Source organism: Actinomadura rudentiformis (assembly GCF_008923185.1).
GTDB lineage: Bacteria > Actinomycetota > Actinomycetes > Streptosporangiales > Streptosporangiaceae > Spirillospora > Spirillospora rudentiformis.
In genome coordinates this window covers 1-113948 of sequence record NZ_WBMT01000005.1, presented here as the reverse complement: position 1 = coordinate 113948, position 113948 = coordinate 1, and the positions used below count along the sequence as shown (strand labels likewise).

Here is a 113948-nt window from a genome sequence, read left to right as displayed (position 1 = left end):
CCCGACGCGCCTTCCAGAATCACCGGGCCTGCCGGCGACTTCTGCCGCGTCGGCGCACGGCGCCTGGCTCCGGCCGCCTCCAGGCTGGAGGCGACCGGGCCCCACGGCGCGCAGGCACTTGCCGTCCTGCGCAACTACGCCGTCTAACGGCCGACCTGCGGGAAGCGGATCACCCGGTCGTCGGCAGAGGTGGGGTTGCCTCGGCCGTCGCGGTTGCTGGTGGCGATCCAGAGATGGCCGTCGGGTCCCACGGCCACCTCGCGTAGGCGACCGTAGGTGCCGGTGAGTGCTGCGGTGGGTGTGCCGGACGTTCCGCCGGTGCCGTTCAGCGGGACTTGCCACAGGCGGGTGCCGCGCAGGGCGGCGGCGTAGAACGTGTCGCCTGCGACGGTGCCCCCACTGGGTGAGGCTTGGGCGGTGGTCCAGGTGACGATGGGATCGCGGTAAGTGGGCTCGCCGCCTTTCCCTTCCACATTGGGCCAGCCGTAGTTGGCTCCGGCTGTGATGTGGTTGACCTCGTCCCAGGTGTTCTGACCGAATTCCGTGGCGTACATATGGCCGCCGCCCCAGCCGAAGCCTTGGACGTTGCGATGCCCGAGCGTGTAGACGACGGAGGACGCGTTGGGGTTGTCCGGCGGCGCGGAGCCGTCGGGGCGCATCCGGAGAATCTTCCCGCCGAGGCTAGAAGGGTTCTGGGCGTTGGCGGTCTGCGCCGCGTCGCCCGTTCCGGCGTAGAGCATCCCGTCAGGGCCGAAGTGAATGCGCCCGCCATTGTGGATGGACGCCTTGGGGATGCCAGAGCGGACGACCTCTTGGCTGGGTGTGGCTGCGAGCTTGAAGCGGACGATCCGGTTGTCGTTCGCGGCCGTGTAGTACGCGTAGACGTAACCGTCCTGGGCGTAGGTCGGGCTGACCGCCAGGCCTAGGAGGCCCCCTTCGCCCGCCGGCTGGACGCCGGTGAGCCGGGCGACCTCTGTGGGTGGGGAGCCGGGGGCCAGGCGGAGGATGCGGGCACTCGTGCGTTCGGACACCAGGGCACTGCCGTCCGGCAGGAACGCCAAGCCCCAGGGCACGACGAGGCCGGTGGCGACCACGTCGGGTTTGGTGAAGTCGAATTCGGGCTCGGCCGCCGAGGCGGCGTCGACGGCCGAGGCTGCGGACAGGGGTGTGACGGTCAGGGCAACTCCGAGGATGAGCGCGCGGAGCCTCATATCGGTCCTCGAATCTTCAGCGGGGGGCGGAGTCCCGGGTCACGGGCCGGATCACAACGGAGTAGGCGTGGTCGCGGTCCTGCCGGACCTGGTATTCGGGGCGTACGGGGTTGGGAGTGTCCCCGACGCCGGTGACGGCGTGGTTGACGTGGAAGGTGTTCCACCCGGGATTGCGTACGCGGGCGAACGGATAGAGGGCGCGGTCCAGGTCGTCGTACGGGGTGACGCTGACCTCCAGGTCACCGCCTACGAGGAGACCGTTGCCGCGGGCGTTCGTGAGCGTGGCCCAGCGAACGTCGTCGTGGTTGCCGTAATCCTGAGGCTGGTAGTACGAGACGTACTGGTCGTCCACGGACGACGACCAGACGCCCATGGGAGTGCCGTCCTTGCGGTCGTTGTAGTTCTCCACAGGTCCGCGCCCGTACCACGAGAAGCGTTTGAACGTGTCGGGCATCTTCAGCGTGAAGCCCACCCGCGCCAGGTACGGAACGGCACGGACACGTCCCTGCGGGCTGACCCGGTGGCTCAGCTCGATCTGCCCTGAGCCGTCCACCACGTACGTCGTGGTCTGGTCGAGCCACGCGTCGGCGTAACCGGGCGCCGATGCCCTGCTGGTGATCCCGATCGTGGCCTTGTCGCCCGGGGTGACCGTGATCGACGTGGGTGTGGTGACGAGCCGGTCCAGCCCCACCAGGCGCCAGTCCTCGCCCTCGGCGCGGCCCCAGGTGTAGGTCTCGTTGCTGATCGGCGGGCGCCACACGTCCAGCTCCGGACCCGTGCGCAGCAGCTCGACGCCCTTGTGGCGCATCGAGCTGAGCGTGCCCTTGGCCCGGTCGAACACGTACCGGAAGTCGGGGCCGGACACGACGATCTCCTTGCCGTTCTGCGTCGTCTCCACCTTCCCCTTCGACGGCACCTGAATCCCCGGCACCGCCGTCCCGCCGGCCGGGAACTGCCCGAAGCCGACCACGTGCCCGGCCGGGCCGTACCAGGTCCGCTTCGCCAGCACCGCCTCGACCGTGAGCCACCGCTCGTTGCCGGACGGATTCGCGGGAGGCGGCGGCACCGGCGCCGGCGCCGAGCCGCCCGGTTCCAGCTTGAGCGGCAGGCTGCCCGACCGCAGCGTGCGGCGGCCTTCGGTGTAGCGCCAGCGCAGCTTGAGGTCGCCGGTTCCGTCGAACGCACGCTCGCTGGCGACGGAGACCTGCTCGCCCGTACGGGTGACGCGGATCGGTGACTGCACCCAGGACAGCTGCGCCAGCTCAGGCTGGAGGTAGCGGTCCGAGCCGACCAGGCCGTCCACGCCGGACAGGCTCTGGCCGTTGGACAGGAAGGACCCCTTCCGCTCGAAGTCGTCGAAGTCGAGCGCCAGCACCGCGTCCTTGGTGGGATCGGCGCCGGCGCCGAGCTCGGCGGCGGTCAGCGCGCGGCTGTAGATCCGGACGTCGTCGATCGAGCCGTGGGCCATGCGGCCGCTGTAGTTGTCCTGCATGATCTCGGAGTTGCGGGCCACGTTGACGTCCGCGGACGACCAGGCGATGGTGCCGCTGTAGGGGACGTTCGCGGCCTCCTTGCCGTCCACGTACAGCCGCACCGCGCGGCCGTCGTAGACCCCGGTCACCCGGTGCCACGTGTCGTGCCAGTTGGCGGGCACCGGCGCCCGAACGGTCCGCCAGGTGCCGCCGCTGTAGATGAAGAACTCCAGCGTGGTCTCGTTCGACATCTTGAGGCCGTACTGCTTGTCGCCCTTGGTGACGATCGTGAAGTCGCCCGTCCAGGGCTTCGCGGGCTTCACCCACGAGTCCAGCGTGACCTGGTCGCCGGTGATGTCGAGCCGCCGGTCCCGGTAGACCTCCACGAAGTCGTCCAGCCCGGAGAAGTACAGGGCCTTACCGCGATGGCCGTCCACCGTCTTCGGCAACCCCTGCAGCCAACTCTTGATCTTGCTGGGTGAGGAGTCGGGGGTGGTGATGATCGGATGCCGCATGTTGGCCTCGGCCCAGTCCCAGATGAAGCCGCCCTGGACCTGCGGGTACTTGCGGACGACCTCCCAGAACTCACGGAAGTTGCCGAGGCTGTTGCCCATCGCATGGGCGTACTCCCCCATGATGATCGGCTTGGAGGTGGTGAGGGCCTGCGCCGCCAGGCGCGCCGGGGTCGGGTAGCGCGGCCCCCAGACGTGGGCGAACGGGGCGTCGCCGTCCGGCGAGTTCGACTGGTGGTAGAGCGGCCGGGTCGGGTCGGCGGCCCGTGCCCATTCGGCCATCTTGGTGTGCGCGATGCCGAGGCCCGCCTCGTTGCCGGTGTCCCACAGGAAGACGCTGGGGTGGTTCTTGTCGCGCGCGACCATCGCCTGGAACCGTTCGAGGAACGCCTTCTGCCACTCGGGCCGGTCGGCGAGGCAGTCCCGGGGATGGCCCGCGGGCAGGCCGCAGTTCTCCAGGTTGTGGGTCTCGATGTCGACCTCGTCGTCGACCCACAGCCCGCGGCGGTCGGCCAGCTCGTAGAGGTAGGGGTCGGACGGGTAGTGCGAGGTGCGGACCGCGTTGACGTTGAGCCGCTTCATCAGCGCGACGTCGGACTCCTGCCGCTCCCTGGTCTGGTGCCGCCCGGTGTCGGGGTCGGTCTCGGCGCGGTTGACCCCCTTGATCAGGATGCGCTTCCCGTTGGCGAGCAGCTGCCGGTCCCGGATCTCGATCTCGCGGAAGCCGACGGTCTCGCTCGTGGTCTGGGTGACGCGGCCGCCGGGAGCGACCAGTTCGAGGGCCAGCCGATAGAGGTTCGGGGTCTCGTCCGACCACTTGGCCGGGTTCGCGACCGGCGTGGACAGCCGCAGGCTCGCCGTGTCGCCGGTGACGTCGACCTTGCCCGCGAAGCGCCGCACCGGCTTGCCACGCGGGTCGAGCAGGGTGGCACGGACGGTGTGCTCGCCACCCTGTTCGACCCGCGCGGCGCCCTGCGCGCTGGCGAGGGTCAGATCGGCGTTGAGGGTGGCGTCGCGGTACGAGGCGTCCAGATCGGTCGTGATGTACGCGTCGCGCACGAACGTCTTGGGAGTGGAGTACGCCCACACCGAACGGAAGATGCCGCTGTAGCGCCACTGGTCGACGTCTTCGAGGTACGAGCCGGCGCTCCACCGGTGGACCTGCACCGCGACCGTGTTGGCACCCTCGCGCACGTGAGCGCTGACGTCGAATTCGGCGGGCGTGTAGCCGCCCTGGTCGTAGCCGACGTACTCCCCGTTCACCCAGACGAAGTAGGCGCTGGTCACGCCTTCGAAGCGGAGGACCGTGCGCCGGTCGCCCCAGCCGTCCGGCACGTCCAGGCGCTTGACGTAGGCGCCGGTCGGGTTGATGTCGCGCGGGGTCTTCGGCGGATTGTCCGGCCAGACCTCGGTCGGGATGTTGCGGAAGACCGGATGGTCAATGCGGTCGCTCTGCCAGGTGTGCGGGACCTTCACCTTGGGCCACCGGGACGTGTCGTAACCCTTGCGGTAGAACCCGGCGGGCACCTCACCGGGTCGTTCGGCCATCTGGAGCCGCCATTCCCCGTCCAGCGTCCGCGACCATCGCCGCTCGCTCGGCCGGAGCATGGCGTGCGCGGGTTCCTGCCCCTCGGCCACCATCTGCGGGTCGTCGAGGTAGGTGTAGACGTCGGACGGCGGAGCAGATGCCGCACCAGACCACGGCGCCGCCGAGACGGAACGCGGCCAGGCCAGCGAGGCCACGGCGACGAGGACAGCCAGGCAAACGGTCAGGGAGTGGAAGGGGGGACGTAGCGCCATTACTGCGCGCCTCCTCAGTGGGTGGGCGCGCCCCCTGACTGCACCCGGCACAGGTTCCGACTGTTGTGGTGAAGAAGTACTCCTGGGACGCTAGATCGACAAGGCGTCGCCGTCAACGATGTGGGGCCCCTGATCCTATTGGGCTGACGCGATCCCTGGGGCGTGCCGGGACACGCCCTAGGAGGCCGTCTCGATGCTGAAGAGCCGTTCGTCGATCTGGTCCAGGGCGAGGCGCACGGCGCCGAGCCCGACCGCCTCGTCGCCCAGCGTCGAGGCCTCGATCCGGGTGGGGCCGAGGCACAGCGGGCGGACGTGCCGCCGCAGTTCCTCCACGAGCCGGTCCCCGGTGTGGGTGAGCTCGCCACCGACGACGATCATCTCCGGGTCCAGCGCGAGCGCCATGGCGGCGATGCCGCGCGCCATGCGGGCGGCGAGCCGCTCCACCAGCGCGACCGCCTCGGGGTCTCCGCGCATGGCCGCGTCCAGCACCCGTTCGGCGCCGGCGTCCCGGCCTCCGCCGGAGCCCCCGCCGGAGCTCTCCCCGCCGCCCTCGCCGGCGCCCGCGTCCAGCGGCGACATCGCGCCGGACAGCGCGGCCGTGGTGTCGCGCAGGCCCAGCTCGGGCAGCATGCCGACCTCACCGGCCGCACCCCAGCGCCCCCGGTGCAGGCGCCCGTTGATGATCGCGCCCATGCCGGTGTGCAGCTGGGCCAGCACGTAGATCACGTCATCGACGTCCTTGGCCACGCCGCGCCAGCGTTCGGCGACGGTGGCCAGGTTGGCATCGTTCTCCACGTACACCGGGCAGGAGAACGACCGGCCGAGCTCGCGCGCGAGGTGCAGCCCCTGCCAGCCGGGCACGACCGTGCAGATCGCCACGGTGCCGTCCGGAGCGATCACGCCCGGGGTCCCGGCGGCCACCGCCCACAGCGCCGAGCGTTCGATGCCGGCCCGGGCCAGGCAGGTCTTCACCGCGGCGCGGACCGCCGCGAGCCGTTCGGGCGGTTCCCAGTCCACGTCCAGCTCCACGCTGTGGCCGCCGACGACCTCGCCGTCCAGATCGGCGACGAAGATCCGGGCCCGGTGCGACTCGATCTCCATGCCGAGCGCGTAGCCGGCTTCGGCGCGGAACCGGTAGCGCCGCGCGGGACGGCCCAGGCCGGCGCCCGAACGCGGCGGCACCTCCTCGACCAGCCCGCGTTCCACCAGCTCGCCGAGCACACCCTCGGTGGTGGGCCGCGACAGCCCGACCTGCTTGGCCAGCTCGGACAGCGTGGGCTCACCGCCACCGCGCAGCGCGCGCAGCGTGGCCACGGAGTTGAGCCGCCGGAGCACCGACGGGTCTCCCCCATGCAGTGGAACTTCGGACACGGGACCTCTTGACATGGATAGGGGGTACGGGAACATTATTGCGCAACCTACTTACGAAATGAACTTTCGTAAATACTCGCGCAGGTCAGGAGGCACGACGCGATGGATGCATCGGGGGTCACGCTCGCCGTGGCGGGGGCCGGGATCCGGGGCGCCACGTACGCGCGCCGCGCCCTGGCCACCTCCGCTCGCGGCGGAGCCACGCCGGGGGGCGTGGGGGCTCCTCCCCCCTCTGGCGGGCACAGCGCGACCGTGGTCGCGGTGGCCGAACCGGACCCGGTGCGGCGCGAGCGGTTCGCCGCCGAACACCGCATCCCGCCGGAGCGGGTGTTCGCCGACTGGCGCGACCTCGCCGCCGCCGGACGGCTGGCGGACGGAATGATCATCGCGACGCAGGACGCCGAGCACGCCGAGCCGGCGGTCCGGTTCGCCGATCTCGGCTACCACATCCTGCTGGAGAAGCCGATGGCCACCAACGAGGCCGACGCGGCCGCGATCCTGGAGGCCGTCGAGCGGAACGGCTCCACGCTCGCGGTCTGTCACGTGCTCCGTTATACGCCCTACACGGCCGTGATCAGGGAATTGATCGCGGCGGGGCGGATCGGGACCCCGATCAGCATCCAGCATCTGGAGCCCGTCGGGTGGTGGCACCAGGCCCACTCGTACGTGCGCGGCAACTGGCGGCGCGAGGACGAGTCCGGCCCGATGCTGATGACCAAGTCGTGCCACGACATCGACTGGATCATCCATGTGATGGGCGAGGTCCCGGCCCGGGTCTCCTCGTTCGGCCGGCTCTCACACTTCCGGCCGGAGAACCGGCCGGCCGGCGCCGCCGACCGCTGCCTGGACTGCAAGGTCGAGCCGACCTGCCCGTACTCGGCCACGCGGCTCTACCTGTCCTGCCTGGACGACCCCGACCTGCGGGCGTGGCCGCTGAGCGTGGTCACCACCGACCACACCGAGGCCGGGGTGCGCACCGCGCTGCGCGAGGGACCCTACGGGCGGTGCGTGTACGCCGGTGACAACGACGTGGTCGACCACCAGGTCGTCAACATGGAGTTCCCGTCCGGGGCGACGGGGGCGTTCACCATGACGGCGTTCTCCCCGTACGTCCAGCGCCAGACCCGGATCTTCGGCACGGCGGGCTTCATCGAGGGCGACGGCGCGCGGCTGACCCTGCGCGACTTCGTCACCGGCGAGGAGGAGATCTTCGAGACGGCCGACCACCACCGCTCGCCGGACGGCCGCCACGACGACGCCGACGACGCCCTCGCCGACGCGTTCATCGCGGCGATCGCCACCGGAGACCCCTCCCTCCTGCCCTCCGACGCGCGCGAGAGCCTGGCCGCCCACCGGGTGGTCTGGGCGGCCGAACGCGCACGCCATTCCGGCACCGTAGTCGACGTGACCTCCTCCCCCCCGACCTCCTCCTCCCCTTCCTCCACATCCCCCGCGAAAGGCACGGCCCAATGAACACCATGACCCTCACGGGCACCGCGGCTACCGCGATCGCCCTGACGCTGGCCCTCAGCGCATGTGGATCCGGGAGCGACGACAAGGGCTCCTCGTCCACGGCGACGAACGACGCGCGCGGCCCGATCACGTTCGCCACCGGCAAGGACCTGACCGGCACCATCCAGATGCTCGTCGGCAAGTGGAACACGGCGCACCCTAACGAGAAGGTCCGGATCATCGAGCTGCCGGAGGACGGTGACCAGACCCGGCAGCAGCTGGTCCAGAACGCGCAGATCAAGTCCAACGCGTACGACGTGATCCGGCTGGACGCGGTGTGGACGGCCGAGTTCGCGGCGCGCCGCTGGGTCCTGCCGCTGGACGAGTCCAAGCTCGACCCGTCCACGTTCGTGCCGGCCGCGCTGGAGACGGGCAAGTACCGCGGCAAGCTGTACGCGGCGCCCTGGCTGACCGGCACCGGCATCCTCTACTACCGGACCGACCTGCTGAAGGCCGCCGGGGTGAAGAGCCCGCCCACGACCTGGACGGAGCTCACCGACGCCTGCGCCAAGGTGAAGAAGACCCCCGAGGGCAAGGGCGTCGACTGCTTCGCGGGCCAGTACGACAAGTACGAGGGCCTGACCGTCAACTTCTCCGAGGCGGTCCAGTCCGCGGGCGGCCAGGTCTTCGACGCCTCCGGGAAGCCGCAGGTGACGACGCCGCAAGCCAAGGCGGGGCTGCAGTTCCTGGTGGACGGCTTCAAGCAGGGCACCATCCCGTCCAAGGGCGTGACGCTCAAGGAAGAGGAGGGCCGCCGCGCGTTCCAGGACGGCAAGCTCGTCTTCCACCGCAACTGGGCGTACGTGTACGCGATGGCCTCGGCCAAGGACGGCTCGTCCAAGGTGAACGGCAAGTTCGACGTCGTCCCGCTGCCGGGCAAGGACGGCCCGGGGTCGGGGACGCTCGGCGGCAACAACCTGTCGGTGTCGGCGTTCTCCAAGCACCAGGCCACCGCGCGTGACTTCATCACCTACATCGTGAGCCTGGAGACGCAGCGGGAGTACGGCAAGGAGCAGTCGTTCCCGCTGTCGCGCACGGCGCTGTACGACGACCCCGCGATGGTCAAGCTCTACCCGTACCTCCCCGTGCTGAAGAAGAGCCTCCAAGCCGCCAAGCCGCGCCCGGTCGCGGTGAAGTACAGCGAGGTCAGCGCGGCGATCCAGGACAACGTCACCGCCGCCATCACCGGCAAGAAGACCGTCGACCAGGCCTCGACCGACCTGCAGACGGCGCTGTCCGGCCTGACCGACTGACCCGGCGCGGACCAGTCACCGGACGCGGATCACAGGAGTCACGTTGAGCCACACGAGCACCGGACACGCACCCGCCGGGTCGCCGCCGGCGGCGTCCCCTGGCGGGCCGACTCCCACCGGCCGCGGGCGGTCCGGCAAGGGACGGTCCGGCAGGGGACGATCTCGCCGGGCGGACGGCCAGGGGCGGCTGGCCGCCGCCCTGCTGTCGCCCACCCTCGCCGTGCTCGGCGTCGTGATCGCGTTCCCGATCGCGGTGGCCGTCTGGGACTCGCTGCACACCACCAGCGAGGAACTCGACGCGGACGGCCTGGTGGTCGAGGGCACGCGGTTCAGCGGGGTGAGGAACTACGCCGATCTCTTCCGGGGCGAGACCGGCGACCGGTTCCTGAACGCGCTCTGGAACACCTCGTTCTTCACCGTCACGACCGTCGTGCTCGAGACCATCCTCGGGCTCGGCATGGCGCTGCTGATGCACCGGGCGTTCCGGGGCAGGGCGCTGTTCCGGGCGAGCGTGCTGGTGCCGTGGGCGATCCCCACCGCCATCTCCGCGCTGCTGTGGCGGTGGATCTTCTCGGCGGACGGCGTGGCCAACGCGGTGCTCGGCCGTGAGGTGCTCTGGACGGCCGACGGCGCGGCGGCCAAGTACGCGGTGATCCTGGCCGACACGTGGAAGACCGCGCCGTTCGTCGCCCTGCTCGTCCTGGCGGGACTGCAGATCATCCCGCAGGAGGTGTACGAGGCGGCGCGGGTGGACGGGGCGAACGCGTGGCAGCGGTTCTGGAGCATCACGCTGCCGATGGTCAAGCCGGCGCTGCTGGTCGCGGTGATGTTCCGGATGCTGGACTCGCTCCGCATGTTCGACGTGCCGCAGGTCCTCATCGGCACCCGCAAGCCGTCGGTGGAGACGCTGTCCCAGCTGGCCTGGGACGAGGCGATGAACCTGCGGTTCGGCCCGGCGGCGGCCTCCGCGATCGCCCTGTTCCTCTACATCATCCTCGCCGCGTACGTCTTCGTCCGGCTGCTGGGCGCCGACTTTGTCCCCCGAGGGGGGACAACCCCCCACACCCCCCGACGTACAGCCCGATTCGGAAGGGGCACCGCAAAATGACCACCCGCGAGATGAGCGGCCGCGGTGGCCCGCGCGGGCTGAAGCGGCTCACCGACCCGCTGACCATGATCGCCGTGGTGGTGTTCTGCCTGGCGCCCTTCTACTGGATGATCGTCTCCAGCCTCCGCCGCACCAACGACATCCTCGACATGTCCCCGCTGCCGCGACCGTGGTCGCTGGAGAACTACCGGGCGGTGTTCGACGCGGACAACGGCTTCGTCCGGGCACTCGGCAACAGCCTCATCGTGGCCGGGCTGACCACCGTGCTCACGCTGATCGTCGGGGTGTCGGCCGCGTACGCGCTGGCCCGGCTGGAGTTCCGCTTCAAGCGGCTGGTGCTGGCGCTGATCGTGTCCACCTCGATGTTCCCGGTCAGCCTGCTCATCGTCCCGCTGCTGCGGCTGTTCACCGACATCGGCTGGATCAACACCTACCAGGCGATGATCGTGCCCAACCTGTCGTTCGCGCTGCCGCTCGCCGTCTGGAACCTGACCGTCTTCTTCCGGCAGCTCCCGTTCGAGCTGGAGCAGGCGGCGATGGTGGACGGCTGCACGGCGGGCCAGGCGTTCCGGCGCGTCATCCTGCCGCTGGCCGCACCGGGCGTCTTCACCACGGCGATCATCACGTTCGTGGTGGCGTGGAACGAGTACATGATCGCGGTGAGCATGGTCAACGAGCAGTCCACCAAGACCGCCAACGTGATCGTGGCCCAGTTCACCGGCCAGCACGGCTTCGACCAGCCGTTCGGCACCCAGATGGCGGCCGGGGTCATCGTGACCGTGCCGCTGGTGGCCGTCGTCCTCATCTTCCAGCGCCGCATCGTCGCCGGGCTCACCTCCGGCGGCCTCAAGTGATCATCTTCTGCTAGGTCCGGCTTCACCTCCCGTTTCATCGTTCCCTCCAGTCTGCTCACCATCGGGCCCAATCCCCTCTGGAGTACCGCGCATGAGATCACCCCTGCCCGCCCCCGGGCGCCGCTCCTTCCTGGCGATGACCGGCGTCAGCACCGCCGCGTTCGCACTCGGCACCGGCCATGCCGCCGCCGAGGAGAACGCCGGCGGCAAGATTCCGGGCGATCCGTTCGGTCTCGGCGTCGCCTCCGGCGACCCGTGGCCCGACGGCTTCGTCCTGTGGACCCGCCTCGCACCCAAGCCGATCGAGGCCGACGGCCACGGCGGCATGCCGCTCCGCCCTTACACCGTGCGGTACGAGGTCGCCGAGGACGAGGCGTTCACCAAGGTGGTCAAGCGGGGCCAGGCCCTCGCCACCCCGGAGCTGGCGCACTCTGTGCACGCCGAGGTGCACGGGCTGCGGCCGGGCCGCGAGTACTTCTACCGCTTCCGCGTCGGCAACGAGATCAGCCCGGTCGGCCGCACCCGCACCGCGCCTCACCCCCGCTCCATGCCCACCGAGCTGCGCTTCGGCTCGGCGTCGTGCGCCGCGTGGTACCACGGGCACTTCACCGCGTACGAGGACATGGCCAAGCAGGACCTCGACCTGGTCTTCTTCCTGGGCGACTACATCTACGAGTACGGCATCACCAAGAACAACTGGTGGCGCCAGGAGCCGCTGCCGCTGGGCCCCGAACACGGCACGGAGATCGTGACGCTGGAGCAGTACCGCCTGCGCTACTCCCTCTTCAAGACCGACGCCCACCTGCAGGCCGCCCACGCCTCCGCGCCGTGGGTGTTCACCACCGACGACCACGAGGTCCAGAACAACTACGCCGACGAGTGGTCGGAGACGGGCATCCCGCCCGCCGACTTCCTGCGCCGCCGCGCCGTCGCGTACCGCGCGTTCTACGAGAACCTCCCGCTGCGCAGCACCGTCAAGCCGCACGGCCCCGACCTCGCGCTCTACCAGCGCTTCACGTGGGGCCGCCTCGCCCAGATCGACATGCTCGACAACCGGCAGTACCGCGACATCTACCCGGCGGGCGCCGTGATCGACAACTCACCCGAGCGGCACGACCCCAAGCGCACGATGCTGGGCGCGAAACAAGAAAAGTGGCTGTACGACGGCCTCGGCAAGTCGAACGCCACCTGGAACATCCTCGCCACCGGCGTCGTCATGGCCGAGATCGACCGCGACACCGGTCCGGGACAGCTCTACAGCAACGACATGTGGGACGGCTTCCCGGCCAACCGCGACCGCCTGTGGAACGCCTTCCGCAAACACAAGATCGCCAACCCGGTGGTCCTGTCGGGCGACATCCACCGCGCCGTCGCCGCCGAACTCAAGGCCGACTGGAAGAACCCCGACTCCCCCGCCATCGGCACCGAGCTGGTCTGCAGCTCGGTCGGCTCCGACGGCGACGGCGCCGAGACCGACAGCTTCGCCAAGCTGTGGCTGGCCAACCCGCACGTCAAGTACTACAACGCCCGCCGCGGCTACGTCACCGCCCGCATGACGCCGACGACACTCACCTCGGACTTCCGCCGCGTCGAATTCGTCAGCCGTCCCGGTGGCCCGGTCACGACCGCGGCCCGCTTCGTCACCGAGGCCGGCAAGCCCGGCCTGATGCGAGAGGTATGAGATGACTGAGCAGAACCGGCCACTGGCACGCCGCACCGCCCTCGGCCTCGCCGCCACCGCCGTCACCGCGGCGCCTCTCGCCGTCCTCCCCGCCGAGGCCTCCGCCGCGGCCGGTCCGCGTCCCGTCCGACGGCTCCGCGCCAAGGGCGAGGTCGGCCGGATCCGGCTGAGCTGGGAGGGCGACCCGTACAAGCCGTTCGTCGACCACTACGCCGTCTACGGCGCCCGCACTCCGGGCTTCAAGATCGGCCCGGACACGCTCATCGCCAAGACCATCTACGCCTCGTTCGCGCACGACCGCATGGGCGGCAACCGCCAGGACTGGCACTACCGGATCGTGGTGGTGGACGCCGCAGGCAACCGCAGCCGCCCCTCGGCCGAGGTCTCCGGCCACAGCACCGAATCGGTCGTCGTCTCCGGCAAGCCGATCGCCACCGTGGGGTCGTTCGACCACAAGAGCCTGGAAATGGCGCTCGCCCCCAACCTGTCGGCGCAGTACCGCACCAAGTTCCCGAACGGTGTGGACTACACGTTCGGCACGAGCAAGCCCGAGAGCGACTGGTCCTACATCCAGCCCGGCCCGTCCGACGCCTGGGCCGGCAACAAGCCCAGCCGAGCCACCTTCCGCTTCGCCCTGGACGCCGTTCCGACCGCCGAAACCTGGCTGGCGATCTGGCTGCTGGACACGCACGCCTCCCTCGCCGGAGCGGTCACGCTCGCCGTCAACGGCACGCAGATCAGCGAGGTGCAGCTGGAACGCGGCGCCAGCCGGGGCTCTCTGGAGGGCGACGCCACCGTTCCCGGCACCCCCCTCAAGCCGTCCTATGTGGAGCTCCCCGTCCCGGCCTCCGCCCTGAAGGCCGGTGAGAACGTGCTGACCATCGACAAGAAGATCGGCTCCTGGCACGTCTACGACGCCCTCGGCATCTTCACCCGCTGACCACTCGTCCGTAGTGATGGCCGCGGCCCACAACCGCGGCCATCAGCAACCACTTCGCAACCGCTTCTTTCTAGCGTTCTCCTCGCCCCTTCCAGGTGAGGAGAAAATCACGTGAAACCAACTACTCTCGCTGTTGCGGCCATCAGCCCGCTGCTGGTGCTCGGAACCGCGGGAATGGCTGAGGCCTCCCCCTCGACGCCGGCCAAATCGGCGGCGCCCATCGCAAGCCCGGCACCGGCCGCGAAAGACGATGCCACCACGCTGGGCGCTGACCGCAGAGTCCTGCAGATGAACCTCTGCAACGGCGGTGGAGCCGGGTGCTATAGCGGCGGATTGGCGGTGAACTCCGCCATCGCCCAGATCAAGAAGCGCAAGCCCTGGGTCGTCACACTTAATGAGGTCTGCCGCAACGACCCCGCAAGGATCGCTAAGGCGACCAAGTTCCGCTACTCCTTCTTCCCCACACAGAGAGAAAACAAGAAGGGATACGTCAGATGCAAGAACAAACAGGTCTTCGGCAACGCGGTTCTCACCAAGGAAAGCGCCAAGCGTCTCTTCTACAGGGTATTGACCGCTCAGTCTTCCAAGGGTGAACGCCGTACCATCGGCTGCCGCCACACCGCCAGCATGGTCGCCTGCACGACCCACCTCACCAACAAGTCGAAGAAGACAGCACTCAGGCAATGCAAGGAGGCGATGCGCCGGGGACGGGACTTCGCTGGAAGCCACAAGATGTTCCTGATCGGCGACCTCAACCTGCGCTACAACAAGGACAAGGTCCAGCAATGCGTTCCGTCGGCGTTCGTCCGCAAGAGTGACAACGACGTCCAGCACGCGATCGTTTACAAGGGCCTTCCCATCAAGGGACACAACCACGCCCACATGCCTTACACCGACCACGACGCGTTCTGGGTGGACCTCGGTACCTGAACCGCCTTCAGCGCTCCAGATAGAGGCGCCGTTCCTCAGGAGTGAAGGCCCGGATTGCGCGTCGGCGGGCCAAGCCGAGCACCTGGTCACCAGGCCCGCACACCTCGCACTCCCACATCCGGACGCGCGCGGGCGGCTGCCAGAGAACGGCGCCGCTCGGACCGACGTCACCTGTGAGCGCGGCGACGACCTTCTTCCCGTCGAACGCCAGCAGCCCGACGGTGGTGCCGATCCCGCTGAACACCAAGGGGTCGGCACCACCGTCGACCGGCCACAGGCGCAGCCCGCCTGCGGGTTCGGTGGTGGCGAGCCAGTTCCCGTCCGGGCTGAACGCCAGCTGGCGCCCCAGGACGAGGTCCGTTCCGTCGCCCTTCAGAACCCTGCGGACCGCGCCTCGCTCGGCCAGGTCCCAGATCCAGACGTCGCCGTCGTCCGCCGCGCCCGCGAGAAGGCGGCCATCGGGGCTGAACGCCAGTTCATCCACTTTCCTGCGGGAGCCACGCAGAATCTGCGGCTCCTTCCCTGGCGTCAGATCCCAGACCCAGACGGAGTTGTCCTCGCGGCCTCCGGCCAGCCGACTGCCATCGGGGCTGAACGCGAGCCCGCCCACATGGCTGCTGGCCTCTTTCGCACGCCGCCAACCGGTGACCTCGGCCGGCGGGCCTTGGTCGGGAAGCCGCCACACCTTGGGGCCGGCGGTCGCCGCGACGGCCAGCGACCGGCCGTCCCGGCTGAACACGAGTTCGCTCCCGCCCCTGCTCGGCAGGACCATGGGCTCGCCGCCCGAGGGCAGATCCCACATGCGGGTCGGGCCCCTCCCCGCGGCGATGACCTTGCGGCCGTCGGGACTGAGCGCCACCGCCTGCGCTTCCCCCCGGGCCAGCCGCCGGTCCAGGATCGGCGCACCGCCGCGGACGGTGTCCCACACCACGACCGTGTCATCACCATCTGCGGCGAGGCCTGCCACGTAGCGGCCATCCGCGCTGATCGACCGGCCGTACCGGCCGGAATGCGCGCCGAGCGTGCTCGTCACGGGCGACGCACCGGCATCGAGGTTCCAGACGTTCAGTGTGCCGTCACCGGACACACCCGCCAGCGACCGGCCGTCGGGCGCGAACGCCACGCCTCTGGCACTCTCCGTCGGCATCCTCAAGACGAAGGGGTCGAGCGTGCTTCCGGTCGACCACACCCGCACCGTCCGGTCGTTGGCGAACGTCGCCAGCCGTCCGCTGTCCTTACTGAACACCACATCGCCCACCGTGTCGCCATGGCCGCGCAACTGCCCTTGGGGCTTCCATTCCTCTCGCGCCGGCCAGCCTCGCGCGGTGCGCAGGTACGCGGTTTGCAGTTCGGCCGATGCGGCCCAGATGCCGTCAGGGCTGAGGGCCACCTTCTCCGGCGACCCGCTGACGGCGGTCTGGAGGCCCTTGAGACGTGGGCCGGTCACGTCCCACAGGCGCGCCGGCAGCCCGAGGCCCCCGGTCACCATACGGTCACCGTCAGAGCTGAAGGCCACCGACTGGAACGGCCCCAAGGCCCGGAGGTCAGCTGTCTTCCTCGTTCCGTCAAGGTCCCAGATCTTCAGGACACGCCCCTGGAATCCGGCAAGGCGGCCATCTGGTGAGAACGCGGCGCCGAGCGTGCCGGATCCGCCCACGCTCAATACCTTCGTGCGTCTCCGTTCTCCGGCAAGTTCCCACACGGTGACCGCGTGGGCCCCGCCGACGATCTTTCCTGCGATGGCGAGGCGCCGCCCGTCCGCGCTGACCGCCACACCGGTCACGGTCTGCCGCGGGGCCAGGTCCGGGCCGTCCTTGGCCAGGGCACCGCCGTTCCAGCGCCAGAGCTGCACCGTCGTCCCGGGCTCGCGCCCGTCACCCCACACCGCGATCGTGGTCCCGTCGGCGCTGGCCGCCATGCCCCGCGCGATCTGCAGCCCGGTCGCGCTGCTCCAGCGCAGTCGCGAGTCGAGGACGGCCTGGCGGAGCACGCTGTCGGCCTCGGCCGTGGGCGCGGTCTCGTAAGCCTTGGTCGCCAGCAGGAGCGCCAGCGACGGGTCGATGGTGAGCTGCCGCCGCGCCTCGGTGGCAAGCTTGCGGGAGAACGCGCGGTCACGGTCATCGGCGCCGCGGTCCGCCTGGACCAGAGCGATCACCACCAGCACGGCGACCACCATCGCGACGAGCCCCAGGCCGCCCGTCCTCTGGCGTCGCCGACGGCGGGCGGCGACGACGCGCTCCGTCTCTGCCAGCCTGCCCGCGGCGAGGAACGCCTGCTCCACCTCGTTGAGCCCAGCGAAATCGCCGTCGTCCCACTCGGCCAGCCGGGAGCCCCGGAACAGGAGCTCCGGATCCCGCGCGTTGCGGTCCCAGTCGGCGGCGGCATGGGTCAGCCACTGACGGCGTCGCAGTGCCTCGCGGTCCTTGTCGAGCCACTCCCGCAACCGCGGCCAGGCGTCGATCAGGGCTTCGTGCGAAACGTCCAGGATGCCCTCGTCCATGACGACGAGTCGCGCGCCTGCCAGTGCCTCCAGCACTGTGTCGATCTCGCCGGGGTCGGCAAGGCCGGTCAGCTCGTCGCGGTCGATCCTGCGGCGGGTGTCCTCGGTATCCTCGCCCAGGACCGTCAACCTCAGGAACACGTTGCGGGCGATCTCGCGCCGTGGCTCGTCGAGCTCCTCGTAGACCGACTCGGCGGTCTTGGCGATCGCTCCACCGACGCCCCCGGCGGCTTCGTAGTCGGCCAGCCGCAACGTGTCGCCGCGCTGCCGTCGCCAGGTCTCCCGAAGCGCGTGCGCGACGAGCGGCAGCGCCCCAGGCCGGCCGACAGCCTCAGCGATGACGGTGGCGACCAGGTCCGGCTCGACGCTCAACCCGACCCGGGCGGCCGGCTCGACGACGATGGCGCGCAGATCCTCCTGCGACATCGGCCCGACCGGCAGCTGTACGCCGTCCGGGAGGGCCGCGGCCAGCGCCGGCTCGGCGGCGCAGTGCCCGTAGAAGTCCGAGCGGACGCCGAGGACCACCGTGACCTGTTCCTCGCCGGTGGTCGCGGCGACCAGCGCGGCGAGGAACTCGGACCGTTCCTCCTGGCCGACGCAGGGCGCGAAGATCTCCTCGAACTGGTCGACGACCAGAACGGCGGCCGCCTTCTCGCGCGACGAACCGCCCTCCGCGCCCAGCGACTCCAGGTGACGGGCGAGCTCGGTGGCGGGATGGCCGCCCGGGGTCATGACCGCCGTGGGAGTCCCTTCCGCGGCCAGCGCCGGAACCAGACCGGCCAGCAGAAGCGACGACTTGCCGCTGCCGGACGCCCCGAAGACGGCGATGAGCCGGGCCCGTTCGACGGCCTTGCGCAGATCCTCCACGAGGGCGGTACGGCCGAAGAACAGATCGGCGTCGTCACCGCCGAACGGCGTGAGGCCCGGGTAGGGGCACCGCCGCCGGGTGTGGGCCAGCTCGGCCTCGGTCTCGCGCCAGCGTCTCTCCCACTCCGCGGGGTCCGCACCGCAGGCGGTCGCGTACGCGAGCGTGGCCTCCAGCGTCGGGAGCCGCAGACCGGTGGCGGCCTCGGCGAGGCTGCTGCGCGCGAAGTGTGCGCGCTGGGCCAGCTCCCGATAGCTCGGGCGCCCCGCCTCCTCGCGGAGCCGTCGCAGCTCCCAGGCGAGCCGTTCGACGGGACCGGCGTGCGGATCCAGCGGTCGCTCCGGTCTTCCCACGTCACCCCCGTTGTCCGGCGCTCGCGCCCACCCATGACGGACAAATCCCGAAACGATCTAAACCTTAGAGGGCCGATCACCGCCGGGGCATGTCCACGGGAAAACGGTTGCCAACCCGCGCGGAACCGGCGATCCGTTCATGACGACACGGGGGTTCGACCGATGAGATTCCACGTACTGGGGCCGCTTGAGGTTCGTGAGGGCGCGGCGTTGGTGAAGCTGCCGCCGAAGCAACGGGACCTCCTGGCCGCACTGCTCTGCACGGACGGCGCGACGGTCTCCGCCGAACGCCTGATCGAGTGCCTGTGGGGAACCGCCGCTCCGCGATCGGCTATGAAGTCCTTGCAGATCCACATTCACCGGTTGCGCAGGACGCTGCACGGAGCCGGTCTGCTCCACAGGCCCCCGGGATACGCCCTGCTCCTCGATCGAGGAGACCTGGACTCCTGCCTCTTCCACGAACGGGTCCGGCAAGGCCGGGAGGCGATCACGGCCGGCCACCCGCAGAAGGGAGCAGACCTGCTGCGATCCGCGCTCGGCCTCTGGCGCGGCGAGCCGTACGAGGGCCAGGACCACATCGCCACGGTCCACGCCGAAGCGATCCGCCTGGCTGAGATGCGGCTCGAGGTACTGGAAGACCTCTTCGACACCGAGCTCGCCTTGGGGCGGCACGCGGCGCTCACCGGCGAACTACGCGGCCTTGTCGCGGCGCATCCGTTCCGGGAACGCCTACGGATCCAGCTCATGCTGGCGCTCTACCGCACCGGCCGCGTCGCCGACGCACTCGACGTCTGCCGTGCGGGCCGCACGCTGCTCGCCGACGAGCTCGGGCTCGATCCAGGCCCCGCACTGCGGCGGCTGGAGCTGGCGATGCTCACCTACGACCCGGCCCTCGATTCATCCACCGCCCGCGACGCCTGCCTCTGGTAGCCATGACCGCCCGCTCATGGTTCGGCGCCAGTGGCCGATGTCCACTGGCGCCGCGCTATGGAACCCGGTCAGATCGCTGGGCAGTGGAGGCCCTCCTTGGGGAGCTCGGTCTCGATGAGGTACCTGTGGACACGGTCGTTGATGCAGTTGGAGCCGGCCTTCAGATAGGCGCTGTGCCCTGAGCCGTCGTAGCTGATCAGCCTGGCGTTGTCCAGCTGCTTGACGAGCGCCTTGGACGCCTCGTACGGCGTCGCCGGGTCGTTCGCCGTGCCGACGACGAGGATCGGCGCGGACCCCTCGGCGCGCGGCACGGGAACCTTCTTGGTGGCGGGAGCCGCCCAGGACTCGCAGGTCATCCATGCCGTCTTCACCAGGGCGTCGGAGAAGTTCGGCGCTTCCCGCTTGGCGTTCTCCGCGGCCTGGAGCGCGGTCGCACGGTCGAAGCGCGGATGGTCGGCGCAGGTGACCGCCTCGTACTGCCCGATCCCGATCAGGCCCTCGGTGTCGATGAGGAACTGGTAGAGGGCGGTGCCGTCGCGGTTTGTTATCGCCGAGGTCAGCGCCTCGCTGAGCAATGGCCAATTCGCCTTGTCATAGAGGGCGGCGCCGATGGCGTTGGTGACAGCGAAGCCGTCCAGCGAAGTGCCGTCCGTGGTGGAGTTGGACAGGGGGTTCAGATCCGCGCTTTCGCGCAGCTCGGTGATCCGCTTGACCCCCGCTTCGACCGTTCCGGCGGACTTCAGCGGGCAGTCGGCGATCTTGAGGCAGTCCGCGACGAACGCTCGCAGCGTGGCCTCGCGCCCCTTGGCCTGGGCCATCTGTTGCTGCAGGTATCCCTGTGACAGGTCGGTCGCGCCGTCCAAGACCATGGTCCGGATCCGGTCCGGGAACATGTTGGCGTACGTGGCGCCGAGCTCACTGCCGTACGACCAGCCCACGTAGTTCAGGCGACGGTCTCCCAGGACGGCACGCAGCACATCCATGTCGCGCGCGGCGTTCACCGTGCCGACATGCGGCAGCAGCCGAGCCGAGGTCTTCTGGCACGCGGCGGCGGTCAGCCGCGCGGCTTGAAGCTCCAGGCGGGTCTCGGTGTCGAGCTGGACGTCGGTGTCGGTGGTGCCTGTGGTGTCGGTGGCGCCAGTGCCGCTCGTGGTCCCTGCGGTCGCCCCGTCGCCGGTGGAGCCCGAAGGGCAGCTGACGGGCGTCGACTTCCCGACGCCGCGCGGGTCGAAGCCGACGATGTCGAACCGTTCCCGGAGCTGCCTGTCCATGGCCGGACCGGAACCCCTCGCGGCCTCGAGGCCCGACGCGCCGGGGCCGCCGGGGTTGAGGAGCACCGAACCCTGCCGCTCATCCGAAGCGCGCAGGCGGTTGACCGCGATGTCGATCTTCTCCCCGCCGGGCTTGGAGTAGTCGAGGGGGACCTTCAGCGTCCCGCACTGGAAGCCCTGGCCGCAGTCCTTCCAGCTGATCTTCTGTGTGTAGAACTGTTCGAGCGCGGCGGCCGGGGGCCTCTTCGCATCGGCGCCGTCGTCGGAGCCGATCAACGAACAGCCGGCTGAGACCAACGCCGTGACCATGACGATGCCGACCGCCTGCCCGGCCTTCTTGCTTGTCTTGTTTGTCGGTTTCATACCAAAAAGCGTGATTTGATCGGCTGCCCGGCAGTAGTCATCAGAGTCATCGGCGCGGCGTGGATTCCACCCGGCCCGCGTATGACAGCTGTCACGAACGGTCAGTGACTGCGGCCACTACCCGCGATCCGCCGCCCGAGGGGACTCTCGAACCAGGCAATCGGAATCTCCTCGGGAGGGATCACAGTGATCGAGATAACCGAGCTGACCAAGCACTACGGGAAGACCCGGGCGGTGAACGGGCTGTCGTTCCAGGTGAGGCCCGGCGTCGTGACCGGCTTCCTGGGACCCAACGGCGCCGGGAAGACCACCACGATGCGCCTGATCATGGGCCTGGACCGGCCGACCCACGGCACGGCGACGGTGAACGGCCGGCCCTACCGGCAATTGCGGACCCCGCTGCGCGAGGTCGGATGCATGCTCGACGCCCGCGCGTTCCACGGCGGCCGTTCCGCACGCGCCCATCTGCTGGCGCTCGCACACAGCAACGGCTTCCCGCAGCGGCGCGTGGACGAGGTGCTGGAGCTGACCGGGCTGGCGAGCGTTGGCCGCAAGCGCGTCAAGGGCTTCTCGCTCGGTATGTCGCAGCGGCTGGGCATCGCCGCCGCGCTGCTGGGCGACCCGGGCGTGCTGATGTTCGACGAGCCCGTCAACGGGCTCGACCCGGAGGGGGTCCGCTGGATCCGCACCCTGCTGCGGGCCTGCGCCGACGAGGGACGGACGGTGCTGGTCTCCAGCCACCTGATGAGCGAGATGGAGTACACCGCCGACCACATGATCGTGATCGCGCGCGGCGAGCTCGTCGCCGACTGTGGCACCAAGGAACTGGTCGAGCGCAGCTCGCAGCGCTACATCCGGGTCCGCACCCCGGAGCACGCCCGGCTGTCGGCCCTGCTGACCGAAGCCGGGGCGAACGTCACGGGCGGCCCGGAGGAGCTCCGGGTGACGCGCATGGAGATCGCTCAGATCGCCACGCTCGCAGCCGAGCACCGGCTGCCGGTGCACGAGCTCTCCCCCCAGTCGTCGCTGGAGGAGGCGTTCATGGAACTCACCGCCGACCGTGTCGAGTACAAGGCACAGGTCCACCACCAGTCACAGACCGACCACAGGACACATGGCGACCACAGGGGACAGGCCGCGTACGAGGCTCAGGGAGGCACCCGATGACCGCGACCACGTTCGACCAGGGACGGCTCGGATACCTGCACACGAGCCTGAGCCGCGCGCTCCGGGGCGAGCTGACCAAGACCCGGTCCGTCCGCTCCACGTACTGGACGCTGTTCGTCGCGGTGCTCGCCGGAATCGGCGTGAGCGCGCTGACCGCCTGGGGCACGGTGGCGATCTGGAACGACCTCAAGCCCGAGGAGCGCGCGGACTTCGAGGCGGTGCCGGCCTCGACCGGCGGCCTGCTCATCACCCTGATCACGATGATGGTCTTCGGTGTCCTGGTCGTCACCTCGGAGTACGCCAGCGGGCAGATACGGATCTCGCTGTCGGCGGTGCCCGGCCGTTCGATGCTGTTGAGCGCCAAGGCCTGCGTCGTGGGCGCCGTGGCTCTGGGGGCAGGGGCGTTGATGGTCTTCCTGTCGTTCGCCATCGGGCAGGCCCTCTTCGCGACCAAGGACATCGGCGTGTCCATCACCGATCCCGGGGTGTTCTGGGGGCTGGCGCGCGTCGCGCTGGCCGTCGGGCTCGTGAGCCTGCTCGCGATGGCCGTCGGCGCCCTGGTGCGGCACACCGCCGGGGCCATCACGCTCGCGATCGGCGGGCTGTTGCTGCCGCAGATGGTGCTCGGCTTCGCCCCCGATTCCGTCGAGGAGAAGATCCTCCCGTTCCTGCCGGGCGGTGCGCTCGGGGCGATGCAGCCCCCGGCCGCGAAGGACCCCGCTACGTGGATGGACAGCCCCATGGGCGGGATGGCGATCCTCGTCGCATGGGTGGTGGCGCTGTTCGCGGCTGCGCTGTTCCTGGCGAACCGGCGCGATGCCTGAGCGGGCGCTAGAGCCAACCCATGCGCTGGGCGGTCAGGATCGCTTCGAGGCGATTCTGGCCGCCCAGCTTCGTCATGGCGCTGGACAGGTAGTTGCGCACGGTGCCCTCGGCGAGATGGAGTTCGGCGGCGATCCGGCCGAGGCTCGCGCCGTCGGCGGCCAGCCGGAGCACGTCGCGTTCCCGGTCGGTGAGGGGGTTGTCCCCCGCGGCCATCGCCTCGGCGGCGAGCTCGGCGTCCAGATGGCGGCCGCCCGCGTCGACCTTGCGGATCGCGGCGGCCAGCTCGTCCGAGGAGGAGGCCTTGCCGAGGAAGCCGCCGGCTCCCGCCTCCATCGCGCGGCGCAGATAGCCGGGGCGGCCGAGGCTGGTGAGGATCACGACCCGGCACTGCCCGGAGACGCGTTCGGCGGCGCTGAGCCCGTCCAGGCCGGGCATCTCGATGTCCAGCACGGCGACGTCAGGCCGGTGTTCGGCGACGGCGGCCACGACCAGGTCGCCGCTGCCGACCTGCGCGACCACCTCGATGTCGTCCTCCAGGTTCAGCAGGGCGGCCAGCGCCTCCCGCACCAGGTGCTCGTCCTCGGCGAGCAGCACGCGGATCATGCCGGCACCGCCGCTCGCAGCAGGAACTCCCCGGTCTCCGTGGGAACGGCGGTGAACGATCCCCCTGCGGAGGCCATCCGTTCCGACAGCCCGGACAGGCCGTTCCCGGGACGGCCGGCCACGCCGTCGATGCCCTCGCCGTCGATGCCGTCGTTGCGGATCTCAAGCACCCCTTTCTCGATGGTGATGTCGCAGTGCGTCGCCGAACTGTGCTTGAGGACGTTGGTGGCCCCCTCGCGCACCGCCCAGGCCAGCAGCGTGCACCGTTCCGGAGGAAGCCCGTCGAAGTGCGCGTTCAGCGTGCACCGGATGCCGGCCGCCTCCAGGACGGCACAGACGCTGGCCAGCTCCTCGCCGAGGTCGAGCCTGCGGTATCCGCGCACCGCCGCGCGCACCTCCGTGAGCGCGTCCTGGGCCAGCCGCCGTACCTCGCGCATCTCCGCGGCCGCCTGGCCGGGGTCCCGGTCGCCGACCTTCGCCGCCAGCTCGCTCTTCAGGCTGATCACGCCGAGGCCGTGACCGAGGAGGTCGTGCAGGTCGCGGGCGAAGCGGAGCCTTTCCTCCGAGACGGCGAGCTTCGCCTTGGCCTCCTGCCCCGCATGAAACTCCTGTGTCACGGCCCACAACCACCGCAATGACACCATCAGCCCGCACGTGACGGCCGTGTAGCCGCCCATGGAGAAGACGTTGTGCAGCACCATCCCCAGGGTCCGCGCCTCGTCGTACGCGAACGCGAGGTAGGACAGGCACGAGGCCACGACCAGCAGGACCAGGACCACGCCCGTGCGGAGAGAGACGAACAGGACGAATCCCATGGCCCAGATGACGGGGGCGAACTCGCCGCCGAGCGGCTGAACGCCGAACGCCGCGAAGGCGACGATCCCGGCGATGATCAGATCCCGGGTCGGCCGGGGATCCCTCCGGAACGCGGCACGGTGGAACCGCCAGAAGAAGCCATAGACGACGATCAGCAGGATTCCGGTGATCCAGGACCGCACCACGTAGGCCTGGTCGGCCCGGGCGGTCAAGACGAGCTTCTCGGCGGCCACCGCCAGGCCGAAGAAGACGGTCACCGCGTGGACCGTGAAGATCTGGACCCGCCGTGCAGTGTCGAGTTTGGACACTCGTGCCATGCCATCCCCCCGCAGATGTGCGCACCTGGTTAGACAGGCGCTGACCTGCGAAGGTTCATCTGACCGAACGCGGTGGGCGCACGGCCCGCCGCCGCCTCTGCCACTGGACGGCGACGCTGGGTGTCCAGAGGTCTGTATAGGCTTTTTGTGTCGACGAGGGGCGGTCCATGGGATCCGACACGAAGAACACGTCCGCGCGGGCGCGTCTGGTCACCGATCTTGCTCCGGCCCGATGGCTCGAACAGGGCGTCGGGGAGTGGGAGATGCCCGAGGTCTTCGAGGCCTACGCCCGCGTTCTGCATCCGGCGCTTGATCAGTCGGAGCGGTACGTCCAGTGGGCGGAGGTGGCCGAGTGGGCGGGGCGCGACCTGCACGCGCGTTCGGACTTCGAGGAGATCTCGGCGCCCGGCCCTGAAGGCGGAACGGGAGCCAGGCCGTGGGAAGAGCCCCCGAACGCCGGGTCCTTCCCGCTCGACGTGCTGCCACAGTTGGGCGAGGTGCTCGCCAGGCATACCAAGACACCTGAGCGGTGCTGGTTCTGCCTGTGGGACGGATTCGGCTGGCTGGACGACGAGGACGACCAGACCTCGTCGATCGTCGTCGCCGCGAGCGAGGGAGATGAGCCGGCACCCGGGCCGGACCAGGATCGGCTTCGACTGACGTTCGAGGGCCGGCTGCGGGACGCTCCCCTGATCCATCTGCCGACGCGCGACTATTACCTGCTGACCGGCCCGCTGGAGGCGGCGTACGGGCTGGGGGCGGCGACCGAGAGCTACTTCTTCTTCCCCCAGTCGCCGAATCTCTTCTGGCCTGACGACCGGGCCTGGTGCGTGGCGACCGACATCGACCTGGACTCAACGTACGTGGGCGGCAGCGCCGAGCTGATCCGTGAGCTGGTCGCCGGCGAGCGGCTGGAAGCGTTCACGATCGAGGCAGGCTGACCATTCGAAAGGCCCTTCCCGGATAGGGGAGGGCCTTTCTATGTGCTTTATGGATGCGCCTAGCTGCCCTGCTTCTTGCAGGCGCTGATGTAGACCGTCTTGCTCCAGGGCTTGGCCGAGCCCGCCGGGGGCTTGTAACCGGGCGGGAATACGACCTGTACGAATGCGACGCCCTTGTAGTACTGCTTCTTCACACACCGGCGGGCGGCGTTGTGGTTGATGGAAGACTTCCCGTAGTTGGTCTTCCAGGCGCTTTCCTTGTACTTGTACAGCCTGTTCTTGCTCTTGCCCTTGTAGAGAACGACCTTGATGCGGAGCTTGGCGACCTTCTTGTCGCACTTCACCGTTCCGACGATGTTCACCCGGTGCTTGTCCGCGGCGTGCGCATGGTGCGAGTAGTGCGGATTGTGCGCGACCGCCCGGCACTTGATGATCTTGGGAGCGGCGGCGGATTCCGACCGGACGGTGACCGTGTCGGCGCCCGTGCCCGCGCTCGCGGTTCCGGCGAACGACGTGAGCGCCACGATGCCCGTGCACGCACCGATGGCGAACCTCTGGATCGTTCTCATTTCCCCTCGTTTCTGTCGTCTGGGTTGCCCCCACAGGAACCGTAGAGAGCTCGTTCGATCATGGGTAGTGCATGGCCGGAAACGGTCGAAACTGAATACCTTGACAGCGAGTGGAAATGTCCAGGAGAACCGCACGATGACCGTTATCGCGTCAGCTCCCGCTGAATCTCCTCATCGCCCGGCGCCAGTTTGCCCGCTCGTTCCAGATCGGCCAGCGCCTCGTTCTCCCGGCCGGTGGCGCGCAATGCCATGGCGCGGTTGAACAACAACGCCGGGGTCTCGGCCGCCGCCTCGTCGGTGAGCTCCAGCGCCCGGCTCAGATCCTGCACGGCGCCGGAGAGATCGCCCGTCGTGAACGCGAGCTCGCCCCGGCACGCCCACGCGGTGGCCATCGACGCGTCCAGGGCGATGGCCCGGTCAAAGGCGTCGCGCGCCCGGTCGTGGTGGCCCGCCGCGGTCTCCACCTGGCCGAGCACGCAGCGGAGGTACGGGTCGTCCGGTGTGAGGGCCAGTCCCGCGTCACAGGCGGCCCGCGCCTCCTCGTAACGGTCGAGCGCGGCCAGGATCCCGGCGCGGTTGGGGTACGCGTCGGCGAACGCGGGGTCGAGCTCGAGCGCGTGGTCGAGGTCGGCGAGCGCCCCGGTGAGGTCGCCCGCGGCGAACCGGGCCTGCGAGCGGTTGAAGTAGGGCTCGGGGAACGGCAGGCCCGTCTCCATCGCCGTCTCGTAGTCGGCGACCGCGGCGCCCACGCGGCCGAGCTTGTAGAGCAGGTTTCCGCGGTCGATGTAGTAGTCGGGGTACGCGGGGTCGGCGGCGATGACCGCGTCCCACTCCCGCAGGGCGTCGGCGGTCTGCCCGAGCATCTCGTACAGCTGCGCCCGGTTGGCGCGCAGCACCATCTTGTGGACCGGCTGGACGTCGCCCGGCAGGTCACGGTCGGCCATGTCGATGGCCTCCTGAACCAGGCGGAGCGCGCGGTCGGGATGGCCGCGGCGTGCCTCGATCAGTGCCCTGCCGTTGAGGTCGAAGCCGAGCTTGACCGCGCGCTCGGCTCGATCGGGCAGGAGGCCGCACAGCGCGATGCCGGTGTTGACCCAGCCGAGCGCGGCGTCGAGGTCCCGGCGCGCCGGATCATGGTGCCGGGTGGTGTGCATCGCCAGCGTGTAGGCGATCGTCGAGTGCCAGAGCGGGGAGGTGGTCTGTACCCGGGCCTCCATCAGGACCTGTTCGGCCTCGTCTTCACGGCCCAGCGCACCGAGCGCGATGGCGGTGTCGTGCACCAGGCCCCACCAGGTCTCCGGCGCGGCATCCGGGTCCGCGAGAGTGAGTCCGCGCAACCCGAGTTCGGCCACGGCGTGATGGCAGCCTTGCTCCAGGCACCACTGAGTGGCGAAATGGTAAGCCTCGGCCGCGCGCCGTGGATCGGTCCCACATTCCCGGTGCCGCGGCACCGCGCCCAGCCGCGGGCCGATCAGCCCCTGCGCGACCAGCTCGTCCGCTCGCAGATCGTGCCCTGCCGGGGTCGGCTCCGGGCCGCCGCGCCGGGCGCCGGTGCGCCGCAGCGTGTCCATCGTGAGCAGCTCGCGCGGGACCCGGCGGCAGAGCACGGCGACGAGCTCGCGGTCGGCCGGATCCGCCTCGGCGTAGTCCAGCAGCTCGACGGTCAGCGGGCCGGTGCGGGAGAGGTGGTCCCGGACGAACTCGGCGATGCCGTTGGCGATGCGCAGCGTCCGGCGGGGCGCGGGCACCAGGATGCGTTCGGCCCGGGGCCGGTGTGCGGAGATCGGCTGCCGCCGGGCGTGCACACGGTCGCGCAGGTCAGGAGCGACCGCGCGGATCTCGATGTCGTGCTCGGCCACCGGCCCCGGCCAGGCCTCGAGCGCCTCGGGAACGAGCATGTGCAGCAGGGCGCTGCCGGCCGTGTAGGGGCCTCGCAACCGGCGGTCGGCGCTGATCCTGACAACACGATCGCGGTTCACGCAGGATCCTCCAGTAGCACGGAACGGCCTCCAGGGGCGGAAGGAAAGGCTCCCGCGGCGCGGCCCAACCACGCGCCGCGGGAGCCGGTCTCGAAGATCCCGGTCAGCCGAAGTGCTTGGCGCTGGCCGGCCCCCTCATCGTGACGGTGCCCGTGCGGTGCACGATGATCTTCTTCACGTCGGGGTCCCTCCCTGGTGGATAACTTCCGAACGCAGACCATCATGCGTGAACACCTGCCACATTGAGTAACCGGCCGGTGACCTCATCCGGACACCTGACAGAGCTTGACAAGTTCGTTGACGAACATCGGGTCCGTGAGTGTTAAGCGCAGGTTAGATATGGCCGCCTGCGCTTGTAAGCGCCTTCTGACCTCGGTGAAGCTGCGGTGACTTGTGGTGACGCAGGTCACTTCAGCCCACCCCGAGAACACCAGGAGGTGCCCGGTGACGACGACGCTCTCCGGTACCGCGAACGACCGTCCGAAACCGGCGCGGAGCCCATGGAAGGCGCTCATCGGGGGTTCGATCGGCAACCTCGTCGAGTGGTACGACTGGTTCGTCTACTCCAGCTTCGCCATCTACTTCGCCTCGGCCTTCTTCCCCAAGGGCAACTCCACCGCGCAGCTGCTCAACACGATGGGCATCTTCGCGGTCGGCTTCTTCATGCGGCCGGTGGGCGGCTGGCTGCTGGGCCGGCTGGGCGATCGCAAGGGCCGCAAGGCCGCCCTCACCGCGACGGTGACGCTGATGTCGGTCAGCGCGCTGCTCATCGCGATCGCGCCGACGTACGGGCAGGTCGGGTACTTCGGCGCCGCCGTCCTGCTGGTGGCGCGGCTGCTCCAGGGGCTCTCCGTCGGCGGCGAGTACGCGGCGAGCGCCACGTACCTCACCGAGGCGTCGGCTCCCGGCAAGCGCGGATTCTCGTCCAGCTTCCAGTACGTGTCGATGACGGCGGGCCAGCTGTGCGGCCTCGGCCTGCAGATCATCCTCCAGCGCACGATGTCGGAGGACACCCTGCAGTCGTGGGGATGGCGCATCCCGTTCATCGTGGGTGCGCTCGGCGCCGCGGTGGTCTTCTACCTGCGCCGTAACCTGCTGGAGACGGAGGTGTACGAAGAGGAGCAGAACGAGGGCACGGCGACCGCCACGGCGGCCGAGCGCGGCACCCTGCGCGGCCTGTTCGCGCACCGGCGGGAGTTCGCGCTGGTGATCGCCCTGACCATGGGCGGCACGGTGGCGTACTACACCTACACGACGTACCTCACCAAGTACCTGTCCAACACCGCGGGCATGAGCAAGAACGACGCCACGCTGGTGAGCTTCTGCGCGCTGACGATCTTCATGCTGCTGCAGCCGCTGGCCGGGGCGCTGTCGGACCGGATCGGCCGACGGCCGCTGCTGATCACGTTCGGCATCGGCTCCATGCTCGGCACCGTTCCGATCATGACGGCGCTGCAGGATGTGGACGGCTTCGTCCCGGCCCTGCTGCTGATGCTGTCCGGGCTCGTGATCATCACGGGCTACACCTCGATCAACGCCGTCGTGAAGGCGGAGTTGTTCCCCACCCACGTGCGGGCGCTCGGCGTGGCGCTGCCGTACGCGATCGCGAACGCGATGTTCGGCGGCACGGCGGAGTACGTCGCGCTGTGGTTCAAGAAGGCGGGTGCCGAGTCCGGCTACTACTGGTACGTGTCGGCCTGTGCGGCGGTCTCGCTCATCGTCTACTTCACAATGCGCGAGACGCGTGACGCCGCCCTGTCGCGCGCCGAGAAGGAGGCGGCCGAACCGTCCGGGGACAAGCGGCTCGCACGGGCATGACCTGCCAGGATCCACCTTGGGCCCCCGGGCCCTACCCTTACCCAGGGGGCCAGGGTGGATCCAGCCGAGGAAAGGTCGCCATGCGGGTGCTACTGGTCGAGGACGACGACCGGCTGGCCGACGCCCTCGGCACCGCCCTCACCGAACGCGGCCACCGCGTCGACCGGGTGACCCGGGCGGACGACGGGCTCCGGCTCAAGGACGGCGCCGACTTCGTGCTGCTGGACCTCGGGCTCCCCGACATGGACGGGCTGGACATGCTCCGGCGGCTGCGCCGCGTGTCGGCCGTCCCGGTGATCGTGCTGACCGCGCGGACCGAGGAGCGCACCGTCCTCCAGGGCCTGCGGGCCGGCGCCGACGACTACCTCACCAAGCCGTTCCGGATCATGGAACTGCTGGCCCGGATGGACGCCGTGGCCCGCCGCCTTCCGCGCGGCGGGTCCGGCGCCGGGCCCGGCCCGGGAGAGGCGTCCGCCGCGGCGGTCACGGTCGGCGACGTGCTGATCGATCTGCGCGCCCGGACGGTGGACGTGGCCGGCACGGCGGTCACGCTGACCCGGCGGGAGTTCGACGTCCTGGCGATGCTCGCCCGCGAGCCCGGTGTCGTCCGGAGCCGGGAGGAGATCCTGGACGCCGTCTGGGGCGACGCGTTCCTGGCCGCGTCCCGTTCGCTGGACGTGCACATTCGCGGGATCCGGGCCAAGACCGGCCGCCCGGAGCTGGTGCGCACGCTGCGCGGGGCCGGTTACCGGCTCGGCATCGAGGGCTGATGCGGCGCCGGCTTCTGATCACCTACCTGGCGCTCATCGGCGGGCTGCTGCTGGCTCTGGCCGTGCCGCTGGGCCTGGCGTACGCGCAGCAGCGCACCGGCGAGCTGCTGCTGGACCGGCGAGCCGACGCCACCCACATGGCGGAGCTGACCGACCAGGCCGTCCGCGAGGGCGACACCTCCGTGCTGTCCGAAGTCCGGCGTTACGCCTCGCTCTACGGAACGACCGTGGAGGTGCGCGACAACACCCGGGCGGTGCTCATCCGCGCGGGGGCGGCGGCGCCGGGCCCGGGCGCCGGGGCCGCGACCCGCCGCGCGCTGGCGGGCCGGACCACCGAGCGGCTCCCGCTGGTCACGCCGTTCGGCCCCGACCGGGTCGTGGTGGCCGAACCCGCGGGCCGCGACGCGCAGGTCACGGGCACGGTACTGCTCGCGGCCCCGACGGCTGCGGCCCGCCGGGACATCGCGGTGGTCTGGGGCGCGCTGGCGGCCGCCGCGGCCCTCGCGTTCACCGTCGCCGCCGTGGCCGCCCGGCGGCTGACCCGCTGGGCGCTGCGCCCCGTCGCCGAGCTCGACGCCGCCACCGAGGCGATCGCCGCGGGACGGATGACGGCCCGGACGACGGCCACCGGCCCCGGGCCGTCCGAGCTGCGGCGGCTGGAGGTCCGCTTCAACGCGATGGCCGACGCCGTCGCGGCCGCGCTGGAACGGCAACGGGCCTTCGTCGCCGACGCGTCCCACGAGCTGCGGACACCGCTGGCAGTGCTGTCGCTCCGGCTGGAGAACCTCCATCCGCACCTGGGCACGGCGGGCACCGAGGAGTACGAGCGCGCGATGGAGGAAATGGACCGGCTCGGCGTGCTGCTCGACGACCTGCTGGCGCTCGCCCGGATCGAGGCGGGGACGCCCGCGGTCGCAGAGCCTGTCGATCTGGTGGCCGAATTGCGCCCCCGGCTCGCCGCGTGGGAGGAGGTGGCGTCCGCCCGCGACGTGACGTTGGGTGCGGAACTGCCATCGCGGCTGGTGGCTGTCTGCCCGCCGGAGACCGCGGGCCGCATCGCCGACATCGCGATCGACAACGCGATCAAGTTCGCGCCCGGCGGGGGCGCCGTCGCCGTCGGCTTGTCGGCCGACGGGCAGTCCGCGGTGCTGCGCGTGACCGATGACGGTCCGGGGCTCGATCCCGAGGAGCTGGCGGCCGCCCGCAACCGCTTCTGGCGTTCGCCCCGGCACGGCAACGTGGAGGGCAGCGGGCTGGGCCTGGCCATCGCCGACGAGCTCGCCCGCTCTGCGGACGGAAGCCTGGCACTGCTCCCCGCCGACCCCCATGGGCTGATCGTGGAGCTCCGCCTGCCGCTGGCTGATCAGCAGTAGAGGGACCAGAGGCCGATCAGCCGTAAACGGAACGGTAGTAGCGCACGGCGCCCGGATGGAGGGGCACCGTGCCCGTGCCGATGGCGTACCGCTCGTCCAGGTAGGCGCCCGGGCTCTCCGGCCCCGGGAGGCTGTCCCTCGACTCGAACATCGCCCGCGTCACCTCGTACGCCACCGTGCTCGACAGGCCTGGCCGCGCCATCAGGTAGCTGGGAACGCCGACCGTGGGCACCTCGGCGCGCTGCCCGTACGTCCCGGCGGGCACCGAGACGCTGACGTAGGTCGGCCCGTGCGCCCGGCTGAGCTCCGCGGCGAGCCCGTCGAGCGGAACCAGCCGGATCGGCATGCGCCCGGTCAGCCCGGCGATGGCGCTCGTCGGGACGCCGCCGGACCAGAAGAACGCCTCGACCTCCCCGTTCGCGAGCGCCTCGACCGACTCATCCAGGCCGAGGCGGCTTGCCCGCACCGGCGTGGAGAGGCGCGCGGCGTTCAGGACACGCTCGCCGACGACGGCCGTCCCGGACCCGTCCGCGCCCAGCGACACTTTGCGCCCGGCCAGGTCCGCCGCCTTGCGCACGGGCGACCCGGCGGCCACGACGAGGTGGGTGTAGTTGAGGTAGACCCGCGCCAGCGCCGTCACCGGTTGCGGAGAGGAGAACGGGCCGAGCCCCACGACGGCGTCCGCCGCGCTGTCTCCAAGGCCCATGGCCAAGTCGGCCTGTCCTGAGCCGAGCAGGCGCAGATTCTCCACGCTCGCCGACGTGGAGCGGACGTGCAAGGTGATCCCGTCCCCGCGCCGCTCCAGCACGTCCGCCAGCCGTTTGCCGAAGATCGCGTACGGCCCGTTCACCGGCCCGCTGGCCAGCGTGAGCCTGTGCCGCTCCGAACCGCGCGAGCATCCGGGCACGACGGCCAAAGCAGGCAGGACGGGCAGGGCGGCGGCGAACCTGAGGACCGTACGGCGGCTGGGCGTGTTCATCCCAGGACTTCCTGAAGCGTGCTCACCGCGTGGGCGCGGTGGCGGTCGAGCCAGGCGACGGCAGCGTCGATATCGCCGTCGCGCAGGGCTGCGAGCACGGCCCGGTGCTCGTGGACGACGCGTTCCCGGTTGGGCGTGCCGCCGTAGTAGAGCGACCGGTAGGCGTCGGTCGAGTCCCAGAGGGTCGTGATCAGACGGACGAGGCGCGGCATGCCCGAACGTTCGAAGAGCATGAAGTGGAAGCGCCGGTTGGCCGCGGCCATGGCGGTGACGTCCCCGGCCTCCCCCGCCCGTTCGACCTCGTCCTGGGCGGCCTCCAGCGCGGCGAGGACCTCGGGCGTCAGATGGGGGGCGGCGACGCGGACGGCCTCCGCCTCCAGCAACGCGCGGATGCGATAGATCTCCCGCAGGTCGGCCATGGACAGCACGGCGACGAAGTAACCCCGGTGCGCCTGGTGCTCGACCAGGCCCTCACCTTCGAGGATCTTCAGCGCCTCGCGCAGCGGCACCCGGCTCACGTCGAGCCGTTCGGCCAGGGCGTCCTGGCGGATCGGCGCGCCGGGCTTCAGCTCGCCGGTGGTGATCGCGCGACGCAGCTCGGCCAGCACGAACTGCTGCGCGGTCGGCGGCCGCCGGGGCCGGCGATCCGTGCTCGTCCCAGCCGTGCTCGTCCCAGCCGCGTTCGTCCCATCGATGCTCACCGCAGCCGCCCTTCGAGTTCGGCGAGCACGTCGCCGGTATCCTCGCCCAGCCTCGGCGGTGCCGTCCGGTAGACCGGCGGCGTGGCGCTCATCGTGATCGGGTTGGCGACCTGGCCGACGGGCTCGTCCCTGCGGGGATCGGCGAGCGCGACCGCGGCGTCCAGGCCGAGCCGGCCCGCCAGGTCGAACGCGGCGGCCAGGTCGTTGATCGGCCCGCACGGCACGCCGGCCTCGGTCAGCTCGGCGAACCACTCGTCCGCCGTCCTGGCGGCGAGCGGCCCTGACAACGCGGCCACCAGCTCCTCCCGGTGGGCGACCCGCACCGAGTTGGTGGCGAAGCGCTCGTCATCGGCGAGCCCGGGAAGGCCGAGCCGATCGCACAGCACGCGGAACTGCCGATCGTTGCCGGCGGCCAGCACGAGGGGCCGGTCCTTGGCGGTGAACACCTCGTACGGCGCGACGCTCGGATGGCCGTTGCCCATGGCCCGCGGCACGACCCCGGCCGCCACGTACGCCGACGCCTGGTTGGTGAGCGCGGACAGCAGCGAGGTGAGCAGGGCGACCTCGATCCGCTGGCCCTCCCCCGTCCGGTCCCGGTGCCGGAGCGCGGCGAGGATGCCGAGCCCGGCGTGCAGGCCGGTGATCACGTCGACCAGCGCGACGCCCGCCTTGGTGCCGTCGCCGCCGGGCTCGCCGGTCACGCTCATCAGACCGCCCATGGCCTGCACGAGCAGGTCGTAACCGGCGAGATGGGACCCCTCGGCCGCGCCGAAGCCGGTCACCGAGCAGTAGACGAGCCCGGGATCGGCCTTCCGCAGCTCCTCGTAGCCGAAGCCGAGCCGGTCCATCGTGCCGGGCCGGAAGTTCTCGATCAGGACGTCGGCGCGGGCCACGATGGCGTGCGCGGTCGCCCGGTCGTGCCCGTCGCGCAGGTCGAGGGTGATCGACCGTTTGTTGCGGTTGACGGCCAGGAAGTAGGTCGCCTCGCCGGCGGCGTGGGGCGGGCCCCAGGCGCGGGTGTCGTCGCCGCTGCCGGGTCGTTCGATCTTGATCACGTCGGCGCCGAGGTCGGCGAGCAGCATGGTCGCGTACGGCCCCGCCAGCACGCGGCTGAAGTCGGCGATGACGATGCCGTCCAGCGATCCCATCCGGCCCCTCCCTACGGTCGACGTGCGGTCATCAGAGATCCTAATATCGGATACTGGATCCAAAAAGCCTGGGAGGCTCCGATGGCGTCGTCCGTCCACCCGTTCGAGCTCTTCGCGATCGACGGTCTGCTGTCCGACGAGGAGCTGGAGATCCAGCGCACCGTCCGCACCATGGGCGAGCGCGAGCTGCGCCCGCACGTCGCGGACTGGTTCGAGGAAGGCCAGATCCCCGCGCGGGACCTGGCCAAACGGCTCGGCGAGCTCGGCGTGCTGGGCATGCACCTGGAGGGTTACGGCTGCGCGGGCACCAACGCCGTGTCGTACGGGCTCGCCTGCCTCGAACTGGAGGCCGTCGACTCCGGCCTGCGCAGCCTGGTGTCGGTGCAGGGTTCCCTCGCCATGTACGCGATCTGGAAGTACGGGTCGGAGGAGCAGAAGCAGCAGTGGCTCCCCGGCATGGCCGCCGGCGACACGATCGGCTGCTTCGGGCTCACCGAGCCGGACGCGGGTTCCGATCCCGGCTCGATGCGGACGACCGCCAAGCGCCAGGGCACCGACTGGGTGCTCAGCGGCACCAAGATGTGGATCACCAACGGCTCGGTGGCCGACGTGGCGGTCGTCTGGGCGCGGACCGACGAGGGCGTGCGCGGCTTCCTGGTGCCCACGGACACGCCGGGCTTCTCCGCCCCGGAGATCAAGAAGAAGCTGTCGCTGCGCGCCAGCGTGACCAGCGAGCTCGTGCTCGACGGCGTCCGGCTGCCGGCCGACGCGATGTTGCCCGAGGCGCGCGGGCTGTCCGGCCCGCTCGGCTGCCTCAACGAGGCGCGCTTCGGCATCATCTTCGGCGCCCTCGGCGCGGCCCGCGACTGCCTGGAGACCGCGCTCTCGTACGCCGCCGGACGCGAGGTGTTCACCCGTTCGCTCGCCTCGTACCAGCTCACCCAGCAGAAGCTGGCCGACATGACGCTGGAGCTGGGCAAGGGCATGCTGCTCGCGCTCCACCTGGGACGGCTCAAGGACGCCGGCGAGCTCCCGCCCGAACGGGTCAGCCTGGGCAAGCTCAACAACGTGCGCGAGGCCCTCGACATCGCCCGCCAGTGCCGCACGATCCTGGGAGCCAACGGGATCACGCTCGAATATCCCGTGATCCGGCACGCCAACAACCTGGAGTCGGTGCTCACGTACGAAGGCACCAGCGAGGTGCACACGCTGGTCATCGGCCGTGCGCTGACGGGGGAGGCCGCCTTCCGCTGACGGGGAAGCCCCGCCGTGCCACCGCGTATGGCAAGGCGGGGTCCCTCTCCGCTATCGCCGGTAGGACGGGTATCGCCCGGAGGACAGGCTCATCGCCGGTAAGTAAGGCCGTAGCCGAACGGGAACAGCGGAGCCTTGCCGTCACCCCGGTTGATGGGCTGCTGGTCGGCGCTCCTCATCCACGTCACCGGGAGCTTGCCGGTCGGCCGCGTGAGACCGAAGAGCACGTCCGCGACTCCGCGTCCCTCGGTGCCCGGCAACCAGGCCTCCAGCAGCGCGTTCCACTTCGGCAGCTCGGCGGCGATGTCCAGCGGCCGCCCTGACACCAGGACCACGATGACCGGCACGCCGGACGCCCGCAGCTTGGCGATGGTCGCCAGATCCGCCTCGTCGAGCCCCATCGCGCCGGGCCGGTCGCCCATGAACTCCGCGTACGGGAGTTCGCCGACGACCGCGATCGCCGCCTTGTAGGAACGGTCGATGCCGTCGCCTTCCTTGTCGTACGTGACCGTCGTGTTCCGCCCGGCGTTCTGGCGGATGCCCTGCAGGATCGTGGTCCCCGGCGTGATGTCGCCGGACGAGCCCTGCCATGTGATGGTCCAGCCGCCGGTCTGGTTGCCGATGTCGTCGGCGCTCTTGCCCGCCACGAAGATCTTGTTGTTGTTCCGCTTGAGCGGCAGCACACCGCGCTCGTTCTTCAGCAGCACCTGCGACTTGGCCGCCGCGTGCCGCGCGAGCGCGCGGTGCTCGGCGCTGCCGACCGTGGCGAGGTAGCGCCGGTCGGCGAACGGCCGCTCGAACAGCCCGAGCTCGAACTTCTTGGTGAGGATGCGCCGGTTGGCGTCGTCGATGCGGGCCATCGGGACCCGTCCCGCCTGCACCTCGGCGCGCAGCGTGTCGATGAACCGCTTCCAGTCGTTCGGCACCATGATCATGTCGAGCCCGGCGTTGATGGCCGTGGTGACCTCGGCGGGGGTGAATCCGGGCTGCCCGTCGATCTGGTCGATGCCGTTCCAGTCGGAGATCACGAACCCGGAGAAGCCCAGCTCCCGCTTGAGCACGTCGGTGATGAGGTACCGGTGGCCGTGCAGCTTGACGCCGTTCCACGAGTTGAACGAGATCATCACCGACCCCACGCCCCGCCGCACGGCGGCCCGGAACGGCGGCAGGTGGATCCGCCGCAGCTCGGCCTCGGAGATCTGCGTGTCGCCCTGGTCGACGCCCCCCGTCGTCCCGCCGTCACCCACGTAGTGCTTGGCGGTCGCCAAGATGGAGGCAGGCCCGTCGAGCCGCCGCCCCTGGAACCCGTCCACGATCGTCGACATCGCCGACGGCAGCTCGGGCACCTCGCCGAACGACTCGTACGTGCGTCCCCACCGGTCGTTGCGCGCCACGCACACGCAGGGCGCGAACGTCCAGTCGGGGCCCGTCCCGGTGACCTCCTCCGCGGTGGCCCGCCCGATCTTCCGCACGAGCCCGGGATCGCGCGTCGCACCGAGCCCGATGTTGTGCGGGAAGATCGTCGCACCGACCACGTTGTTGTGCCCGTGCACCGCGTCCACGCCGTAGATGAGGGGCACCTTCAGCGGCGTCGCCAGGGCCTGCCGCTGGAACCCATCGGTCATGTCGGCCCACGCGACCGGAGTGTTGGGTGTCGGCGTGGACCCGCCGCCCGACAGGACCGAGCCGATCCTGTACCGGGTGATGTCGTCTCCTGTGACGGCCCCCCGTTCGGGCTGCGTCATCTGGCCGATCTTCTCGTCCAGGCTCATCCTCTTGAGCAGCGCCTCGACCCGTTCCCGCACCGGCTTCTTCGTGTCCATGTAGGTGGCCGCGTTCGCTGCGGGAACTCCCGCAACGGCACCACCGCCCAGCAAGAACGTCGTCGTCAGGCCTACCGCGAGGATCCGGGGTGGTCTGCGGTGCATCGTCGCCTCCGCTTGGAGCTCGGGAACCGTAATACGTTGCCCCACTCAACAAATGGACCGTAAGTCGAACCTCGCAACCGTGCAAGAACGCATCCCACCGGCCTCGCTGGCCGCATCCGGACACACCGGCCTGTCCAAACGCGTAACCTCTGGGTTACGCTTTAGCCCATGGAGGAGGTGGTGAACGCGATCGCGGATCCCGTACGCCGGGAGATCCTGGCGCTGCTCCACGGGCAGCCCCGGACGGTCAGCGACATCGCGTCGCGGTTCACGATCAGCCGCCCGGCGATCAGCCGCCACCTCCGGATCCTGCGCGAGAGCGGCCTCGTCCACGACGAACTCGTCGGCAGGCAGCGCCTCTACACACTCGACCCCGCGCCGCTCACGGACCTCGCCGAGTGGATCACCTTCCTGCGCTCCCCCGCCGGCTGGCAACACCGCCTGGACGCGCTGGAGACCGAAGTCCGGCGCACCACCCGGGAGCGCTCCACACCAAAGGAGAACACCGCATGAAACCCACCGCCCGGCTCAATGGCAACGACCTCGTGTTCACCCGCACGTTCAAGGCCCCTATCGACGACGTCTGGGCCAGCGTCACCGAGCCCCAGCGAACGGCCCGTTGGTTCGGCCATTGGGAAGGCGACGCCGGTCCCGGCCGCACCGTAAAAGTCCGCTTGCTCTTCGAAGAGGGCGAGCCATGGAGCGACATGCGCATCGACGTCTGCGAACCCCCCGAACGCCTACTGGTCACCGCCGACGACGAAGCAGGGCATTGGCGCCTGGAACTCCTCCTCACGCACCAGAACGGCGTCACTGAGCTGAAACTCATCCAGCATCTCACCACCACAGAGGGAATCGGCGAGACGGGCCCGGGCTGGGAGTACTACTTGGACATGCTCGTATCGTCTCGCGAAGGCACTCCCCAGCCCAATTTCGACGACTACTACCCCGCGCAAAAGGCGTACTTCGAGCAACTCACCTAGGGCGATCGCCCGGTATCGAACCGGAACCTCCAGGACCACAACCTGGCGTGCAGACCACCACACCACGAACGCCGTGTCTCCGGCAGGATTCGAACCTGCGCCCTTCGGGTCCGCAACCCGACGCGCTTTCCACTGCGCCACGGAGACGTACCGGGTGCAGGAATCGAACCTGCCTGATGTGGGATATGAAGCCACCGGAAGCACCAGCCTCCGTACCCGGCGCGGAGGGTGTGAGGATCGAACTCACGCAGGGGGTGACCCTGACGACGGCTTAGCAAGCCGCTGCCTTACCTCTCGGCCAACCCTCCGGGGAAAAGAAAAACCGCCCGTGTGGACACGGGCGGCAGGCGCGAACGTCACGTTCGGCGGCTGCTCCCGGGCCCAGAGAGACGACTATGCATTCGCATGATGTGCTCCTCTCCGGTCTGCTGCGTTCGACTTTCACTCTGCCAAAGCGGTTCCTTGAAGGCAACGCATTTATACGGGGGCCGCGCCGCGGGAAAATGCGGCGCGGCCCTTCCGACCTACTTCAGGGACCAGAGCTGGTACTTCGACCAGGGCGCGGAACTGCCCTTGCAGTCCCAGGCCTGCCAGCCCTCGTTCCGGACGCCGGCCTCGCCGGCCTCACGGCAGCTCTCGTACCAGTAGAACCGGGCGCCGGTGTCGCGCCACGTCGCGCGTTGCTCTGCCGCGGCAGCGGGCACCAGGCAGGCCGTGAACGCCAGCGCGGCACCGCTGACGCCGAGCACGGCCAGGCGGGTGGGGAACCTCATCGCATCGCCTCACTTCTGGGGGAAGGCTACGGTACGCGACAGATTCTTACGCTCGGTAGTCAAAACGGGCCCCAGCAGTCCCCCACGTTTGGGTAGATCTAACCGGCTGCCGGGCCGTCGCGGAGGACGCCGCGGACCGCGTCGAGGGTCAGCTCGTCCGGGTCGAACTCCGTCAGCCACCAGGTGGCACCGGCCTTGGCGTAAGGCGCCAGATCAGTGCCGGGTGGGAGGGCGATGGCGATGTCGTACGGCATGGCCGGATTCGGACGGAGGGGGTTGATGGTGGTGACGACTTCGGCAACGTGGTCCGGGTGGTCGAGGTTGATGGGGAAGAACCCGTCGTAGAGGGCGGCCCGGCGTAGCGGTTTGATGTTCCGGGGAAATCCCGCGGCCCAGACCGGCACGCCGGGACGTTGGACTGGTCGTGGGAGGAACCGGACGCCGTCGACGGTGGTGTGCCGGCCGTGGTGATGCACCGGTTCACCGGACCAGGCGGCGGTGAGGATCTCCAGCGACTCGTCAAGCATCTGGCCCCGCTCCCGGTCGTCGAGTTGCTCGCCGGTCTTGGACAGTTCGCCGGCGAAGCGGTCACTGCCCAGCCCGACGCCCAGGGTGAGGCGGCCGTTGCTGAGCACGTCCAGGGTGGCGGTCTCTTTGGCGACCTTCGCGGGCCGGCGGCGGGCAAGGGGCGTGACCATCGGGCCGAACCGCAGGTGTTCGGTGGTCGCGGCGACCGCCGCCAGCGTGATCCAGGGGTCGGCCACTTGCTGGACGGGCGCCCGCCAGAACAGGTGATCCCACAGGAAGACGCCATGCCAGCCTGCCGCCTCGGCCTCCGCGGCCAGGCGGACGACCGTCCGAGGATCGGCGAGTTCGTCGAAGGGCGGCAGCCAGAGCGCCGAACGCAGCGTGCTCATGCCCGTCGGCCTTCGTGGTCACGTCCAGCAAGAATCTGATGGTCTGCGCCCGGGCCGGGGAAGCGTGGCGCGACATATTTGGTCATGACGCTCACGCTAGAGCGGCACAGCCGACATGAAAAACGATTCTTTCTGCTTGTTTCGATCACAAATTGCGATTGCCTGCGAGCTAGCCGGGGTTGGTCACGGCCAGGGCCTGGGTGGCTATTTCCAGTTCTTCGTTGGTGGGGATCACCAGGACTGTCACGTCGGCGTCGGGGGGTGAGATGACTCGTTCGTCGCGGGACGGGGATTCGTTGCGGACGGGGTCGATCTCGATTCCCAGGCGGTCGAGGCCGGCGAGGGCTCGGGAGCGGATGCGGGAGTCGTTCTCGCCTACGCCGGCGGTGAAGACGATGGCGTCCACGCTGCCCAGGACGGCATAGTACGCGCCGACGTACTTGCGGATGCGGTGGCAGTAGACGTCCAGGGCGGCCGCGGCCTGGGCGTCGCCGGCGTCGGCTCGGCGCCACACTTCGCGAAGGTCGCCCGCGCCGGCCAGGCCGACCATGCCGCTGTGCTTGTTGAGGGCGGCGTCGATCTCCAGGAGGCTCAGGCCGGCGACGCGGGACAGGTAGGCCGGGAGGGCCGGGTCGACGTCGCCGGAACGTGAGCCCATCACGAGGCCTTCCAGGGGCGTGAGGCCCATGGACGTCTCGACGGAGCGGCCTCCGGAGACGGCGGTCGCGCTGGCGCCGTTGCCCAGGTGCAGAACGATCGTGTTGGGGTGCGGGTTCTCGAGAAGTGCGGCGGCGCGACGGGAGACGTAGGCGCAGGACGTTCCGTGGAAGCCGTAGCGGCGTACGCCCAGGTCGGCCCATGAGCGGGGGACGGCGTAGGTGTGGGCGTGGGGCGGCAGCGTCTGGTGGAAGGCGGTGTCGAAGACCGCGACGTGCGGCAGGCCGGGGAACGCGCCGCGGGCCACTCGGATGCCTTCGAGGTTGGCGGGGTTGTGGAGCGGCGCGAGGGGCGTGAGTTCTTCGATGGCCTTTTCGACCGAGTCGTCGATCAGGACGGGATCGCTGAAGCGGTCGCCGCCGTGGACGACGCGGTGGCCAACGGCGACGACGCCGCTCAGGGACGGGCCGTGGTCTTCGAAGGCCCTGAGGATGGCGCGCAGGCCCGTTTCGTGGTCGGGGTAGTGGTCTTCGGTCTTGGACGAGTCGTGGGTGAGGGTGCCGGCCTCTTCGCCGATGCGTTCCAGCAGGCCGGACGCGAGGGTGCGCGTGCCGTCGAGGAGCTGGTACTTGATCGAGGACGAGCCGCAGTTGAGGACCAGGACGTTCACGGCAGTTCCCCCTGGATGGCGGTGATGGCCACCGTGTTGACGATGTCCTGGACGGTGGCGCCGCGGGAGAGGTCGTTGACGGGCTTGCGCAGCCCCTGCAGGACCGGCCCGACGGCGACGGCCCCGGCGCTGCGCTGGACCGCCTTGTAGAGGTTGTTGCCCGTGTTGAGGTCGGGAACGATGAAGACGGTGGCGCGGCCCGCGACCGGATTGCCGGGGAGCTTGGTCTGGGCGACACCGGGATCGATCGCCGCGTCGTACTGGATCGGCCCCTCGATCAGCAGGTCGGGGCGGCGTTCGCGGACGAGGGCGGTGGCCGCGCGGACCTTGTCGACGTCGCCGCCGTGGCCGGAGTCGCCGGTGGAGTACGACAGCATCGCCACCCGGGGCTCCACGCCGAACCGGGCGGCGGTCGCGGCGGCGGAGATGGCGATGGCGGCGAGCTGTTCGGCGCCGGGCTCGGGGTTGATCGCGCAGTCGCCGTAGACGAGCACCCGGTCGGGCAGGCACATGAAGAAGACGCTGGACACGAGCTCGGTGCCGGGCTCGGTCTTGATGATCTCGAACGCGGGCCGGATCGTGTGAGCGGTGGTGTGCGCGGCGCCCGACACCATCCCGTCGGCCAGACCAAGCTGCACCATCAACGTGCCGAAGTACGACAGGTCGGTGACCGTGTCGCGGGCCAGGTCCAGGTTGACGCCCTTGTGGGCGCGGACGCGGGCGTACTCCTCGGCGAAACGTTCGCGCAGCGCCGGGTCGAACGGGCTCACCACATGGGCGCCGCTGACGTCCAGCCCGAGCATCGCGGCGCGGCGTTCGATCTCGGCGGCGTTCCCGAGCAGGGTCAGCTCCGCGACGCCACGGCGCAGCAGGAGATCGGCCGCTCGCAGAATGCGTTCGTCCTCACCTTCCGGCAGAACGATGTGACGGCGGGCGGCGCGGGCTCGTTCGAGCAGGTCGTACTCGAACATCAGCGGCGTGACCGCGGTCTTGCTCACCTGCAGCCGGTCGAGCAACGCGTCGCCGTCCACGTACTCGTCGAACAGCCCGAGCGCCGTCTCGACCTTCCCGTCCGCCTCCGGGGTGAACCTGCCCTCGACCTTCGACAGGTCGATGGCGGTCTCGAACGTGTCCTCCTCGGTGATGACCACCGGGAGCCGGGCCGACATGCCGTCCAGCAGCTGGGCGACCGGCTCGGGGAGCTCCATCCCGCCGCTCATCACGATCCCCGACAGCGCGGGGAACGTGGGCGCGGTGTGCGCGCCGAGCAGCCCGGGCAGCAGCCCGGCGGCACGGTCGGACGGAATGATGATCACGGCGCCCTCGGTCAGGCGGGTGAGGATGTTGGGCAGCGACATCGCGCCGACCAGGATGGCGCCGACCTCGCGGCCGAGCAGCCGTTCCTCGCCGAGCAGCAACTGCCCGTCGCACGCCTCCATCAGGTCGCGCACGGTAGGCGCCGACAGCCGCGGCACTTCGGGCAGCGCGAACAAGAGTTGCTCAGGCCGTGCCACCGCCGGAACGTCAGCGGCATCTACGCGAGTGACGACGGTGGCCAGCTCCGTGGCGTGCTCGGCCTTGATCTCGGTCAGCGCCAGCTCGACGGCGACGCCGTTCTCCGCCGGCGTGCGGCCACGCCCGTTCACCACCAGGAGCAGCGGAGCGCCGAGATGAGCGGCGAGCTTGGCGTTGAACCCGAACTCCGTCGGCGCCCCCACATCGGTGTAGTCAGTGCCGACAATGACCACGGCGTCGACCTGGTCGGCGAGGCCCCGGTAACGAGCGACGATGTCCGCCGTGGCCCTCCGCGCGTCGGCGTGCACGTCCTCGTACGTCACACCCGTGGCGGTGTGGGCGAGGCGGAAGCGGGACCGCAGCGTCTCCACCAGATGATCTGGGCGCCCGGCCCGTACGACAGGCCGGAAGACCCCGACCCGCCCGACCCGGCGCGAGAGCAGCTCGGTCATCCCCACCGCGATCGCGGCCTTCTTGGTGGCGGCGTCACTGGCCGCGATGTACACCGCGTGCGTCACTTGATCGATCGTACGGGACGGGTCTGGACCGTTCCCGGCCGCCACCTGGACTTCGGCGTGGGCGGCGTCCGAACCCGCACTAACCAACGGCGTCCCGCAAGGCGCGCAGGGCGTGGTAGACGCGGACCTTGACCTCGTCCACCGAAAGTCCCAGCAACGCCGCGGCCTCGTTCACCGAGCGCTCACGGAAGACCGTCTCCGTGAGGATCTCGCGGTGGACAGGGGCGAGTGACCGGTACGCCCGTGCGACGACCGCGGGGCGGAGACCAGCGGTCGCCACCCCGGGGACGTACGTCTGCGGGACGGTCTCGTCGACTGCGCTCTTGCCGTATCGGAGTGCCACGCGATGAATCTCGCACCGTAACCGCCCCACCGGTATCCCCTTAGGACCCGCTTAAGGAACCGCTCAGGAGGCCTTAGGTGCCGGCGATCATTCACTCCATATCCGCCGTTCGCCTCGGTCCGCGCGGTGGAGCTCTGGCCGGTGCTGCACGAGGCGGCCGAGAACGCGCTCTAGAGTTCGGCACGCGCCAGCTCGGCGGCGTTGAGGAACGCGGTGCGGAGCTCGTCGGCGCGTTCACGGGAGGGATGGTCGGAGACGCCGGCCAAGTTCACCTGGCTCAGCATCCCGGCCACCCTGTCCGCAAGCTGAACGTAGGGCGCGTAGTGCTCGGGCACATCCTGATTCGCCCCGGCCGGTGCTGCCAATGACATTGGTGCGGTGTATTCCGACAAGTCGGGGAGGTCCCGGCGTGGCTCGGCCAGGGTCAGCAACGTGTCGAACCGGGCGGCCGCCGCGTCCCTGGCTGTCAGCGGCTCTGCCGTAGGCGCGAAAAGCGCGCGCAGTGTCGCAGGCACACTCGCGTGGTCACGGGTCTCTGGTCCGATTGAGCCAGGTGAAACGAACGGGGAGACGACCACCGCGGGGACGCGGCCGCCGGTCATGGTGAAGTCGAACGCGGCGCTCTTGCGATGGAGGAGGAAACGGAGGAGCCCGGTCAGCGGGGTCGGGGCGCGACCTGGGTCGGCCATGCCCTGCGCGGCGGGTACGTGGTCGTAGAACCCGCCGGTCTCGTCGTACGTCACCAGCAGGACGGTCTTGTCGAAGACCTCCCGATGCGCGCGCAGCACCTCGTACACGTGGGCGAGGAGCGCCTCCGCCCGCGCGAAGTCGCCGGTCCCGTCGTTCGTGAAGGTGTCGTACTCGTCGTCGGCGACCAGGGCGTTGCCCGGGTGCTGGCTGTTGCTCGGGTGCCCGGCCGCCAGCCGCACGGGAGGCCGGTGGTTGGGTTCGAGGAAGGAGTACGCGGGCAACGTCCCGTTCTCGACATGCCGCGCGAACTCCTCCATCGCGTACCAGTTGGCCAGGCGCCGGGGCTCGGTCCACAGCTTCACGAACGCCATCACCTGCGGGATGTCGTCGAAGTAGACGTGCCAGTCCGCCCCGGCCCGCTCCAGCACCTCGAAGATCGTCGTATTGGTGTAGAAGCGCGGCTGGATCTCGGTGTCGCCGTCGGACGTCGCGGCGTGCAGGAAGTTGCGGTTGGGCCAGGTCTCGCCGGGGACCGAGCAGAACCACTTGCTGAACGTGCCGAACTGCGTGGCCAGCGTGCCCAGCACCGGCACGTTCTCAGGTGGCTGGCACCGCATGATGAGCGGCCCCCTGCCCTTGATCTTTTCCACGGTGCGTCCTTGCCGGAGGCGGCCGGCGAGGTTGACGACCGGCCCGAGCAACCCGCCCCAGGCGCCGGGCGGCTTCCCGCGTCCCCTCTTCTCGTACGACCGCACGAATCCGGCGTTGCCCTTGAGCTGCTCCAGCATCGCCTGGTGCGAATGGTCCGGATCGATCGGCAGCACCCTCTTCGCGTCAGCCGTCGCCGGGATCGTCTCCCCGCGCCTGGTGCCCGGGTTGACGTACGGCCCGCCCTCCAGCAGCCCGTCGAACAAGGGGTCCGGATGCGCGACGAATCCGAGCATGTGGTCGAACGAGCGGTTCTCCAGAGCGAGGACGACGACGTGCTCGATGTCCGCAGCCATGGTCACTCCCTGCGACTGGGGGTGCTCTCAACGTTATGCCGTCGTGCGCGCCGCTGAACGCCCTCCCCGTGGCCACATTGGGGCGACCGGCCCCTCAGGTGATGGCCTCGCTGAAGGCGCGGAGGAGCGCGGTCTCGTCGTCCTTGCGCCAGACGAGGCCGAGGGAGGAGTCCGGGATGCCGTTCACCGGGACGTAGGTGATGTCGGTACGGGCCTGGGTGCGCACGGTCGGCGCACAGAAGATCATGGCGCCCGCGCCGGCGGCGATCAGGGTCAGCGCCTCCTGCAGCGTCGAGACCTGGGGGCCTCGCGGGACGGGGAGCCCGTCCGGGGTCCTCGTCGGGGCGGTGAGCTCGCGCCAGTAGGCCGGGGCGGGAGGGCTGAGGTCGAGGAGCCGGCACTCGGCGAGTTCCTCGGCGTCCATCGAGGGTCGGCCCGCGAAGGGGTGGCGGGTCGAGACGACGAGGGTCTGGGGTTCTTTGGAGAACGGCGGGCCGCTGGTGAGATCGGGCTCGACGACGGGGAGCATGACGATGGCGACGTCGAGCTCACCGCGGCGGAGGGCGCCGAACGGGTCGGACAGCGGGATCTCGGCGAGCCGGATCTCGCAGTCCGGATGGTCCGCCTGGAAGGCACCGATCATGCCGGTCACGCGTTCGTGCGTGGTGCCGGAGAGGAAACCGACGCGGAGCGTTCCCTCGACGCCGCGGGCGGCGGCGCGGGCGCCCTCGACGGCGCCGTGCAGGGAGTCGTAGGCGGGGCGCAGGTCGCTCAGGAGCCGTTCGCCGAGCGGGGTCAGGCGAACGCGGCGGCTCGTGCGTTCGAACAGACGGGCCCCGATCCGCCGTTCCAGCGACCGGATGAGCTGGCTGGCCCGGCCCTGGCTGACGTAGAGGCGCTCGGCGGTGCGGCCGAAATGCAGTTCCTCGCTGAGGATCAGGAAACACTCCAGCTCTCGCAGGTCGAGCACGGTTCCCCCTGAGATTGATAAGCCTGGTTAATCCAAGGATGGGCACTTCGTCATTGTTCCCGGTCAGGTCTGATCAAAGGCTTGACTCATGTCTTTTCGTTCCTGGTCCGCCGTCGGCGCCGTCGCCCTCGGCACGTTCTCGATCGTCACCACCGAGATGCTCCCGGTCGGCCTGCTCACCCCGATGGGGGCGGAGATGGGGGTGTCCGGCGGCATCGCAGGCCTGACGATGTCCCTGCCCGGGCTCGTCGCGGCCGTTGCCGCCCCGGCGGTGACCCTCTGCACGGGCAGGCTCGACCGGCGGCTTGTGTTGTGCGCCTTGATGGCGCTGTTGGCCGCGGCGAATCTGCTGTCGGCGGCGGCGCCCGGATTTGAGGTGCTGCTGGCCTCCCGGATCCTGGTCGGGCTCAGCATCGGGGGGTTCTGGGCGATCGCGGCCGGGCTGGCCGTGCGCCTCGTACCGGAACGCTCGGTCGGCGCGGCCACCTCGACGATTTTCAGCGGGGTGGCGGTCGCCTCGGTGCTCGGCGTCCCCGCCGGGGCCTTCGCCGGCGAACTGGCGGGCTGGCGGAGCGCGTTCGCGGCGATGGGCGTCCTGGCGCTCGCGGTGCTGACCGGGCTCGCCCTGCTGCTGCCCCCGCTGCCGCCGAACGCGCCGTTCCGGGTGGGCGAGGTGCCCCGGCTGCTGCGCGACCGCCGGGCCCGGACCGGGCTGGTGGTGACGTTGCTGCTGGTCACCGGGCACTTCGCCGCCTACACCTATGTACGGCCCGCGCTGGAGCAGATCTCGGGCATCGGCGCCGGACTGATCGGCGGGCTCCTGCTGGTGTACGGGGCCGCCGGCGTCATCGGTAACTTCGCGGCGGGGGTGGCCGCCGCCCGGAGGCCCCGCCGGACGCTGTTCCTGATCGCCGCGCTGCTCGGGATGGTGGTCCTGCTGGTTCCGGTCGCCGGGACGGTGCCGCCTGGCGCGATCGTGCTGCTGGTGGTGTGGGGGCTCGCCTACGGCGGGGTCTCGGTCACCACGCAGACCTGGCTCCTCAAGTCGGGGGCGGCCTCGCCAGAGGCGGCGTCGGCGGTATTCGTGTCCGCGTTCAACGTGGCCATCGCGCTGGGCGCGCTGACCGGCGGCCGAATCGCCGACATCGCCCTGCCCGGCGTCATGTGGTTCGGCGGCGCACTCGCGCTCTTGGCCGCCGCCACCGTACGCCCCGCCATACGCCCCAGCGTGCGCGTCACTGGACGGTGTCGACCGCCACAGTGAAATGGGTGACGGTGTCGTCGAAACCGGTGAGCGCCGCGCGGGCCGCCGGTTCGACCACCGCCGTGTCCACGTCCGACCCGGCGAAGGCGCGGATCGCCGCCATCGACTCCCAGAGTGTGACGACCTCGATCTCGACCGACCCCTCGCTGTCCCGTTCCATCAGATAGGCGCCGCGATGGCCGGGGACGCTCCGCAGGCTCGGTACGACCGACCCCTCGAAGTGGCTCCGATAGGCCTCCGCGCCCTTCTCCGTGGCGATGGCGCTCCAGATTCTCGCGATCATCTACGGCTCCTCTCATCAGCCTCGACGATTCCACCACAGCGGCTTGCCCCGGAATCGCCGGACCGGAGATCGTGTTGTGCGCAGCGGGACGACGTGGGAGGGGCGGGACACGATGGCCGCATTCAAGATCAGGTACGTGGGCGGGCCGACCGCGGTCCTCGAGCTCGGCGGGCTGCGGTTCGTGGTCGACCCGACGTTCGACGGGCCCGGCGAGTATCCGATCGGCGACCGCGCGCTGGTCAAGACCGCCGGACCGGCGTTCGGCCCTGCCGAGATCGGGACCGTGGACGCGGTGCTGCTGTCGCACGACCAGCATCCCGACAACCTGGACACCCAGGGCCGCGCGTACCTGGCGTCCGCCCCGCTCGTGCTCTCCACCGCCTCGGCGCGCGAACGCGTCGGCGACCCCGTCCGCACGCTGCCCAACTGGGACGAGGTGGAGCTGCCCCGCCCGGACGGCAGGATGCTCCGCGTCATCGGCGTCCCGGCGCAGCACGGCCCCGACGGCACCGAGCAGTGGACCGGTGAGGTCACCGGGTTCGTCCTGGCCGGGGAGGGCGTGCCGACCGTCTACGTGAGCGGTGACAACGCCTCGCTGGACGTCGTCCAGCGCATCGCGGACCGGATCGGCGACATCGCCGTCGCCGTGCTCTTCGCGGGCGGCGCGCAGACACCACTGCTCGGCGACGCCTTCCTCACCCTGCCGAGCGAGGGTGCGGCCGAGGCCGCGAAGATCCTCGGCGCCCGCCACGTCGTCCCCCTGCACTTCGAGCAGTGGGAACACTTCAGCCAGGGCGCCGACACCCTGGTGGCGGCCTTCCAGAAAGCCGGGCTGGCCGGTCTCCTGCACCTGCCAAAGCCGGGTGAACAGATCGAACTATGAGCCGGGGAACGATGAGTTTCACCCGGGCGGCGGGTCTATCGGCGTATGAGCATCGACACACCTGAGATCAAGGAACGCGCGGAGCAGCCGTACGTGGCCGTCAAGCGGTGGATCGCCTGGACGGAGTTCCCGGTGATCGCCGACCGCCTGCCGGAGATCATCGGCTGGCTCGCCGCCCGCGGGATCCAGCCGGCCGGCGCCCCGTTCTTCCGGTACGTCACGATCGGCGGCGAGCAGGACGGCGAGGTGGAGGCGGGCGTGCCCGTCGCGGCGCCGGTGGAGGGCGAGGGCGACATCTACGCCGGCGTCCTGCCCCCGGGGCGGTACGCGTCCGTGACCCATGTCGGCCATCCCGACCAGCTCGCCGGCGTCACCACCGACCTGCTCGGCTGGGCGGCCGAGCAGGGTCTCACCTGGGACATGTCCGAGGACGACGAGGGCGAGCACTGGGCCTGCCGCCTGGAGCTCTACCACTCCGACCCGGCCGAGCAGCCCGACATGGGCAAGTGGGAGACCGAGCTGGCCTTCAAGCTCGCCGGCTGAAGCCGGCGGAGAAACTGAAGCCGGCGGAGAAATTGGCTCGCTTCCCCGGAAGGTCATGCGCGACGCTGAGCACAGTCACCCGGGGGAGACCAAGCCGTGGAACCACATGAATACGCAGGTCAGGACGCGGTAGGCCTGCGACAGCTGATCCGGTCGGGCGCCGTGGGCGCGGCCGAGGTCGAGGCGGCGGCGCGCCGCGCGATCGAGCTGGTGAACGCCGATCTCAACGCGCTGGCGCTGCCGCTCTTCGAGCCCGCGCTCGCCCACGATCCGGCCGGGCCGCTGGCGGGCGTGCCGTTCTTGATCAAGGACAGCCAGCCGTTCGCGCGGGGCGTCCCGTTCGCCATCGGCAGCCGCGCCATCCGCGGTGCCGTCGCCGGGGTCGACCACGAGCTCATGTCTCGCTTCCGCGCCGCAGGGCTCGTCACGCTGGGCCAGACGACGACTCCGGAGATGGCGCTCAGCTTTGCGACCGAATCCGTGCGGTACGGGTTGACCCGTAACCCATGGGACCTGGAGCGCGGCGTCGGCGGGTCGAGCGGCGGGGCGGCCGCGCTCGTCGCGGCCGGGGCGGTGCCGCTCGCGCACGCCAACGACGGTGCCGGGTCGATCCGCGTTCCGGCGGCCGCCTGCGGGCTCGTCGGCCTGAAGCCGAGCCGCGGGCGCATACCCTGCGGGCCCCTGATCGGCGAGGCCGCGTTCGGGCACTCCGCCGAGTTCGCCGTCACGCGTACCGTTCGCGACGCCGCGCACCTCCTCGACGCCATCGGCGCGCCGCCCGTGGGCGAGAAGTACGCGGCGCCACCCCCGTCCCGCCCGTACACCGACGAGCTCCGCGCCGATCCCGGCAGGCTGCGCGTCGCGCTCACCACGGCCGCATGGTCAGGCGTGGCCGTCGATCCGCAGGTCGCGGCCGTCGCGGTGAACGCGGGCAAGGTGCTGGACTGGATCGGGCACACGGTGACCGAGGCAAGCCCCGCCGTCGATCCCGATCTGCTGGTCGAGGCGATGATGCTCGGCTTCATCGCGGCCGGCGCCGCGCTGCTGAGGGCGCCCAGGAGACCCGACCCGGCCTTGCTGGAGGCCGTCACGCGCCAGGTGATCGCCGAGACCGAGTCGTTCACGGCGCTCGACATGATGGCCGCGGTCGACGCGCAACATCAGGTGACCCGGCCCGTCGGCCTGTTCTTCGAGGATCACGACCTGCTGGTGACGCCGACGCTGGGACGGCTCCCGGCGCGGCACGGCACGCTCGACTACAACGATCCGAAGTACTCGACGCGCTCCTGGTTGCGGCACATCTTCGAGTACGGGCCGTTCACCGCGCCGTTCAACGTCTCCGGCAACCCGGCGATCAGCCTGCCGCTCGGCCAGAGCCGCGAGGGCCTGCCGATCGGCGTGCAACTGGTCGCCGCCCAGGGTAGGGAGGACCTGCTTCTGCGGGTCGCCGCTCAACTGGAGCAGGCCGTGCCCTGGCACGACCGCAAGCCCGCCATCTACGCCGACACGGCCTCGCCGAGGTAGACGCGGGCCAGGGCGAGCGAGTCCTCGAAGATCTGGTACGCGCGTACGCGGCCGTCGTCGGTCACCGTGAAGCGCATGACGAACTCGTCGTCGAGGACCAGTCCCGAAGGCTGGAAGCGGTACGCGAAACGGCCCGGGATCAGCACCTGGTCGCCTATCTCGACCATGTTCTGAACCTCGAACGCGAGCGGCTCGGCCGCCTTGAACAGCTCGGTGAAGAAGACCCGGATCTCGTCGTGGCCGGTGCGGCGGCCGACCCACGGCACCAGCGCGGGATCACCGGGGATCGTCCAGGTCGCGTCCGGCGTGATGAGTGCGAGCAGCCGGTCGATGTCACGGGCGCCGAAGGCCTCGAAGAAGGCGTTCACGGTGTCAGTAGCGGTCATGGCGGTCATGGCGGTCCTCCCTGTCGGTGAGTCGGTTCGGTCGATCTCTGCTCGATGTGTCAAGTCTTGCCCATTCATGAAGCTGTCTTGCTCTACAGGCATGGGAAGCTATGACTGGTATGCCTTGGAGGTATAGATGGAGCTTCGCATGCTCGCGTACGTGGTCGCGATCGCTGAGGAGGGGACGATCAGCGGCGCCGCCCGGCGCCTGCACCTGACCCAGCCGACCCTGAGCCGCCAGCTACGAGACCTGGAGAGGCGCCTGAGCGTCGATCTGTTCGCTCGCAAGGGCCGTGGCCTCGTGCCGACCGTGGCGGGGCATGCCTTGGTGCGCCGCGCCACCACGGTGCTGGCCGAGGCAGAGGCGGCGCTCGACGATGTACGCCTCGCGGCGCAGGGGATGACCGGCCGCCTCACCATCACGTTCGCCGGGTCGGGCATCAACGGGCCTCTCTGCGAAACGCTCGGCCGGGTCCGCACCGAACTGCCCGGCGTGGACCTGCGGCTGGAGGAGAGCTTCAGCGACGCCGACATGTCCCAGGGGGTCCTGGACGGCCGCTACGACCTCGCCGTCCAGCGGCTTCCGGTGCGCGACGCCCGGCTGTCCACCCGCGTGTGGTGGCGCGAGCCGCTCACCCTCTTCCTGCCCGCCGGGCACGCGCTCGCCCGTACCGCCGAGCCCGCCCCGCTCACGGTGCTCGGCGAGATCCCGCTGGTGTTGTGGCCGCGCGAGGTGTCCACCCGCTCGTACGACGAGATCATCGCGCTCTGCCACCAGGCCGGGGTCGTGCCGCGCATCGGAGCGGAGGGCCGCAGCGCGCAGACGCTCCTCGCCCTCGTCGCCGCCGGTTTCGGCGGCACCGTGATCGCCGACTCACACCGTGCGCTGCGCCGCGCGGGGGTGGCCACCCGCGTCCTGGAGGGGACCTCCACGACGCAGCATCTGGTGTGGCGTGCCGAGGAGCCCAACCCGCTCGTAGAACGTTTCCGTGCCATCGCCGGGCTCGCCTGACCTCTCGCAGGCAACGGCCGTCCGATGAGCATTTCTCATTGAGCAATGAGAAATGCTCATCGGAAATGGCTCGGCACGAGCTGCACGAGCATGGCGCGCGATTTTATCCGGCGCTGCCGGTATTCATCTGTCACCTAGTTATGGATCCTTGCACCAGACTTTCATTTGGCCACGGATAGATTCCTGAGCTGCTGCGATGTCGCTCCACCCCCTTCCGACCACAAGAGGCCAGCACCAAAAGTTGATCTTCCGCGACGCCGGGACCCAGACTTTCTCGTGCATGAAATCGGGCTTTTGTTTGCCCCTATTTCGCAGGAGGTCTGGTGGCCAGTATTCGCAGGCCGCACAGAAAGTGGCGGGCCGTGTTCGGCGCCGCCGTGGCGATCACCCTTCCGCTGACCCTGGCGGCCGCTCCGCCGTCGGGCGCCGCGCCGGCCGGCGCCGCCGCCCCGAAGAGCCGTCCTGCCCCGTCCGGGAAGACGGTCTCGCTCATCACCGGTGACACGGTCCTGTACGGCAAGGAGCGGGACTCGGTCGTGCTGCTCAAGGGCAGGCCAGGGATCAGTTACAGCGTCACCCGGAACGGCGCCGACCGGTACGTCGTACCGAGCGACGCCCAGCCGCTGGTGACGGCCAAGCAGGTCGACAAGGAACTCTTCAACCTCACCAGGCTCGTGAACGAAGGGCTCGCCGGCGCCGGCAAACCCCTTCCGGTCATCGTGAGCTACGGGAAGAAGGGGACCCGCCTCTCGTCCGGAACCTTGCAGAGCCGGGCGGACGCACTCCCCGGCAGCACACCCGGCAGAGTCCTCGACACCGTTGACGCGGTCGCCCTGAAAGTCGACCGCACGAAGCCCGGCGCGCTCTGGTCCGCGCTCGCACCCGCCAGAACGAGTGCGAGACCCGGATTGAAGGCGAACGCGCAGCGGCTGTTCCTGGACGTTCGGGTCCGGGCGACGCTCGACCAGAGCGTGCCGCAGGTCGGCGCACCGCAGGCCTGGCAGGCCGGGTTCGACGGCAAGGACGTGAAGGTCGCCGTCCTCGACACCGGCATCCAGGCGCATCCGGACACCAACGGCACGTCGATCGCGTGGAAGAGCTTCGTCCCCGGCGAGCCGTCCATCCTGGACGAGCACGGCCACGGCACGCACGTCGCCTCGACCATCACGAGTCAGGGCAAGGGCAGCACTCCGGCGCGCAAAGGCGTGGCACCGGGCGCCAAGCTGATCATCGGAAAGGTGCTCGGCAAGGACGGCAGCGGCCAGCTGTCCGGGATCATCGACGCGATGCGCTGGGCCACCGAGGAGAACAAGGCCGACATCGTGAGCATGAGCCTCGGCGCCACACCGAGCGCTACCACGGAGATCCTGGACCAGGCCGTGAACGACCTGTCCCGGTCCACCGGTGCCCTCTTCGTGATCGCGGCCGGCAACAGCGGATCGAACGCCAGGACGCTGGACTCCCCCGGCACCGCTGACGAGGCGCTGACCGTCGCGGCGGTCGACAAGGGCGACAGGCTCGCGGCGTTCTCCTCGCGCGGCCCGCGCAAGACCGACGGTGCCCTCAAGCCCGACATCGCGGCACCCGGCGTGGACATCGTCGCCGCTCGCGCCTCCGGCACGTCGATGGGGGCACCCGTCGACGACCTCTACACCTCGGCCAGCGGCACGTCGATGGCCACGCCGCACGTGGCCGGGGCCGCCGCGATCCTCAAGCAGCGGCATCCCACCTGGAAAGGTCCCCAGCTCAAGGCCGCTCTCATTGCCTCGGCCAAGGACGTCGGCGCCGGCTCGTTCCAGGTCGGCTCCGGAAGGCTGCAAGCCGGCAAGGTCATCGAGCAAACGGTGACCGCCGACCCGCCCAGCCTGAGCTTCGGCAAACTGGCGCCCGACCAGGCCCAGGAGGTCAGCAAGACGATCACCTACGGCAACACCGGTACCACCCCTGTGACCCTCGACCTGGCCGCCGCCGTCAACGGCCCGGACGGCAAGCCGCTGCCCGCCGACTCGGCCCGGCTGTCCACGTCGAGCCTGACCATCGCCGCCGGTCAGACCGGCCAGGCCACCCTCACGCTCAAGATCGCGGCCGGCGCACGCGGCCTCTACACCGGCGCCGTCACCGCGACGGCCGGAGCGCAGGCGGTCCGAACGGCCGTGGGCCTGGAACAGACCGGCCCCCTGCGCAAGGTCACGTTCCAGACGTTCGACCGCGACGGCACTCCCCTCGACAGCGTGCCGCGCACCCTGACCGTCGGCTCCAACGACGACCCGACCCAGGACTGGACCGAATACCTGCTCACCGGCGGCGGGACGCTGGAGCTCCCCGCCGGTTCCTACACCTTCGTCCTCGAAGGCCCCGCGACCGACGCCCACGCCCGCAGCGGCATCAAGCCCGAGTCGATGCTGGCCGTCCAGCCCCAGGTGGAGGTCAGGGACGACACGACCGTCACCTTCGACGCCCGGCAGATGCGGCCGATCAACGTCACCACCCCGGCGACCGGCTACGACGCGGCCGCGACGGTCAACTGGGTCCGCGCACCCCGCGCCGTGCCGAAGCAGGACGGGGCCGTGATCTACTACAGGCCCACCAAGGTCCACGTGCTGCCCACCCCGCAGCCGGTGACCGACGGCACGTTCACGACAGGCTTCATGAGCCAGCGCATCGCGCCGCAGGTCGTCCTGGAAGTGGGGCAGACCCGGATAGAAGCCCGCTACCTCGCGCACGACCGGGAACGGACGTCCGCTCTGAACCCGAAGCTGGAGATGTTCCCTGCCGGCATCGGGGACGTCACGATGGTGTACGCAGGGGACGGCAGTGCCGCGGAGCTGGCCAAGGTGCCCGTACAGGGCAACCTGGTCTTGATCCAGCGTGACACCTACAACGTCGAGGAGGGCCAGGCCCTCGGGCAGCGGCTCGCCGACGCCGGCGCCAAAGGCGCCATCGTGTTCGACTCACGGGACGGCTACGAGACGGGCATCGAGGTGCTGTACGGCGGCGAGAAGGCCGTGGTCGCCGGAGTCACCAGGGCCGACGGCCTCCGTCTCCAGCAGGCGATCGGCTCCCGGCCCACCCAAGTCAGGTTGAGCAGCCAGCCCCGGCCCGGATGGGTGTACAACCCGGCCAAGTACTGGAGGGGCCAGGTCCCCGCCGACCCGAGCATCACCATGACACCCGGCACCATGACGGTGGTCGAAACGCACTACCCGACCGCCGAGGACAGGCTCTATCTCACGGCCAACTCGGCGTGGCCGCACGACCACGTCCAGGGACTCTTCACCGCCTCACTTTCGTCCTGGGCCCCGGTCAGGCGGCTGGAGGCCTTCCCGGTGGACAGCGACCTGCGATGGCAGCGCATGGTGATCCCCGACGGCGACAAGGCCTGGTTCTTCTCCCCCACCTGGTCACGCTGGGACGTCTTCACCGGCTCGACGGCCCGCAAAGAATCTCGGGCCCGTACCCCCATCCGGCTCGGCCAGCTGGCGCGGACCAACCAGCCCGCACCCGGGCTCGGCGGCCCGGGCCTGACGCCGCTGTTCGCCGCCCGGCGCGGCAACACTCTCTACCCAGCGCCGCACCTGGTCTCCGGAGAGGGCCACACCGAGTTCATGCACCCGCTCCTGCTCGAGGACCTGCTGCCCTGGCCGGACGGAAAGGTCGTCACCAGCACGCTCACCCGCGACGGCACCGAAGTCCCGGGGCGCAAAGAGGGACCGGTGACCGTCTACGACCTCCCCGAAACCTCTGCCCGCTATGACCTGCGCCTGGTCTACACATCCGAACTGCTCGGGTACGAGGGCTACAAGGTCGACACGACATGGGGCTTCACATCGGGCAAGCCGAGCGCGCCCAACGTGCCCGCAGGCTATGTCTGCGGAGACGGCAAGGCCGACTGCGCGCCCACCCCGGCCCTCCTTCTCGACTACGACATCCCGCTAGACCTGACGAACAAAGCCGCCCCCGGCGCGTTCACCATGACCATCAGCAGCCACCACCAGCCAGGCGCCCCGGATCCCAACCTGTCAGGCCTCCAGGCGTCCATCTCCTACGACGGAGGAACGACCTGGCAGCAGATCACCACGACCAGAAAGGACGCCAAGTCCTTCACGGCCAACACCACCCTGCCTGCCTCGAAGACCGTCTCTCTCCGCTTCCAAGCCCAGGACACCGACGGCAACACCGTGAACCAGACGTTCCACCAGGCCTTCACGACCCGTAGCTGACGTCATGGGCCGGGGGCCAGCGTCTCCTTGAGGGCCAGCAGCCCCCGGCCCATGAAGTCGTCGACGGCCCCCGCCACCCCATCCGGCAAACAATCAGTGATCCAAACGAACCGCGTCCCCTCCCCCTCGGCGAACACCTGCGCCGAAGCCATGTGGTGCGTGAACCCCGTCGGCGACTCGGTCACCGAATAGGCGAGCCGCCTGGCCCCCTCGTCCATCCCCACGAGCCGTTCCCGAGCCACCATCCCGTTGAAGAACGTGACGACCCGGTCATCCCCCTCCATGCGCGCGTCGGTCACGAACCCGACCACGAGCCTCTCGTGCAGCGCCCCATAGTCCTTCAGCGCGTCCCACACCACCTCGGGTGCCGCGTCGAGCAGGATCTCCTTGTAAATCGTCGCCATGCACCGAATCATGCGCGGCCAACTCCCGGCGGTATTGAACTTTCTTGCGCATCAAGGGCCATGGGAAGTGGTCGCGCCGACACCTCTTCGACATCGGTGGTAGCAGAAGAATCCACGCCCAGAGTCCCACCATGCGGCATCGAGTTCGCCTGACGCGACCTGCCGGTCTTCCTCCGCGACATACTTCCGCCAGTGGTCAGTGGGACGAACCGCCATGTCCAGGACGTTAGCGGCCGTACTGATCTACGATCCAGCCATTGATGCGGTTCGATCACGTCAGGGAGTGGTGGCCATGCTGGTCAGGGGCGTTCGCGGGTGAGGCGGCTTCTTACTCGCGTCCGGGATGCGAGCGTCTGTGTCTATGACCTCGACGTGGCGTCCGAGGGGGCGCTTGAGCCGGCGGCGCGGTTCGAGGTGCGGCCGGGCGACGAGGTGGCTGGGCATGCCGTTGCGCCGGATCTGAGCCGTGTCGTGTACGCCACGCAGCATGTGGTGGTGTGCCTCGGTCGTGACGGTGGCGAGGTGTGGCGGTACGACCTGCTTCCCCGGTCGAACGAGAAGTACGGGCACTGGCCTGGCTGCGAGTTCTCCCTCGACGGCAAGACCGTATGGGTCTACCGGCCCGATGGCATGGCCAACCGCGCCGACCAGGACCGATGGGTGGTTCTCAGCGCCGATTCGGGTGAGGTCATCGCGCAGGCCGAGCTGGGCACTGTCGGCCATGGCGGTGAGCACCATCGGCATCCCAACGGGGTCGACATCTTGTTGGACGTCGGGGAAGGCCAGGATGGTGTGCACATATTCCGCGGCGTTGGTGACGGCTTGGAATTGCTCAAATATCCGTGGGAGGACCGCTGCCTCATCGATCTCGCCCCGGACGGCCGCCAGTTCATGACGGTTTACCACGACCAGTCTGATGTCGCCTTCCACTCCTACCCGAGCGGCGACGTGATTCTGGAGTTGTCCATGGAGGTCTTCGGGCACGATCCCGAGGAGATCTTCTTTCAGTGGAGCGGCGGTTATCTGGACGCCGATACCGCGATCGTCACCGTCGGGGGCGAAACCGAGGACGAGGAGGAGTGGCACCGCCACTATCGGGTCGACCTACGAACGGGCGGAGTGCTGGGGGCCTTCGACGCTCACTCGGAAAGCGCCTATGACATCGAGCCTCTGGGCGACGGCACCTGGCTGACCTCGGGATCCGGTAGCCATCCTGTCCGTTGGACACGCTAGGTTTCCGCTCGTGGTCAGCTCCCCGGCGTCCTCACCGGCGTCGTTCGCTCGCCACCGGCCGCATGCTCAACCCCGCGGACGTGCGAACGTGGGCTGAGCGGGGCCGAACCAGCGAGTGAGGGTCGTACGGAGCGTTTCCGGATCCTCCCCGCTCCACGCGATGTAGCCGTCCGGGCGGATGAGGAGATTGGTCGCACCGATGCTCTCCGCGCTGGCGGCGGCGATCAGGTCCACCCGATCCGACCAGGGACCGGCCGCCTCGCGGAGGTCGTCGGTGAGGTCGAGGAGTACGGGGCGTCCGGCGTGCAGCAGCTCGACCAGCCGGAAGGCGCCCCGGTCGTTCTTCAACTCCATGTCGGGCGCGAGCCGCCCCGCGAGCGGGTCGTCCGGGCGACCGACGTCGTAGACGATGTCCAGGCCGCTGATCATGCCGCCGAGATACTCGTTGACCTGGTCGAGATGCATGAGCTCGGTGAAGAGCTCGCGCAGCGGGGTGACGGCCGGGTCGGGATTCATGAGGGCCACCTGGGCACGCGTGTTCCAGAGGACGCGCGCGCCCACCGGATGGCGTTCGGAGTGATAGGTGTCCAGCAGGTCGTGCGGGGCTTGACCCTGAACGGTCGCGGCGAGCTTCCAGCCCAGGTTGACCGCGTCCTGCATGCCGGTGTTGACGCCCTGGCCACCTGCTGGGAAGTGCACATGAGCGGCATCGCCCGCCAGTAGCACTCGCCCCTTGCGGTACGTCTCCGCCTGGAGGGCCGCGTCGCCGAACCGTGTCAGCCATTGCGGCTGGTCCATCCGGATGGGCATGCCCGCGATGTACTCGATCGTGTCGCGCAACTCGTCCAGCGTGACGGGCGCGCGGCGGTCTGGATGGGGCGCCCGGAAGTCGTACGTGAACACGCGGCTGAGGCCATGCGGATTCACCATCAGCATGACCCAGCCGCGCGGAGTGCGATGCCAGCCCGGCGGGACGTCGTACGGGTCGAGCAGCCGGACGTCGCCCATCAGCGCGGCCACTGTCGCACCGCTTCCCACGAAGGGGATGCCCGCGAGCCTGCGCACCGCACTCCGCGCGCCATCCGTTCCGACGGCGTACGAGACGTCCAGCTCGTACGGGCCGTCCGGCCCTTCGACCACGAGCGTGACGTGACCACCGTGATCCGCAAGGCCGACCACCTCGTGGCCGCGCCGTATCTCCGCTCCGCGGTACGCGGCGTGCTCGGCGAAGACATGCTCGGCCCAAGCCTGCGGAGCGCCCACAATGGCCGGGCCTTCCAGATTGAGCTTGGCGAGATCGAGGTCGAAGAGCCCGGCGAAGTGGAACGGCACCGGACCGCGCGGTGCGTGCCGTGCGAGGCGCGTGCCTTGGAAGCCGCCCACGTCATCGAGCAGGCCACGCCGATCGAGGGTCTGCGCCGTACGAGCGTGCAGGGTGCCGGCCTTGGATTGGAACGTGGGCTCAGGCAGCCGTTCCAGCACGACGGGCCGTACACCTTGCAGGACAAGCTCGTATGCGAGCAACATCCCCACCGGTCCGCCGCCCACAACGGCCACCTCAAAATCCACGTTCGTCCTCCCACCAGTCTTCGCTGTAGTTGTCGCTGTCACTCGGGGCCTGCCGGTCGGGGCTGTCAGTCCTCGACGAGGACGGGTTCGGGGGCTAGGGGCGCGCGGTCGGGCTCGGGAGCGCGTGCTTGCTTCTTCAGGCCGAGGGTGATGAGCGCGCCGAGGAGTATGCCTGCGGCCGCCACGTACGTCGCCGTCTGGATGCCTCCGGCGAGTTCGGCGCGCAGCGCCTCGCCGCTGAGCCCGTCCAGGCCCGAGTTGGTGAGCGCGACGAGGATCGCGAGGCCGACGGCGCCACCGACCTGCTGGGCGGTGGAGGCCATGCCGGAGGCGACGCCCTGCTCGCCCGCGTCGACGCCGGACGCGGCCGCGATCCACATGCCGGTCCACGTGACGCCCTGGCCGAGCCCGGAGATGAGGATCCCGGGCAGCAGCGCGGCGTACGACCCGTCCGCGGTGATGGCGTACGCGATCAGCGCGGTTCCGGGGGCGCCCACGAGCAACCCGCCGAGCAGGGTCGCGCGCAGTCCGATCCGGCCGACCAGGCGTTCTCCGATCTGCGTGCCCGCCGCGATCGCGAGCGACGGCACCAGGAACGCCAGGCCGGTGGCGAGCGGGCTGTAGGCGTGCACGCTCTGCAGGTAGATGGTCAGGAAGTAGGGCAGCGCGCCGAACGTGCCCATGAAGGTGAACGTGATCGCCATCCCCGCGCTCAGGCTCCGGTTGGTGAACAACCGCAGCGGCATCAGCGGGTCAGCGGCCCGCCCCTCGATCCATGCGAACACCGCGAGCAGCACGGCGGTTGCACCGAACGCGGCGAGGATCTCCGGCGCGGTCCAGCCGGTCTCGGGGCCCTGCACCAGCGCGAAGACGAAGAGCGTCACGCCCGCGGTCACGGTCAGCGCGCCGGGCAGGTCGAAGCCGCGACCCTGCTCGCGCCGCCCGTCACGGGCGAGGAGCACGAAGGCGAGCAGCGCGGCGGCGCCCGCCAGCGGCACGTTGACGTAGAAGACCGACTCCCAGCCGAACGCGTCGGTCAGCACTCCGCCGAGCAGCGAGCCCAGCGACAGCCCGCTGGCACCGGCCCCGCCCCAGATCGCCAGCGCGCGGTTGCGCTCGCGGCCCTCGGCGAACGTGGTGTTGATCAGTGACAGCGTGGCCGGGAAGAGCAGGGCGCCGCCGAGCCCCTGCACGGCGCGGGCCGCGATCAGCAACCCCGGGCCCTCGGCCAGCCCGCCGGCCAGCGAGGACCCGGCGTAGAGCGACAGGGCCAAGGCGAACATCCGGCGGCGGCCCAGCAGGTCGGAGGCACGCCCGCCCAGCAGCAGGAAGCCGCCGAAGACCACCGCGTAGGCGCTGACGACCCATTGCAGGCCCTGGTCGGAGAAGCTCAGCTCCCGGCCGATCTCCGGCAGCGCCACGTACACGATGTTGAAGTCCAGGGCGATGATGAGCTGGGCGAACGCCAGAAGCGCCAGAGCCCAGCCCGTGCGCGAACGCGCTGCGGGCATGAGTGTCCCCTCGTTTCGTTACGATTGTCCGGGAAGCTCGAACAGTTCGACCGTACGAGACTTACGTACAATCACGCAACCGAAAGTACGACCATCCCGTACAGTGGTACACATGGCCGCCCTCCTGCACCCTGCGCGCGACGAGATCCAGCTCGTGGACGTGATGCACGCCCTCGGCCACCCGCTCCGGCACAGGATCGTTCAGGAGATCGCCTCGGGCGAGGAGACATGGTGCGGCAACATCGACGTGGGCGCGCCCAAGTCGACGCTCACCGGCCACTGGCGAGTCCTACGCGAGAGCGGCGTCATCTTCCAGCGTCCCGAGGGACGCAACCTCTACATCACCCTGCGCCGCGACGACCTGGAGGCCCGTTTCCCCGGCCTGCTGGACCTGGTCCTCAGCGACAAATGACCGCGGCCCCGCCGCCGGTCGGGCTGGGAGCACCCTTCGTACGGCCGTCACTCTTCTTCGTGCAGGAGCAGGAGGGCGTAGGCGGCCACCGTCGAGTCGTCGGTGATGAGACCGTCTCGCACGTAGCGCTTGAACTCCGCCCGGGTGACGAAGCGCTGCCGCATGTCCTGCTCCTCGAGCTCCCGGTCGGTCTCGCCCTGGGTGAGGCCGGTGGCCAGGAAGACATGGAAGCCCTGGTTGCTGCTGCCATGCGAGCCGTGCAGGTAACCGAGCAGGGTCAGGGACGCGGCGCGCAGCCCGGTCTCCTCTGCCAGCTCATGCCGGGCGAGCTCTTCCGGATCCTCGGCCACCTTGCGGTCGGGATAGGAGCCCTGCGGGAAATTCCACGTCCGGCGCCCGATCGGATAGCGGTACTCTTCGACCAGATGGAAACCGTCACCTTCGGCGGGTATGACGAGCGCGAAGTCGGCCTTGTCGACGATCCCGTAGATGCCACGCGAGCCGTCGAGGCGTTCGACCTCGTCCTCGCGCACGGACATCCAGCGATTTTCGTACACGACACGCGAGGACAGCTGCCTGATCGTCTGCTCGTCGGCCATGCCGAAACCCTAGCGACACCTATCCATGGTTGAATCCACGCCTATGTGGCCGTCGTCACAAATCCCTCGTCCGTGGCTGCGCTGGTACGAGCCCGGTGTGCCAGCCGAGCTCGATATCCCGGACATCCCGGTCACCCGGCTGCTGGACGACGCGGCCCGGCGACGGCCGCGCAACACCGCGCTGGTCTTCTTCGGCCGCCGCATTCGGTACCGGCAGTTGCGCACGGCGGTCAACCGGTTCGCGGCGGGGCTGCACCGGCTCGGCGTCCAGCCCGGCGACCGGGTCGCGCTCATCCTGCCCAACTGCCCGCAGTTCGTGATCGCCTTCTTCGGCACGCTGCGGCGCGGCGCCATCCCGGTGCCCCACAACCCCCTCTACACCGAGGAGGAGATGCGGCACCAGCTCGCCGACTGCGAGGCGCGGGTGGCCGTCGTCCTGGATCGTTCCTACGCCACTCTCGACGCGATCGGCGACAAGGTCGCCGTGGAGCACGTCGTCGTCACCTCCCTCCTCGACTTCCTCCCGCCGCTGAAGCGGCTCGCGCTCCGGCTACCGCTCGTGCAGATGCGGGAGCGGCGGGCCAAGCTCACCACCGAGGTGCCGTCCGACGCCGGGCTCCTGCGGTTCGCCGAGATGCAGCGGCCCTCGCAGCGCCGCGTACGGCAGTACCGGCTCGACCCCGCCAAGCACCTCGCCGCCATCCAGTACACGGGCGGCACCGGCGGGGAGCACAAGGGCGCCATGCTGACCCACCGCAACCTCATCGCCAACGCCTACCAGCAGCAGGCCTGGGACACCGCAGGCCGGGACGGCGGGGAGGTGACCCTCGCGGTCCTGCCGCTCTTCCACTCGTTCGGCCTGGTCATCTGCATGATCGCGCCGGTGATGCGGGCAGGCACGGTGGTGTTGCTGCCGCGCTACAACAGCGACCATGTGGTCAAGGCACTGCGCCGGCACCGGCCGACGATCTTCCCCGGGGTGCCGAGGTTGTACGACAACGTCCTGGACAGCCCGCGGCTGGACCCCGGCGACCTCGACTCGGTACGGATCTTCATCTCCGGCGGCAGCGAGCTTCCCCCGGCCACGGCCGACCGGCTGGAGGTGCTGGGCGGCGACCGGCTCATCCAGGCCTACGGGCTGACCGAGGCGTCGCCCGCCGTACTGGCCAACCCGCTGGGCGGCGGTGCCCGCAACACCACCATGGGTGTCCCGCTGCCGATGACCGACGCGCTCATCGTCGACCCGGACGAGCCGACCAGGGTGCTGCCGTACGGCGAGCCGGGCGAGCTCGTGGTGCGAGGCCCGCAGGTCTTCGCCGGCTACTGGAACGCACCACTCGCGACGGCGCAGGCGCTCTCCAAGGGCTGGCTCCGCACCGGCGACATCGCGGTCATGGACGAGATCGGCTTCGTCACGGTCCTGGAGCGCCGCCGCGACGTGATCAAGGTGAGCGGCTTCAGCGTCTTCCCGTCCGAGGTCGAGGAGGTGCTGCGCCGCCATCCCGCGGTCTTCGACTGCGCCGTGGTGAGCGCCCGCGACGAGCGCCGGGGCGAACGGGCCGTCGCCTACGTCGTCGAGCATCCCGCCTACCCGTTCTCGGCCGACGAACTGCACCGCCACTGCGAACGTTTCCTCAGCCACTACAAGGTCCCGACCGCGTTCATCCCCTGCACCGACCTGCCCCGCAACCTGGCCGGCAAGGTGATCCGCCACGAACTCCGCGAAGGGGCGTCCCAGCCGTCGCCACGGTCCTGACCTGAGCGGATGGCCGCCGAGCTCGACGCGCTCGTCGACGCTGCCCGCGGCGACGACCCGGTGGCGGCTGGGACGGCGGGAAACGAGAGCCCGTCGCGTGATCACGCTTATCGGTTGACACGGTGACCGATTGTGGATGAACGCCTGGCCAGTACAGGTCCAGCAGTCCCTTCAGCCCCAGAGTTGATTCATCTTCTGTGAAGAGCGCCACATCGCTGGCCTCTGTACGGGGCACAGAAGGGGGCCGTCCGTGGGAGCACGCACTTCACCCGGATTCATTCGAAACCACCATCCCTTTCTCGCGGGACTGCTCGTCGCGGCGCTGGCCGCCACGCTGCTGGCAGTCGTCGCCTGGCGGCAGCCCGCCGGCGCGACCGCGCGGGCCGCGGCACTGCCGGCCAACTTCCAGGAGAAGGAACTCTTCAAGGGCAAGGTGACGACGCCCACCAACGTGGAGTTCTCGCCGGACGGCCGGGTCTTCGTGGCCGAGAAGAGCGGGATCATCAAGGTCTTCGACTCGCTCGCCGACACCGAGCCCGAGATCTTCGCCGACCTGCGGCAGCAGACGTTCAACGGGTGGGACCGCGGCATGCTCGGCATGGCGCTTCACCCGAAGTTCCCGGCCGACCCCCGGGTGTACGTGATGTACACCTACAACGGCGTCATGGGCGGGAACTTCCCCCGCTGGCCGTCCTCGGACGGCTCCAACGACAACTGCCCGGATCCGCCTGGCGCCAACAACGAGGGCTGTGTCGTGGCCGGGCGCATCTCGGTCCTGAGCCCGGCCGTCCAGGCGCGCGCCGCTCTGTCCAGCGCGGCGCAGGCCGGGCCGGTCAGCGAGCGGGTGCTGATCGAGGACTGGTGCCAGCAGTTCTCCAGCCACTCCATCGGCTCGCTGGCGTTCGGCAAGGACGGCATGCTCTACGCGGGCGGCGGCGACGGCGCCAGCTTCAACTACGCCGACTGGGGCCAGAAGAACAACGCCTGCGGCGATCCGCCCAGCCCCGCCGGCACCGCGCTCACCGCGCCCACCGGCCAGGGCGGCGCGCTGCGCTCGCAGGACCTGCGCACCACCGGCGACCCGGCCACGCTGGACGGCACGATCATCCGCGTCAACCCCGACACCGGTGAGGGCGTGGCGGGCAACCCGCTGCCCAACGGCGGCCCGAACATGCGGCGCATCATCGCGTACGGCCTGCGCAACCCCTTCCGCTTCACCCTCCGGCCCGGCACGAACGAGGTCTGGCTGGGCGACGTCGGCTACACGACGTGGGAAGAGATCAACCGCCTGACCGAGCCGTTCGGCACCATGCGGAACTTCGGGTGGCCCTGCTACGAGAGCACACCGCGTCAGTCCGCTTACGACGCCGCCAACCTCAACATCTGCGAGAACCTCTACAGCGCGGGTGCCGCGGCCGTCACCGCCCCGTACTACGCCTACCATCACGGCGCCAAAGTCGTGCCGAACGAGACGTGCGGCACCGGGAGCTCCTCGACGAGCGGGGTCGCGTTCTACGCGGGCACCACCTATCCGGCGCAGTACAGGGGCGCCCTGTTCTTCACCGACTACGCGCGCAAGTGCGTGTGGGCGATGAAGCCCGGCACGAACGGGCTGCCCGACAAGACCAAGATCGAGACGTTCGCCACCGGCGCGGGCGGCATCGTCGAACTCCAGGCGGGCCCGAACGGCGACATCTTCGGCGCCGACATCATGGGCGGCCGGATCGTCCGCTACGTCTACAACGGCGTCAACAACCTGCCGGTGGCGGCGATCAAGTCCACCGTCACCAGCGGCGCGCTGCCGCTGACCGTCACCTTCGACGGCACCACGTCCAGCGACGCCGACGGGGATCTGCCGCTCACGTACGCGTGGGATCTGGACGGCGACGGCGCCTACGACGACTCGACCGACCCCAGGCCCAGCCACACCTACACGGCCGAGGGGACGTACCCGGTCGGCCTGCGGGTCACCGACGCGCGCGGCGCGGCCGACACCTCGACCCAGCCGATCGTGGCCGGCTCCACCCCGCCGACAGCCACGATCACGGCGCCGAACGCCGACCTGACCTGGCAGGTCGGCGATCGGATCGACTTCTCCGGTGGGGGCACCGACGCCGAGGACGGCGCCCTCACCGGCGGGTCGCTCAGCTGGCAGATGATCATGCATCACTGCCCGAGCGACTGCCACCAGCACACCGTCACCGGGCAGAACGGCGAGAGCGGATCGTTCGTCGCGCCCGACCACGAGTACCCCTCCCGGATCGAGCTGCGGCTCACCGCGACCGACTCCAGAGGGCTGACCGACACCAAGAGCGTGATGTTGCAGCCCAGGACGACGCAGCTCACGCTCGCCGCCAACCCGGCGGGGATCCCGCTGACCCTGCTGCAGACGACCAGGGCCACCCCGTTCACCAGCACCGTGATCGCCGGCTCCACGCTGTCGGTCTCGGCGCCGACCGCGACACAGATCGTCGCCCGCAAGGGTTATGAATTCGCCGGCTGGTCCGACGGCGGCGCGTCGGCCCACAACATCGTGGCACCGGCGACCGCCACCACCCTCACGGCGAACTACCGGCTGAAGACCAACCTGGCGCTGAAACGCCCGACCAAGACCTCCAGCGTCGAGAAGGCCGGGTTCGAAGGGCCCAAGGCCGTCGACGGGAGCATGACGACCCGATGGTCCAGCAAGCGGACCGACACGCAGTGGATCGAGGTGGACCTGGGCACCGTCAAGACGGTCGGCTTCGCGAACCTGAAGTGGGAGGCCGCCTACGGCCGCGATTACCGGGTGCAGACCTCCACCGGCGGCGGCGTGTGGACGACCGTGCGCACCGTGACGGGAGGCAACGGCGGCGACGACTGGGTGTCGTTCAGCCCGGTGAACGCCCGCTGGGTCCGCATGTACGGCCTCAAACGGGCGACCACGTACGGCTACTCGCTCTGGGAGATGGAGGTCTACGACCGGTAGGGCGGAAGGCCGCCCGGCGGATGGTTAACTGATCGCGTGCCCTCCACCCTGCTCGCCTCGCTCGCCGACCTCGGCCGGACCACGGCCGGGCCGGCGGGCGTCCAGGCCGAGGCCGAGGTGGTGTACGACCGGCATTCGGTGCTGGTCGTCCGGGTCGGCGACGTGGTCGTCAAGGCGCACCAGCCGGACCGCGACGGCGGCCCTCTGCTCCAGCGGCGCATGGAGGTCGCCGCCGGCCTGCCGGATCTGCTGCTCCCGCCCCTGGGACCCCGCCGTGAGATCGAGGGCCGGGTGGTGACGGTCTGGCCGTACGGGACGCCGGTGGACCCTGCGGGCCCGCTGCCGTGGGAGGACGGCGGGCGGTTGCTCGCCACGCTCCATTCCGGTGCCGTGCCCGTGGGCGCACCGGGCTGGGGACGGCCGGCCCGGGTCGCGCGCCTTGTCTCCCGGCTGGAGGACGGTCCGTCTGCGGCCGAGATCCGTCGCGCTTTCGCCACACTTCCCTCCTGGATTCGCGGCGAGACCGCGGAGCCCGAAGACGGCGCCCGGTGCCTCATCCATGGCGACTGGCATCTGGGGCAGATGGTCCGGGACGCCTCCGGAGCCTGGCGGCTCATCGACGTGGAAGACCTCGGAGTGGGCGATCCGGCGTGGGATCTCGCCCGGCCCGCCGCGCTCTTCTCGGCGGGCGTGCTCCCGCCCGAGGACTGGGAACGCCTGCTGGGGGCCTACCGCGCGGAGGGAGGGCCCGCCGTGCCGGTCGCCGGGGACCCGTGGGCGGCCCTGGACATACCCGCCCGAACTCTCGTGATCCAAATCGCCGCCACGTGCGTCATATCCGCGTGGGAGGGCGACCGACCGCTCGAAGAGCCGGAAATCGCGCTCGTCGATGCCTGCCGCAGAATCTCCACCGCGGGAATCCCGGCATGACGTGACGTGAGGACTGCTCTAGATTTAGCCTCTACCTGGGGATTCCATACCGGAAGGACAAGAAGGCATGCACTGCCCTAAGTGTCGTGGCGTGATGCGGACGTACACCCGCAACGGCGTCCACATCGAGCAATGTGACAACTGCCGGGGCATCTTCCTCGACTACGGCGAGCTCGAGGCCCTCAGCAACATGGCCGCCAACTTCCAGGCGCCGCCCCCCGCTGCTCCTGCTGCCCCCGCCTGGGGAGCGCCTGCGGCGGCGGTCCACCACCATCACCACGGTGCCCCGCACCACCGCCCCCACCACGGGAGCGTCTTCCACATGCTCTTCACCACCTGACGGACGCGGGCGGTCGCTCCTCTGCCGTCACCGCAGAGAAGCGACCGCCACGACGCAACCACCAGGCCGTTCTTCATACGCCGATCTACAGGCGCGGGTCCACGGGCTCGGATTCGAGTGCGAGGACGGCGAAGACCGCCTGGTGGACGCGCCACAGCGGCTCGCCCGCCGTGAGACGGTCGAGCGCCGCCAGGCCGAGCGCGTACTCGCGCATCGCAAGCGAGCGCTTGCGGCCCAGCGACCGGTTGCGGAGCCGGTCGAGGTTCTCCGGCTCGGCGTAGTCCGGTCCGTAGATGATGCGCAGATACTCGCGGCCGCGGCACTTGATGCCGGGCTGCACCTTCCGGTCCTCGGGGAGCGGGCCCAGTGGTTTGACCACCATGCCCTCTCCCCCGGCCTCCGTCTGCTCCGTCCACCATCCGGTGGCGGCGGCCACCGACGCCTCCGAGCCCAGGTCGACCACCATGGAGCCGGTGCCGGTGAGCAGCCCGGACTGGTCGGCCTTGACGAGCCGCGCGGCGATGTCCATGTGCCAGTCGTGCTCGCGGAACGTGGCCCACGTGCGCCGTTCTCCCGCCAGCACCTGGAACGGCGCGAGCTTCAGCCCGGTCAGTCCGTCCACCTGCCAGCAGTACCGGGCGTACGCGTCGCGGAACAGCGTCGCGTTCGCGGCCCTCCGGTCGATGCGCTCCCGAAGGCCGCCGACGTCCAGGCCGCGGGCGGCGGCGCGGGCGAGCGCGCCGGACGCCATCGGCAGCGCGGCGCGGGCCGCCGCGCCCGTCGCCGCGTACTGGGTCCGGATCAGGTCCATGGCCTTGGCCGACCACGGCAGCAGCTCGCAGTCCAACACGAGCCAGCCCGTCTCCAGCTCGTCCCAGAGCCCGGCGCCGGTGATGGCCGTCCGGACACGGTCGAGGACCTCGGCGGTCCGGGCGGGGTCGCGGAAGAACGCACGGCCCGTACGGGTGAAGATCGCACCGGTGGTGCCGTCGGTCACCCCGAAGCGGGCGGCCGCGACCTCGGCGTCGCGCGTCACGACCACGACGGCCCGCGACCCCATGTGCTTCTCCTCGCAGATCACGCGGTCCAGGCCCTGCTCGCGGTACGCGGCGAACGCCTCGGCCGGGTGCTCCAGGTGGCCGGGCAGGGGCGAGGTCGCGGGCGGCGCCATGGTCGGCGGCAGGTAGACCAGCCAGCGCGGGTCCACCGCGAACCGGCTCATCACCTCCAGCGCCGCGAGCGCGTTCTCGTGGCGGACCGAGACCCGTCCCATCAGGGTCGTCTCGACACCCTCGTTCCCCAGCACATCCTCGATCTTCAGAACGTCGGACTCGCGGTGCCCGCCCGCCCTCATCGCCGGGGTGGGCACGAGCGGCCGCGTCGGCTCGTACCAGACCTGCTTGGCGGGCACGGCGGCCAGCTCGCGCTCCGGATAGCGGAGGGCGGTCAGCTTCCCGCCGAACACCACGCCGGTGTCCAGGCAGATCGTGTTGTTGATCCACTCCGGCTCGGGAACGGGCGTGTGCCCGTACACGACCATCGCCTTGCCGCGGTAGTCGTTGGCCCACGGATAACGCACCGGCAGCCCGTACTCGTCGGTCTCCCCGGTCGTGTCGCCGTAGAGGGCGAACGAGCGGACGCGTCCCGAGGCACGCCCGTGGTAGTCCTCCTTCAGCCCCGCGTGCGCGACCACCAGGCGTCCCTCGTCCAGGACGTAGTGGCTGATGAGGCCGTCCATGAACCGCAGGGCCCGGTCGCGGAAGTCGTCCGGCTCGGCGGCCAGCTGGTCGAGCGACTCGGCCAGGCCGTGCGCGACGCGCACCTTCCGGCCGCGCAGGGCCTTGACGAGCTTGTTCTCGTGGTTGCCGGAGACGCACAGCGCCTGGCCCGCCTCGACCATGCCCATGACCAGGCGCAGGACCCCCGGCGTGTCCGGCCCGCGGTCGACCAGGTCGCCGACGAAGACGGCGGTGCGGCCGCCGGGGTGGTTCGCCCCCGCGGCTCGGCCGAGCGCGTCGCGCTCGATCTCGTAGCCGAGCTCGCCGAGCAGCTCCTCCAGCTCGGCGCGGCAGCCGTGGACGTCACCGATGATGTCGAACGGCCCGGTGATCTCGCGCTTGTCCGTCCACGCCTTCTCGTACGTGATCGTCGCGGCGTCGATCTCGTCCACGCCGGACAGCACGTACGACCGCTTGAACTCGCGGCCCAGCGACCGCAGGCCGCGCCGCAGCTCGCGACGCTGCCGCGGGATCACATGGTCGGGCAGGTCGCGCTCGGGGCGAGCGGCGTTGCGTTCGGCGGCGACGTGCTCGGGCACGTCCAGGACGATCGCCACGGACAGCACGTCGTGGTCCTTGGCGATCTGGAGCAGCGACTGGCGAGCCTTCTGCTGCACGTTCGTGGCGTCCACGACGGTCAGCAGACCGCGCCGCAGCCGTTTGCGGACGATGTAGTGCAGCAGGTCGAACGCGTCGCCGGTCGCGCTCTGGTCGTTCTCGTCGTCGGCCACCACGAACCGGCAGTAGTCCGAGGACACCACCTGGCTCGGCTTGAAGTGCTTACGGGCGAAGTGCGACTTGCCGGAGCCGGACACGCCGACGAGAACGACAAGCCCCATCTCAGGCACCCGGATCCGGGTGTCCGTCATCTCGGTCATCGGGTGAACACTCCCAGCTGGGTGGGGGCGCCGACCTCAGGGTCGTCGTCGCCCACGGGCACGTAGCGGACCTGGTAGCCGTGCTCGGCGGCGACGCGCTCGGCCCAGCGGCGAAACTCGGCGCGGGTCCATTCGAAGCGGTGGTCGGGGTGGCGCATGGCCCCCGGTGCCAGACCCTCGTACCGCACGTTGTACTCGGAGTTGGGCGTGGTGACGACCACCACGCGCGGCTTGGCGTCGCCGAAGACCACCCGTTCCACGGCGGGCAGCCGCGGCGGGTCGATGTGCTCGATGACCTCCATCAGCACGGCCGCGTCGTAGCCGCGGAAACGTTCGTCGGAGTACGTCAGGGCGCCCTGGAACACCTCCACCCGCGACGGCCGGTCAGGCGAGGCGTCATCGGGCCGGCCGCGGCGGCGGGCACCCTCGAAGGAGTCGTCGGGCTGCCCGCGGCGGCGGGCGCCCTGGAGAGCACGATCGGACACGTCCACGCCCGCGATCCGCTGGAAGTAGGCGTCCTGCTTGAGCCGCGCGACCAGCTTGCCCGAGCCGCAGCCCAAATCGATGACGCGCGGCGCCTGCTGCGCGTGCAGCGTCTCCAGCACGGCCTGGATGCGCCGTTCGGCGAGCGGCACCGGCGGCGCGGCGGCCGCGGACTCCGCCTCCGGCGCGGTGCCCGGCTCGGCCGCCGTGGGGTCGACCGCGGGCGGCTCCTCCTCGATCGGGTCACGGTCGAGTGCGTCCTCGGGCGCGTCGTCGGCGTCGGCGAGCCGGCCGAGCGCGGTGCGGACGAGCCCGCGCCGGTTGGCCAGGTAGCGGCGGGTGATGTCGGCCCGGTCCGGATGCGCGGCCAGCCAGCCCTCGCCGGCGCGGATCAGCTTGTCGACCTCGTCGGGCGCGATCCAGTAGTGCTTGGCGTCGTCCAGCACCGGCAGCAGCACGTACAGCTGGTTGAGGGCGTCGGAGAGCGTGAGCTCACCCGTCAGCGTCAGCGAGACGTAGCGTGAGTCGCCCCAGGCCTCGAACTCCGGGTCGAGCGGCACGCGGGTCGCGGTGACCTGCCAGCCGAGCGGCGCGAAGTAGCGTTCGGCGCGCTGGGGGCCGCCCCGGCAGGGCAGCGCGGGCAGTGTGATCTCCAAGGGGAGCGCCGTCCCCGCGAGCTCGGGGCGCAGGTCGCAGCGGCCGCGCATCGCGGTGCGGAAGACGTTGGCCATCGCCGACGCCAGCAGCGACGACGCCGCGTAGGGCCGGTCGTTCACGTACTGGCCGAGGGAGAAGTCGGGTGTTCCCTTGCTGCGCGTGCGCACCAGCTTGACCGGGTCGACGTCGAGGAGCAGCGCGACCGTGCAGCGGTCCGCGCCGGCGTCCGGGTAGAAGACGTGCGCGGTGCCGAAGGCCTGGTCGAACGACTGGACCCGGTCGGGGTGCTTGTGCAGCAGGAAGCCCAGGTCCGTCGCAGGGGACAGCGTTGTCGTGATCGTCAGAAGCACGTCTCAAGGATGGCGGACCGGGCCGCCGCCCCCCAACGCATTTCCGCTGGAACGGCCCGGAGCCGTTCGAGAACGTCCTGGCAGACGTCGTAGAGACAGCCTGGAGACCGTCCTAGGGGACTGCGGGGCCGGTGACGAAACGGCCGCGCTGGTCGTACGGCCAGCCGTTGGCCCGGCAACCCTTCAGACCGAAGATCTGCTGCTGCATGACGGGCGCGAGACGGCCCTTCTTGGGGCAGGTCATGTGGTTGTAGCCCAGCCTGTGGCCGACCTCGTGGTTGATGACGAGCGCGTGATAGTGGTCCGGCTGCTGCCTGTAGTACGTGGTGAGCAGAAGCCAGCGCCGGAGATTGACCACGACCTGTTTGCCGCCGCTGCAGTTGACCTGCCCGTTGGTCTCCAGGCCGTACGCTCCGCACAGTTTGTCGACCGTTCCAGGCGAGGCCAGCCGCACCACGAAGTCGTACGTGCCGGAGTCCACGCGCTTGAAACCCCAGCGGCCCCCGGCCGTCCAGCCGCGCGGGTCGGCCAGGATCTTCTCCACGCTCCGCGCGAAGGCCAGGGGCTGCTGGCGGATGCCGCCCTCCACCTCGACCATGTAGCGCAGCACCTTGCCGCGCCCGTACACGCGGCTTGTGCCCGCCGACGGGCGGATGAAGCGTCCGGTGCCGCGGGCCGGGATGAAGAGCGGTCGCCGCGGCGTGACGACGGGCGGGGTGCCCGGGGCCGCGTCGACGTGTGCCTGGGGGCTGTTCTTCGGCCCGGGGTCGTTGCGCGGCACGGCATCGCCGCCCTTGCCGGGCGGGCTGAAGAAGAGGAAACCGAGCGCGCCGATCCCGGCCAGCAGGATCAGCCCGACGACGATCACCACCATGGCGCGGAACAACCGGCGGCTGCGCGACGCGCCGACGAACGCCCGGTCGAGGTCCTGCCCCATCCCGCTGGACCCCTGGTAGGGATCCGGGCGGCGGGGCGGGTCACCGTACGGATCGGGTCCGTACAGATCGGACGCGTTCGTACCGGGCGGGTACGGGCCGCGGCCCTGACCGGCGCCGGGCTGACCGGCACCGGGGTGGCCGGCACCGGGGTGGCCGGCACCGGGGTGGCCGGCGCCGTGGGGGTCGTGCTCGTACGAACCCTGCTCGTACGAGTCGAACGCCGCCGGCGGGGGCGCGGGGTGCCGCCGTGGGGGGTCGGGCCGGCGCCGGCGCCGGCCCTGGCGGGAACGTGGGGGCTGCATATCGCTGGAAAGCATGCCAGAAAGACGCGCCCATTTGATCATTTCGCAACATGCGCCCGCCGCCGGATGCCGTAAATCTTCTGTTAAGGGCGAGTCACCACGTTCAGTGGCCTGGTGATCGTGACGGGCGCGTCGAAGTTGTCGAAGTCCATGAACTGCCTCCCGCCCTTCTCCGCGATGCGCATCGGGTAGGGCTTACCGGTGGTGGCGACGAAGAGCACCGAGCGGTCGGCCATGTCCATCAGCCGGATCACCCGCTGCCCGCGGAGCATCGCCGGCGGCAGCTTGACCACCCGGCCGCTCGGCCTGAGGGACTTCGCGAACCCGGCCATGCTGAGGTTGCCGCCGCCCGGGTTCTGCCTGCCGGGCACGACCATCCACTTGGAGCCCATCCGCCGGGCCGCGGCCTGCCCGCCGGCGGCCAGCCAGAGCTGGCGGCCGCGAAGGTAGGCCTTGCCGTTGACGAGGATGACCTCGACGGTCACGTTCTTGCGCAGGATCGGTCCGCGGACCTTGCCCTTGGCGGCGCCCTGCTTGGTGAACGTCATGTCGAAGGCGATCCTGTCACGCCCGTCCTTCATGGTGCCCTTGGCGTGCAGAGAGGTGGCACCGCGCAGAGCCGTGGCGACCTGGGTGAGGATGACCTTCGGCGGCTTGTTCGCCAGTCCGTTGTCCTGGACCGGAGCGGTCCCCGGCGACGTGGGCGCGGGCGACGTCTGCGAGGTCGTGACCCCGCCGGACTTGGACTTTCTCTTCTTCTTCCCCGGCTTGCAGGCGCCGGCCCCGAGCGACGACACGGCGAGGACGACGGCGAGGCCCAGGTACTGAACGCGGCGTAGGGATGAGTATTCAGGCATTTCTCTTGATCTTCTTTCGGGGGAGCAAAGACACCACTCCTACACCACCGGCCCCACCCGTGCAGCAATATCCGGCATATCGGACTGGTGGCGATATCGCGTTGTCACGTGCCGCGCCCGGACGGGAGACTCTGCGTGAGATGAGCAGACACCCCAGGCGGCAGACCGCCCAAGAGACCGTGAGCATCCTCGACCGCGGCGACTACGTGGCGCCCTCCGGCGGCACGGTCACCATCGCCCGCGCCGTGGAAGCGACCGTTCGCGGCACCGTCCTGCACCGGCCGGACGAGCTGGACGCCCTGCTGGCGGGGCTCCCGGAGTCACCGGGCCTGGAGACCCGTGTCGAGGTCACCGGCGAGACGACGCTGGCGGCCGCGCGGCGGCTCTGCGCACCGGGCTCGGTGCCGCTGGCGCTCAACTTCGCCTCCGCGAAGAACCCGGGCGGCGGGTTCCTGAACGGTGCGCACGCCCAGGAGGAGGGCCTGGCCCGATCGTCGGCGCTGTACGCGTCGCTGCGTGCGGCCCGCGAGTTCTATGACTTCCACCGCGCGCAGCGCGACCTGCTCTACAGCGACCACATGATCTACTCCCCCGCCGTCCCGGTGTTCCGTGACGACGCGGGCCGGTTGCTGGACGAGCCGTACGACGTGGCCTTCCTGACTTCGCCGGCACCCAATCGCGGAGCGATCCGCGACGAACGCCAGGCCGCCCGCATCCCCGAGGTCCTGCGCCTGCGAGCGCGCAAGGTGCTCGCGGTGGCCGTCCAGCACGGGCACCGGCGGCTGGTCCTGGGCGCGTGGGGCTGTGGGGTCTTCCGCAACGACCCCGCCGAGGTCGCCGAGGCCTTCGCCGAGCCGCTGCGCGCCGGCACCGGCGAGTTCGCCGGGCGGTTCGAGCACGTCGTCTTCGCCGTCTGGGACACCGCCGCGGGCGCCCCGCGCCACGCCGCGTTCGACCGCGTCTTCGGCTAGGCCTCCCTGGAGCCCTCCACTAAGCCTCCTTGGAGCCCTCCACGTACGACTCCAGCCCGCGGATCATCAGCTCCAGTCCGAACTCGAACCGCTCGCCGCCGTCGCCGGACATGAGCTCGGGCGCGTGCCGCACGGTCACCGGGAAACGGTCGGCGGGCAGGCTGGTGAAGTACTCGCGGACCTGGCCGAGGAATCTCGCGATGTACTCCGCGGGCTCCAGACCGCTGGCCCGCTGCTTGGTCACATGGATCGAGCCCTCGTAGGCGTCGGAGTTGATGTAGAGGTAGAAGCGGTCGACCGCCCAGGCCGCGATCCGCGGCGGGACCCCGCCCGCCAGCATGATGGTCATCACCCGCTCGTTGATGCGCAGCGCGTTGGGACCGGTCGGGATCATGCCGAGCGGCACCCGGGCGATGTCGGCGTGCGCGCTCAGCACCCGGTGGATCTCGTGGGCGACCTCCTTGATCTGCTCGCGCCAGCGCTCGGGGTCCGGCTCGGGCAGGCGCATCTCACCTGACACCCGGTCGAGCAGGAGCTCCAGGAGCTCCTCCTTGTTCGACACGTGCGCGTAGAGCGAGGCGGGCCCGGTGTCGAGCTCCTGGGCGACCCGGCGCATGCTCACCGCGTCGAGCCCCTCCGCGTCGAGGATCCGGAGGGCGGTGTCGACGATCAGATCCTGGCTGAGCGGCTGCTTGGCCTTCGCCGGTGTGCTGCGGCGACGCTTGCGCCACGGTGGCGCGGGGATCTCCGCGTCCTGGCCCTGATCGACCGTTGCCATGCGTACCGGCCTCCGGCTTCTCCTCGACTGCGTCCTCGTCACGAACATCGTACTTGACACGAACACCGTTCCTTCATAGAACAGTGTTCGTAAGGACGAACGACGTTCTACCTTGGAGTGCACCGATGGCCACCACCCTCGACGCGGGCCCCGAAGCGGGGCCCGCACACGCGCCCTACCGCTGGCGCTGGGTCGCCCTCTTCGTGATCCTGGCCGGCGAGATCCTCGATCTGGTGGACGCGCTGATCACCACGATCGCCGCCCCGACGATCCGCGCCGACATCGGCGGGTCGGCGGGCATGATCCAGTGGCTCGCCGCCGGTTACACGCTGGCCATGGCGGTCGGCCTCATCACCGGCGGCCGGCTCGGCGACCTGTACGGGCGCAAGCGCATGTTCCTGATCGGCGCCGCGGGCTTCACGGCCGGGTCGCTGCTGTGCGGCCTGGCGGTGTCACCCGAGATGCTGGTCGGCTCCCGGGTGTTGCAGGGCCTGTTCGGCGCCGTGATGTTGCCGCAGGGCCTCGGCATGATCAAGGAGATGTTCCCGCCGAAGGAGATGGGCGCGGCGTTCGGCGCGTTCGGACCGGTCATGGGCCTGTCGTCGGTGGGCGGCCCGGTGCTGGCCGGCTGGCTGATCGACGCCGACCTCTTCGGCACCGGCTGGCGCATGATCTTCCTGATCAACCTGCCGGTGGGCATCGCCGCGCTGCTGGCCGGGCTGAAGTTCCTGCCCGAGTCGAAGGCCCGGCACGCCAGCCGGCTCGACCTGGTCGGCGCAGCGCTGGCCGCGACCGGCGCCGGGTTGCTCGTCTACCCGCTCGTGCAGGGCCGTGAGCTCGGCTGGCCCGCCTGGACGTTCGCCATGATGGCCGGCTCGGCCGCGGTGTTCGCCGTCTTCATCTGGTACGAGCTTCGCAAGCAGCGCGCCGGGGGCGACCCCCTGGTGATGCCGAGCCTGTTCCGCAAGCGCGGCTTCAGCGGCGGCCTGGCCGTCGGGATCGTGTTCTTCTCCGGCATGACCGGCTTCGCCCTGGTGTTCGGGCTCTACACACAGCTGGGCCTGGGCTACTCGCCGTTCAAGGCGGGCATGGCGCAGATCCCGTGGTCCGCAGGCATGATCGTCGGGTTCGGTCTCGCCCAGGCGGTGGCCCGCTTCGGCCGGAAGGTCATCCACGGCGGCACGGTCATCATGACCGGCGGCGTCCTCGGCATCGCCGCGACCCTGCACGCCGCCGGGGTGGGCGTCACTCCATGGCAGCTCGCCCCCGCGCTCGTCGTCACCGGGATCGGCATGGGCCTGCTGATGGCCCCGTTCTTCGACACCGTCCTCGCCGGCGTCGAGCCGCACGAGACCGGCGCCGCCGGAGGCACGCTGACCTCCGTCCAGCAGCTCGGCAGCGCCCTCGGCGCCGCGGTGCTCGGCACGCTCTTCTTCAACCTGCTCGGCGACCACCTCGCGGCGTCCGGCGCGACGTTCGAGCACGCCATGAACGTGACGCTCTGGGTCGTGGCCGGCATGCTCGCGCTGAGCTTCGCCGTCACGTTCCTGCTGCCGAAGCACCCCCGCCCCGACCAGGAGCCCACGCACTAGGGCCCGTACGAGCCCCGCACCCGGAAGGTCCCGGGTGCGGGACTCGCCGTTCAGAGGCGGTTGAGGACCTCGAAGGCCAGCAACTCCAGGTGGTTGAGATCGTGCAGGTCGAGCACCTGGAGATAGAGGCACTCGGCACCGAGCTCACCGAACTTGCCGATCTTGTCGACCAGCTCGGCGGGCGTGCCGGCCAGTCCGTTCTCGCGCAGCTCCGTCAGGTCGCGGCCGATGGCGTCGGCGCGGCGCTTGAGCTCCGCCTCGTCGCGGCCGCAGCAGACCACCTGCGCGGCGGAGTAGACCATGGGCTTGGTGCGGCCGGCCTCCTCGCAGGCCTTCCGGACCCGCTCGAACGCCAGCTCCGTGTCACCGAGCTTGTGGAACGGCAGGTTGTACTCGTCGGCGTACCGGGCGGCCAGCCGCGGCGTGCGCTTGGCACCGAAGCCTCCGATGACCACCGGCGGGCCGCCGTCCTGCGCGGGCTTGGGCAGCGCGGGCGAATCGGCCACCCGGTAGTACTTGCCCTCGAAGTCGTACGTCGCCTCACGCGGCGTCCGCCAGAGCCCGGTGATGATCTCCAGTTGCTCCTCAAGCCGCTCGAACCGCTCGTTCAGGCTCGGGAACGGGATGCCGTACGCGGTGTGCTCCTCCTCGAACCATCCGGTGCCGACCCCGAAGTCGACGCGGCCGGCGCTCATCCGGTCGACCTGCGCGACCGCGATGGCCAGCGGGCCCGGCAGCCGGAACGTGGCCGCCGTCATCAGCGTGCCGAGCCGGATGCGGCTGGTCTCGCGGGCCAGCGCGGCCAGCGTGATCCAGGCGTCCGTCGGCCCGGGGTCGCCGGACACGTCGCCCATCTTGAGGTAGTGGTCGGACCTGAAGAAGGCGTCGAACCCCAGGTCCTCCGTGGCCTTGGCCACCGACAGCAATGTCTCGTAGCTAGCCCCCTGCTGGGGCTCAGTGAAGATCCGAAGACGCATGGGCCCCATCCTCGTACGCGCGCCCGCACGGCGTGACGACGGGGCCCGATCAAACGCCCTTCCGCGCGGAAGCAGTGACACTGATCTCGGTCAAGTGCCCCGCTCGGTCGGCTCGTCCCGGCATTCGGCGGCGAGGCGGGCGGCGTTGTGGACGACCCGGGTCTGGATGTCGAGCTGACGCATGATGCGGCGCTGCTGCTCGCGGATCTCCCGGGACACGCGCACGGCTCCGAGGCCGAACGCGACGACGGCGAGGGTCAGGGCCGCGTCGATGGCGATCGCGAGGGACCCGGTACGACCGGCGTACGCGACGACGGCGGCCGCCACGAACCCGAGCAAGAGACAGGCCGCGCGTCGTGGTGCGCGCATCTGCGGCCCCTCCTTCGCGAGCACTCTTGACCTGGATGAGCACAACCAGTGTGCCCGCTAGTCAGTGGGCGCAACAACCAGTCAGAGTCGGAAATCTTTCAGACTTCGAGAACGGTTCAGCGTCCGTCGGGCTCGCCATAGAGGGCGCGCAGGAAGGCCAGCGCCATCCGCCGCTTGTCCCCCGAGTCGGCCTGCAGGTCGGCGAAGTAGGCGTTGAGCTCCTCCAACTCTCGCAGCACCACCGTCATGTCGGCTTCCTGCCGCGCCGGCTCCAAGCCCTCACCGATGCGCACGAGATCTCCGGACCGCCACTCGAGCGCGCTTTCGATGGCGCTGCGCGTCCGGGCCTGCGGCCACCGCTCCCCCGCCTCCAGGTTGTAGATCGTCTTGACCGTGACCCCGGCACGCTCGGCCAGCTGCTCCTGGGTCAGGCCGAGCGATCCACGACGCGCCACCACGTACTTGGCGATCCGCTCCCTGTCCAGCTCTCCAGCCATGCGACCAGCATGACGGAAACATTAAGGAACATCCAGTAACGAGAGGTCGAATATTACCTTCCTTGAATTTTCCAAATCTTACCGGTTGTGCCTTGAAGGATTACTGATAGGTACCTATTGTGGAGGAGGCACCCCGAAAGGAAAGTGGTCCCCGTGACCGAGGACGGAGCGTTCACCGTCGAGCTCGCCATCGCAGAACTCCGCCGCGGCATCGACGTCCGGCTGGCCAACCAGGAGGGCCAGATCGCGCTGCTGTACCAGCGGAACGAGCTTCACGAACGCCGGGCCGACGACCATGCCAGGCTCATCGAGGAGCTGGAGGCCCGGCTCAGCGCCGCCGAACGCGAGCAGGTGACCCGCGCACACCTCGACAACCGATTCCGGCACACCCTCGCACTCCTCTCCCTCATCGCGACCATGGCCTCCGTCGCGGTGGGCATCCTCATCGCGTTCCTGGGCCGCTGAAACCCGGCCCTGTCCCGACAAGGCGGGCGGCGTTTTACGATCTTGATCTGCGGTTTCTTGATCGACGGGGCGTTCTGAACGACCTTTAATGTTTGAGCCTTGCCTGGCGGGGGCGGTGGGTCTTCACTGGGGCGATGGCCTCAAAGAATCGTGCGAGCCTCACGCACAAGGTCCGGTATGCGGCACGGAATCCCCGGAGGGTCCCGCCGTACGCACGTCGCCTCGCGCGGGACGCGTGGCTGAGGATGAAGACGCGTGACCACGTGGGTTATTACCGCGCCGTCATGCGTTCGGACGCCTCCCGCACGCCGTTCGGCGCGGTCGGGACGCCGTCGGAGAAGCGCTGGCTGGCACTGGGCGAGCTGCAGTTCGACTACCTGGTCAAGCACGGGCTCAAGCCGGGCGACCGGATGCTGGAGATCGGGTGCGGCAACCTGCGTGCGGGGCGGCTGTTCATCGACCACCTGGATGCCGGGAACTACTACGGGATCGACATCTCCCCTGACATCCTCTTCGCAGCCGAGGACACGCTCGTCCGTTATGACCTCCAGGACAAGCTGCCGCATCTGACGCCCGTGCGCGATCTGCAGCTGGAGTTCCTGCCCGCGGCGCATTTCAACGTCGTGCACGCGCACAGCGTCTTCTCCCATTCGCCGCTGGACGTCATCGACGAGTGCTTCGCCAACATCGGACGGGTGCTGGCGCCGGGCGGGTTCTTCGACTTCACGTTCAACCGCACCGAGGGCAAGGAGCACCAGGTGCTGCGTGAGGACTTCTACTACCGGACGGAGACGCTGGTCACCCTGGCCGCCAAGCACAAGCTCGACGCCACGTTCATGGAGGACTGGGAGGCCAACGACCACAAGCAGTCGAAGATCCGCGTCACCGCCTGACCCTCAGCCCAGGACGTTCTCCAGGTGGTAGTCCAGGAGCCGTCCGGCCTCGTCCCGGGCCCGGTGGCCGATCGCGATGTCGACACCGAGGCTGACGGCCAGGCTCCAGCAGATGTCGGCGTCGAGCCGGGCGTCGCCCCGGGCGGGCGTGCCGCGCTCGGCGCGGGCATCGTTGATGAGACCGGCGGTGAACGAGAGAAGCTCATCGTCGCCTGGCGCCAGGACGCCTGCCATGGCCGGATCGGAGACGGCCTTCCCGAGCACGGCGACGGACAGCCGGAGAAGGCGCAGGCTCTCCTCGTCGCGCGCGAGCATCGCATGCAGGCAGGAGCGCAGCATGGTCTCAGCACTCGCCGTCCCGCCCGCCCGAACGGCCGCCTCCTGGATGGACGACTCGATCTTGGCGTTGAGGGCATGGACAGCGCGGGCGACGGCGTCGCCGACCAGTTTCTCCATGCTGCCGTAATAGTGCTGCACCTGGCCCATCGAGACCCCGGCCTCTGCGGCGACCTTCCGGAGGGTCACGCCCTCCAGTCCGTCCCGGACCGTCAGGGCCCAGACCGCCTCGGCGAGACGCCGGCGGCGCGCCTCATGATCGACGACCTTCGGCATGCACCCTCCCGGCCATGCAATGCGTCCGCATTGCATCAGGGATCCCATCCTATTACAATGCAAACGCATTGCTAAACGACGAAGGGGCTCCCATGAAGTTCGACGTGCTGCGGATCATCGGCATGGTGCTGCTCGTAGTCGGTGCGCAGGGCACGATCCGGCAGCTGGTCGACCACGACAACGCGGGGCTGCTCGGCTGGCTCCCCGGTGGCTTCGCGGCGAGCCTGACCGTCCACGTGGCCGCGACCGTCGCCGGCGTCCTGCTGGCCGGCTGGTCTCACGACCGCGCCAAGGCCCGCAAGTAGCACTCAGGTGTACGCGGCCAGGAATCCGTCGACCAGGCGCGTGACCTGGTCGGCGGTGAGAGGCCGGTCGGAGGCCAGCTGGCGGAAGAGCACCGGCCCACCGAGTTGCGCCACGGCGAGATCCTCGTCCAGGTCGGAGGGAAGCTCCCCGCGAGCCCTCGCAGCATCGAGGATCGCCCTGATGACGCTCGACCCCTGCAGGAAGAGCGCGTCTCGCAGCCGCGCGAACTCCGGGTCCACCGCGGCCCGTTCGAAGATCGCGCGCAACCCCCTGTCGGTCATCGGGTCGCTGAACATTTCCCGGATCCCGTCGAGCTCGCGGATCAGATCGTCGCGGAGCACGCCCGTGGGAGGCCGATGGAACGTGGAGATCTCCAACGTGATGGCGTCCCGGAGCAGCGCCGACGAGTCGGGCCAGTGGCGGTAGAGCGTCGTACGGCCGACACCGCTGCGGCCGGCGACCGCGACATGGGTCACCGCCGCCCAGCCCTGCTCGGCCAGCAGCTCGCGCGCGGCGGCCAGGGCGGCGGCGCGGCTGCGCTCCGCACGGGGATCGGTCACCCGCACGAGTGTACATCTGTGGAACAACTTGCCCCGAAAGTCATCTGTGGGGCATCCTGTGCCGAAAGTATGGAACAAGTTGCCCCACAGAGGACGGATCATGCCCAACCCGCTGGAACGCGTCTTCGGCAAGCACAAATCCATGGGCACGGTGGTGCACACCGGACTGGTCACGCCGACCATGAAGCGGATCGTCATCGCCTCCGACGCCCTCCGCGCGATGACATTCACGCCAGGACAACACTTCAGGATCGAGATCAATGACCCGCTGTCGCTGTACGGGATCGTCCGCCCTGGCGAAACCCTGCGCACCTACTCGATCTGGGACCACTCCGAGGGCACGTTCGAGATCCGCGCCCATCTCTACGAGGGCGACGGCATCGGCCTGCGCTGGGTCCGGGAGGCCACTGCGGGCGATCCGGTGACGTTCTGGGGTCCACTGGGCGACTTCACTATCCGCGAGGACGCCCCGTACCACTTGTTCGCCGGCGAGGAGACCGCAGCAGCCGCGTTCGGCCCGATCTTGGGCTTGCTGAGCCCGGACGCGCGGGTCTATGGAGTGCTGGAGAGCGAGTCGGCCGAAGACGAGGTGCCCGTGCCCGGCCCGCACGAGCTGCGCCGCGTCCACCGGCGCGGCGCCCCGGCGGTGTCATCGCAGACGTTGCTGACCGCCGTGGCCGGGCTCGATCTGCCCGCCGAGCCCGGCGCGGCCTACCTCGCGGGTGAGGCCCGGACCTGCCAGGCGATCCGCGACCACCTGGTACGCGACCGCGGGTGGGAGCGCAGGCAGATCCGGGTCAAGCCGTTCTGGACACCCGGCAAGCGCGGCCTTCACCACTGACCGGCCGCACCCCGAGAGGCCGCACCTCGGCTAGCCGCGGACGAGCGTCGCCAGGCACTCCACGTGCTGGGTCATGGGGAAGGCGTCGAAGGCGCGGAGGGTCTCCAGGGTCCAGCCGCGTTCGCTGAAGTAGGCCAGGTCGCGGGCCAGCGTGGCGGGGTCGCAGGAGACGTAGGCGATCTTTCGGCCGGCGAGCTTGGCGATGCGGTCCACGACCTCCTTGCCCGCGCCCGAACGGGGCGGGTCGAGGACGACGATGTCCGCGCCGCGCACTCGCGCCCCGCCCTGGTGGCCGGTGCCGCCGCGCTTGCTCTGCGTACGGTCGGAGCCGTCGGCGCGGCCGAACTCCAGGTCGCCCAGGATCTCCTCGACCGGACCGCGCTCGATGGCGACGTTGGGCAGGTCACGGAGGTTGAACTTGGCGTCGCGAACGGCTTGGGCGTCGGACTCGACGCCGACGACGAGGCCGTCCCGGCCCACCCGTTCAGCCAGGCCCGCGGCGAAGAGGCCGACGCCGCAGTAGAGGTCGAGCGCGATCTCGCCCGGCTTGGGCTCCAGTGCCTCCAGCACCGCGTCGTACAGCAGCCTGGCGGCCCCCGGGTGCACCTGCCAGAAGCCGCTGCCGCTGACCTGGAACATCCGGCCCGAGACCTCTTCGCGGACGTACGGGAGGGACTTGCCGGGCTCGGGCTTGCCCCGGACCAGGCGGACGGGCACCTCCAGGCGGGGCACGCGGGCACGCTTGCGGCCGCGTTCACGGAGAACGACGAGGCGGTCGCCGGTGGAGGCCGAGACGATGCCCTCGACCGAGGACGCGCCGGGCCAGCGGTGCCGCTCGATGCCCATCAGCTCCACGCCCGGGTGGGCGATGAGGCACTCGTCGACCGGCTCGATGTCGTGGGAACGGTGCTTGCGGAGGCCGACGGCCCCCTCGGACACCGTGAACTGCACGCGGGTGCGCCAGCCCAGGCCCGGACCGCGGACGAACGCCTCGTCCTCGACCGGCTGCGGCACCTCCTCGACCAGGACGGTACGGGTGATCCCGGCGACGCGTTCGAGCTGCTCGGCGACCACGGCGGCCTTCAGCCGGCGCTGGGCGGGCAGGGAGGCGTGCTGCCAGTCGCAGCCGCCGCAACGGCCGGGGCCGGCGAACGGGCAGGGCGGCTCCACCCGGTCCTGCGACGGCTCGATGATCTCGATCGCGTCGGCGCGCAGGAAGTTCTTGGTGCGGTCGGTGACCCGTGCCCGGACCCGCTCGCCCGGCAGGGCGTGCCGCACGAACACCACCCGGCCCTCGTGGCGGGCCACGCAGAAGCCGCCATTGGCGACGTTGCCGACCTCGAGCTCGAGGAACTCGGCGGGGTGTCGGTCTTCAGATCCGGGATCAGTCACGTTCCGAAACGATACCGCCACCAGCGCGTGCTTCCTCATCCTCGAGGGTCAGGCGCGGAGGGCGGCGGGACGCGCCGGGGCCGGGCGGCTCCATGCGGCCCTTGAGGCGGTCGGAGGACTGCAGCTGCCAGGCCACGCTGGTGACCATCACGCCGGGCTGGAAGAGCAGCCTGCCCTTGAGCCGCAGGGCGCTCTGGTTGTGCAGCAGGTGCTCCCACCAGTGGCCCACCACGTACTCGGGGATGAAGACGGTCACCACGTCGCGCGGGCTCTTGCGGCGCACGCCCTTGACGTAGTCGAGGACCGGCCGGGTGATCTCCCGGTACGGGGAGTCGAGGATCTTGAGCGGCACCGGGACGTCGAGGGCGTCCCACTCGTGCTGGAGCCGCTGCGACTCCTCGGCGTCCACGGCGACCGTGACCGCCTCCAGGGTGGACGGCCGGGTGGCCCGCGCGTACGCCAGCGCCCGCAGCGTCGGCTTGTGGATCTTGGAGACGAGGACGATGCCGTGGTTGCGGGCGGGCAGCGCCACGTCCTCGCCGGACGGCACCAGTTCCTCGGCGACCCGGTCGTAGTGCCGCCGGATGCCCTTCATCAGCAGGAACAGGATCGGCATCGCGATGCAGACGATGTACGCGCCGTGCGTGAACTTGGTGATCAGCACGACGATCAGGACCGTGCCGGTCATGAACAGGCCGAACGCGTTGATCGCCCGGGCCCGGTGCATCTCGCGCCGCCGGACCACGTCCATCTCGGTCTTGAGCAGACGGTTCCAGTGGCGGACCATGCCGGTCTGGCTGACGGTGAACGAGACGAACACGCCCACGATGTAGAGCTGGATCAGCTTGGAGACGTCCGCCCCGTACGCGTAGATCAGCGCCCCTGCCGCCGTGGCCAGGATGATGATGCCGTTGCTGAACGCCAGCCGGTCGCCGCGCGTGTGGAGCTGGCGGGGCAGGTAGCGGTTCTGGGCCAGCACCGAGCCGAGCACCGGGAAGCCGTTGTACGCGGTGTTGGCGGCCAGCACCAGGATCAGGGCGGTCATGAGCGTCACGAAGCCGAACATCGGCGTGAAGTTGCTGAACACCGTGTGCGCGACCTGCGCCACCACCGGGTCCTGCTCCGAGACGTCCTGGCCGGTGTTCGGGTCGATCAACCTGCTGCCGTGCCCGGGATCGCCGAACTTGGCGTCGGTGATGTAGGCCATGGCGGTGACACCGCCGAACATCGTCATGGCGATGACACCGAGCATGAGCAGCGTGGTCGCCGCGTTCTGCCCCTTGGGCTTCTTGAACGCGGGCACGCCGTTACTGATCGCCTCGACGCCCGTCAGCGCCGCGCACCCGGAGGCGAACGCGCGCATCAGCAGGAAGGCCAGCGCGATGCCGCCGACTCCCATCTCCTCGCCGCGCACCTCCAGGCCGGCGGTCTCGGCCTTCAGTTCCGTGCCGAAGGCCATGCGGGTGAAGCCCCAGATCAGCATGCTGAAGATGCCGAACATGAAGAGATAGGTCGGGATCGCGAAGGCGGTGCCCGCCTCCTTCAGACCGCGCAGGTTGAGGACGGTCAGGATGGTCACCATCGCGATGGCGGACGCGACCTTGTGCTCGTCCACGAAGCCCACGAAGGCGCCCAGGTTGTCGGCCGCCGACGAGATCGACACGGCCACGGTGAGGACGTAGTCGACCAGCAGGGCGCTGGCGACGACCACGCCCCAGTTGCCGCCCAGGTTCACGGTGGCGACCTCGAAGTCGCCGCCGCCGCTCTTGTAGGCGCGGACGTTCTGCCGGTACGAGGCGACGACGGTCAGCAGGATCACCACGACGGCGGCCGCGACCCACGGCGTGTACTGGTAGGCGGCCAGCCCGGCGATGCCGAGCGTGATCAAGATCTCTTGCGGTGCGTACGCGACCGACGACAGTGCGTCGCTGGCGAAGACCGGGAGGGCGATCCGCTTGGGGAGGAGCTGCTCGTGCTGCTGGGCGCTGCGAAGCGCACGGCCGAGCAGAAGCCGTTTAACGAGGTCGGAAGCCTTCGACACGAACGAGACTCTAGTCCTTCACGCCGACGGCTCATCCGCACACCCACCCGTCTCGCGGGGCGTGCTGGAAACCTCCCAGGGCCTGGACTCGTTGCCGCTTGGGTAGTACTTGCCTGGGCGGATGTGTAGTTTTGCAGCCCGGCAGGGATCTGTGGCAGACATCCTCGGGCTTGGTCGAGAGAAGGATTGGCCGTGCATATCGTGATCATGGGCTGTGGGCGCGTCGGCTCGACGCTCGCCCACATCCTTGAGGACAAGGGCCATTCGGTGGCCATCATCGACCAGAGCCCCGAGGCCTTCCGCCGGCTCCGCGGCGGGTTCAAGGGCCGCCGGATCACCGGGTTCGGGTTCGACCGGGACGTCATCGCCGAGGCCGGCATCGAGCAGGCGTCCGCCTTCGTGGCCGTGAGCAGCGGCGACAACTCCAACATCATCTCCGCCCGCGTCGCCCGCGAGACGTTCGGCGTCGACAACGTGGTCGCCCGCATCTACGACCCCCGCCGCGCCGAGGTCTACCAGCGCCTGGGCATCCCCACGGTGGCCACCGTCCGCTGGACGGCCGACCAGATCCTGCGGCGGCTGCTCCCCGAGGGCGCCGAGCCGCTGTGGCGCGACCCCACCGGCGAGATCGTGCTCGCCGAGCTGGAGACCAGCTCGATCTGGGTGGGCGAGAAGGTCGCCCGCCTGGAAGAGGCCGCCGGCACGCGGGTGGCGTTCCTGTCGCGCATGGGCGAGGCCCTCGTCCCGCACGCCGACTCGGTCATCCAGGACGGCGACGTCGTGCACATCATGGCCCGCGCCGACGACGTGGAACGCATCCACAACGCCGTGGCCACCAAGATCGAGGAGAACCACTGATGCGGGTCGCGATCGCCGGGGCCGGTGCCGTCGGGCGTTCCATCGCGCAGGAACTGCTGGAGAACGGCCACGAGGTGCTCCTCATCGACAAGAGCCCCAAGGCCATCAAGGTCGAGATGGTCCCCCGCGCGGAATGGCTGCTCGCCGACGCCTGCGAGATCGCCTCGCTGGACGACGCCGCCCTGGAGCGGTGCCAGGTCGTCGTCGCCTCCTCTGGCGACGACAAGGTCAACCTGGTCGTCTCCCTGCTGGCCAAGACCGAGTACGGCGTGCCGCGCGTGGTGGCCCGCATCAACCACCCCAAGAACGAGTGGCTCTTCAACGAGTCGTGGGGCGTCGACGTGGCCGTGTCGACCCCGCGTCTCCTGTCCGCCCTCGTCGAGGAGGCCGTCAGCGTCGGTGACCTGGTGCGGCTGATGACGTTCCGGCAGGGCGAGGCCAACCTGGTCGAGCTCACCCTCCCCGAGGACGCGCCCCTGGGCGGCGAACGGGTGGCATCGATCGACTGGCCCCGCGACACCGCCCTCGTGGCCATCCTGCGCGAGGGCCGCGTCCTGGTCCCCACCGGCGACGACACCCTGGAGCCCGGCGACGAGCTCATGTTCGTGGCCAGCCAGGACGTGGAGGACGAGCTGGCCGAGCTCCTCAGCGCCCGCTAGCGGTATTCGGCCAGGCGCGGGCGAACGCCCGCGTAGATCAGGCCGACCATCAGCGCCGTCGCGGCGGGTGGGACAAGGGACCGGCCGTCAAGCGCCCGTTCCCCGTCCGCGACGGACCGGTCGAGATGCCGCTGGTTGATCAGCAGGAGCTCCTCCAGCGACTCGATGTACCGGTCGAAGTCGTCCCCCGGGTCGCCCGCCGCCCGGCTCGCGTTGAGCCTGACCGCCTCCTCCGGGCGGGTGGCCGGCGGCCGCGCCATCGCCCAATGCCCGCTCCTGAACTCGCGCAAGGCCGACAGGGCCGCCTCGGCCCGCTCGCGTTCACCGGGAAAGGTGACGTTGCGCCAGGCGGCGCCGAGGAGCCCGTCGAGCTGCCGGTATTTGGCCAGGAACGCCCTCTCGTACTCCTCCCGGCGTGCCGGGTCGAGGAGACCCCGGCTCTCGTCGGCGTTGGCGTCATGGCTGACCCCGTGGGACCTGGAGAGGACGAGCACGGAGCCGAACGCGTCCTTCTCGGCGGTCCGCAGGCTCCCGGCCGCCGTCGTGAACATGCCCACGGTCACGGTGAGGGAGACCAGTGCGGCTGCCGTCGCCCCGGCGAGCCCCGGGTTGAAGCGCCGGCGCAGCCGCCGGGAGAGCTGGATCTGGAGGAAGACCAGCACCCCGCACAGCGTCACCCCCACCGTCACGGCGGCCCCGGTCATCCACCGCGCCGTGTCCTGGCCGTCCTTGTGGGCGCGGCCGACGCGGGCGGCGTTGATCTCGGTGAGCCGCTCGGCGGAGGCGAGGATCGAGTGCCTCATCAGATCAGCGGCCTCCCGGTAGCGGGCCAGCGCCGTGCCGGGTGCCTCGCCAGCGGGATGCGGCCGTTGCCCATCGAGGACCATGGCCTCGGCGACGAGGGCCTGGTAACGGCCGAAGTCGTGGAGCAACCGGCGCATGAGCATGGAGGCACCCGGCGAGTCCCCCGCCACCGCGACCGCCTGGTACAGCTTGTCGGCCGTTTGAACGCGCCGCCGCTCGTAGGTCTCCAGTGCGGCCCGGCGCTGCTCGCTCATGGCGGTCTCGCCACCGGCCAGCAGGACTTCGGCGGCATGGGCGTCCAGGTCGGCGAGCACGGAGTACAGCTCGGAAGCGGCGGTCAGCTGCCGTCCCGACCTGTGACCGGTCTCCCTGAAGCCGTGGCGGAGTTCGGCCGTTCCGGCCATGGCGACGAGACCCGACACGACCGCCAGGAGCATGGCCACGAGGGCCAGGCCCCGGATCCGCGCGGGCGTGCTCCAGCCGCGTGGCCGCCGCGCGGCGGGTGTCCGCGCCGTCGCCTGCGCCGGCAGGCCGACGGCGTCCGGGTCGGCGGGCGTGATGACGGGTTCCTGGCCTGTACGGCCGGCGGACGTCATGTCAGCGACCTCGGCCGTACGGCGTTGGCGCAGTCGATCAACATGCGCCGTTCGGCCGGACCGTCCGCCGTCGCGGCCAGCCCCCGGTAGGTGTGCTCCAGCGCGAGCCGCAGGTCACGCTCGTCCAGCACGGCGCCGAGGGCCTCTTCGCCCGCCGCGACCAGGGCGGCGAGGGAGCGGCGGAGGGTTCCGCGCCGGGGGTCGAGCGCCACCGGGCGACCGGCCAGCACCTGCCCCAGCGCCGCCTCCAGGACCAGCGCCGCCAGCCGGTTACGGCGTTCGGCCGACAGGTCGAGGAGGTCGAGACGCCCGGCCGCGGCCAGTAGTTCGACCAGCGGGAGGTCATCAGGGTCGCGACCGCGTAGTGCGGCGAGAACGGCACCGACCTGCGCGTCGACATGGCAGCTGAAGGTGCGGGGCACCGAGGCCAGCACGTCGACGGCACCCGCCCGGTCCCCTTGGGCGACCTTGACGCGCGCCAACCCGAACACTGCCCCAGCATGGGCGCGTTCGGTCCGCCAGACCCGCAGGTGATAACGCTTCGCTGTCTCCAGGTCGCCCTTCAGCTCCGCACAGTAGGCCAACGCCAGCTTGGGCGCCGTCTCACCCGGGAACCATCCGTACACGCGGTCGAACTCGCGGGAGGCGGCCTCGGGGTCGTCGTCGGCCAGCGCGGCAAGCCCGAGATACCAGGCCGTACGCCAGCCCGCGGGATGGCTGGCCAGCGTCGACCGGGCCGTGGCGAGCTCACCCAGTTCGATGTGTGCGCGTGCCCGGCGCAGCCCGACCTCCACCGAGTCGATCGGCAGGCCGTCCAGTTCACGGATGACCTCGGCAGGGCCGATGTCATCCAGCCCTGCGAGGTGGTCGGCAGCCTGATCCCCGGGATCGACGCGCGGCCAGGGCAGCGTGACGGCCATCTCGTCCGGCGCAGGGCGGAGACCGCCGCGCGTGCCCGCGGTGCGGGTCTCCTCCTCGAACAGCGACGACCGGGCCGGTCGCGGCCGGCCGTCTTCGGCGGCCAGCACCTCGCGCAGCACCCCGGCGGCCTGCTCGGCCATCTCGGCCGCGGAGGCGAACCGCTCGCGCCGGTCTCCGTGGGTCGCCCTGCGCAGAAGGCGGTCGAACGACTCGTACCGCGCCAGCACCGGCACCTTGTCCCGGCCCGGCAGGGAGTACCTGTACCGGCCGGTGTATCCGTGGAACTCGAAGCTCAGTACCGCCATGGTCCGGGCGACCGTGTAGAGGTCCGATCCGATGGAGGGCCCGGACTCGGCGATCTCGGGCGCCTGGAACCCGGTCGTCCCGAAGATCGGGCTGTGCTGGTCGTCGATGTGCCGGACGCCGCCGAGGTCGATGAGGCGGAGCCGGTCCGCGGTCTGCAGCGCGTTGTCGGGCTTGAAGTCGCAGTAGAGCAGGCCCTGGTCGTGGAGGTGGCCGAGCGCCCGGAGGACGTCGAGGCCGTGGGCGAGCACCTGGGCCGGTGGCAGCGACTCTCCGGTGGTCGCGCGGCGCTCCAGCACAAGGTCCTTCAGCGAGCGGCCGTCCACGTACTCCATGACGATGTAGCCGGCGCCGAAGTGCTCCACGAAGTTGTAGATCTCGACGATATTGGGGTGCTGCACGGCGGCCAGGAAACCGCGTTCGGCGACGGCGGCGTGCATCGCGTCGGCGTCGCCGGAGTCCAGCAGCCCCTTGAGCACGACCCAGCGGTCGCTGACACTCCTGTCGACGGCCAGGTAGATCCAGCCGAGGCCCCCGTGCGCGAGGCACCCCAGCACCTCGTACTGCGCGGCGACCACGTCACCGGGCTGCAGCTTGGGCGTGAAGGAGTACGCCTTCCCGCACTGGGGGCAGAATCCCTCGGTCCGGCTCGGCCGGCCGGCCGAGCTCCGGCCCACCGGCAGGTCGCAGCGGCTGCAGTGCCGCTTGCCCTCCGGGACCTCCGGGCCGGCCATCACCACGGCCGCCGGATCCCGGGAGGAGACGTACGGCGGCCCATGAGCCAGGCCGGAGCCGCTCGCGGCCCTCCCCGACCCCCGCCACCCCGGCCGCCATGGGGAGGAGACCCTGGACCCCACCGACACCCTGGCGGCCACCGGAACCGAAGCCGCCGCGGCGCCACAGACATCGCAGTAACCCTCGTCGATCGTGCCCAGGCAGGCTGGACCCGCGCATCGCTCCAATGTGTTCACGTCTCAACACCGCTCTCTTCAGGGCAGCACGAAAAGCCCTCGGAAAATGCGTGGAATAAATGAACCGCACGGTGATTCAACCGATGTGCGGACGCACATCAGCCGATGAAATGCAGCCGATGGAATACAATGCAGGCGTGCGGCCGGAACGGCCGTCACGCCTGGCGATCAGGAGGGTCCCCTCGACGCGGTGCAGCGGAGGGAGACGAAATGCGGCAACCTGGGGCCGCTACTGTTGTGCGTGGCCTCATCGGGTCTCCTGGTCGCAGCTGAAACGCCTTGCCGACCAGACTTCCCGGCACACCTGATACGACTTTATCCCGTTGTGACCACAAAAGAAAAGGCTTTAACTGTGGCCCGGTACGGCCATGAGTGGCCGTTCAGGAGGCGGGGGCGGATGTGCGCGCCGCGGTGATGGGCGTCCGCCCCCGGGCGAGGAGCCAGGCCATGCCGGCGAACGCGGCGACCTGGAGCGGCCAGCCCATGAAGATCTTGCTGGCGCCCAGCCAGCCGACCTGACCGGCCAGGTAGAGGGGGTACTGGACCACCACGCGCACGACGCACGGCAGGACGAGCAACCAGGTGAGGCGGGAGCAGAGCTTGACGATCCCGGGGTCGTTGCGCCAGGCGGTCGGGTCGCCGGTGACCGAGCCGATGATGAAGCCCACCACCGGCCAGCGGACCACGATCGAGAAGATCATGGCGACCGCGTAGCCCGAGTTGTAGAGGATGCCGGGCAGGAAGGCGTCCTCGGCCTTGCCGGAGCGCATGGCGAAGAACGCGGCGATCGCGATGCCGAACAGGCTGTTGATCACGAACTGCGGGTTGGACTTCTGCGCCACCCGGACGGCCAGCAGCACCACGGCGGCGGCGACAGCGATGATCAGCGACAGCCTGAGCTGGTCACTGATCACGTAAGAGAGGGTGAAGCCCGCCGTCGGCACGGCCGCCTCGATGACGCCGCGGACTCCGCCCAGTGCCTTGGACAGCTGCGCCCGCACCGCGGCCTCAACCGTCTCATGCGCATCGGCAGGGGACGGTGCGGCGTCGCCGGTCTCGGCCGCCGCCTCACCGGTCTTGACCGCTGCCTCCTCGGCCGTGAGCGCGGCGTCGCCGGCCGCCGATCGGTTCGTCTCAGCGCCCACGCCGTTGGTCTCCAGTTCTCTCACCTGAGCCTCTCGCGCTGCTTCGGCCCCCGCCCCTGCGCGCGCCGAAGGCGTCGTGTCAGGAGCCGCCACGCAGCTCGTAGCGGGGGTTGAACATGACCTTGCGCCCGTCCTGCACGCTCACCAGCCCCTCGGCGCGCAGCCGGCGGCCCGGGTCGATCCCGGCGATCTTGCGCCGGCCCAGCCACACCAGGTTGATCACGTCGGTGCCGTCGGAGAGCTCGGCCTCGAGAGCCGGCGCACCACCCCGGGGGCGCAGGGTCACGGTCCGTAGCGTACCCGCGACGCAGTGCCGCTTGCGAGCGGCGCAGGCGGTGATGGGGGTCGCCCCCTCCTCACCGGAGGCCTTCTGGAGGTCTTCCGCCTCCAGCTCGGCCTTGCTCGACGCCATACGGCGCAGGAAACGCCGCAGGCCACCGCGCTCTTGCTCGGGCTCGGAACCGTCACCGGTCTCGGGTGACGGGCCCGCCTGCACCTCGTCCATGATTCGAAGACTAAGGCATCCCCAAGCTAAACGAACCGCCCGGCAATGAACGAATCATCCCAAGTCCGTTCAGCGCCAGCATTACGGGATGTGAGGTCCGTCAGCCGCGCGGCGCGTACATGATCACAAGCACCCCGAGCAGGCACACGACGGCACCGGCGACGTCCCAGCGGTCGGGCCGGAAACCGTCCACCAGCATCCCCCAGGCCAGCGAGCCCGCGACGAAGACGCCGCCGTACGCGGCGAGGACGCGGCCGAAGTTCGCGTCCGGCTGGAACGTCGCGACGAAACCGTAGGCTCCGAGCGCCAGCACCCCAGCGGCGATGAACCACACGCCGCGGTGCTCACGCACCCCCTGCCAGACCAGCCAGGCGCCGCCGATCTCGGCCAGGGCGGCCAGCGCGAACAGCACGAGCGAACGCATCACGGTCATGGTCGCTGAACGTACCTGCGGGGGTCAGACCCTCGAACAGGCGCCCCATGCCCGTGACGCCCAATCGAGACATCTCAATTTCCCAAGCCCGCCACGCGGCGACCGGTGGGCGTCTACTTTGCCAGAGGCAGTCACAGTCGGTAGTCGAGCTATCACGTTGCGAGGAACTCGATGCGTCGCAGGCACAGCCAGCGGAAATCCGGGCGGCGGCGCCTCGCCGCGGTCGCCGCGGCGGGCACCGTGGCACTCACCGCCGCGGGCGTCTCACTCGTCGCCTGCGGGGTCGGCAGGGAACGCCCCGGCACCCCGCCGGCGCTGGCACCCGAGGAGGCGCCCACCCAGACGCGGCGGCCGGACACCATCCGGATCGCGCCGGTCGACGGCGCAAGGCAGGTGCGGCCGGAGCGGGGCGTCACCGTCACCACCGACCGCGGCACGCTCGGCACGGTGGTGGTCCGCGCGAAGGGCACCCGGACCGCCGAGCCCGGCAGGCTCTCCCGCGACCGGCGAACGTGGCGGACGCGCTGGGCGCTCCGTCCCGGGACCCTCTACACCGTCACCACCACCGGGACGGACGACGCGGGCGAGCCCACGACGGCGGTCAGCCGGTTCCGCACGCTCCGCCCGGACGCCACGTTCGCGATCAGCGATGTCACGCCGCGATCCGGCGAGCAGGTCGGCGTCGGCATGCCGCTCATCGTGACGTTCGACCGGACGATCAGCGACCGGGCCGCCGTCGAACGATCCCTCGAACTCCGGATGAGCAAACGCGTGACGGGAGCCTGGAACTGGGTCAGCGAGCGGCAGGTCGTCTTCAGACCCCGCCGCTACTGGCCCGCAGGCCAGCGGGTGACCCTGGTCGCGCACACGACCGGCGTGCGCGCGGCACCCGGGGTCTACGGGGCCCCCTCGGCGACGGGCGGCCCGTACACCAGCGGCTTCCACGTGGGCGCGGCCCGCATCAGCACCGTCGACGTACGCCGGCACCGCATGTCCGTCCGTGTCAACGGCGTGGTCGTGCGCAAGGCCGGCATCAGCGCGGGCAAGGGCGGGCGGCGCGCCTACACCACCACCAGCGGGGTGCATCTGGCGATGGGCAAGGGCGACCCCGTCATCATGACGTCCGGGTGGATGGGCGTCACCGATCCCAAGGACCCGCGCTACTACAAGCTCAAGGTGCGCCACGCGGTGCAGATCTCCAGCAGCGGCGAGTACGTGCACTCGGCGCCATGGTCGATCTCCTCGCAGGGACGCGAGAACGTCAGCCACGGATGCGTGAACGCGCCGCCGCCCTTCGCCCGGTGGTTCTACACCCAGTCGCTCCGCGGCGACGTCATCACCGTGACCGGCACCGACCGGCCTCTGGAGTGGACCAACGGCTGGGGTTTCTGGCAGCTTCCGTGGAGCCGGTGGGTGGCGGGCAGCGCCCTCGAACGCCCAGCACCCGTCCAGCGAGCAGGCTGAGCCGGTCAGACGATCGGGCGGCCCTTGCGGATACGGCGTCGCACGTCCCAGAGGTAGATGTTCCAGGGAAACTCACGTACCGGACGCGGGAGCACTCTGTTGACCCGGGCCGTCGTACGGACGTACGTGTCGAAGCGGGCCTGGTCACGGTCCGTCCACGTCACGCCGAGCTCGTCCCGGAACTCCTGCGGCAGGAAGCCCAGGGTCAGAAACCGGTTGAACGACCCGAAGACCCTCCGCACCGGGGCCGGGAGAAAGGCCATGTCGGTGAGGTCCAGCAGGTACTTGCGTGTGACCTCGTCCATACGCAGCTGCGTGAGACCTTCCCGCCAGTACTCCTCGAACGCGGCGCGGTCGGCCGGCCACATGTCGCCGGTGACCTGGAGCGTGGTGCCGAACCGTGCGCCGTACCGGTAGAACTCGTCCCTCATCTGGGCGCTGGGCTGCCCGTACAGCTTGATGTAGATGTCCTCGGTGCCCCAGAACAGGCAGGCGGCCACCCACAGCTGGAGGTCCCGGCTGAACGCGTTGTACTTGACCGGCGCGTCCGGGCCCGAGCGCACCTGGCGGTGGGCCTTGTCGACCTCCAGGCGCATCGCCTCGCGCTCCGCCTCGGTGCCCTGCATGGCGATCATGATGTAGCTCAGGGTCGTCCGGAGCCGCTTGATCGGATGCTTGTCCACCCGGCCGCTGTCGACCTTGCTCTCGGCCACGCCGCGGCCGATCGGCAACCGTGACAGCTGCATGATCACGTTGGCGTTGGCGGCCGCGAGCGCGAAACCGTTGACGCTCTCGCGGGCGATCTCGGGGATCTCGGGAACCGCGTGGCGGCGGGTGGCCGCGCCCGTCGCTGCCATCGGGCCTCACTTCCGTGACGCATGGGGTCGATGCGGGACCCAGCCTGGCAAAGTAAGTACTTGCTTGCAACGAGGTGCGCGTCACATCTTTTCACGCGGCCGCCGATGAGTTTCGCTCGATCAGGGAGTCTCACCAATGCGGATCTCCCCGCGCCACCTCATCGCCAAGGAGGGCGACATGAAGCTGGGCCTGCACCTGCCGATCGCCGGGCACGACACATCCCCCGAGGCCATCGCGCGTACCGCCGAAGAGGCCGAACGGATCGGGCTGGACTCGGTCTGGGCCTGGGAACGCCTGCTGCGGCCGACCGTGCCGATCGCGATGGGCGGTCCGGGCGGCCCTGTCATGGACCCGCCCGAAGCATTCGGCAGTGTCTACGACCCCCTGGACACGCTCGCGTACGTCGCGGCCCGCACCACCCGCGTCACGCTCGGCACCAGCGTGCTCGTCTCGCTCTTCCAGAATCCCATCATCCTCGCCCGCCGGATCGCCACGATCGACCGGCTCAGCGGCGGCCGCCTCGTCGCGGGCATCGGGCAGGGCTGGATGGAACAGGAGTTCACCGCCGCGGGCGTGCCCATGAGCCGGCGCGGCGCGGGCTTCGAGGAGCACATCATGGCCATGCGCGCCGTCTGGGGACCCGACCCGGTGCGCTTCGACGGCCGCCACTACCAGATCCCCGAGTCCGAGATCGGCCCCAAGCCGGTACGGCCCGGCGGCCCGACCCTGTTGATCGGCGCAGCCGTGCCGGCCGCGGTCGAGCGCGCCGCGCGGCTCGGCGCCGGGTTGACCCTCGTCATCTTCGACTTCGACGCCATCCGCGAGACGGTCGCCACGTTCCGCCGCGCCGCGGAGGCCGCCGGCCACGACCCGGCCTCCCTGCCCATCGCCCTCCAGGTCAACGGGAGCGTCACCGCCAAGCCCCTCGACGAACGCGCACCGCTCACCGGATCGCCCGAACAGGTCGCAACCGACCTGGAAGCGCTGGATGCCGACCATGTCTTCTGGAACGACCCCATGACGCCCACGGACGAACAACTCCACAATCTCGCTCAATTGGTTGCAAAATAGACAATTACCGGGCCCCGTCATACAAATCTCCCGCGAGCCCGGATAACCGTGTGCAGGTCGTAATAACGAAAGGCCCCGGAGACGGCACAGGAATAGGTAGTCTCCCCCATCGATCGCCCGAGCTTGGTGAGGCAAAGAGGGGGAAAACGCCACATGAAGGCCGACAGCCGAGCGCAGACCATCACGCGTTGGTCAGCCATAGCGTTCATGGCCGCCGCGGTCCTGACCGCGACCGCCGGAGGCTTCGCCCAGTCCTACGCCGGCCTCTACCACTGGGCACTGGAACACGGTCTCCGCGGCTGGAAGGCGGAGTCGTTCCCACTGCTCGTCGACCTCTTCATCATCGTCGGCGAGCTGGGGTTGTTCCTGCTGGCCATCGACGCCTTCGTCCTCCAGCGCCGCAGGCTGCTGAGCTGGCTGGACTTCGGCCTGCCACTGTCGATCGCCCTCGCGGGGTGGACGGCCAGCTTGATCTTCAACGTCGGCCACGTCGGCGAGCGCGCCTTCTCCTACCAGGCCACCGCCGCCGTCCCGCCCATCGTCTCGATGCTCGGGCTCTTCGTCCTGCTGCGGACGCTCCATCGGTACGTCGCGGACGAGGAGCCCGAGCCTGAGCCCAAGCGCGACAGTTCGGACATCCGTGCGGTGGCCCTGCACCAGGTCACCCTCACCCCGATCCGGAACACCGGCCCGTTGTTCCAGGTGCGCGCCCGCCCAGAACCGGCCCTTGGGCCAGGCGCCGCCGCCCCGCCCCAGAAAGCCGCCGCCGGCACGAGCGCGCCCGCCGAACCGGCAACCGTGCCCGAGACAAGAGCACCCCAGCCCGAAAGCGCTCCGTCCGTCAACGGCACGGGTCCGTTGAACGGCGCGACCGCGGCCGCTGAGCCGAGCCCTGTCAAGGTCGCCAAGCCCGCTCCGGCTACGCTCAAGGAGCCCGTCCTGGCTCCTTCTGCTGTCATGAGCAGCACGAACGGCGCACGCGAAGTGGCCGTTCTGCCGGAGGCAGCCGTCCCTCAGCTCGATCCGGACGCGCTGCGCGGCGTCGTGATCGAGGCTCTGGAGCGCCACCACGGCGACGTCGCGGCGACGCTGGCCGACCTCACGAGCAAGGGCCACCTGTGTGACGAGGCCGAGGTCCGGCGGATCAGCGCGAACCACTGGTTCCCCTACGCCGTCTACCGGCTGCTCGCCCGGCACGACGGCGACGGCGAGACGGTCGCAGGCCTGCTCGCCGAGCGCGGCGTCGACTTCGACCAGGCCGCGCTCGACGAGCTCGTCCGCTCCTGGCGGGCCTAGGAGATCGGCACGCGTTCCAGGAGAGGGACACGCGTTCTAGGAGAGGGACACGGCGGCACCCGAGACGTGGACCCGGGGGTCGCCGTCGCGGAGTTCCACCGTGAGGAGTCCGGGGCGGCCCATGTCCTCGCCCTGGTGGAGCGTGAGCGTGGCGGCGGAGTCGACCATGCCGAGCTCCCGGAGGTACGCGCCGAACGCGGCCGCCGCGGCGCCGGTGGCGGGGTCCTCCACCACACCGCCGACGGGGAACGGGTCGCGCACGTGGAAGACGTGCTCGGACTCGCGCCACACCAGCTGGACGGTGGTCAGGTCATGCCTGGTCATGTACGCGGTGAGGCGGTCGAAGTCGTAGTCAAGGTCGGCCAGCCGCTCCCGGGTGGCGGCGGCCAGGACCAGGTGGCGGGCCCCGGCGTAGGCGATGCGGGGCGGGAAGGCGGCGTCGAGATCGTCCTTGCCCCAGCGCAGGATGTCCAGCGCCTCGGAGAGATCGGTCACCTCGTCCAAGTGCGGCTCGACACTGGTGAGGGTCGCCTGGAGAACGCCGTCGACCTCGACCACCTCGACGGGGACGGTGCCGGCCTGGGTGGCGAACGTGAGAGCACCGGGGCCGATCCGTTCTGCGAGAGCGACCGCGGTGGCGACGGTGGCGTGGCCGCAGAACGAGACCTCGGCCTTGGGGCTGAAGTAGCGGATGGTGAAGGCCCGGCCCGGCTCCCCGAGGCCCTCGGGCGGCGCGGTGAGGAACGCGCTCTCCGAATAGCCCAGATCCGCCGCGATCGCGAGCATGGCCGCGTCGTCGAGTGCGGAGGCGTCCAGGACGATCCCGGCCGGGTTGCCGCCGGCGGGGTCGGTCGCGAAGGCCGTGTAACGCAGCACCTCGCTGCTCAAGTTGGTCATGGCGATATCGAACACCATGAATCCACCCCGGATTCCACCGCCATGGCCCCCGCGAGCGGGCCGGCTAGCCGCGGCCGGGGAGGCGGGCACGGACGAGGTCGTAGAAGTAGGCGAGTTCGACGATCTTCATGAGCCGCGCGGTGAGGATGTAGATGAGGCCGCCGCCGATCCCGCCGATGAGCAGGGCCAGGATCGCGGAGAGCAGCTCGCCCGGGACCTGGCTGATGGCGAGGACGGTGGCGGCCGCGAACACCAGGGCGGGCAGGGCGGCCAGGTGCAGCCGGATCAGGGTGCGCAGGATCCGGCGGCCGTCCATGCCGCCGAGCCTGCGGCGGAGGACCAAGGCCGCGCCCAGACCGCCGACCAGGTAGAAGACGCCGTACGAGAGGGGCAGGCCGAGCACCACCTGCCGGGCCGGGACGAAGGCCAGGAGCAGGAAGGCGATGACGACCTGGGCGATCCCGGCCGGGACGGCGATCAGGCCGGGTGTCCGGCTGTCGCCAAGGGCGTAGAAGACGCGCATCAGCAGCTGGTGGAACGTGAACGGCAGCACCATCACGGCGAACACCATGAGGATCAGGCCGATCCGGCGGGCGCCGTCCGGGGTCGTGCTGCCGTGGGAGAAGATCGCGACGGCGCCGGGCACGCCGAAGGCCAGCATGCCGAGCGACAGCGGCACCAGAAGCGCGCTGGCCAGGCGGAAACCCCTGGAGAGGTCCGCACGGACGAGGTCCTTACGGCCCTCGGCGACGTGGGAACTCATCCGGGGCAGGAGCGCCGTGATGACCGAGACCGCGATGACCGCGTAAGGCAGCTGGAAGACGACGAGAGCGGTCTGGTAGACCGTCAGCCCGCTGCCCTCCACCGGATGCCCGGCGGCCTCGGCGGCGCGGTCTCCTGCCCGCGTCGCCACGTTCGTCGTCACGAGCACCCCGGCCTGCACGACGACCACGTACACCATCATCCAGCCGGCGGTGCGCGCCGCCTCGCCGAAGCCCGACCCGCGCAGGTCGAGCCGCGGCCGCCAGCGGAACCCCGCGGTCCAGAGCGTCCACGCGAGGATCAGGCTCTGCACGATCGTGCCGAACGCCGAACCCAGTGCGAGCACGGTCAGCTGGCCGTCGGTGACGGTCTCGGCGGTCCGGCCCGCCCCGGCGAGCCACAGGTAGAACAGGGCCGCCGCCATCGTGATGAGGTTGTTGGCGACCGGCGCCCACATCGCCGCGCCGAAGCGGTGCCGGACGTTCAGCATCGTGCTGCTGACGCCGCTCACTCCGATGAAGAAGATCTGGATCAGCAGGAGCCGGGTGAGCAGCACCGCGACGTCGCGCTGCCGCCCCTCGTACTCCCCCGCGTACAACGTGATCAGCCAGTCGGCGGAGAGGACGGCCGCCACCGTGAGCACGAGCAGCGCGAGGAGGACGGCTGTAAGGAGCCGCTGCTCGGTCGCGTCGCCCCCGTCCTCGTCCCGCTTGCGCCGCTTGACGAGGAACGGGACGAAGACGCTGGCCAGCAGGCCGCCGAGCAGGAGCTCGTAGACCGTGTAGGGGATCATCTCGGCGGCCCGGTAGGCGTCGCCGAGCAGCGCCGTGCCCAGCGCCGCAGTGATCGTGACCGTGCGGAGGAAGCCCGTGGCGCGGGAGAAGACCGTGCCGATCGCCATGACGGCGCTGGAGTGGGCGACGCCGGGCGGTGGCCGCTGCGCGGCGGTGCCGATCTCGTCTTCCTCGGAGCCTGGCCGGTCCGCGGTGCCCGGATCGTGGACGTCGGCGGGGTCGTGGCGGATGGTCAGGCCCAGCTCAGGGTCGGTGGGCGGCTCGGCGCGCTCGACCGCGTCGAGGATTTCCGGCATTCGCTGACGATCGCCGTTCGCGCCCCGCACCGGCATCACCCCATAAACCCCCGGGACAAGAAGTATGCCGGAATCTGAACCCCGGTGCTAAGAACGCCCCTGCGTTTCTGTTCCATCACGGCTATCGCACACCGTTCATTCCCGCCACCATGGCTCCGCCCATTAGTACATTTCCGTACTTCTGAAAGGCGTCCCATGAGAAGACCGATCCCCCTGGCCGCCGCCGTCGCGCTGGTCGTCACGACGGGAGCCGCGCCCGCGTCCGCCGTGCCCGCGACCGCGGCCGCCGGGGCGGCCAATGCCGCGGAACGGGTCGAGACCCCCGTCACCTCCAGTTCGCCGGTCACCGAGGTCACCGAGTCCGCCGTCCGGTTGAAGATCCCGCTGCCCGCCTCGGCAGGACCACGCCCGGAGGCCTGCGACTGGCTCTCCTACCTGCGGTTCCGCCACAAGGACGGGCCGGCCGCGTCCGCACGGGCAGACCGGATCCTGGTGGCACAGCCGGGTGTCCTGGAGGGCGCCGGGGCGTTCAACAGCGTCGCGCGCAACACCATCGCGCAGGCGGCCAAGGGTGGGAAGTACGTCGAGTTCTGGGCACTGGACCGGCGTTCCAACTGCCTGGAGGACAACACCGGCGTCCTGGCAGGTCTCGCCGCGGGCGACGCCCACCTCGCGGTCGACTACTACTACCGGAAGAAGCCGATCGACGGGCGCACGTTCGCCGGATACCAGAGCAACGACCAGGTGACGTTCCTGCAGAACGTCGGTTTGGCGCAGACGATCCGCGACCAGTACGACCTGATGGCGGCCGAGATCCCTGACCAGGCGCAGCGCAAGCGCCTGATGATGTGCGGCGGGCACTCACTGGGCGGCGTTCTCACCGGCTTCTTCTCCAAGTGGGACTTCGACGGCGACCGCTCCACCACCGCCGACGCGGGGTACAACCAGTGCTCCGGCTATTTCGCACTGGACACCCGTATCCAGACGGGCCTGCCGGGGCTGGAAGGGCAGGTCCCGGCGGAGCTGATCCCTTTGATCAAGTTCGGAGCGGACGCGGTGCGGACCGGGTTGGAGAACGGGATCGTCCCGCGCACGCTCTCGGCCCCGGCGGTCATCAACTCCGAGACCATGAACCTGCTGTCGATCGCCGGCCTGGCCGCCCGGCTCGCCCCCGGCGGGCGGTCCGATCTGGCGACCTACATCCCGGAGAGCTTCAACACCGACACCACCTACCGGCTGCTGTTCTCCAAGGACCTGGCGACCTTCATCAAGGGTTCGCCGAAAATACAGGACTTCGCGTTCACCAATGCGGCCGCGCTCGGCGCGCTGATGGACGACGACTCCGAGCCGCTGGCGTTCATTCAGACCAGCGTCGGCTTCTTCGACGGCGGCCGGATCGTGGACAAGGACTTCCCTGTGCCGAACGACCTCGCCAAGGCCGGGCTTCCGTTCCTGCGCAACCTGCTCGGCACGGAGAACAAGGCCATCCCCGACGAGCCGAACGGCCCGCTCTACACCTGGCGCAACTACGACGACGTCGCCGGACTCCCGTACAAGTCCAAGGACGGCACCCTCTTCACCACACCCGAGACCGAGGTCACCGACATCGCCGAGCTGGCCCGCAGCCTGTCCGAGCACCCGCTGGACTTCACCGAGGACTACTTCCCCACCAAGATCGTCACCGATATCGCCCTGGCCGCCGCCCCCGGGATCGCCGACCCGGCCGTGCACGACGGCGGCATCAAGGCCAACCCGACCATCAATCTGGAGGGCGGTGACGGGATCGGCTTCACCGATCCGCAACCGGGCGACGTGATCGCCCCGGGTTACCAGCACCTCGACGTGCTGACCGCCGCCGCGGTGCAGAACGGCGGCAAGCCCGAGCTCATCTCGACCAGCCTGGCCCGCTTCGCCACCGGCTGACCTTGGATTCCCCACTCGCCCGCGCCGCCGCCTGCGGGCGAGTGGGGCCCGGGGCCCCGGAGCCGTTCCAGGATCTTCACGTTGTCGTGAAGCTTCTGAACTTCATTGAGTTGATAGGATTTCGTGACCTCGCTCAACTCGATGTTCAGCTCGATCGGCCCCGGAGGCGCCGCGTGACGACGCCGTCAGACCCGTACGACGAGGCGCTGCTGCGGTTCGTCGAGCGCTTCGCGATCGTGCTGAACGAGAGCGGCATACCGCGCATGCCGGCCCGCGTCTTCGCCTTCGTGCTCGCCGACGACGCCGAGACCTACACCGCCGCCGAGCTCGCCGCCGGCCTGCGGGTCAGCTCGGCCGCGATCTCCAGCGCCGTCCGCTATCTCGTGCAGGTCGGGCTGCTCGGCCGCGAGCGCCGCCCCGGCGATCGCGTCGATCACTACCGGGTCTACGACGACGATGTCTGGTCGGCGATCCTGAGGCAGCGCGAGCCCGTGCTCCGCCGGAGCGAGGAGTTCCTGACCGAGGGCGCCCAGATGCTCGATCCCCAGCGGCCGGGCGGGCAGCGGGTCCGCGAGACCCTGGAGTTCTACCGGTTCATGCGAGCCGAATCGGCCCGCATGATCGAGCGCTGGCAGGAGCATCGGCGGCGGTACCGGCTCGGCGCCGAGCACCAGGGACATCCCGAAGACAACGAGCGTCCCCGACCCCGGGAACATGCGGAACGCAAGGAAGACTCCGCCTGACCGCACGACGGAGCGGGGCGGCCGCAGCCGCCCCGCTCCGATTGATCTGCTCCGATCTGATCTGCTCTGATCCGATCTCCGTGATGCCGCTCAGACCGTCACCGCCGCCACCGCGGGGCTACGGACCGCGCGGCGGGCCGCGCCAAGGGCCGTGCCCAGGGTGAGGACCACCGCCAGCGCGGTCACCCCGGCGTACACGACCGGGCTGCCTTCGGGCAGTGCCGAGCCGAGCCGGACGCTGGCGTAGGGGAGGATCGTGAAGAGCGCCGCGACCGTTCCCAGCAGCACGCCGGTCACCGTCAGGACCGCGCCTTCCAGCGCCACCATGCCCAGCACCTGCCGGCGGGTGGAGCCCGCGAGGCGCTGCTGGCCGAACTCCCTGCCGCGGTACGTGGTGGCCGCGAGCAGCGTGTTCACCAGCATGATCGCCGCGAAGACCACGATCATCCCGATGACCACGAGGTTGAGCGTCTCGATGTTCTTCTGCTCCACGCTCTTGGCCAGCCCCGCCGCCTCCAGCGCGGCGTTCTCCGTGCTCTGCATGTAGAGCGTGCCCGTCGCGATGGCCGTGAACAGGACGATCGGCGTGAGCGCCCCGGCCAGCTGGCCCGTCCGCCGGCGAAGGTTGCACACCGCGAGGTAGCCAGTCACACCGCCCAGCCGTTCCACCGTCCCCGCCAGCACGGCGACGACCCGGCGGATCATGATCGGGCCGAGCAGCGCCATGCCGATGGCGGCGTAGATGCTGGCCTGCCCGGCGGTGGACATCGCGTCGCTGCCCTCGTTGCGCATCGCGGTCGCGGTGACGATCGCCAGGTCGAGCCCGAGGAGGAGGAACAGGACCGCACCGGCGATGCGCTTCTTGCTCATCCGGCCCTGATCGGTGGCGGCGTCCGCGATCGACTCGGTCACCCGCATCCGCGCGGTCCGCCGCACCGCGAGCAGGGCCGCGCCGGTGGCGGCGACGAACGTGATGACCAGCCCCATCGGGACCGCGAGCGGTCCGAACACATACGAGACGTCCGCGTTCACCTGCCCGGTCGAGATCAGCAGCTCCAGCAGGCCGCGGCCCGCCAGCGCGGCCGGCATGACCGCGCACGCGACCGCCGCCATCGCCAGCACCGCCGCCTCACCGACGATCATCCGGCGCAGCTGCCGCGGCGTCGCGCCGACGCTCTTCAGCAGGGCGATCTCCTCGGCCCGCTGCCGGACCGACAGGGTCAGCGTGGACGCGACGGCGAAGACGACCAGCAGCAGTCCCCAGCCGCCGACCACGCTCGCCATCGTGACCATCGTCTCCTGCCCGGTGCCCGACGCGCCGCCGAGCACCGCGGTGTCGTACATCGAGCCGAACGTCATCAGGATCGACGCGCCGAGGAACATCGACAGGAAGGCGGCGGCGAAGCCGCCCGCACGGAACCGCAGGGTTCGCAGAGCCAGCCCGAACATGTCACGCCACCGCCGGGATGATCTCGTCGGACAGGTGGGTCATGCGCTCGGCGACCGCCTCGGCGGTCGGCGCGGTCATCCGGCCGACGATCCGGCCGTCGGCGAGGAAGAGCACCGAGTCGGCGTACGAGGCCGCCACCGGGTCGTGGGTCACCATGACGACGGTCTGCCCGTACATGCGCACGGCCTCCTGGAGGAGCGCCAGCACGTCGCGCGCGCTCCGCGTGTCGAGCGCCCCGGTCGGCTCGTCGCCGAAGAGCACGCTCGGCCGCGTCACCAGCGCCCGCGCGATCGCCACCCGCTGCTGCTGCCCGCCCGACAACTCCGACGGCCGGTGGTGCAGCCGCTCCCCGAGCCCCACACGTGCCAGCACCGCACGCGCCTGCTCGGGGTCGGCCTTCCTCCCGGCCAGCTTCAGCGGCAACGTCACGTTCTGCATGACCGTCAGTGCCGGCAACAGGTTGAACTGCTGGAAGACGAAGCCGATCCGCTCCCGGCGGAACTTGGTCAGCGCCGCCTCGTTCCGTCCGGCCAACTCCTCGCCGTCCACGAACACCCGGCCGCCGGTCGGCTGGTCCAGGCCCGCCGCACAGTGCAGGAACGTGCTCTTGCCCGAACCGGACGGGCCCATGACAGCGGTGAACGACCCCTTGGGCAGGGACAGCGAAACGCCGTCCAGCGCGTTCACCTGGTTGCCCTCGGCACCGTAGACCCTGCGCACCGACTCCAGCCGGAGCGCCTCCGGTGAACCAGTGCGCTCCTCTGCCTTTCGCCTGAACATCCCATACCTCCGAGCCGTTTGAGCGCCTCTCGCGCCGTCAGGTACGAAGTTATGAGCGGGGAAAAGCAGGGCACAGGGACCCACCACGCCAACCGAGGTAGGCAAAACCCCACCTTCGTTCCGCGGAGCCGCGTCACGGACGAGATCAGCCGGTCGGCGACATTCACCACACCGTCGTAGACTCGATTCCACCTATGACGACACAGACCGGGCCCTCGCAGGACGTCTCCGAGCAGCTGCTTGAGGCGTTCAAGGCGCTCGCCAACCCCGTGCGGCTCCAGCTCCTCCAGTGGTTGCGCGACCCTGAGGCCCATTTCCCGGTACATGAGGGGATCGCGGACCCGCACGAGGTCGGCGTGTGCGTCAGCCACATCCAGGCCAAGACCGGGCTCGCGCAGTCGACCGTCTCCGCCTACATGGCATCGCTGCAACGTGCCGGGCTGGTCCGCTCCACCCGCATCGGGAAGTGGACGCACTACCGCCGCGATGAGGAGCGCATCGCCCAGCTCGTCGACCTTCTGGGCCGCGCACTCTAGGTCAGCCGGCGCGGCGCCTCAGGACAGGGCAGGCAGCCGGGAAAAGGGCCGCTCGACCAGATGGGCCCGGCGGCGATCCTCGGCGAAGCGAGTGGCGTTGAGCACCGACACCACGATGATCGTGGTGTTGCGGAGGGCGTCACGAGTGGTGGCGCAGGCCACGGCGTCGCAGGTCACGGTGCCGCCCTGCGCCGGGAAGCAGGTGGTGCACCCCTCGGCCGCGTACTCGATGTTGAGCGCGAGCCTCAGCGCCATCTCGGCGAGGAGGTGCCTGCGTTCCCATGCTGACGGCGTCGCCCCCGCGCTGTGCAGGATGACGCGCTGGGCTATCTCACGGCACTCATGGGCGATCTCCAGCAGCTGATGCTTCGAGATGGCCAAGGCCGTGTCCGCCAGACGACCGTCGAGACACGCCAGCAGGGCCTGACCGAGGTCAGAAAGCGCGAGTGCCTGAGCGTGCTCATTCATGGCGGCCTCTCCGAATCCTCCCGACCCCACCTGCGAGAGCAGCCTCCGAAAAGGGTCTCACACAACACCGCACCCCGCCGCCCCCAATCCTGAACGACTCCACTCCTGCCACAGCCTGTCCCCGACCTGTGAACCGACATCAGTGGTCGCCCCGGCACTCCACGCTATCGCCGGCGCCATGCAACAGGCACCTCGCTCCAGCCGCGCGGCCTGGATGACGCCCAGGTCTTCGGGCGCCGGCCGGAACACCTGGTGCTCGTCACCCTCTCGGGGAAACCTGAAGACCACCGCCGTCATCGACGGGGAGCGGCGCTTCCAGGAATGTGGCAACGGTCGCAAGATCAGCAAGAATGGGGCCATGGAAGCGGTACCGGAGGACTGGCGGCGAGCGCTGGCGATCGTGGCCCATCCCGACGATCTGGAGTACGGGGCGTCGGCGGCGGTCGCCAAGTGGACCGCGCAGGGCAAGACGGTGGTCGAGGTGCTGGCGACGCGCGGCGAGGCCGGGATCGACTCCATGGACCCCGAGGACGTGCGCGCCATCCGTACCCAGGAGCAGATCGAGGCGGCCCGGCAGGTCGGCGTCGACACGGTCGAGTTCCTCGACCTCGCCGACGGCATGCTGGAGTACGGGCTGCCGCTGCGGCGCGAGATCGCCCGCGCGATCCGGCGCCACAGGCCGGAGGTGGTGATCTCGCTGAACTTCCGCGAGACCTGGCCCGGCGGCGTGGGCTTCAACATGGCCGACCACCGGGCCATGGGGCTCGCGGTGGCCGACGCCGTACGGGACGCGGCCAACCGCTGGGTGTTCCGCGACCTGGAGCTGGAGCCGTGGCAGGGCGTGCGGTTCGCCCTGTTCGGCGGCTCACCGCAGGCCACGCACTACGTGGACGTCACCGGCCACCTGGACGCGGGCATCGCCTCCCTCCAGGCCCACAAGGTCTACTTCGACAACCTGGGCGCCGAGTTCGACCCGGCGGCCTCCCTCACCGACATGGCCTCGGGGCAGGTGGACGGCGTGACCCACGCGATCCAGTTCGAGCTCATCGAGCTCTGACGTCAGTGCCGGGCGGTCGGCCGCCGACCCTTGTTGGCCTTGTTGCGCTTGCGGGCACGGCGTTTACGGGTGCGCTTCGACATGGCTCGATTGACCACCCGCCGGGGCCGCCCGGCAAGGCCCAAAGGTGACTTAGGCCACTATCAGCCGGGTCAGGGCGGTGACCACGGCGGCGGCGATCAGGACGACGGTCATCGGGGCCTTGAGCGCGACCGCGGCGATGGCGGCACCCACCCCGGCCAGCTTGGCGTCCACGTGAAAGCCCTCGGCGCCGCCGAACGTGTCATAGGCCACCAGGGCCGACAGCAGCACCGCGGGCAGCAGTGCGATCACGGGCAGCGCCCATCCCGGTAGTTCGCGACGTCCCAGCGCCGCCGGACCCGCCCCCTTGATGACGAACGTGCCCACGGCCAGGAGCCCGATGGTCAGCCAGACGGTCATTTCGTCGCCTTCTCCTTCTCCGGCTCGGACGCCTCGTCACGTTCACGTTCGGGGATGAGACCGATCAGCGCGACGGCGGACGCCGCGATCACCGGCACGCCCGGCGGCAGGACGGATGCGCCCGCGAGGACGATCCCCACTGCCAGCAGGGCGGCGATCCGCGCCCGGGTGCCGCGCAGTTCCCCGCCGAGCAGGGCGATGTAGAACGCAGGGAAGATCGCGTCGATCCCGAACACGTCCGGATCGGGCAGCGTGTTCCCCACGAGCACGCCCAGCGCCGTGCCGCTGACCCATCCGACGCCCTGGAAGGCGGTGGAGCCGAAGAGCAGTTTCCGGTCATAGGTGCCGTCGTCCTTGCGGGCCAGCACGAGACCCGCGTCCACGATCGCCTGCCCCTGCACGGCCCGCCAGAGCCGGCGCCCCCGGAACGCGGGCGCGAATCCGAAGCCCATCGGCAGGAACCGCGCGTTCATCAGCAGCCCGGCGCCCGTCGCGGCGAACGCCCCGCCGCCGCCGGCCAGCACCGCGACCGCGGCGAACTGCGCACCGCCCGCGAAGACGATCGCGGACATGACCACGGCGGCGACGCCTCCGATGACGGGCCCGGCCAGCACGCCGAACGAGACACCGAGCGCGAAGGTCGCCGGAACGACCGGGAGGGCACGTCGCGCCCCGGCTCGCAGCGTCGCGGACATTGGGAGACCCCCGTAACCGGCTATCGGCTATAGGTGGTTATGGTCTCATCCTTCCCACTCCACCCACAACATGCGAAAGGCCGCCCACTTTTCCGTGGGCGGCCGCGCGCAGGTCGGGACAAATGATCACGGCCCGCCGCGGGATCGCGACGGGCCGTGGAAGCCGTTCCGGCCGGTCCGGCTCAGCGGACCTCGGTGATCTCCGGGCCGCGTTCGAAGGGGTTGAAGGTCTCGACGGCTCCTTCTTCCTCCTCCTCGCCCGCCTCGGAGAACTCCTTGGGGATCTCCAGCGGCAGCAGGTCGCGGGGCGGCATCGGCGACTCGCCGCGGACCACGACGATGTTGCGGAAGACGTCCTCCAGGACCTGCCACTGCTCCTCGTCCTCGATCGCGGCGCCCTGCACCACGGCCTGGAGGAACCAGCGCGGGCCGTCCACCCCGATGAAGCGGATCAGCTGCGGCGCCCAGCCCTGCTCGATGAACTCGGCCGGGATCTGCTCCTTGACCTCGTCCGGCATCTCCGCGAGGACCTCTTCGGTCAGCGCTGCGGGGACCATGGCGATGAGCTCGGGACCGAACGGGCCCTCACCGTCCTGGGTCTGCCCCTGCGCCTCTTCCTCGATGTCCTTGGCGGTCTCGCGCCGGACGTCCTCCCAGATCCCGCTGCGCTTGGGAGCGGCGAACGCCTGCAGCTGCATGGCGCTCTCCTCGTACTGCACCAGGACGGCGACGGGCCGGCCGTCGAGGGGGTTGCCCTCCTCGTCGACCTCGGTGGCCTCGAAGTTGACCTGGAAACCAAGGCCGGGCGCGACCGGTACCTGCATGCACCCGAAGTCCAGACGCTGCAACTCGGGGTAGGACTCCTCGGAGTCCCACGGACCGCCGTCACCCGGCGCGGTGCTCTCGGAAGCCCCAGCCTCGGCCTCGGCGGTCTCGTCCGCCTGCTCGTCGGTCAGCTCGGGCTCCTTAGCGGGCTCCTCAGCCTGCCGGCGACGTCCAAAAGCCACGACTCACGCTCCTTCTTCCCTGTGCTCATTATCCGCGAACCCCCCTGTGGAGCCGAACCCATCGACTCCGCGGGCCGATCCGGGAAGCTCGGCGACCTCGTGGAACACCGCCTGCTCCACGCGCTGCACGACCATCTGCGCGATGCGATCGCCGCGCCGCAGCCTGACCGTGGCGCGGGGGTCGGTGTTCAGCAGGGTCACCTTGATCTCACCCCGATAGCCGGCATCGACCGTACCGGGTGCATTGACAATGGTCACCCCAAACCTAGCGCCCAAACCGGACCGGGGGTGAATGAAAGCGGCATAGCCGTCCGGCAGCGCGATCGAGACCCCGGTCGGGACCACCGCGCGCTCTCCCGGCGGGAGTTCGACGTCGACGGCGGTGACCAGATCCGCGCCCGCGTCACCGGCATGCGCGTACGACGGTACAGGCAATTGCGGGTCGAGGCGCTTGATCAGCACATCCACCTTGCTCACGGGCTCACCTCACGGGCTGACTGCTCGGGTTGACTGCTCAGGTTGACTGCTCAGGTTGACTTCACGAGCCGGCTGCACGGCCGGCCCGCGCGGCTGGGATCACGCCGCCGGCGGAGCCAACCGACCATACCGAGAGCCCCGTCCGCCGCCGGGGCGAAAACGCCGCCGTGGGCGAGTCCGGACGCCCCCGCGGGTGCGGCGGAACACGCGTCGTTCACGCCGTGACCTTACCCGTTCGTCAAAGGTGACCGGATGCGGCATGTTTAGCGGTCCGGAGGCACTGGAGCGCGTAGCGTCACTTGTGTCACTGCTCGTACATCGTGTACGAAGGGGCGCCGCGATGCCACGCCAGGTCACTCACCGATCACTCGACGGCATCCGGGTTCGAATGTCCGGTTTGCACGATCTCTCCCGCCCGTACACCTCGGTGGCCAAGATCGCCGCAGGCGACCGGCTGCACGAGATCTCCAGCGGCACGCGCGCGGACGCCCGCGCGTGGGCGGCGGACATCGCGGTCGGCGGGTTCGACCAGGAGTTCAGGCTCCAGGGCGGGCGCCTCAGGATCGGCCGGACGCGGCTGAGCGATCCCGACACCCGGGTCGCCGACCAGGTGCTCGCGGCCGTCTGGGAAGGGCGCCGGCACGCGGTCTTCACGCACCTCTACCACGGGCGCCCGGCCGACGCGGTGGCGTTCTTCGACGGGCTGCGCCTGACCGAGCACGAGGACGGCGTGGTGGCGGTGCCGCGCGGCCGGCGCGTGCGCCGGCCCGAGCCCGCCGAGCTGGTCAAGGAGATCCCGGACGTGGGTCTGCTGGAGATCACCGCGCTGACCGCGACGACCCGCCGGCGGCTGCCGAAGTGGCGCGGCGCGCTGGTGGCGGGGGGCGAGCTCTTCCGCGACGAGGTCGACGGCCAGGGGCCCTACTTCCTGCTGGCCACGCGCTCCCTGCTGGTCACCGTGCTGCCGGACGAGGAGCAGGTCCGCGATGTGCCCCGGCGGCTGGCCGGGCTGTCGGTCGAGGCGGTCCGCTGATGAACGATCTGCTGGCCGTGGTCGCCCTGGTGACCGTTCCGCTCGTGCTGCTGGGCTCGCTGGCCGGGCACGTCGCGCGGCCCGGCGTGCTCGTCACCGCGCTGCGCGCGCACCGCACGGTCCCCGGCGCCATGGTCGTCGGGGTCGCGAGGCTGGTGGGCGTGACGGAGGCCCTGCTGCTCGGCGAGATGATCGTCGCCCTCATCTGGTGGGAGCCCGGGCTCCTGCGGGCCGGGATGGCGACCGCGGCGGCGCTGCTGGCCGTCTACGGGCTGTATTCGGCCTACGTCAGGTGGCGCAGGCCGCCCGGGGTGCCCTGCGGGTGCGCGGGGATCGAGACGCCGATGACGGGCTGGGTCACGGTACGCGCGGCGTTGCTGGGCCTCATCGCGGTGGCCGGGGCCGTGTACGGCCCGGTAGAGGAGCTCCAGCCCTTCCAGATCTTCATCGGCTCCTTCGCGGGGCTGGTGTTCACGGTGATCGCATCGATCCTGCCGGAGGCCATGATCTACGTAGGAGGCGCGGACCAGTGAGCTTCCAGAACAGCGCCCTGTTGCTCTCGTGGGTGGCGATCGTGCTGCTCGCGCTGGTCGTCGCCGGGCTCGTGCGGCAGGTGCACGCACTGAGCCAGGGTCTGCCGGGATCGGCTGGGCCAAGCCCGCTCGGCCCCGCGGCGGGCACCCGGGCGCCCGGGTTCGACCGGCTCGGGCCCGGCCTGCTGCTGTTCCTGGACGTGGACTGCGGTGTCTGCGTGGAGGTGCTCGACGCCGCCAGGTCGCTGGGACGCCCCGTACATGCGATCTTCGCGGGTGCCGCACCCGAGACACCGGGGATCACGGTGCTGGCGAACGAGCGGGACGGGCTCTTCGAGGACTACGCGGTCCCGGCCACGCCGTTCGCCGTCCTCGTCGACGCGGGCGGCCGGGTGCGCGCCGCCGAGCCGGTGGGTTCGGCCGAGGCATTGCGCGAGCTGTCGGGGGACAGAGCTGTTGGGTGACACAGACCTGATGGGAGACACAGAGGTGACTCGATGACCGTCGCCGACACTGAGACGTTGCGGCTGGAGGACATCCCGCCTCTGCACGGCCCGCGGCCGGAGGGCGCCGAACGGGTCCGTCGCCGCGCGCCGGGCGGGACGGGCACCGCGGCCGATACCGCCGGCCCGGCCCGCCGCGGC

General features: G+C 70.2%; 102 protein-coding genes and 4 tRNA genes (1 of these 106 running past the window's edge). 48 read left to right on the top strand and 58 right to left on the bottom strand.

Annotated features, from left to right (window positions below; genetic code table 11):
- A protein-coding gene (locus F8566_RS11975; protein ID WP_151560537.1) for a maleylpyruvate isomerase family mycothiol-dependent enzyme crosses the window boundary here: on the top strand, positions 1-147 show its 3' portion. Its footprint begins 585 nt before the window's first position; the window shows 147 of its 732 coding nt (coding positions 586-732); its start codon lies beyond the left edge, outside the window; its stop codon occupies positions 145-147.
- Here F8566_RS11975 and F8566_RS11970 read toward each other — a convergent pair.
- The 3 genes from F8566_RS11970 to F8566_RS11960 all read right to left on the bottom strand — a co-directional run bounded on the left by F8566_RS11970 (position 144) and on the right by F8566_RS11960 (position 6366).
- Positions 144-1211 carry a PQQ-dependent sugar dehydrogenase gene (locus F8566_RS11970; protein ID WP_151560264.1) on the bottom strand — a complete coding sequence of 356 codons (1068 nt, stop codon included), beginning with the start codon at positions 1209-1211 and terminating at the stop codon, positions 144-146. The genes F8566_RS11975 and F8566_RS11970 overlap by 4 nt on opposite strands.
- 16 nt (positions 1212-1227) lie before the next feature.
- Positions 1228-4995, bottom strand: a complete 3768-nt coding sequence (locus tag F8566_RS11965) for a glycoside hydrolase family 2 TIM barrel-domain containing protein (RefSeq protein ID WP_151560263.1) — start codon at positions 4993-4995, stop codon at positions 1228-1230.
- Positions 4996-5172: 177 nt separating this feature from the next.
- Positions 5173-6366, bottom strand: coding sequence for an ROK family transcriptional regulator (locus F8566_RS11960; protein WP_225993082.1), 1194 nt, complete (start codon positions 6364-6366; stop codon positions 5173-5175).
- A gap of 102 nt (positions 6367-6468) precedes the next feature.
- Here F8566_RS11960 and F8566_RS11955 point away from each other — a divergent pair, with 102 nt between their 5' ends.
- From F8566_RS11955 to F8566_RS11925, 7 genes are all read left to right on the top strand, one after another.
- Complete coding sequence (locus F8566_RS11955) at positions 6469-7839, top strand: Gfo/Idh/MocA family protein (RefSeq protein ID WP_151560261.1); 1371 nt, start codon at positions 6469-6471, stop codon at positions 7837-7839.
- Positions 7836-9131 (top strand): ABC transporter substrate-binding protein, encoded by a 1296-nt coding sequence (locus F8566_RS11950; protein WP_151560260.1) that lies wholly within the window; start codon positions 7836-7838, stop codon positions 9129-9131. Before F8566_RS11955 ends, F8566_RS11950 begins: the two co-directional genes overlap by 4 nt.
- A gap of 43 nt (positions 9132-9174) precedes the next feature.
- Positions 9175-10239, top strand: coding sequence for a carbohydrate ABC transporter permease (locus F8566_RS11945; protein WP_225993081.1), 1065 nt, complete (start codon positions 9175-9177; stop codon positions 10237-10239).
- Positions 10236-11093 (top strand): carbohydrate ABC transporter permease, encoded by an 858-nt coding sequence (locus tag F8566_RS11940; RefSeq protein WP_151560259.1) that lies wholly within the window; start codon positions 10236-10238, stop codon positions 11091-11093. Before F8566_RS11945 ends, F8566_RS11940 begins: the two co-directional genes overlap by 4 nt.
- A 91-nt stretch (positions 11094-11184) precedes the next feature.
- Complete coding sequence (locus F8566_RS11935; protein ID WP_151560258.1) at positions 11185-12774, top strand: alkaline phosphatase D family protein; 1590 nt, start codon at positions 11185-11187, stop codon at positions 12772-12774.
- 1 nt (position 12775) lies between these two features.
- Complete coding sequence (locus F8566_RS11930; protein WP_151560257.1) at positions 12776-13714, top strand: polysaccharide lyase family protein; 939 nt, start codon at positions 12776-12778, stop codon at positions 13712-13714.
- Between the two features lie 111 nt (positions 13715-13825).
- Positions 13826-14644, top strand: a complete 819-nt coding sequence (locus tag F8566_RS11925) for an exonuclease/endonuclease/phosphatase family protein (RefSeq protein ID WP_151560256.1) — start codon at positions 13826-13828, stop codon at positions 14642-14644.
- Positions 14645-14651: 7 nt separating this feature from the next.
- Here F8566_RS11925 and F8566_RS11920 read toward each other — a convergent pair whose 3' ends face one another.
- Positions 14652-18362 (bottom strand): nSTAND1 domain-containing NTPase, encoded by a 3711-nt coding sequence (locus F8566_RS11920; RefSeq protein WP_192809644.1) that lies wholly within the window; start codon positions 18360-18362, stop codon positions 14652-14654.
- Between the two features lie 162 nt (positions 18363-18524).
- Between F8566_RS11920 and F8566_RS49815 the strand changes: the two genes are divergently transcribed.
- A complete protein-coding gene (locus F8566_RS49815; RefSeq protein ID WP_192809643.1) occupies positions 18525-19292 on the top strand; it encodes an AfsR/SARP family transcriptional regulator in 768 nt (255 codons plus the stop codon).
- Between the two features lie 68 nt (positions 19293-19360).
- On the opposite strand, the gene F8566_RS11910 is transcribed toward F8566_RS49815, so the two are convergent.
- Positions 19361-20926, bottom strand: coding sequence for an alpha/beta hydrolase (locus tag F8566_RS11910; RefSeq protein ID WP_151560253.1), 1566 nt, complete (start codon positions 20924-20926; stop codon positions 19361-19363).
- Between the two features lie 186 nt (positions 20927-21112).
- Here F8566_RS11910 and F8566_RS11905 point away from each other — a divergent pair, with 186 nt between their 5' ends.
- Positions 21113-22093, top strand: a complete 981-nt coding sequence (locus F8566_RS11905) for an ABC transporter ATP-binding protein (protein ID WP_151560252.1) — start codon at positions 21113-21115, stop codon at positions 22091-22093.
- On the top strand, positions 22090-22917 hold the full coding sequence (locus tag F8566_RS11900) for a hypothetical protein (RefSeq protein ID WP_151560251.1): 828 nt from the start codon (positions 22090-22092) through the stop codon (positions 22915-22917). Before F8566_RS11905 ends, F8566_RS11900 begins: the two co-directional genes overlap by 4 nt.
- A 7-nt stretch (positions 22918-22924) precedes the next feature.
- Here the strand turns inward: F8566_RS11900 and F8566_RS11895 are convergent, their stop codons facing one another.
- Both F8566_RS11895 and F8566_RS11890 read right to left on the bottom strand, forming a co-directional pair.
- A complete protein-coding gene (locus F8566_RS11895; RefSeq protein WP_151560250.1) occupies positions 22925-23521 on the bottom strand; it encodes a response regulator transcription factor in 597 nt (198 codons plus the stop codon).
- On the bottom strand, positions 23518-24654 hold the full coding sequence (locus F8566_RS11890; protein ID WP_151560249.1) for a sensor histidine kinase: 1137 nt from the start codon (positions 24652-24654) through the stop codon (positions 23518-23520). The genes F8566_RS11895 and F8566_RS11890 overlap by 4 nt, the downstream gene beginning before the upstream one ends.
- 167 nt (positions 24655-24821) lie before the next feature.
- On the opposite strand from F8566_RS11890, the gene F8566_RS11885 reads away from it, so the two are divergent.
- Positions 24822-25595: a hypothetical protein gene (locus tag F8566_RS11885; RefSeq protein WP_151560248.1), complete on the top strand. Its 774-nt coding sequence runs from the start codon at positions 24822-24824 to the stop codon at positions 25593-25595.
- A gap of 59 nt (positions 25596-25654) precedes the next feature.
- On the opposite strand, the gene F8566_RS11880 is transcribed toward F8566_RS11885, so the two are convergent.
- Complete coding sequence (locus tag F8566_RS11880) at positions 25655-26164, bottom strand: hypothetical protein (RefSeq protein ID WP_151560247.1); 510 nt, start codon at positions 26162-26164, stop codon at positions 25655-25657.
- 143 nt (positions 26165-26307) lie between these two features.
- Positions 26308-28143 carry a tetratricopeptide repeat protein gene (locus tag F8566_RS11875; protein ID WP_225993080.1) on the bottom strand — a complete coding sequence of 612 codons (1836 nt, stop codon included), beginning with the start codon at positions 28141-28143 and terminating at the stop codon, positions 26308-26310.
- A 444-nt stretch (positions 28144-28587) separates the two neighbouring features.
- Between F8566_RS11875 and F8566_RS11870 the strand changes: the two genes are divergently transcribed.
- From F8566_RS11870 to F8566_RS11860, 3 genes are all read left to right on the top strand, one after another.
- A complete protein-coding gene (locus F8566_RS11870) occupies positions 28588-29961 on the top strand; it encodes an MFS transporter (RefSeq protein ID WP_151560246.1) in 1374 nt (457 codons plus the stop codon).
- A gap of 80 nt (positions 29962-30041) precedes the next feature.
- On the top strand, positions 30042-30731 hold the full coding sequence (locus F8566_RS11865; protein ID WP_151560245.1) for a response regulator transcription factor: 690 nt from the start codon (positions 30042-30044) through the stop codon (positions 30729-30731).
- Complete coding sequence (locus F8566_RS11860; protein ID WP_151560244.1) at positions 30731-32104, top strand: sensor histidine kinase; 1374 nt, start codon at positions 30731-30733, stop codon at positions 32102-32104. The genes F8566_RS11865 and F8566_RS11860 overlap by 1 nt, the downstream gene beginning before the upstream one ends.
- Before the next feature lie 16 nt (positions 32105-32120).
- On the opposite strand, the gene F8566_RS11855 is transcribed toward F8566_RS11860, so the two are convergent.
- From F8566_RS11855 to F8566_RS11845, 3 genes are read right to left on the bottom strand one after another with little or no spacing between them, the layout of a single operon-like run.
- The gene (locus tag F8566_RS11855) at positions 32121-33083 is read right to left on the bottom strand and encodes a TAXI family TRAP transporter solute-binding subunit (RefSeq protein WP_151560243.1); all 963 of its coding nucleotides are present in this window, start codon (positions 33081-33083) and stop codon (positions 32121-32123) included.
- Positions 33080-33784, bottom strand: coding sequence for a GntR family transcriptional regulator (locus F8566_RS11850; protein ID WP_225993079.1), 705 nt, complete (start codon positions 33782-33784; stop codon positions 33080-33082). The genes F8566_RS11855 and F8566_RS11850 overlap by 4 nt, the downstream gene beginning before the upstream one ends.
- Positions 33781-34932, bottom strand: a complete 1152-nt coding sequence (locus F8566_RS11845; protein ID WP_151560242.1) for a CaiB/BaiF CoA transferase family protein — start codon at positions 34930-34932, stop codon at positions 33781-33783. The genes F8566_RS11850 and F8566_RS11845 overlap by 4 nt, the downstream gene beginning before the upstream one ends.
- A gap of 81 nt (positions 34933-35013) precedes the next feature.
- Here F8566_RS11845 and F8566_RS11840 point away from each other — a divergent pair, with 81 nt between their 5' ends.
- On the top strand, positions 35014-36186 hold the full coding sequence (locus tag F8566_RS11840) for an acyl-CoA dehydrogenase family protein (RefSeq protein ID WP_151560241.1): 1173 nt from the start codon (positions 35014-35016) through the stop codon (positions 36184-36186).
- Between the two features lie 89 nt (positions 36187-36275).
- Here the strand turns inward: F8566_RS11840 and F8566_RS11835 are convergent, their stop codons facing one another.
- On the bottom strand, positions 36276-38114 hold the full coding sequence (locus F8566_RS11835; protein ID WP_151560240.1) for a glycoside hydrolase family 3 protein: 1839 nt from the start codon (positions 38112-38114) through the stop codon (positions 36276-36278).
- Between the two features lie 168 nt (positions 38115-38282).
- Here F8566_RS11835 and F8566_RS11830 point away from each other — a divergent pair, with 168 nt between their 5' ends.
- Positions 38283-38627 (top strand): ArsR/SmtB family transcription factor, encoded by a 345-nt coding sequence (locus F8566_RS11830; protein WP_151560239.1) that lies wholly within the window; start codon positions 38283-38285, stop codon positions 38625-38627.
- Positions 38624-39097 carry an SRPBCC family protein gene (locus tag F8566_RS11825; protein ID WP_151560238.1) on the top strand — a complete coding sequence of 158 codons (474 nt, stop codon included), beginning with the start codon at positions 38624-38626 and terminating at the stop codon, positions 39095-39097. Before F8566_RS11830 ends, F8566_RS11825 begins: the two co-directional genes overlap by 4 nt.
- Here the strand turns inward: F8566_RS11825 and F8566_RS11820 are convergent.
- The 11 genes from F8566_RS11820 to F8566_RS11770 form a co-directional block, all read right to left on the bottom strand.
- Positions 39097-39170, bottom strand: a tRNA-His gene (locus tag F8566_RS11820). The two genes, F8566_RS11825 and F8566_RS11820, sit on opposite strands and share 1 nt — an antisense overlap.
- 1 nt (position 39171) lies before the next feature.
- Positions 39172-39244 (bottom strand) — tRNA-Arg (locus F8566_RS11815).
- A gap of 1 nt (position 39245) precedes the next feature.
- Positions 39246-39318: transfer RNA gene (locus F8566_RS11810), tRNA-Met, on the bottom strand.
- A 1-nt stretch (position 39319) separates the two neighbouring features.
- Positions 39320-39405: transfer RNA gene (locus F8566_RS11805), tRNA-Ser, on the bottom strand.
- 216 nt (positions 39406-39621) lie between these two features.
- Positions 39622-39870 carry a hypothetical protein gene (locus tag F8566_RS11800; protein WP_151560237.1) on the bottom strand — a complete coding sequence of 83 codons (249 nt, stop codon included), beginning with the start codon at positions 39868-39870 and terminating at the stop codon, positions 39622-39624.
- Between the two features lie 98 nt (positions 39871-39968).
- A complete protein-coding gene (locus F8566_RS11795; protein WP_151560236.1) occupies positions 39969-40787 on the bottom strand; it encodes an LLM class flavin-dependent oxidoreductase in 819 nt (272 codons plus the stop codon).
- Between the two features lie 169 nt (positions 40788-40956).
- Positions 40957-42114, bottom strand: coding sequence for an acetate/propionate family kinase (locus F8566_RS11790; RefSeq protein WP_151560235.1), 1158 nt, complete (start codon positions 42112-42114; stop codon positions 40957-40959).
- Entirely contained in the window at positions 42111-44147 is a 2037-nt protein-coding gene (gene pta / locus F8566_RS11785; RefSeq protein WP_151560234.1) for a phosphate acetyltransferase, read from the bottom strand. The genes F8566_RS11790 and pta overlap by 4 nt, the downstream gene beginning before the upstream one ends.
- A 79-nt stretch (positions 44148-44226) precedes the next feature.
- Complete coding sequence (locus F8566_RS11780; protein ID WP_225993078.1) at positions 44227-44490, bottom strand: sigma factor-like helix-turn-helix DNA-binding protein; 264 nt, start codon at positions 44488-44490, stop codon at positions 44227-44229.
- 170 nt (positions 44491-44660) lie between these two features.
- Complete coding sequence (locus F8566_RS11775) at positions 44661-46184, bottom strand: alkaline phosphatase family protein (protein ID WP_151560232.1); 1524 nt, start codon at positions 46182-46184, stop codon at positions 44661-44663.
- Between the two features lie 94 nt (positions 46185-46278).
- The gene (locus tag F8566_RS11770; protein WP_151560231.1) at positions 46279-47154 is read right to left on the bottom strand and encodes a LysR family transcriptional regulator; all 876 of its coding nucleotides are present in this window, start codon (positions 47152-47154) and stop codon (positions 46279-46281) included.
- 88 nt (positions 47155-47242) lie between these two features.
- Between F8566_RS11770 and F8566_RS11765 the strand changes: the two genes are divergently transcribed.
- The gene (locus F8566_RS11765; protein ID WP_151560230.1) at positions 47243-48418 is read left to right on the top strand and encodes an MFS transporter; all 1176 of its coding nucleotides are present in this window, start codon (positions 47243-47245) and stop codon (positions 48416-48418) included.
- Here the strand turns inward: F8566_RS11765 and F8566_RS11760 are convergent.
- Positions 48390-48701 (bottom strand): antibiotic biosynthesis monooxygenase, encoded by a 312-nt coding sequence (locus F8566_RS11760; RefSeq protein WP_151560229.1) that lies wholly within the window; start codon positions 48699-48701, stop codon positions 48390-48392. The genes F8566_RS11765 and F8566_RS11760 overlap by 29 nt on opposite strands.
- Positions 48702-48813: 112 nt before the next feature.
- Between F8566_RS11760 and F8566_RS11755 the strand changes: the two genes are divergently transcribed.
- The 3 genes from F8566_RS11755 to F8566_RS11745 all read left to right on the top strand — a co-directional run bounded on the left by F8566_RS11755 (position 48814) and on the right by F8566_RS11745 (position 51651).
- Positions 48814-49584, top strand: a complete 771-nt coding sequence (locus F8566_RS11755) for an MBL fold metallo-hydrolase (protein WP_151560228.1) — start codon at positions 48814-48816, stop codon at positions 49582-49584.
- A gap of 45 nt (positions 49585-49629) precedes the next feature.
- Positions 49630-50127 (top strand): GyrI-like domain-containing protein, encoded by a 498-nt coding sequence (locus tag F8566_RS11750; RefSeq protein ID WP_151560227.1) that lies wholly within the window; start codon positions 49630-49632, stop codon positions 50125-50127.
- Between the two features lie 96 nt (positions 50128-50223).
- Entirely contained in the window at positions 50224-51651 is a 1428-nt protein-coding gene (locus tag F8566_RS11745) for an amidase (protein WP_151560226.1), read from the top strand.
- On the opposite strand, the gene F8566_RS11740 is transcribed toward F8566_RS11745, so the two are convergent.
- Entirely contained in the window at positions 51624-52046 is a 423-nt protein-coding gene (locus F8566_RS11740) for a nuclear transport factor 2 family protein (RefSeq protein ID WP_192809642.1), read from the bottom strand. The two genes, F8566_RS11745 and F8566_RS11740, sit on opposite strands and share 28 nt — an antisense overlap.
- A 127-nt stretch (positions 52047-52173) precedes the next feature.
- Here F8566_RS11740 and F8566_RS11735 point away from each other — a divergent pair, with 127 nt between their 5' ends.
- Together F8566_RS11735 and F8566_RS11730 are read left to right on the top strand one after the other, a co-directional pair.
- The gene (locus tag F8566_RS11735; RefSeq protein WP_151560224.1) at positions 52174-53049 is read left to right on the top strand and encodes a LysR family transcriptional regulator; all 876 of its coding nucleotides are present in this window, start codon (positions 52174-52176) and stop codon (positions 53047-53049) included.
- Between the two features lie 323 nt (positions 53050-53372).
- Entirely contained in the window at positions 53373-57269 is a 3897-nt protein-coding gene (locus F8566_RS11730) for a S8 family peptidase (protein ID WP_151560223.1), read from the top strand.
- Between the two features lie 2 nt (positions 57270-57271).
- Here F8566_RS11730 and F8566_RS11725 read toward each other — a convergent pair whose 3' ends face one another.
- On the bottom strand, positions 57272-57673 hold the full coding sequence (locus F8566_RS11725; RefSeq protein ID WP_151560222.1) for an SRPBCC family protein: 402 nt from the start codon (positions 57671-57673) through the stop codon (positions 57272-57274).
- A gap of 372 nt (positions 57674-58045) precedes the next feature.
- Between F8566_RS11725 and F8566_RS11720 the strand changes: the two genes are divergently transcribed.
- Positions 58046-58906 (top strand): hypothetical protein, encoded by an 861-nt coding sequence (locus tag F8566_RS11720; protein ID WP_225993077.1) that lies wholly within the window; start codon positions 58046-58048, stop codon positions 58904-58906.
- 66 nt (positions 58907-58972) lie between these two features.
- On the opposite strand, the gene F8566_RS11715 is transcribed toward F8566_RS11720, so the two are convergent.
- Together F8566_RS11715 and F8566_RS11710 are read right to left on the bottom strand one after the other, a co-directional pair.
- A complete protein-coding gene (locus F8566_RS11715; protein ID WP_225993076.1) occupies positions 58973-60475 on the bottom strand; it encodes an FAD-dependent monooxygenase in 1503 nt (500 codons plus the stop codon).
- Positions 60476-60540: 65 nt separating this feature from the next.
- Positions 60541-61986: an MFS transporter gene (locus F8566_RS11710; protein WP_151560220.1), complete on the bottom strand. Its 1446-nt coding sequence runs from the start codon at positions 61984-61986 to the stop codon at positions 60541-60543.
- A gap of 112 nt (positions 61987-62098) precedes the next feature.
- Here F8566_RS11710 and F8566_RS11705 point away from each other — a divergent pair, with 112 nt between their 5' ends.
- Complete coding sequence (locus F8566_RS11705) at positions 62099-62398, top strand: ArsR/SmtB family transcription factor (RefSeq protein WP_151560219.1); 300 nt, start codon at positions 62099-62101, stop codon at positions 62396-62398.
- Positions 62399-62445: 47 nt separating this feature from the next.
- Here F8566_RS11705 and F8566_RS11700 read toward each other — a convergent pair whose 3' ends face one another.
- Positions 62446-62997 carry an NUDIX domain-containing protein gene (locus F8566_RS11700; RefSeq protein WP_151560218.1) on the bottom strand — a complete coding sequence of 184 codons (552 nt, stop codon included), beginning with the start codon at positions 62995-62997 and terminating at the stop codon, positions 62446-62448.
- 97 nt (positions 62998-63094) lie between these two features.
- Between F8566_RS11700 and F8566_RS11695 the strand changes: the two genes are divergently transcribed.
- The 4 genes from F8566_RS11695 (at position 63095) to F8566_RS11680 (ending at position 68991) form a co-directional block, all read left to right on the top strand.
- On the top strand, positions 63095-64753 hold the full coding sequence (locus F8566_RS11695) for an AMP-binding protein (RefSeq protein ID WP_225993075.1): 1659 nt from the start codon (positions 63095-63097) through the stop codon (positions 64751-64753).
- A gap of 250 nt (positions 64754-65003) precedes the next feature.
- On the top strand, positions 65004-67721 hold the full coding sequence (locus F8566_RS52630; protein ID WP_151560216.1) for a PQQ-dependent sugar dehydrogenase: 2718 nt from the start codon (positions 65004-65006) through the stop codon (positions 67719-67721).
- 36 nt (positions 67722-67757) lie between these two features.
- Complete coding sequence (locus F8566_RS11685; RefSeq protein ID WP_151560215.1) at positions 67758-68651, top strand: phosphotransferase family protein; 894 nt, start codon at positions 67758-67760, stop codon at positions 68649-68651.
- 67 nt (positions 68652-68718) lie between these two features.
- On the top strand, positions 68719-68991 hold the full coding sequence (locus F8566_RS11680; protein ID WP_151560214.1) for a TFIIB-type zinc ribbon-containing protein: 273 nt from the start codon (positions 68719-68721) through the stop codon (positions 68989-68991).
- Between the two features lie 85 nt (positions 68992-69076).
- Here the strand turns inward: F8566_RS11680 and F8566_RS11675 are convergent, their stop codons facing one another.
- The 4 genes from F8566_RS11675 to F8566_RS11660 form a co-directional block, all read right to left on the bottom strand.
- Positions 69077-71647, bottom strand: a complete 2571-nt coding sequence (locus F8566_RS11675; RefSeq protein ID WP_404800293.1) for a polynucleotide kinase-phosphatase — start codon at positions 71645-71647, stop codon at positions 69077-69079.
- Complete coding sequence (locus F8566_RS11670; RefSeq protein WP_151560213.1) at positions 71644-73137, bottom strand: 3' terminal RNA ribose 2'-O-methyltransferase Hen1; 1494 nt, start codon at positions 73135-73137, stop codon at positions 71644-71646. The genes F8566_RS11675 and F8566_RS11670 overlap by 4 nt, the downstream gene beginning before the upstream one ends.
- A 112-nt stretch (positions 73138-73249) precedes the next feature.
- The gene (locus tag F8566_RS11665) at positions 73250-74392 is read right to left on the bottom strand and encodes a DUF3152 domain-containing protein (protein WP_225993074.1); all 1143 of its coding nucleotides are present in this window, start codon (positions 74390-74392) and stop codon (positions 73250-73252) included.
- Positions 74393-74460: 68 nt separating this feature from the next.
- Positions 74461-75234, bottom strand: coding sequence for a hypothetical protein (locus F8566_RS11660; RefSeq protein WP_151560212.1), 774 nt, complete (start codon positions 75232-75234; stop codon positions 74461-74463).
- Positions 75235-75374: 140 nt separating this feature from the next.
- On the opposite strand from F8566_RS11660, the gene F8566_RS11655 reads away from it, so the two are divergent.
- A complete protein-coding gene (locus tag F8566_RS11655) occupies positions 75375-76205 on the top strand; it encodes a TIGR02452 family protein (RefSeq protein ID WP_151560211.1) in 831 nt (276 codons plus the stop codon).
- 19 nt (positions 76206-76224) lie between these two features.
- On the opposite strand, the gene F8566_RS11650 is transcribed toward F8566_RS11655, so the two are convergent.
- On the bottom strand, positions 76225-76983 hold the full coding sequence (locus F8566_RS11650; RefSeq protein ID WP_151560210.1) for a TetR/AcrR family transcriptional regulator: 759 nt from the start codon (positions 76981-76983) through the stop codon (positions 76225-76227).
- Between the two features lie 125 nt (positions 76984-77108).
- On the opposite strand from F8566_RS11650, the gene F8566_RS11645 reads away from it, so the two are divergent.
- A complete protein-coding gene (locus F8566_RS11645; protein WP_151560209.1) occupies positions 77109-78575 on the top strand; it encodes an MFS transporter in 1467 nt (488 codons plus the stop codon).
- A 50-nt stretch (positions 78576-78625) separates the two neighbouring features.
- Here the strand turns inward: F8566_RS11645 and F8566_RS11640 are convergent, their stop codons facing one another.
- From F8566_RS11640 to F8566_RS11630, 3 genes are all read right to left on the bottom strand, one after another.
- Positions 78626-79552: an LLM class F420-dependent oxidoreductase gene (locus F8566_RS11640; RefSeq protein ID WP_151560208.1), complete on the bottom strand. Its 927-nt coding sequence runs from the start codon at positions 79550-79552 to the stop codon at positions 78626-78628.
- 90 nt (positions 79553-79642) lie between these two features.
- Positions 79643-79921 (bottom strand): hypothetical protein, encoded by a 279-nt coding sequence (locus tag F8566_RS11635; RefSeq protein ID WP_151560207.1) that lies wholly within the window; start codon positions 79919-79921, stop codon positions 79643-79645.
- A 116-nt stretch (positions 79922-80037) separates the two neighbouring features.
- Positions 80038-80418 (bottom strand): helix-turn-helix domain-containing protein, encoded by a 381-nt coding sequence (locus F8566_RS11630; protein ID WP_151560206.1) that lies wholly within the window; start codon positions 80416-80418, stop codon positions 80038-80040.
- A 153-nt stretch (positions 80419-80571) separates the two neighbouring features.
- Between F8566_RS11630 and F8566_RS11625 the strand changes: the two genes are divergently transcribed.
- Positions 80572-80883, top strand: coding sequence for a hypothetical protein (locus tag F8566_RS11625; protein WP_151560205.1), 312 nt, complete (start codon positions 80572-80574; stop codon positions 80881-80883).
- 134 nt (positions 80884-81017) lie between these two features.
- Positions 81018-81776 carry a class I SAM-dependent methyltransferase gene (locus F8566_RS11620; RefSeq protein ID WP_151560204.1) on the top strand — a complete coding sequence of 253 codons (759 nt, stop codon included), beginning with the start codon at positions 81018-81020 and terminating at the stop codon, positions 81774-81776.
- A 3-nt stretch (positions 81777-81779) separates the two neighbouring features.
- Here the strand turns inward: F8566_RS11620 and F8566_RS11615 are convergent, their stop codons facing one another.
- Positions 81780-82388, bottom strand: a complete 609-nt coding sequence (locus F8566_RS11615; RefSeq protein ID WP_151560203.1) for a TetR/AcrR family transcriptional regulator — start codon at positions 82386-82388, stop codon at positions 81780-81782.
- Positions 82389-82480: 92 nt separating this feature from the next.
- On the opposite strand from F8566_RS11615, the gene F8566_RS11610 reads away from it, so the two are divergent.
- The gene (locus tag F8566_RS11610) at positions 82481-82693 is read left to right on the top strand and encodes a hypothetical protein (RefSeq protein WP_151560202.1); all 213 of its coding nucleotides are present in this window, start codon (positions 82481-82483) and stop codon (positions 82691-82693) included.
- A 3-nt stretch (positions 82694-82696) separates the two neighbouring features.
- On the opposite strand, the gene F8566_RS11605 is transcribed toward F8566_RS11610, so the two are convergent.
- A complete protein-coding gene (locus F8566_RS11605; RefSeq protein WP_225993073.1) occupies positions 82697-83254 on the bottom strand; it encodes a TetR-like C-terminal domain-containing protein in 558 nt (185 codons plus the stop codon).
- 100 nt (positions 83255-83354) lie between these two features.
- On the opposite strand from F8566_RS11605, the gene F8566_RS11600 reads away from it, so the two are divergent.
- Positions 83355-84095: a siderophore-interacting protein gene (locus tag F8566_RS11600; protein ID WP_151560200.1), complete on the top strand. Its 741-nt coding sequence runs from the start codon at positions 83355-83357 to the stop codon at positions 84093-84095.
- 30 nt (positions 84096-84125) lie between these two features.
- Here F8566_RS11600 and F8566_RS11595 read toward each other — a convergent pair whose 3' ends face one another.
- Both F8566_RS11595 and F8566_RS11590 read right to left on the bottom strand, forming a co-directional pair.
- Entirely contained in the window at positions 84126-85487 is a 1362-nt protein-coding gene (locus tag F8566_RS11595; RefSeq protein ID WP_225993072.1) for a class I SAM-dependent RNA methyltransferase, read from the bottom strand.
- On the bottom strand, positions 85480-87528 hold the full coding sequence (locus F8566_RS11590) for an APC family permease (protein WP_151560198.1): 2049 nt from the start codon (positions 87526-87528) through the stop codon (positions 85480-85482). The genes F8566_RS11595 and F8566_RS11590 overlap by 8 nt, the downstream gene beginning before the upstream one ends.
- A gap of 192 nt (positions 87529-87720) precedes the next feature.
- On the opposite strand from F8566_RS11590, the gene F8566_RS11585 reads away from it, so the two are divergent.
- A complete protein-coding gene (locus tag F8566_RS11585) occupies positions 87721-88386 on the top strand; it encodes a potassium channel family protein (protein ID WP_151560197.1) in 666 nt (221 codons plus the stop codon).
- Positions 88386-89045 (top strand): potassium channel family protein, encoded by a 660-nt coding sequence (locus tag F8566_RS11580; protein ID WP_151560196.1) that lies wholly within the window; start codon positions 88386-88388, stop codon positions 89043-89045. Before F8566_RS11585 ends, F8566_RS11580 begins: the two co-directional genes overlap by 1 nt.
- Here the strand turns inward: F8566_RS11580 and F8566_RS11575 are convergent.
- The 5 genes from F8566_RS11575 to F8566_RS11555 form a co-directional block, all read right to left on the bottom strand.
- On the bottom strand, positions 89042-90445 hold the full coding sequence (locus F8566_RS11575) for a hypothetical protein (RefSeq protein ID WP_151560195.1): 1404 nt from the start codon (positions 90443-90445) through the stop codon (positions 89042-89044). The genes F8566_RS11580 and F8566_RS11575 overlap by 4 nt on opposite strands.
- A complete protein-coding gene (locus tag F8566_RS11570; protein ID WP_225993071.1) occupies positions 90442-92640 on the bottom strand; it encodes a serine/threonine-protein kinase in 2199 nt (732 codons plus the stop codon). Before F8566_RS11570 ends, F8566_RS11575 begins: the two co-directional genes overlap by 4 nt.
- A gap of 380 nt (positions 92641-93020) precedes the next feature.
- Positions 93021-93809, bottom strand: coding sequence for a DUF3159 domain-containing protein (locus tag F8566_RS11565; RefSeq protein ID WP_404800292.1), 789 nt, complete (start codon positions 93807-93809; stop codon positions 93021-93023).
- 55 nt (positions 93810-93864) lie between these two features.
- The gene (locus tag F8566_RS11560; RefSeq protein ID WP_151560194.1) at positions 93865-94290 is read right to left on the bottom strand and encodes an OB-fold nucleic acid binding domain-containing protein; all 426 of its coding nucleotides are present in this window, start codon (positions 94288-94290) and stop codon (positions 93865-93867) included.
- Between the two features lie 100 nt (positions 94291-94390).
- The gene (locus F8566_RS11555) at positions 94391-94723 is read right to left on the bottom strand and encodes a YnfA family protein (RefSeq protein WP_151560193.1); all 333 of its coding nucleotides are present in this window, start codon (positions 94721-94723) and stop codon (positions 94391-94393) included.
- Between the two features lie 171 nt (positions 94724-94894).
- Here F8566_RS11555 and F8566_RS11550 point away from each other — a divergent pair, with 171 nt between their 5' ends.
- Positions 94895-96187 carry a L,D-transpeptidase gene (locus F8566_RS11550; RefSeq protein ID WP_151560192.1) on the top strand — a complete coding sequence of 431 codons (1293 nt, stop codon included), beginning with the start codon at positions 94895-94897 and terminating at the stop codon, positions 96185-96187.
- 5 nt (positions 96188-96192) lie between these two features.
- On the opposite strand, the gene F8566_RS11545 is transcribed toward F8566_RS11550, so the two are convergent.
- Positions 96193-97044 carry an oxygenase MpaB family protein gene (locus F8566_RS11545; RefSeq protein WP_151560191.1) on the bottom strand — a complete coding sequence of 284 codons (852 nt, stop codon included), beginning with the start codon at positions 97042-97044 and terminating at the stop codon, positions 96193-96195.
- 136 nt (positions 97045-97180) lie between these two features.
- On the opposite strand from F8566_RS11545, the gene F8566_RS11540 reads away from it, so the two are divergent.
- Positions 97181-98116, top strand: a complete 936-nt coding sequence (locus tag F8566_RS11540) for a TIGR03619 family F420-dependent LLM class oxidoreductase (protein ID WP_151560190.1) — start codon at positions 97181-97183, stop codon at positions 98114-98116.
- Between the two features lie 153 nt (positions 98117-98269).
- Complete coding sequence (locus F8566_RS11535; RefSeq protein WP_151560189.1) at positions 98270-99412, top strand: DUF2637 domain-containing protein; 1143 nt, start codon at positions 98270-98272, stop codon at positions 99410-99412.
- 36 nt (positions 99413-99448) lie between these two features.
- Here F8566_RS11535 and F8566_RS11530 read toward each other — a convergent pair whose 3' ends face one another.
- Both F8566_RS11530 and murJ read right to left on the bottom strand, forming a co-directional pair.
- Positions 99449-100309, bottom strand: a complete 861-nt coding sequence (locus tag F8566_RS11530) for a PhzF family phenazine biosynthesis protein (RefSeq protein ID WP_151560188.1) — start codon at positions 100307-100309, stop codon at positions 99449-99451.
- Between the two features lie 64 nt (positions 100310-100373).
- Positions 100374-102161 (bottom strand): murein biosynthesis integral membrane protein MurJ, encoded by a 1788-nt coding sequence (murJ, locus tag F8566_RS11525; RefSeq protein ID WP_151560187.1) that lies wholly within the window; start codon positions 102159-102161, stop codon positions 100374-100376.
- A 195-nt stretch (positions 102162-102356) separates the two neighbouring features.
- On the opposite strand from murJ, the gene F8566_RS11520 reads away from it, so the two are divergent.
- Together F8566_RS11520 and F8566_RS11515 are read left to right on the top strand one after the other, a co-directional pair.
- Positions 102357-104084, top strand: coding sequence for a hypothetical protein (locus tag F8566_RS11520; protein WP_225993070.1), 1728 nt, complete (start codon positions 102357-102359; stop codon positions 104082-104084).
- 173 nt (positions 104085-104257) lie between these two features.
- Positions 104258-104827 (top strand): GbsR/MarR family transcriptional regulator, encoded by a 570-nt coding sequence (locus F8566_RS11515; protein WP_225993069.1) that lies wholly within the window; start codon positions 104258-104260, stop codon positions 104825-104827.
- A gap of 90 nt (positions 104828-104917) precedes the next feature.
- Here F8566_RS11515 and F8566_RS11510 read toward each other — a convergent pair whose 3' ends face one another.
- Together F8566_RS11510 and F8566_RS11505 are read right to left on the bottom strand one after the other, a co-directional pair.
- Complete coding sequence (locus F8566_RS11510) at positions 104918-106276, bottom strand: FtsX-like permease family protein (protein WP_151560186.1); 1359 nt, start codon at positions 106274-106276, stop codon at positions 104918-104920.
- A 1-nt stretch (position 106277) separates the two neighbouring features.
- On the bottom strand, positions 106278-107057 hold the full coding sequence (locus tag F8566_RS11505; RefSeq protein ID WP_151560185.1) for an ABC transporter ATP-binding protein: 780 nt from the start codon (positions 107055-107057) through the stop codon (positions 106278-106280).
- A gap of 194 nt (positions 107058-107251) precedes the next feature.
- On the opposite strand from F8566_RS11505, the gene F8566_RS11500 reads away from it, so the two are divergent.
- On the top strand, positions 107252-107593 hold the full coding sequence (locus F8566_RS11500; protein WP_151560184.1) for an ArsR/SmtB family transcription factor: 342 nt from the start codon (positions 107252-107254) through the stop codon (positions 107591-107593).
- Between the two features lie 18 nt (positions 107594-107611).
- On the opposite strand, the gene F8566_RS11495 is transcribed toward F8566_RS11500, so the two are convergent.
- Positions 107612-108061 carry a hypothetical protein gene (locus F8566_RS11495; protein WP_151560183.1) on the bottom strand — a complete coding sequence of 150 codons (450 nt, stop codon included), beginning with the start codon at positions 108059-108061 and terminating at the stop codon, positions 107612-107614.
- Between the two features lie 358 nt (positions 108062-108419).
- On the opposite strand from F8566_RS11495, the gene F8566_RS11490 reads away from it, so the two are divergent.
- Positions 108420-109118, top strand: coding sequence for a PIG-L deacetylase family protein (locus F8566_RS11490; RefSeq protein WP_192809641.1), 699 nt, complete (start codon positions 108420-108422; stop codon positions 109116-109118).
- 2 nt (positions 109119-109120) lie between these two features.
- On the opposite strand, the gene F8566_RS52920 is transcribed toward F8566_RS11490, so the two are convergent.
- From F8566_RS52920 to dut, 5 genes are all read right to left on the bottom strand, one after another.
- Positions 109121-109201 (bottom strand): 50S ribosomal protein bL37, encoded by an 81-nt coding sequence (locus tag F8566_RS52920; protein WP_404800297.1) that lies wholly within the window; start codon positions 109199-109201, stop codon positions 109121-109123.
- Positions 109202-109250: 49 nt separating this feature from the next.
- Entirely contained in the window at positions 109251-109559 is a 309-nt protein-coding gene (locus F8566_RS11485) for an AzlD domain-containing protein (RefSeq protein ID WP_151560182.1), read from the bottom strand.
- A complete protein-coding gene (locus F8566_RS11480; protein WP_151560181.1) occupies positions 109556-110254 on the bottom strand; it encodes an AzlC family ABC transporter permease in 699 nt (232 codons plus the stop codon). The genes F8566_RS11485 and F8566_RS11480 overlap by 4 nt, the downstream gene beginning before the upstream one ends.
- 182 nt (positions 110255-110436) lie before the next feature.
- Positions 110437-111261: a DUF3710 domain-containing protein gene (locus tag F8566_RS11475; protein ID WP_151560180.1), complete on the bottom strand. Its 825-nt coding sequence runs from the start codon at positions 111259-111261 to the stop codon at positions 110437-110439.
- A gap of 3 nt (positions 111262-111264) precedes the next feature.
- Positions 111265-111738, bottom strand: coding sequence for a dUTP diphosphatase (dut, locus tag F8566_RS11470; protein WP_151560179.1), 474 nt, complete (start codon positions 111736-111738; stop codon positions 111265-111267).
- A 388-nt stretch (positions 111739-112126) separates the two neighbouring features.
- On the opposite strand from dut, the gene F8566_RS11460 reads away from it, so the two are divergent.
- The 3 genes from F8566_RS11460 to F8566_RS11450 are packed head-to-tail and all read left to right on the top strand — an operon-like array spanning position 112127 to position 113768.
- Positions 112127-112771, top strand: a complete 645-nt coding sequence (locus F8566_RS11460; RefSeq protein WP_151560178.1) for a hypothetical protein — start codon at positions 112127-112129, stop codon at positions 112769-112771.
- Complete coding sequence (locus F8566_RS11455; RefSeq protein WP_151560177.1) at positions 112771-113304, top strand: MauE/DoxX family redox-associated membrane protein; 534 nt, start codon at positions 112771-112773, stop codon at positions 113302-113304. Before F8566_RS11460 ends, F8566_RS11455 begins: the two co-directional genes overlap by 1 nt.
- Positions 113301-113768, top strand: coding sequence for a hypothetical protein (locus F8566_RS11450; RefSeq protein WP_151560176.1), 468 nt, complete (start codon positions 113301-113303; stop codon positions 113766-113768). The genes F8566_RS11455 and F8566_RS11450 overlap by 4 nt, the downstream gene beginning before the upstream one ends.
- Positions 113769-113948: the final 180 nt, after the last annotated feature.

Excerpts from the sequence above, each read along its gene's own strand:
- F8566_RS11680 (WP_151560214.1), top strand. The coding sequence starts at position 68,719 with ATGCACTGCCCTAAGTGTCGTGGCGTGATGCGGACGTACACCCGCAAC.
- F8566_RS11630 (WP_151560206.1), bottom strand. The coding sequence starts at position 80,418 with ATGGCTGGAGAGCTGGACAGGGAGCGGATCGCCAAGTACGTGGTGGCG.
- F8566_RS11725 (WP_151560222.1), bottom strand. The coding sequence starts at position 57,673 with ATGGCGACGATTTACAAGGAGATCCTGCTCGACGCGGCACCCGAGGTG.
- F8566_RS11620 (WP_151560204.1), top strand. The coding sequence starts at position 81,018 with ATGGCCTCAAAGAATCGTGCGAGCCTCACGCACAAGGTCCGGTATGCG.
- F8566_RS11600 (WP_151560200.1), top strand. The coding sequence starts at position 83,355 with ATGCCCAACCCGCTGGAACGCGTCTTCGGCAAGCACAAATCCATGGGC.
- F8566_RS11950 (WP_151560260.1), top strand. The coding sequence starts at position 7,836 with ATGAACACCATGACCCTCACGGGCACCGCGGCTACCGCGATCGCCCTG.
- F8566_RS11750 (WP_151560227.1), top strand. The coding sequence starts at position 49,630 with ATGAGCATCGACACACCTGAGATCAAGGAACGCGCGGAGCAGCCGTAC.
- F8566_RS11835 (WP_151560240.1), bottom strand. The coding sequence starts at position 38,114 with ATGCACCGCAGACCACCCCGGATCCTCGCGGTAGGCCTGACGACGACG.
- F8566_RS11550 (WP_151560192.1), top strand. The coding sequence starts at position 94,895 with ATGCGTCGCAGGCACAGCCAGCGGAAATCCGGGCGGCGGCGCCTCGCC.
- F8566_RS11510 (WP_151560186.1), bottom strand. The coding sequence starts at position 106,276 with ATGTTCGGGCTGGCTCTGCGAACCCTGCGGTTCCGTGCGGGCGGCTTC.
- F8566_RS11855 (WP_151560243.1), bottom strand. The coding sequence starts at position 33,083 with ATGAACACGCCCAGCCGCCGTACGGTCCTCAGGTTCGCCGCCGCCCTG.
- F8566_RS11495 (WP_151560183.1), bottom strand. The coding sequence starts at position 108,061 with ATGAATGAGCACGCTCAGGCACTCGCGCTTTCTGACCTCGGTCAGGCC.
- F8566_RS52920 (WP_404800297.1), bottom strand. The coding sequence starts at position 109,201 with ATGTCGAAGCGCACCCGTAAACGCCGTGCCCGCAAGCGCAACAAGGCC.
- F8566_RS11655 (WP_151560211.1), top strand. The coding sequence starts at position 75,375 with ATGAGCAGACACCCCAGGCGGCAGACCGCCCAAGAGACCGTGAGCATC.
- F8566_RS11560 (WP_151560194.1), bottom strand. The coding sequence starts at position 94,290 with ATGGACGAGGTGCAGGCGGGCCCGTCACCCGAGACCGGTGACGGTTCC.
- F8566_RS11455 (WP_151560177.1), top strand. The coding sequence starts at position 112,771 with ATGAACGATCTGCTGGCCGTGGTCGCCCTGGTGACCGTTCCGCTCGTG.
- F8566_RS11890 (WP_151560249.1), bottom strand. The coding sequence starts at position 24,654 with ATGGCACGAGTGTCCAAACTCGACACTGCACGGCGGGTCCAGATCTTC.
- F8566_RS11555 (WP_151560193.1), bottom strand. The coding sequence starts at position 94,723 with ATGACCGTGATGCGTTCGCTCGTGCTGTTCGCGCTGGCCGCCCTGGCC.
- F8566_RS11650 (WP_151560210.1), bottom strand. The coding sequence starts at position 76,983 with ATGGCAACGGTCGATCAGGGCCAGGACGCGGAGATCCCCGCGCCACCG.
- F8566_RS11640 (WP_151560208.1), bottom strand. The coding sequence starts at position 79,552 with ATGCGTCTTCGGATCTTCACTGAGCCCCAGCAGGGGGCTAGCTACGAG.
- F8566_RS11665 (WP_225993074.1), bottom strand. The coding sequence starts at position 74,392 with ATGCTTTCCAGCGATATGCAGCCCCCACGTTCCCGCCAGGGCCGGCGC.
- F8566_RS11575 (WP_151560195.1), bottom strand. The coding sequence starts at position 90,445 with ATGACGTCCGCCGGCCGTACAGGCCAGGAACCCGTCATCACGCCCGCC.
- F8566_RS11480 (WP_151560181.1), bottom strand. The coding sequence starts at position 110,254 with ATGTCCGCGACGCTGCGAGCCGGGGCGCGACGTGCCCTCCCGGTCGTT.
- F8566_RS11520 (WP_225993070.1), top strand. The coding sequence starts at position 102,357 with ATGAGAAGACCGATCCCCCTGGCCGCCGCCGTCGCGCTGGTCGTCACG.
- F8566_RS11485 (WP_151560182.1), bottom strand. The coding sequence starts at position 109,559 with ATGACCGTCTGGCTGACCATCGGGCTCCTGGCCGTGGGCACGTTCGTC.
- F8566_RS11675 (WP_404800293.1), bottom strand. The coding sequence starts at position 71,647 with ATGACCGAGATGACGGACACCCGGATCCGGGTGCCTGAGATGGGGCTT.
- F8566_RS11460 (WP_151560178.1), top strand. The coding sequence starts at position 112,127 with ATGTCCGGTTTGCACGATCTCTCCCGCCCGTACACCTCGGTGGCCAAG.
- F8566_RS11535 (WP_151560189.1), top strand. The coding sequence starts at position 98,270 with ATGAAGGCCGACAGCCGAGCGCAGACCATCACGCGTTGGTCAGCCATA.
- F8566_RS11645 (WP_151560209.1), top strand. The coding sequence starts at position 77,109 with ATGGCCACCACCCTCGACGCGGGCCCCGAAGCGGGGCCCGCACACGCG.
- F8566_RS11935 (WP_151560258.1), top strand. The coding sequence starts at position 11,185 with ATGAGATCACCCCTGCCCGCCCCCGGGCGCCGCTCCTTCCTGGCGATG.
- F8566_RS11865 (WP_151560245.1), top strand. The coding sequence starts at position 30,042 with ATGCGGGTGCTACTGGTCGAGGACGACGACCGGCTGGCCGACGCCCTC.
- F8566_RS11825 (WP_151560238.1), top strand. The coding sequence starts at position 38,624 with ATGAAACCCACCGCCCGGCTCAATGGCAACGACCTCGTGTTCACCCGC.
- F8566_RS11610 (WP_151560202.1), top strand. The coding sequence starts at position 82,481 with ATGAAGTTCGACGTGCTGCGGATCATCGGCATGGTGCTGCTCGTAGTC.
- F8566_RS11930 (WP_151560257.1), top strand. The coding sequence starts at position 12,776 with ATGACTGAGCAGAACCGGCCACTGGCACGCCGCACCGCCCTCGGCCTC.
- F8566_RS11840 (WP_151560241.1), top strand. The coding sequence starts at position 35,014 with ATGGCGTCGTCCGTCCACCCGTTCGAGCTCTTCGCGATCGACGGTCTG.
- F8566_RS11860 (WP_151560244.1), top strand. The coding sequence starts at position 30,731 with ATGCGGCGCCGGCTTCTGATCACCTACCTGGCGCTCATCGGCGGGCTG.
- F8566_RS11885 (WP_151560248.1), top strand. The coding sequence starts at position 24,822 with ATGGGATCCGACACGAAGAACACGTCCGCGCGGGCGCGTCTGGTCACC.
- F8566_RS11545 (WP_151560191.1), bottom strand. The coding sequence starts at position 97,044 with ATGGCAGCGACGGGCGCGGCCACCCGCCGCCACGCGGTTCCCGAGATC.
- F8566_RS11900 (WP_151560251.1), top strand. The coding sequence starts at position 22,090 with ATGACCGCGACCACGTTCGACCAGGGACGGCTCGGATACCTGCACACG.
- F8566_RS11775 (WP_151560232.1), bottom strand. The coding sequence starts at position 46,184 with ATGGCTGCGGACATCGAGCACGTCGTCGTCCTCGCTCTGGAGAACCGC.
- F8566_RS11490 (WP_192809641.1), top strand. The coding sequence starts at position 108,420 with ATGGAAGCGGTACCGGAGGACTGGCGGCGAGCGCTGGCGATCGTGGCC.
- F8566_RS11965 (WP_151560263.1), bottom strand. The coding sequence starts at position 4,995 with ATGGCGCTACGTCCCCCCTTCCACTCCCTGACCGTTTGCCTGGCTGTC.
- F8566_RS11970 (WP_151560264.1), bottom strand. The coding sequence starts at position 1,211 with ATGAGGCTCCGCGCGCTCATCCTCGGAGTTGCCCTGACCGTCACACCC.
- F8566_RS11940 (WP_151560259.1), top strand. The coding sequence starts at position 10,236 with ATGACCACCCGCGAGATGAGCGGCCGCGGTGGCCCGCGCGGGCTGAAG.
- F8566_RS11880 (WP_151560247.1), bottom strand. The coding sequence starts at position 26,164 with ATGAGAACGATCCAGAGGTTCGCCATCGGTGCGTGCACGGGCATCGTG.
- F8566_RS11755 (WP_151560228.1), top strand. The coding sequence starts at position 48,814 with ATGGCCGCATTCAAGATCAGGTACGTGGGCGGGCCGACCGCGGTCCTC.
- F8566_RS11580 (WP_151560196.1), top strand. The coding sequence starts at position 88,386 with ATGCGGGTCGCGATCGCCGGGGCCGGTGCCGTCGGGCGTTCCATCGCG.
- F8566_RS11540 (WP_151560190.1), top strand. The coding sequence starts at position 97,181 with ATGCGGATCTCCCCGCGCCACCTCATCGCCAAGGAGGGCGACATGAAG.
- F8566_RS11830 (WP_151560239.1), top strand. The coding sequence starts at position 38,283 with ATGGAGGAGGTGGTGAACGCGATCGCGGATCCCGTACGCCGGGAGATC.
- F8566_RS11895 (WP_151560250.1), bottom strand. The coding sequence starts at position 23,521 with ATGATCCGCGTGCTGCTCGCCGAGGACGAGCACCTGGTGCGGGAGGCG.
- F8566_RS11955 (WP_151560261.1), top strand. The coding sequence starts at position 6,469 with ATGGATGCATCGGGGGTCACGCTCGCCGTGGCGGGGGCCGGGATCCGG.
- F8566_RS11500 (WP_151560184.1), top strand. The coding sequence starts at position 107,252 with ATGACGACACAGACCGGGCCCTCGCAGGACGTCTCCGAGCAGCTGCTT.
- murJ (WP_151560187.1), bottom strand. The coding sequence starts at position 102,161 with ATGCCGGAAATCCTCGACGCGGTCGAGCGCGCCGAGCCGCCCACCGAC.
- F8566_RS11735 (WP_151560224.1), top strand. The coding sequence starts at position 52,174 with ATGGAGCTTCGCATGCTCGCGTACGTGGTCGCGATCGCTGAGGAGGGG.
- F8566_RS11710 (WP_151560220.1), bottom strand. The coding sequence starts at position 61,986 with ATGCCCGCAGCGCGTTCGCGCACGGGCTGGGCTCTGGCGCTTCTGGCG.
- F8566_RS11635 (WP_151560207.1), bottom strand. The coding sequence starts at position 79,921 with ATGCGCGCACCACGACGCGCGGCCTGTCTCTTGCTCGGGTTCGTGGCG.
- F8566_RS11740 (WP_192809642.1), bottom strand. The coding sequence starts at position 52,046 with ATGACCGCCATGACCGCTACTGACACCGTGAACGCCTTCTTCGAGGCC.
- F8566_RS11505 (WP_151560185.1), bottom strand. The coding sequence starts at position 107,057 with ATGTTCAGGCGAAAGGCAGAGGAGCGCACTGGTTCACCGGAGGCGCTC.
- F8566_RS11760 (WP_151560229.1), bottom strand. The coding sequence starts at position 48,701 with ATGATCGCGAGAATCTGGAGCGCCATCGCCACGGAGAAGGGCGCGGAG.
- F8566_RS11705 (WP_151560219.1), top strand. The coding sequence starts at position 62,099 with ATGGCCGCCCTCCTGCACCCTGCGCGCGACGAGATCCAGCTCGTGGAC.
- F8566_RS11845 (WP_151560242.1), bottom strand. The coding sequence starts at position 34,932 with ATGGGATCGCTGGACGGCATCGTCATCGCCGACTTCAGCCGCGTGCTG.
- F8566_RS11910 (WP_151560253.1), bottom strand. The coding sequence starts at position 20,926 with ATGAAACCGACAAACAAGACAAGCAAGAAGGCCGGGCAGGCGGTCGGC.
- F8566_RS11700 (WP_151560218.1), bottom strand. The coding sequence starts at position 62,997 with ATGGCCGACGAGCAGACGATCAGGCAGCTGTCCTCGCGTGTCGTGTAC.
- F8566_RS11615 (WP_151560203.1), bottom strand. The coding sequence starts at position 82,388 with ATGCCGAAGGTCGTCGATCATGAGGCGCGCCGCCGGCGTCTCGCCGAG.
- F8566_RS11765 (WP_151560230.1), top strand. The coding sequence starts at position 47,243 with ATGTCTTTTCGTTCCTGGTCCGCCGTCGGCGCCGTCGCCCTCGGCACG.
- F8566_RS11660 (WP_151560212.1), bottom strand. The coding sequence starts at position 75,234 with ATGCCTGAATACTCATCCCTACGCCGCGTTCAGTACCTGGGCCTCGCC.
- F8566_RS49815 (WP_192809643.1), top strand. The coding sequence starts at position 18,525 with ATGAGATTCCACGTACTGGGGCCGCTTGAGGTTCGTGAGGGCGCGGCG.
- F8566_RS11800 (WP_151560237.1), bottom strand. The coding sequence starts at position 39,870 with ATGAGGTTCCCCACCCGCCTGGCCGTGCTCGGCGTCAGCGGTGCCGCG.
- F8566_RS11795 (WP_151560236.1), bottom strand. The coding sequence starts at position 40,787 with ATGAGCACGCTGCGTTCGGCGCTCTGGCTGCCGCCCTTCGACGAACTC.
- F8566_RS11530 (WP_151560188.1), bottom strand. The coding sequence starts at position 100,309 with ATGACCAACTTGAGCAGCGAGGTGCTGCGTTACACGGCCTTCGCGACC.